The 112,310-nt window shown below is 62.1% G+C and carries 112 protein-coding genes (2 of these 112 cut by a window edge); 64 read left to right on the plus strand and 48 right to left on the minus strand.

The genetic code is table 11. The features are described from left to right. The 5 genes in view from JYU29_RS13185 to dnaQ are tightly spaced (at most 48 nt apart) and all read left to right on the plus strand, a layout consistent with a single transcriptional unit that may run on beyond the window. Positions 1 to 60 carry the 3' portion of a pyruvate, water dikinase regulatory protein gene (locus JYU29_RS13185; RefSeq protein WP_213985277.1) on the plus strand. It extends 762 nt beyond the left edge of the window, so only the last 60 of its 822 coding nucleotides appear in the window; the start codon falls outside the window, past its left edge; the stop codon is at positions 58 to 60. A gap of 24 nt (positions 61 to 84) precedes the next feature. Then, a complete protein-coding gene (locus tag JYU29_RS13190) occupies positions 85 to 681 on the plus strand; it encodes a Maf-like protein (RefSeq protein ID WP_213985278.1) in 597 nt (198 codons plus the stop codon). Beyond that, on the plus strand, positions 674 to 1,510 hold the full coding sequence (locus tag JYU29_RS13195) for a shikimate dehydrogenase (protein ID WP_213985279.1): 837 nt from the start codon (positions 674 to 676) through the stop codon (positions 1,508 to 1,510). The genes JYU29_RS13190 and JYU29_RS13195 overlap by 8 nt, the downstream gene beginning before the upstream one ends. Then, the gene (gene coaE, locus JYU29_RS13200; RefSeq protein ID WP_213985280.1) at positions 1,507 to 2,112 is read left to right on the plus strand and encodes a dephospho-CoA kinase; all 606 of its coding nucleotides are present in this window, start codon (positions 1,507 to 1,509) and stop codon (positions 2,110 to 2,112) included. Before JYU29_RS13195 ends, coaE begins: the two co-directional genes overlap by 4 nt. A gap of 48 nt (positions 2,113 to 2,160) precedes the next feature. Next, positions 2,161 to 2,877: a DNA polymerase III subunit epsilon gene (gene dnaQ / locus JYU29_RS13205; protein WP_213985281.1), complete on the plus strand. Its 717-nt coding sequence runs from the start codon at positions 2,161 to 2,163 to the stop codon at positions 2,875 to 2,877. Positions 2,878 to 2,941: 64 nt separating this feature from the next. On the opposite strand, the gene secB is transcribed toward dnaQ, so the two are convergent. After that, positions 2,942 to 3,436, minus strand: coding sequence for a protein-export chaperone SecB (gene secB / locus JYU29_RS13210; protein ID WP_213985282.1), 495 nt, complete (start codon positions 3,434 to 3,436; stop codon positions 2,942 to 2,944). Between the two features lie 93 nt (positions 3,437 to 3,529). Further along, positions 3,530 to 4,072 carry an FxsA family protein gene (locus JYU29_RS13215; protein ID WP_250157439.1) on the minus strand — a complete coding sequence of 181 codons (543 nt, stop codon included), beginning with the start codon at positions 4,070 to 4,072 and terminating at the stop codon, positions 3,530 to 3,532. 175 nt (positions 4,073 to 4,247) lie between these two features. On the opposite strand from JYU29_RS13215, the gene JYU29_RS13220 reads away from it, so the two are divergent. The 4 genes from JYU29_RS13220 to JYU29_RS13235 are packed head-to-tail and all read left to right on the plus strand — an operon-like array spanning position 4,248 to position 7,008. Next, the gene (locus JYU29_RS13220) at positions 4,248 to 4,958 is read left to right on the plus strand and encodes a Tim44/TimA family putative adaptor protein (protein WP_213985283.1); all 711 of its coding nucleotides are present in this window, start codon (positions 4,248 to 4,250) and stop codon (positions 4,956 to 4,958) included. Between the two features lie 27 nt (positions 4,959 to 4,985). Further along, the gene (gene mltA / locus JYU29_RS13225; RefSeq protein WP_213985284.1) at positions 4,986 to 6,086 is read left to right on the plus strand and encodes a murein transglycosylase A; all 1,101 of its coding nucleotides are present in this window, start codon (positions 4,986 to 4,988) and stop codon (positions 6,084 to 6,086) included. Continuing rightward, entirely contained in the window at positions 6,086 to 6,640 is a 555-nt protein-coding gene (locus JYU29_RS13230; protein WP_213985285.1) for a Smr/MutS family protein, read from the plus strand. The genes mltA and JYU29_RS13230 overlap by 1 nt, the downstream gene beginning before the upstream one ends. Then, positions 6,637 to 7,008: a helix-turn-helix domain-containing protein gene (locus JYU29_RS13235; protein WP_213985286.1), complete on the plus strand. Its 372-nt coding sequence runs from the start codon at positions 6,637 to 6,639 to the stop codon at positions 7,006 to 7,008. The genes JYU29_RS13230 and JYU29_RS13235 overlap by 4 nt, the downstream gene beginning before the upstream one ends. A gap of 45 nt (positions 7,009 to 7,053) precedes the next feature. On the opposite strand, the gene JYU29_RS13240 is transcribed toward JYU29_RS13235, so the two are convergent. The 6 genes from JYU29_RS13240 to hslV all read right to left on the minus strand — a co-directional run bounded on the left by JYU29_RS13240 (position 7,054) and on the right by hslV (position 12,327). Then, the gene (locus tag JYU29_RS13240) at positions 7,054 to 8,001 is read right to left on the minus strand and encodes a DUF1402 family protein (RefSeq protein ID WP_213985287.1); all 948 of its coding nucleotides are present in this window, start codon (positions 7,999 to 8,001) and stop codon (positions 7,054 to 7,056) included. Between the two features lie 96 nt (positions 8,002 to 8,097). Beyond that, positions 8,098 to 9,390, minus strand: coding sequence for an ATP-dependent protease ATPase subunit HslU (gene hslU, locus JYU29_RS13245; RefSeq protein WP_213985288.1), 1,293 nt, complete (start codon positions 9,388 to 9,390; stop codon positions 8,098 to 8,100). Positions 9,391 to 9,399: 9 nt separating this feature from the next. Continuing rightward, positions 9,400 to 10,593 (minus strand): hypothetical protein, encoded by a 1,194-nt coding sequence (locus JYU29_RS13250; RefSeq protein WP_250157440.1) that lies wholly within the window; start codon positions 10,591 to 10,593, stop codon positions 9,400 to 9,402. 1 nt (position 10,594) lies between these two features. Beyond that, complete coding sequence (locus tag JYU29_RS13255; RefSeq protein ID WP_213985289.1) at positions 10,595 to 11,185, minus strand: DUF2585 domain-containing protein; 591 nt, start codon at positions 11,183 to 11,185, stop codon at positions 10,595 to 10,597. 61 nt (positions 11,186 to 11,246) lie between these two features. After that, complete coding sequence (locus JYU29_RS13260; protein WP_213985290.1) at positions 11,247 to 11,786, minus strand: GNAT family N-acetyltransferase; 540 nt, start codon at positions 11,784 to 11,786, stop codon at positions 11,247 to 11,249. Further along, positions 11,779 to 12,327, minus strand: coding sequence for an ATP-dependent protease subunit HslV (hslV, locus tag JYU29_RS13265; protein WP_213985291.1), 549 nt, complete (start codon positions 12,325 to 12,327; stop codon positions 11,779 to 11,781). The genes JYU29_RS13260 and hslV overlap by 8 nt, the downstream gene beginning before the upstream one ends. Before the next feature lie 169 nt (positions 12,328 to 12,496). Here hslV and hisB point away from each other — a divergent pair, with 169 nt between their 5' ends. The 8 genes from hisB to coaA all read left to right on the plus strand — a co-directional run bounded on the left by hisB (position 12,497) and on the right by coaA (position 17,526). Further along, positions 12,497 to 13,105 carry an imidazoleglycerol-phosphate dehydratase HisB gene (hisB, locus tag JYU29_RS13270; RefSeq protein WP_213985292.1) on the plus strand — a complete coding sequence of 203 codons (609 nt, stop codon included), beginning with the start codon at positions 12,497 to 12,499 and terminating at the stop codon, positions 13,103 to 13,105. A gap of 1 nt (position 13,106) precedes the next feature. Then, complete coding sequence (locus JYU29_RS13275; RefSeq protein WP_213985293.1) at positions 13,107 to 13,592, plus strand: DUF2628 domain-containing protein; 486 nt, start codon at positions 13,107 to 13,109, stop codon at positions 13,590 to 13,592. Continuing rightward, positions 13,592 to 14,242: an imidazole glycerol phosphate synthase subunit HisH gene (hisH, locus tag JYU29_RS13280; protein ID WP_213985294.1), complete on the plus strand. Its 651-nt coding sequence runs from the start codon at positions 13,592 to 13,594 to the stop codon at positions 14,240 to 14,242. Before JYU29_RS13275 ends, hisH begins: the two co-directional genes overlap by 1 nt. After that, positions 14,239 to 14,982: a 1-(5-phosphoribosyl)-5-[(5-phosphoribosylamino)methylideneamino]imidazole-4-carboxamide isomerase gene (gene hisA / locus JYU29_RS13285; RefSeq protein WP_213985295.1), complete on the plus strand. Its 744-nt coding sequence runs from the start codon at positions 14,239 to 14,241 to the stop codon at positions 14,980 to 14,982. Before hisH ends, hisA begins: the two co-directional genes overlap by 4 nt. Positions 14,983 to 14,985: 3 nt before the next feature. Next, positions 14,986 to 15,303, plus strand: a complete 318-nt coding sequence (locus JYU29_RS13290; RefSeq protein ID WP_213985296.1) for a hypothetical protein — start codon at positions 14,986 to 14,988, stop codon at positions 15,301 to 15,303. Between the two features lie 104 nt (positions 15,304 to 15,407). Continuing rightward, the gene (hisF, locus tag JYU29_RS13295; RefSeq protein WP_213985297.1) at positions 15,408 to 16,196 is read left to right on the plus strand and encodes an imidazole glycerol phosphate synthase subunit HisF; all 789 of its coding nucleotides are present in this window, start codon (positions 15,408 to 15,410) and stop codon (positions 16,194 to 16,196) included. Between the two features lie 14 nt (positions 16,197 to 16,210). Next, a complete protein-coding gene (locus JYU29_RS13300; protein WP_213985298.1) occupies positions 16,211 to 16,534 on the plus strand; it encodes a phosphoribosyl-ATP diphosphatase in 324 nt (107 codons plus the stop codon). Next, the gene (coaA, locus tag JYU29_RS13305; protein ID WP_213985299.1) at positions 16,531 to 17,526 is read left to right on the plus strand and encodes a type I pantothenate kinase; all 996 of its coding nucleotides are present in this window, start codon (positions 16,531 to 16,533) and stop codon (positions 17,524 to 17,526) included. Before JYU29_RS13300 ends, coaA begins: the two co-directional genes overlap by 4 nt. Here coaA and JYU29_RS13310 read toward each other — a convergent pair. From JYU29_RS13310 to JYU29_RS13325, 4 genes are all read right to left on the minus strand, one after another. Further along, the gene (locus tag JYU29_RS13310) at positions 17,523 to 18,659 is read right to left on the minus strand and encodes a phosphatase PAP2 family protein (RefSeq protein WP_213985300.1); all 1,137 of its coding nucleotides are present in this window, start codon (positions 18,657 to 18,659) and stop codon (positions 17,523 to 17,525) included. The two genes, coaA and JYU29_RS13310, sit on opposite strands and share 4 nt — an antisense overlap. A gap of 64 nt (positions 18,660 to 18,723) precedes the next feature. Further along, positions 18,724 to 19,341, minus strand: coding sequence for an alpha-ketoglutarate-dependent dioxygenase AlkB family protein (locus tag JYU29_RS13315; RefSeq protein ID WP_213985301.1), 618 nt, complete (start codon positions 19,339 to 19,341; stop codon positions 18,724 to 18,726). Beyond that, positions 19,341 to 19,772, minus strand: a complete 432-nt coding sequence (arfB, locus tag JYU29_RS13320; protein WP_213985302.1) for an alternative ribosome rescue aminoacyl-tRNA hydrolase ArfB — start codon at positions 19,770 to 19,772, stop codon at positions 19,341 to 19,343. The genes JYU29_RS13315 and arfB overlap by 1 nt, the downstream gene beginning before the upstream one ends. A 92-nt stretch (positions 19,773 to 19,864) precedes the next feature. Then, positions 19,865 to 21,475, minus strand: coding sequence for a phosphoenolpyruvate carboxykinase (locus JYU29_RS13325; RefSeq protein ID WP_213985303.1), 1,611 nt, complete (start codon positions 21,473 to 21,475; stop codon positions 19,865 to 19,867). 333 nt (positions 21,476 to 21,808) lie between these two features. Here JYU29_RS13325 and JYU29_RS13330 point away from each other — a divergent pair, with 333 nt between their 5' ends. The 13 genes from JYU29_RS13330 (at position 21,809) to JYU29_RS13390 (ending at position 40,204) form a co-directional block, all read left to right on the plus strand. Beyond that, the gene (locus JYU29_RS13330) at positions 21,809 to 22,510 is read left to right on the plus strand and encodes a response regulator transcription factor (RefSeq protein ID WP_213985304.1); all 702 of its coding nucleotides are present in this window, start codon (positions 21,809 to 21,811) and stop codon (positions 22,508 to 22,510) included. 86 nt (positions 22,511 to 22,596) lie between these two features. After that, positions 22,597 to 24,339 (plus strand): sensor histidine kinase, encoded by a 1,743-nt coding sequence (locus JYU29_RS13335; protein WP_213985580.1) that lies wholly within the window; start codon positions 22,597 to 22,599, stop codon positions 24,337 to 24,339. Positions 24,340 to 24,347: 8 nt separating this feature from the next. Continuing rightward, a complete protein-coding gene (locus tag JYU29_RS13340; RefSeq protein ID WP_213985305.1) occupies positions 24,348 to 24,809 on the plus strand; it encodes an HPr kinase/phosphorylase in 462 nt (153 codons plus the stop codon). A gap of 143 nt (positions 24,810 to 24,952) precedes the next feature. Then, the gene (locus JYU29_RS13345) at positions 24,953 to 25,354 is read left to right on the plus strand and encodes a PTS sugar transporter subunit IIA (protein ID WP_213985306.1); all 402 of its coding nucleotides are present in this window, start codon (positions 24,953 to 24,955) and stop codon (positions 25,352 to 25,354) included. Further along, a complete protein-coding gene (locus JYU29_RS13350; RefSeq protein ID WP_213985307.1) occupies positions 25,351 to 25,653 on the plus strand; it encodes an HPr family phosphocarrier protein in 303 nt (100 codons plus the stop codon). The genes JYU29_RS13345 and JYU29_RS13350 overlap by 4 nt, the downstream gene beginning before the upstream one ends. Before the next feature lie 127 nt (positions 25,654 to 25,780). Beyond that, positions 25,781 to 27,181 carry an adenosylhomocysteinase gene (gene ahcY / locus JYU29_RS13355; RefSeq protein WP_213985308.1) on the plus strand — a complete coding sequence of 467 codons (1,401 nt, stop codon included), beginning with the start codon at positions 25,781 to 25,783 and terminating at the stop codon, positions 27,179 to 27,181. A gap of 206 nt (positions 27,182 to 27,387) precedes the next feature. Then, positions 27,388 to 29,919 (plus strand): PAS domain-containing sensor histidine kinase, encoded by a 2,532-nt coding sequence (locus tag JYU29_RS13360; protein ID WP_213985309.1) that lies wholly within the window; start codon positions 27,388 to 27,390, stop codon positions 29,917 to 29,919. 47 nt (positions 29,920 to 29,966) lie between these two features. After that, positions 29,967 to 31,430, plus strand: coding sequence for a tRNA (adenosine(37)-N6)-threonylcarbamoyltransferase complex ATPase subunit type 1 TsaE (gene tsaE / locus JYU29_RS13365; protein WP_213985581.1), 1,464 nt, complete (start codon positions 29,967 to 29,969; stop codon positions 31,428 to 31,430). Further along, positions 31,420 to 32,151 (plus strand): nucleotidyltransferase family protein, encoded by a 732-nt coding sequence (locus JYU29_RS13370; RefSeq protein ID WP_250157441.1) that lies wholly within the window; start codon positions 31,420 to 31,422, stop codon positions 32,149 to 32,151. The genes tsaE and JYU29_RS13370 overlap by 11 nt, the downstream gene beginning before the upstream one ends. Further along, on the plus strand, positions 32,148 to 35,288 hold the full coding sequence (gene addB / locus JYU29_RS13375; RefSeq protein ID WP_213985310.1) for a double-strand break repair protein AddB: 3,141 nt from the start codon (positions 32,148 to 32,150) through the stop codon (positions 35,286 to 35,288). The genes JYU29_RS13370 and addB overlap by 4 nt, the downstream gene beginning before the upstream one ends. Further along, positions 35,285 to 38,773, plus strand: a complete 3,489-nt coding sequence (gene addA / locus JYU29_RS13380; RefSeq protein WP_213985311.1) for a double-strand break repair helicase AddA — start codon at positions 35,285 to 35,287, stop codon at positions 38,771 to 38,773. The genes addB and addA overlap by 4 nt, the downstream gene beginning before the upstream one ends. Positions 38,774 to 38,863: 90 nt before the next feature. Beyond that, positions 38,864 to 39,184 (plus strand): thioredoxin, encoded by a 321-nt coding sequence (trxA, locus tag JYU29_RS13385; protein WP_189504492.1) that lies wholly within the window; start codon positions 38,864 to 38,866, stop codon positions 39,182 to 39,184. Positions 39,185 to 39,286: 102 nt separating this feature from the next. Continuing rightward, complete coding sequence (locus JYU29_RS13390; RefSeq protein WP_213985312.1) at positions 39,287 to 40,204, plus strand: DMT family transporter; 918 nt, start codon at positions 39,287 to 39,289, stop codon at positions 40,202 to 40,204. Positions 40,205 to 40,210: 6 nt separating this feature from the next. On the opposite strand, the gene JYU29_RS13395 is transcribed toward JYU29_RS13390, so the two are convergent. The 10 genes from JYU29_RS13395 to JYU29_RS13440 form a co-directional block, all read right to left on the minus strand. Then, entirely contained in the window at positions 40,211 to 41,554 is a 1,344-nt protein-coding gene (locus JYU29_RS13395; protein WP_213985313.1) for a bifunctional folylpolyglutamate synthase/dihydrofolate synthase, read from the minus strand. Between the two features lie 22 nt (positions 41,555 to 41,576). Beyond that, the gene (gene accD / locus JYU29_RS13400; protein WP_213985314.1) at positions 41,577 to 42,500 is read right to left on the minus strand and encodes an acetyl-CoA carboxylase, carboxyltransferase subunit beta; all 924 of its coding nucleotides are present in this window, start codon (positions 42,498 to 42,500) and stop codon (positions 41,577 to 41,579) included. Positions 42,501 to 42,539: 39 nt separating this feature from the next. Then, positions 42,540 to 43,379, minus strand: a complete 840-nt coding sequence (gene trpA / locus JYU29_RS13405) for a tryptophan synthase subunit alpha (protein ID WP_213985315.1) — start codon at positions 43,377 to 43,379, stop codon at positions 42,540 to 42,542. Then, entirely contained in the window at positions 43,376 to 43,780 is a 405-nt protein-coding gene (locus tag JYU29_RS13410; protein WP_213985583.1) for a hypothetical protein, read from the minus strand. The genes trpA and JYU29_RS13410 overlap by 4 nt, the downstream gene beginning before the upstream one ends. 450 nt (positions 43,781 to 44,230) lie before the next feature. Further along, positions 44,231 to 45,451 (minus strand): tryptophan synthase subunit beta, encoded by a 1,221-nt coding sequence (gene trpB, locus JYU29_RS13415; protein WP_213985316.1) that lies wholly within the window; start codon positions 45,449 to 45,451, stop codon positions 44,231 to 44,233. A 42-nt stretch (positions 45,452 to 45,493) separates the two neighbouring features. Then, complete coding sequence (locus JYU29_RS13420; protein WP_250157479.1) at positions 45,494 to 46,144, minus strand: phosphoribosylanthranilate isomerase; 651 nt, start codon at positions 46,142 to 46,144, stop codon at positions 45,494 to 45,496. Between the two features lie 28 nt (positions 46,145 to 46,172). Next, positions 46,173 to 46,934: a M48 family metallopeptidase gene (locus JYU29_RS13425; protein ID WP_213985318.1), complete on the minus strand. Its 762-nt coding sequence runs from the start codon at positions 46,932 to 46,934 to the stop codon at positions 46,173 to 46,175. A gap of 104 nt (positions 46,935 to 47,038) precedes the next feature. Beyond that, complete coding sequence (locus tag JYU29_RS13430) at positions 47,039 to 47,473, minus strand: DUF2852 domain-containing protein (RefSeq protein WP_213985319.1); 435 nt, start codon at positions 47,471 to 47,473, stop codon at positions 47,039 to 47,041. 108 nt (positions 47,474 to 47,581) lie between these two features. Continuing rightward, positions 47,582 to 48,733 carry a benzoate/H(+) symporter BenE family transporter gene (locus tag JYU29_RS13435; protein WP_213985320.1) on the minus strand — a complete coding sequence of 384 codons (1,152 nt, stop codon included), beginning with the start codon at positions 48,731 to 48,733 and terminating at the stop codon, positions 47,582 to 47,584. A gap of 2 nt (positions 48,734 to 48,735) precedes the next feature. Beyond that, positions 48,736 to 49,536, minus strand: coding sequence for an alpha/beta hydrolase (locus JYU29_RS13440; RefSeq protein WP_213985321.1), 801 nt, complete (start codon positions 49,534 to 49,536; stop codon positions 48,736 to 48,738). Between the two features lie 251 nt (positions 49,537 to 49,787). Here JYU29_RS13440 and infC point away from each other — a divergent pair, with 251 nt between their 5' ends. From infC to JYU29_RS13525, 17 genes are all read left to right on the plus strand, one after another. Then, positions 49,788 to 50,324 (plus strand): translation initiation factor IF-3, encoded by a 537-nt coding sequence (gene infC / locus JYU29_RS13445; RefSeq protein ID WP_213985584.1) that lies wholly within the window; start codon positions 49,788 to 49,790, stop codon positions 50,322 to 50,324. Positions 50,325 to 50,372: 48 nt separating this feature from the next. Next, positions 50,373 to 50,993 (plus strand): methyltransferase family protein, encoded by a 621-nt coding sequence (locus tag JYU29_RS13450; protein WP_213985322.1) that lies wholly within the window; start codon positions 50,373 to 50,375, stop codon positions 50,991 to 50,993. 204 nt (positions 50,994 to 51,197) lie between these two features. Then, positions 51,198 to 51,401, plus strand: a complete 204-nt coding sequence (gene rpmI, locus JYU29_RS13455; RefSeq protein ID WP_055981974.1) for a 50S ribosomal protein L35 — start codon at positions 51,198 to 51,200, stop codon at positions 51,399 to 51,401. Positions 51,402 to 51,437: 36 nt separating this feature from the next. After that, a complete protein-coding gene (gene rplT, locus JYU29_RS13460) occupies positions 51,438 to 51,839 on the plus strand; it encodes a 50S ribosomal protein L20 (RefSeq protein WP_213985323.1) in 402 nt (133 codons plus the stop codon). 117 nt (positions 51,840 to 51,956) lie between these two features. Next, complete coding sequence (gene pheS / locus JYU29_RS13465) at positions 51,957 to 53,045, plus strand: phenylalanine--tRNA ligase subunit alpha (protein WP_213985324.1); 1,089 nt, start codon at positions 51,957 to 51,959, stop codon at positions 53,043 to 53,045. A gap of 9 nt (positions 53,046 to 53,054) precedes the next feature. After that, positions 53,055 to 53,612: a hypothetical protein gene (locus JYU29_RS13470; protein ID WP_213985325.1), complete on the plus strand. Its 558-nt coding sequence runs from the start codon at positions 53,055 to 53,057 to the stop codon at positions 53,610 to 53,612. After that, positions 53,609 to 54,013, plus strand: coding sequence for a GFA family protein (locus JYU29_RS13475; RefSeq protein ID WP_213985326.1), 405 nt, complete (start codon positions 53,609 to 53,611; stop codon positions 54,011 to 54,013). The genes JYU29_RS13470 and JYU29_RS13475 overlap by 4 nt, the downstream gene beginning before the upstream one ends. Before the next feature lie 9 nt (positions 54,014 to 54,022). Continuing rightward, complete coding sequence (gene pheT / locus JYU29_RS13480) at positions 54,023 to 56,437, plus strand: phenylalanine--tRNA ligase subunit beta (protein ID WP_213985327.1); 2,415 nt, start codon at positions 54,023 to 54,025, stop codon at positions 56,435 to 56,437. A gap of 77 nt (positions 56,438 to 56,514) precedes the next feature. After that, entirely contained in the window at positions 56,515 to 56,913 is a 399-nt protein-coding gene (locus JYU29_RS13485; RefSeq protein ID WP_213985328.1) for a (R)-mandelonitrile lyase, read from the plus strand. Positions 56,914 to 56,958: 45 nt separating this feature from the next. Then, a complete protein-coding gene (locus JYU29_RS13490) occupies positions 56,959 to 57,651 on the plus strand; it encodes a RibD family protein (protein ID WP_213985329.1) in 693 nt (230 codons plus the stop codon). A 216-nt stretch (positions 57,652 to 57,867) separates the two neighbouring features. Then, the gene (gene dnaK, locus JYU29_RS13495; RefSeq protein ID WP_213985330.1) at positions 57,868 to 59,784 is read left to right on the plus strand and encodes a molecular chaperone DnaK; all 1,917 of its coding nucleotides are present in this window, start codon (positions 57,868 to 57,870) and stop codon (positions 59,782 to 59,784) included. 231 nt (positions 59,785 to 60,015) lie between these two features. Further along, entirely contained in the window at positions 60,016 to 61,155 is a 1,140-nt protein-coding gene (gene dnaJ, locus JYU29_RS13500) for a molecular chaperone DnaJ (protein ID WP_213985331.1), read from the plus strand. 64 nt (positions 61,156 to 61,219) lie between these two features. Next, entirely contained in the window at positions 61,220 to 61,813 is a 594-nt protein-coding gene (locus JYU29_RS13505; protein ID WP_213985332.1) for an NADPH-dependent FMN reductase, read from the plus strand. Beyond that, positions 61,810 to 62,499, plus strand: coding sequence for an orotidine-5'-phosphate decarboxylase (pyrF, locus tag JYU29_RS13510; protein WP_213985333.1), 690 nt, complete (start codon positions 61,810 to 61,812; stop codon positions 62,497 to 62,499). Before JYU29_RS13505 ends, pyrF begins: the two co-directional genes overlap by 4 nt. A gap of 11 nt (positions 62,500 to 62,510) precedes the next feature. Further along, complete coding sequence (locus tag JYU29_RS13515; protein ID WP_213985334.1) at positions 62,511 to 62,804, plus strand: DUF1330 domain-containing protein; 294 nt, start codon at positions 62,511 to 62,513, stop codon at positions 62,802 to 62,804. A 135-nt stretch (positions 62,805 to 62,939) separates the two neighbouring features. Further along, a complete protein-coding gene (locus JYU29_RS13520; RefSeq protein WP_213985335.1) occupies positions 62,940 to 64,217 on the plus strand; it encodes a polyhydroxyalkanoate depolymerase in 1,278 nt (425 codons plus the stop codon). Between the two features lie 155 nt (positions 64,218 to 64,372). Further along, the gene (locus JYU29_RS13525) at positions 64,373 to 65,014 is read left to right on the plus strand and encodes a transglutaminase-like cysteine peptidase (protein WP_431192862.1); all 642 of its coding nucleotides are present in this window, start codon (positions 64,373 to 64,375) and stop codon (positions 65,012 to 65,014) included. Positions 65,015 to 65,194: 180 nt separating this feature from the next. On the opposite strand, the gene JYU29_RS13530 is transcribed toward JYU29_RS13525, so the two are convergent. The 3 genes from JYU29_RS13530 to JYU29_RS13540 all read right to left on the minus strand — a co-directional run bounded on the left by JYU29_RS13530 (position 65,195) and on the right by JYU29_RS13540 (position 68,936). Further along, a complete protein-coding gene (locus JYU29_RS13530) occupies positions 65,195 to 66,733 on the minus strand; it encodes a YifB family Mg chelatase-like AAA ATPase (RefSeq protein ID WP_213985336.1) in 1,539 nt (512 codons plus the stop codon). A 176-nt stretch (positions 66,734 to 66,909) separates the two neighbouring features. Next, positions 66,910 to 67,851, minus strand: coding sequence for a glutathione synthase (gshB, locus tag JYU29_RS13535; RefSeq protein WP_213985337.1), 942 nt, complete (start codon positions 67,849 to 67,851; stop codon positions 66,910 to 66,912). Between the two features lie 74 nt (positions 67,852 to 67,925). Next, positions 67,926 to 68,936: a glycosyltransferase gene (locus tag JYU29_RS13540; protein ID WP_213985338.1), complete on the minus strand. Its 1,011-nt coding sequence runs from the start codon at positions 68,934 to 68,936 to the stop codon at positions 67,926 to 67,928. A gap of 174 nt (positions 68,937 to 69,110) precedes the next feature. On the opposite strand from JYU29_RS13540, the gene JYU29_RS13545 reads away from it, so the two are divergent. Continuing rightward, a complete protein-coding gene (locus tag JYU29_RS13545) occupies positions 69,111 to 70,865 on the plus strand; it encodes a GtrA family protein (protein ID WP_213985339.1) in 1,755 nt (584 codons plus the stop codon). An 89-nt stretch (positions 70,866 to 70,954) separates the two neighbouring features. On the opposite strand, the gene JYU29_RS13550 is transcribed toward JYU29_RS13545, so the two are convergent. The 6 genes from JYU29_RS13550 to JYU29_RS13575 all read right to left on the minus strand — a co-directional run bounded on the left by JYU29_RS13550 (position 70,955) and on the right by JYU29_RS13575 (position 79,061). Beyond that, entirely contained in the window at positions 70,955 to 71,296 is a 342-nt protein-coding gene (locus tag JYU29_RS13550) for a septal ring lytic transglycosylase RlpA family protein (protein ID WP_213985340.1), read from the minus strand. A gap of 512 nt (positions 71,297 to 71,808) precedes the next feature. Then, positions 71,809 to 72,735, minus strand: coding sequence for a pseudouridine-5'-phosphate glycosidase (locus JYU29_RS13555; RefSeq protein WP_213985341.1), 927 nt, complete (start codon positions 72,733 to 72,735; stop codon positions 71,809 to 71,811). Positions 72,736 to 72,771: 36 nt separating this feature from the next. Beyond that, positions 72,772 to 73,884: a carbohydrate kinase gene (locus JYU29_RS13560; RefSeq protein WP_213985342.1), complete on the minus strand. Its 1,113-nt coding sequence runs from the start codon at positions 73,882 to 73,884 to the stop codon at positions 72,772 to 72,774. A 93-nt stretch (positions 73,885 to 73,977) separates the two neighbouring features. Beyond that, on the minus strand, positions 73,978 to 75,471 hold the full coding sequence (locus JYU29_RS13565; protein ID WP_213985343.1) for a protein adenylyltransferase SelO: 1,494 nt from the start codon (positions 75,469 to 75,471) through the stop codon (positions 73,978 to 73,980). A gap of 108 nt (positions 75,472 to 75,579) precedes the next feature. Further along, the gene (locus JYU29_RS13570) at positions 75,580 to 77,436 is read right to left on the minus strand and encodes a DEAD/DEAH box helicase (RefSeq protein WP_213985344.1); all 1,857 of its coding nucleotides are present in this window, start codon (positions 77,434 to 77,436) and stop codon (positions 75,580 to 75,582) included. A gap of 35 nt (positions 77,437 to 77,471) precedes the next feature. Beyond that, entirely contained in the window at positions 77,472 to 79,061 is a 1,590-nt protein-coding gene (locus JYU29_RS13575) for a peptide chain release factor 3 (RefSeq protein ID WP_213985345.1), read from the minus strand. A gap of 98 nt (positions 79,062 to 79,159) precedes the next feature. On the opposite strand from JYU29_RS13575, the gene dut reads away from it, so the two are divergent. Together dut and JYU29_RS13585 are read left to right on the plus strand one after the other, a co-directional pair. Continuing rightward, positions 79,160 to 79,642: a dUTP diphosphatase gene (gene dut / locus JYU29_RS13580; protein ID WP_213985346.1), complete on the plus strand. Its 483-nt coding sequence runs from the start codon at positions 79,160 to 79,162 to the stop codon at positions 79,640 to 79,642. A 124-nt stretch (positions 79,643 to 79,766) separates the two neighbouring features. Further along, positions 79,767 to 80,330, plus strand: coding sequence for a type 1 glutamine amidotransferase domain-containing protein (locus JYU29_RS13585; RefSeq protein WP_213985347.1), 564 nt, complete (start codon positions 79,767 to 79,769; stop codon positions 80,328 to 80,330). A gap of 125 nt (positions 80,331 to 80,455) precedes the next feature. On the opposite strand, the gene JYU29_RS13590 is transcribed toward JYU29_RS13585, so the two are convergent. Next, positions 80,456 to 82,438 (minus strand): PhoX family protein, encoded by a 1,983-nt coding sequence (locus JYU29_RS13590; protein WP_213985348.1) that lies wholly within the window; start codon positions 82,436 to 82,438, stop codon positions 80,456 to 80,458. A 98-nt stretch (positions 82,439 to 82,536) separates the two neighbouring features. Further along, on the minus strand, positions 82,537 to 83,022 hold the full coding sequence (locus JYU29_RS13595) for a DUF2244 domain-containing protein (RefSeq protein WP_213985349.1): 486 nt from the start codon (positions 83,020 to 83,022) through the stop codon (positions 82,537 to 82,539). A gap of 21 nt (positions 83,023 to 83,043) precedes the next feature. Between JYU29_RS13595 and nth the strand changes: the two genes are divergently transcribed. Further along, complete coding sequence (gene nth / locus JYU29_RS13600) at positions 83,044 to 83,868, plus strand: endonuclease III (RefSeq protein ID WP_213985350.1); 825 nt, start codon at positions 83,044 to 83,046, stop codon at positions 83,866 to 83,868. Here the strand turns inward: nth and JYU29_RS13605 are convergent. Next, positions 83,865 to 84,578, minus strand: coding sequence for a sulfate transporter family protein (locus tag JYU29_RS13605; protein WP_213985351.1), 714 nt, complete (start codon positions 84,576 to 84,578; stop codon positions 83,865 to 83,867). The genes nth and JYU29_RS13605 overlap by 4 nt on opposite strands. 142 nt (positions 84,579 to 84,720) lie before the next feature. Between JYU29_RS13605 and JYU29_RS13610 the strand changes: the two genes are divergently transcribed. Beyond that, on the plus strand, positions 84,721 to 85,713 hold the full coding sequence (locus tag JYU29_RS13610) for an adenosine kinase (RefSeq protein WP_213985352.1): 993 nt from the start codon (positions 84,721 to 84,723) through the stop codon (positions 85,711 to 85,713). Here JYU29_RS13610 and JYU29_RS13615 read toward each other — a convergent pair whose 3' ends face one another. The 3 genes from JYU29_RS13615 to hrcA form a co-directional block, all read right to left on the minus strand. Next, positions 85,714 to 86,346 (minus strand): trimeric intracellular cation channel family protein, encoded by a 633-nt coding sequence (locus tag JYU29_RS13615; RefSeq protein ID WP_213985353.1) that lies wholly within the window; start codon positions 86,344 to 86,346, stop codon positions 85,714 to 85,716. Between the two features lie 69 nt (positions 86,347 to 86,415). Beyond that, the gene (grpE, locus tag JYU29_RS13620; protein ID WP_213985354.1) at positions 86,416 to 87,039 is read right to left on the minus strand and encodes a nucleotide exchange factor GrpE; all 624 of its coding nucleotides are present in this window, start codon (positions 87,037 to 87,039) and stop codon (positions 86,416 to 86,418) included. Between the two features lie 100 nt (positions 87,040 to 87,139). Beyond that, complete coding sequence (hrcA, locus tag JYU29_RS13625; RefSeq protein ID WP_213985355.1) at positions 87,140 to 88,210, minus strand: heat-inducible transcriptional repressor HrcA; 1,071 nt, start codon at positions 88,208 to 88,210, stop codon at positions 87,140 to 87,142. Positions 88,211 to 88,389: 179 nt separating this feature from the next. Here hrcA and rph point away from each other — a divergent pair, with 179 nt between their 5' ends. Genes rph through hemW form a run of 4 tightly spaced genes read left to right on the plus strand, consistent with a single transcriptional unit; the run spans position 88,390 to position 91,350 of the window. Next, positions 88,390 to 89,106 (plus strand): ribonuclease PH, encoded by a 717-nt coding sequence (rph, locus tag JYU29_RS13630; protein ID WP_213985356.1) that lies wholly within the window; start codon positions 88,390 to 88,392, stop codon positions 89,104 to 89,106. Positions 89,107 to 89,116: 10 nt separating this feature from the next. Further along, on the plus strand, positions 89,117 to 89,530 hold the full coding sequence (locus tag JYU29_RS13635; protein ID WP_213985357.1) for a VOC family protein: 414 nt from the start codon (positions 89,117 to 89,119) through the stop codon (positions 89,528 to 89,530). Beyond that, entirely contained in the window at positions 89,530 to 90,189 is a 660-nt protein-coding gene (rdgB, locus tag JYU29_RS13640) for an RdgB/HAM1 family non-canonical purine NTP pyrophosphatase (protein ID WP_213985358.1), read from the plus strand. The genes JYU29_RS13635 and rdgB overlap by 1 nt, the downstream gene beginning before the upstream one ends. Continuing rightward, positions 90,190 to 91,350: a radical SAM family heme chaperone HemW gene (gene hemW / locus JYU29_RS13645; protein ID WP_213985359.1), complete on the plus strand. Its 1,161-nt coding sequence runs from the start codon at positions 90,190 to 90,192 to the stop codon at positions 91,348 to 91,350. 6 nt (positions 91,351 to 91,356) lie between these two features. Here the strand turns inward: hemW and JYU29_RS13650 are convergent, their stop codons facing one another. Beyond that, positions 91,357 to 91,533, minus strand: a complete 177-nt coding sequence (locus JYU29_RS13650; protein WP_213985360.1) for a hypothetical protein — start codon at positions 91,531 to 91,533, stop codon at positions 91,357 to 91,359. A 115-nt stretch (positions 91,534 to 91,648) separates the two neighbouring features. Then, positions 91,649 to 92,878 carry a penicillin-binding protein activator gene (locus JYU29_RS13655; RefSeq protein ID WP_347879901.1) on the minus strand — a complete coding sequence of 410 codons (1,230 nt, stop codon included), beginning with the start codon at positions 92,876 to 92,878 and terminating at the stop codon, positions 91,649 to 91,651. A gap of 140 nt (positions 92,879 to 93,018) precedes the next feature. Here JYU29_RS13655 and rsmI point away from each other — a divergent pair, with 140 nt between their 5' ends. Then, positions 93,019 to 93,891 carry a 16S rRNA (cytidine(1402)-2'-O)-methyltransferase gene (gene rsmI / locus JYU29_RS13660; RefSeq protein WP_213985587.1) on the plus strand — a complete coding sequence of 291 codons (873 nt, stop codon included), beginning with the start codon at positions 93,019 to 93,021 and terminating at the stop codon, positions 93,889 to 93,891. 2 nt (positions 93,892 to 93,893) lie between these two features. Beyond that, the gene (locus JYU29_RS13665) at positions 93,894 to 94,262 is read left to right on the plus strand and encodes a YraN family protein (RefSeq protein ID WP_213985588.1); all 369 of its coding nucleotides are present in this window, start codon (positions 93,894 to 93,896) and stop codon (positions 94,260 to 94,262) included. On the opposite strand, the gene JYU29_RS13670 is transcribed toward JYU29_RS13665, so the two are convergent. After that, on the minus strand, positions 94,259 to 95,644 hold the full coding sequence (locus JYU29_RS13670) for a cytochrome P450 (RefSeq protein WP_213985361.1): 1,386 nt from the start codon (positions 95,642 to 95,644) through the stop codon (positions 94,259 to 94,261). The genes JYU29_RS13665 and JYU29_RS13670 overlap by 4 nt on opposite strands. On the opposite strand from JYU29_RS13670, the gene JYU29_RS13675 reads away from it, so the two are divergent. Further along, entirely contained in the window at positions 95,643 to 96,251 is a 609-nt protein-coding gene (locus JYU29_RS13675) for a response regulator (protein WP_213985362.1), read from the plus strand. The two genes, JYU29_RS13670 and JYU29_RS13675, sit on opposite strands and share 2 nt — an antisense overlap. A 38-nt stretch (positions 96,252 to 96,289) precedes the next feature. Here the strand turns inward: JYU29_RS13675 and polA are convergent, their stop codons facing one another. Both polA and JYU29_RS13685 read right to left on the minus strand, forming a co-directional pair. Next, a complete protein-coding gene (gene polA, locus JYU29_RS13680) occupies positions 96,290 to 99,214 on the minus strand; it encodes a DNA polymerase I (protein WP_213985363.1) in 2,925 nt (974 codons plus the stop codon). An 87-nt stretch (positions 99,215 to 99,301) separates the two neighbouring features. After that, positions 99,302 to 99,493 (minus strand): hypothetical protein, encoded by a 192-nt coding sequence (locus JYU29_RS13685; RefSeq protein ID WP_213985364.1) that lies wholly within the window; start codon positions 99,491 to 99,493, stop codon positions 99,302 to 99,304. Positions 99,494 to 99,881: 388 nt separating this feature from the next. Here JYU29_RS13685 and JYU29_RS13690 point away from each other — a divergent pair, with 388 nt between their 5' ends. Both JYU29_RS13690 and JYU29_RS13695 read left to right on the plus strand, forming a co-directional pair. Further along, positions 99,882 to 101,270 (plus strand): M20/M25/M40 family metallo-hydrolase, encoded by a 1,389-nt coding sequence (locus tag JYU29_RS13690; RefSeq protein WP_213985365.1) that lies wholly within the window; start codon positions 99,882 to 99,884, stop codon positions 101,268 to 101,270. Further along, complete coding sequence (locus JYU29_RS13695) at positions 101,267 to 101,896, plus strand: ribonuclease D (RefSeq protein ID WP_213985366.1); 630 nt, start codon at positions 101,267 to 101,269, stop codon at positions 101,894 to 101,896. The genes JYU29_RS13690 and JYU29_RS13695 overlap by 4 nt, the downstream gene beginning before the upstream one ends. A gap of 3 nt (positions 101,897 to 101,899) precedes the next feature. On the opposite strand, the gene JYU29_RS13700 is transcribed toward JYU29_RS13695, so the two are convergent. Further along, on the minus strand, positions 101,900 to 103,003 hold the full coding sequence (locus JYU29_RS13700; RefSeq protein ID WP_213985367.1) for an acyltransferase family protein: 1,104 nt from the start codon (positions 103,001 to 103,003) through the stop codon (positions 101,900 to 101,902). A gap of 175 nt (positions 103,004 to 103,178) precedes the next feature. Here JYU29_RS13700 and JYU29_RS13705 point away from each other — a divergent pair, with 175 nt between their 5' ends. Together JYU29_RS13705 and JYU29_RS13710 are read left to right on the plus strand one after the other, a co-directional pair. Continuing rightward, positions 103,179 to 105,368: a transglycosylase domain-containing protein gene (locus JYU29_RS13705; protein ID WP_213985368.1), complete on the plus strand. Its 2,190-nt coding sequence runs from the start codon at positions 103,179 to 103,181 to the stop codon at positions 105,366 to 105,368. A 91-nt stretch (positions 105,369 to 105,459) separates the two neighbouring features. Further along, positions 105,460 to 106,209, plus strand: coding sequence for an SDR family NAD(P)-dependent oxidoreductase (locus JYU29_RS13710; protein ID WP_213985369.1), 750 nt, complete (start codon positions 105,460 to 105,462; stop codon positions 106,207 to 106,209). A 60-nt stretch (positions 106,210 to 106,269) separates the two neighbouring features. Here JYU29_RS13710 and JYU29_RS13715 read toward each other — a convergent pair whose 3' ends face one another. Further along, the gene (locus JYU29_RS13715) at positions 106,270 to 106,722 is read right to left on the minus strand and encodes a baeRF12 domain-containing protein (RefSeq protein ID WP_213985370.1); all 453 of its coding nucleotides are present in this window, start codon (positions 106,720 to 106,722) and stop codon (positions 106,270 to 106,272) included. Between the two features lie 167 nt (positions 106,723 to 106,889). Next, positions 106,890 to 107,087, minus strand: coding sequence for a hypothetical protein (locus JYU29_RS13720; RefSeq protein ID WP_213985371.1), 198 nt, complete (start codon positions 107,085 to 107,087; stop codon positions 106,890 to 106,892). 322 nt (positions 107,088 to 107,409) lie between these two features. Here JYU29_RS13720 and ku (JYU29_RS13725) point away from each other — a divergent pair, with 322 nt between their 5' ends. Then, the gene (gene ku / locus JYU29_RS13725; protein ID WP_213985372.1) at positions 107,410 to 108,228 is read left to right on the plus strand and encodes a non-homologous end joining protein Ku; all 819 of its coding nucleotides are present in this window, start codon (positions 107,410 to 107,412) and stop codon (positions 108,226 to 108,228) included. 2 nt (positions 108,229 to 108,230) lie between these two features. Here the strand turns inward: ku (JYU29_RS13725) and ligD are convergent, their stop codons facing one another. From ligD to JYU29_RS13740, 3 genes are all read right to left on the minus strand, one after another. Beyond that, on the minus strand, positions 108,231 to 110,816 hold the full coding sequence (gene ligD, locus JYU29_RS13730) for a DNA ligase D (protein ID WP_213985373.1): 2,586 nt from the start codon (positions 110,814 to 110,816) through the stop codon (positions 108,231 to 108,233). 2 nt (positions 110,817 to 110,818) lie between these two features. Then, positions 110,819 to 111,700 carry a non-homologous end joining protein Ku gene (gene ku / locus JYU29_RS13735; protein ID WP_213985374.1) on the minus strand — a complete coding sequence of 294 codons (882 nt, stop codon included), beginning with the start codon at positions 111,698 to 111,700 and terminating at the stop codon, positions 110,819 to 110,821. 75 nt (positions 111,701 to 111,775) lie between these two features. Then, positions 111,776 to 112,310: the 3' portion of a DNA-3-methyladenine glycosylase gene (locus JYU29_RS13740; protein WP_213985375.1), read on the minus strand. The gene runs 32 nt beyond the window's last position; the window shows 535 of its 567 coding nt (coding positions 33-567); the start codon falls outside the window, past its right edge; its stop codon occupies positions 111,776 to 111,778.

A 112,310-nucleotide genomic window follows, 5' to 3' on the forward strand; every position in this document is an offset into this window, starting at 1 on the left:
CGCCGTTCCATTGAAGAGACCGCCGCCGCCATCGTTGCCTTGCGCGGGAAGACACGTTAGCCCCGGGTTTGGAGGACCCTTGCCATGACGCAGATCATACTCGCTTCCACCAGCCCGTTTCGCTTGAAGATGTTGCGCGACGCAGGCCTTACCGTCGAAGCCGTTCCTTCGGACATCGATGAGCGCGCGATCGATTCGACGCTTGAAAACACCGGCGTCACGCCGGCTGAGGTCGCAAACATCCTTGCCGAAGCGAAAGCCGTCAGTGTCAGCGAGAACTATCCGGATGCCGTTGTGATCGGCGCCGACCAGACCTTGTCGCTTGGAGATCAGATCTTCCACAAGCCGGCCGACATGGAAGGCGCGCGCCGCCACCTGCTTGCGCTGTCGGGTAAAACCCATGAACTGAACAGCGCCGTCGTGATTGCGCGCGCTGGTGTGCCAGTCTGGCGAACCGTCTCGGTGGCGCACATGACGATGCGCAAGCTTGAACCGGCTTTCATCGGCCGCCATCTCAGCCATGTCGGCGACAAGGCGCTGCAAAGCGTAGGCGCTTACCAGGTCGAAGGTGCGGGCATTCAGCTGTTCGAGACAATCGAGGGCGATTATTTCACCATCGTCGGCCTGCCGCTGCTGCCGTTGCTTTCAGCCTTGCGCGAACAAGGAGCCATCGATGGCTGATCGCAGGGCCTTTGTCGCAGGGTTTCCGATCGCCCATTCCCGCTCCCCGATGATCCACAATCATTGGCTGAAGGCCTTGAACCTTCCGGGTTCCTACGAGCGCGTCGAAGTCACGCCCGATGCCTTCGCCGATTTCATCGCACAGCTGCGGGCCGGTGTCTTTGTCGGCGGCAATGTCACGATCCCCCACAAGGAAGCGGCGTTCCAGCTGGTTGATCGCCGTGATGAAGCGGCCGAAGCGATCGGCGCCGTCAACACGCTGTGGATGGAGGGCGAAACACTGTGGGGCGGCAACACCGACGCTTACGGCTACGCCGCCAACATGGATGCGCGAGTTTCGGGCTGGGATCAATGCGAGACAGCGGTGGTGCTGGGCGCAGGCGGAGCCGCGCGCGCCATCATCCATGCGTTGCAGATACGCAAGGTGCCGTCGATCCGGATCGTCAATCGCACCCTCGCGCGGGCGCAAAGCCTGGCAGATCATTTCGGCAACGGCGTTTCCGCTCACGGCGAGGATGAAACGAACGATCTGCTTGGCGATGCCGGCCTCGTAGTCAACACAACCTCACTGGGCATGAAGGGAACTCCCGGCCCGGATCTCGATCTCGATCACCTGCCGCAAACCGCCGTTGTGTCCGACATCGTGTATGTGCCGCTGCAAACGCCATTGTTGCGCGAAGCCGCGCAGCGCGGTTTGCGCGGGGTGGATGGGCTCGGCATGTTGCTTCATCAGGCCGTTCCCGGCTTCGAGCGTTGGTTCGACATGCGGCCAATCGTCGATCAGGCGCTCTATGATCTGGTTGCCGCAGATGTGGAAAAGGCCGCATGATCATTCTCGGTCTCACCGGCTCGATCGGCATGGGCAAATCCACAACGGCCCAGATGTTTCGCGATGAAGGCGTGCCGGTGCATGACTCCGACGAAACGGTTCATCGCCTTTATGCCCGCAAAGCGGTCCCGCTGATCGACAAGGCCTTTCCTGGAACGGTGGTGGATGGCGTCGTTGATCGCACAAGGCTGGCCGCCGCGGTGCTCAACAACCCAGCCGAGCTGAAGCGGCTGGAGGCGATTATCCATCCGCTCGTTCGCGCTGAAAGCGAAAGCTTTTTGGATACCGCTCGCCAAGCGGATGCACCTGTGGCCGTGCTCGATATTCCGCTCCTGTTCGAGACCCATGGCGAAGATCGGGTCGACAAGATCGTCGTTGTGAGTGCATCGCCCGACATTCAACGTGAACGGGTTCTGGCACGTCCGACGATGACGGAAGCCAAGTTTGCGTCTATTCTGGCGAAGCAGTTGCCCGACATGGAAAAGCGCCGACGCGCCGATTACGTCATCGACACGAGCATGGGGCTGGAGCCAGCACGCGCCGCCGTTCAGGCGATCCTGAAAGAGCTTGGCTCAGCGTCTGAGATCATTGCTTCCAGCTGAATGCAAAGCTGCACCAACGTTTGAACGAATTAGAACGGACCCGAATCGATGCGCGAAATCATCTTCGATACCGAAACCACCGGCCTCGATCATCGCGAAGATCGTGTTATCGAAATCGGCGGCATCGAACTGGACAACCGCTTTCCAACCGGCCGCAGCTTCCACGTCTATATCAATCCGCAAGGGCGCGAGATCCATCCGGAAGCGCAGGCTGTGCATGGCATTTCAGCCGATCACCTCGCCGACAAGCCGCACTTCCCGCATATCTGCGACGACTTCCTGAGCTTCATCGAAGGTGCCAAGCTCGTGGCGCATAACGCCACCTTCGACATCAACTTCATCAATGCCGAATTCGCGCGCCTCGGCCATCCTGCCGTGGAGCCGATCCGCATTGTCGATACGCTGGCCATGGCCAAGCGCAAGCATCCGATGGGGCCGAACTCCCTGGATGCGCTGTGCCGTCGATATGGTATCGACAACAGCCGCCGCACCAAGCACGGAGCGCTCCTCGACGCCGAACTGCTGGCCGAAGTCTATATCGAACTGATTGGTGGCAAGCAGGCAGCGCTCGGTCTCGAGATCTCGCTGTCGGGCAACAATGGCGATACGGACACCGCCATCATGCTCGAAACGCGCCCTCGTCCGCGTGCTTTGACCCCGCGTTTGAGCGAGGCCGAACGCGAAGCGCATGCCGCGCTCGTCGCAGGGCTTGGCGAAAAGGCCATCTGGAACAGCTTGCCCGGGGCTGCAGAACAAGCAGCCTGATTGGCATGAAAGAAAAGCCCGCGATCATCGCGGGCTTTTCTCATTCAGTTTTATGCAAAGCGGCTTAGCTGACCTGAACTTTGCTCTTCGCCTGTTCCTCGGCCATTTTCTGCTGGAACATCTGGGCGAAATCGATCGGATCGAGCAGCAGCGGCGGAAAGCCGCCATTGCGCGTGGCGTCGGCAAGGATCTGACGCGCGAAGGGGAACAGCAGGCGCGGGCATTCGATGAACAGCACCGGCAGCATGTGTTCCTGCGGGAAACCTTCGACGCGGAATACGCCGCCGTAAACCAGCTCCACGTTGAACAGGACGTCCTTTTCCTCGCCGGCCTTGGCCGACAGGGTCAGGGTCACGTCATATTCCTTGTCGCCGATCGGGTTGGCGCCAACATTCACGTTGATGCCGATATTGGGCGACTGGTTGCGGCCGCGCAGGGTGTTCGGTGCACCTGGATTCTCGAAGGACAGGTCCTTCACATACTGAGTCAGGATGTTGAGCGATGGCGCCGCCGCGCCATTGGCAGGGGCGCCGGTAGGCGCAAAAGGCTTGTCGGACATATCATTCCCTAACGTTTCGGGCTAAAACACACCCGCTTTCAGACGTGCCGCGTGGCTAACATGATTGCCGTTTCGGTGACAAGCGCAGCGCGCTCAGTCGCGGCGATCGTCATCATGCTGGATCCAGGGGCTCGAACCGGGCTTGCCATCAGATGCGCGCGGTTCGGTTCGGTGAAACTCTTCATCATCCAGATCCACCACCCGATCAGCCGGCGCGCGACGGCCGCGGAAACCGCGCACATTGGTAACAACAGTCAGCTTGTTCTTGAGCAGGTTCCAGGCACCATCGCGGACCGCCGGGATGAACAAGAGCAAGCCCAGGATATCCGTGACGAACCCCGGCAGCAGAAGAAGAATGCCGGCCAGCAGGATCATGAAGCCATGCAGCACTTCACGGCCGGGAACCCGGCCCGCCGCCTGTTCGGTGCGCATGCGGGCGATCATGCCGAAGCCCTGCACCCGCATCAAACCGATACCGACCACGCCGGACAGAAGAATGAGGCCGAGCGTCGGCAATACGCCGATGGCATCGCCAACGAGAATGAAGACGGCGATTTCCAGAAGGATGTAGCCGAGGAAGATCAGGGGAAAAATGGACAGGCGCACCGTGGCGTCGACCCTTTTGTTCAAGGACAAAATCAGCATCCCGGTCAGGATGATCCCCCAGATATGGGAACGCCTTTCGGGAATTTGAATGATGCCCTAGCGCATTCTATATGGAAAGGATGCAATGGATGTGGGACAGCATCCGATAGGTCAGGCGATCGGCGGGATGCCGACGCAGCAAAACAGGAGCCGACAGGCGTCAGAGATGGAATATTTCGATCTGGGCACGATCCTCTTCATCGTCGCGGCTGCCGTGATTTTCTATCAGCTGCGCAACGTGCTTGGACGCCGCACCGGCAAAGAGCGCCCGCCGTTCGACCCTTATACCGCAGCGCGCAAGCGCAGCCCTGATCCGGCGCAGGGGTCCGAGAATGTCGTTTCCCTGCCGCGCAAGCAGAAGCCGGCAGCGGAGGTGGCGGCTGAAAATTATGCCGCGATCGACGCGCTGACCAAGCCCGGCAGTGAGGCCAACACCGGTCTGCGCGCCATCCGCGACGCCGATCCATCGTTTGAAGCCGCCGGCTTCGTCGACGGCGCCAAGATGGCTTATGAAATGATCGTGACCGCTTTTGCGGAAGGCGATCGCAAGACGCTCAAGAACCTCCTGTCCAAGGAAGTCTATGACGGCTTCGTTGCGGCTATAAGTGAGCGCGAAAAGCGCGATGAGAAGATCCAGTCGTCTTTCGTCGGCATCAACAAGGCTGACATCGTTGGCGCGGAACTGAAGGGTTCGGAAGCGCATGTGACGCTGCGGATCGTGTCCGAGCTGATTTCGGCGACGCGCGATGCGGCGGGCGAGGTGATCGACGGCAATCCGGAAACGGTCGCCGAGGTCAAGGATGTCTGGACCTTTGCCAGGGATACACGGTCGCGCGATCCGAACTGGAAGCTGGTCGCTACCGAAGCCGAAGACTGAGCGGCGCTTCGGTTCTCGTGTTCGATCATGCAGCCCGCAGCCACCCTCCAGCGCACGGATTTTGCCGACCTTGGCGGATGGGCTGCGGACACGTTTGTTGACGCGCTTCGTGCGTTTCAACGCTCGGCTTTGCATGCGAAAACAAAGGCTTACCGGACGGGAAGCCTGGGTCTTGGGCCTGCCGATTTCGCCGAAGCCTACCAGTCAGCCCTGGCTCTGAACGATGCGGATGAGGAAGCGGCGCGGCGTTTTTTCGAGACGAACTTCGTGCCGTTTCGGATCAGGCCGGGCGAAGGGGAAGACGGTTTCGTCACCGGCTATTTCGAGCCGATCGTGGAAGCATCGCGGCATCGCACCGATGTGTTTTGCTACCCGCTTCTGAGGCGGCCGGACGACCTGATTGACCTCGACGATACAAATCGTCCCGCCGACCTCGACCCGCAATTTATGTTTGGACGTCAAACAGATAGCGGCATCGTCGCCTATCATGATCGAGGCGAGATCGAGACCGGGGCGCTGGCGGGGCGCGGGTTGGAAATGGCCTGGCTGGCCGACGAGTTCGAGACCTTTTTGATCCACGTGCAAGGCGCGGCGCGATTGCAGTTTCCTGACGGGGAACAGCGCGTGACTTATGCCGCCAAGAGCGGTCATCCCTTTACCGGACCGGGCAAAGTGCTGGTTGATATGGGTGTCTTGCAACGCGAAACGGTCGATTTAAATGGCATCAGAACCGCCATTCGACGATTTGGCAAAGAGCGTTCGCGCATTTTGCGGCACAATCGGTCCTATATCTTCTTCCGTGAGGCCGAGGTCGACGATCCCGAGCTTGGACCGATCGCAGCCGCCAAAGTGCCGCTGACGCCCGGACGGTCGCTGGCGGTGGATCGCCTCATTCACACTTTCGGGACGCCGTTTTTTATCCACGCCCCCAAACTCACCCAGGTTGATTCGCAGCCGTTCGCGCGGTTGATGATTGCGCAGGACACGGGATCGGCGATCGTGGGTCCGGCGCGCGGCGATCTGTTTATCGGCTCTGGTGAGGCCGCTGGTGAGATCGCCGGCGTCATCAAGCAACAGGCCGCCTTCACGATCCTCGTGCCGAAGCTGGCTGCGGAGCGGTTTGGTTGATGAAGCGCCCCCTTAAACCTCTGTCCGATGAAGATCGCATCCTGTGGCACACGGTGGCGTCCACCGCGACGCCGATGAAAGGCAAGGCGCTGCCGCTGGAATCGCTGCCGACGAGGGATGTCGACCCGACCGACGGCAACCAGAGTTCCGCAGAGCGCTTCGCCGCCGACCTCGATCGCGCGCCTGCTGTCAAGCGACCGGCTGCCACCATGACGGCGCCGCGCCAGGTCATCGATCGTCCCACGCGCGAAAAGCTTGCGAAGGGCAGGGTGGTGATCGATGGCAAGATCGATCTGCATGGCCTGACGCAAAGCGAAGCGCATTCCATGCTGCTCGGCTTTCTGCATCAGGCCTACGCGCATGACCGCCGCCATGTGCTGGTTGTGACCGGCAAGGGCGCGTCGTTTGGCAGTGAAGGCATCCTGAAGCGCGCTGTACCGGCCTGGTTTGCGACGCCGGCCTTCAGAACGCTGGTCGGCGGTTATCACGATGCGGCGCGCCATCACGGCGGAACGGGCGCGCTTTACGTTCGGCTAAGGCGGCGCACGGCGTGACGCCGTTCGGTGCACGATTGCGCCAGCTGCGGCAGGCGCGCGGCGTCGAGCAAAAGGAAATGGCGGCCGCCCTTGGCGTGTCCGCTTCCTATCTCTCGGCCCTCGAACATGGGCGACGGGGCAAGCCGACCTGGGTCATGATCCAGAAGATCATCGGCTATTTCAACGTGATCTGGGATGAAGCCGACGATCTGCAGCGACTGGCGGAAATCTCGGATCCGCGGGTGGTAATCGATACAACCAACCTTGCGCCGGAAGCGACCGCGCTGGCCAACCATCTTGCAGCGCAGATCCGGACCTTGTCGCCCGAACGGATCGCAGCCATGCAGACCGTTCTCGACAAGCCGGCGAAAGCTACGTCGAAGTAGCTTTCGGTTTCGCCAGAGAGGACGACGATGAAAGAACGGTGCTGTCTAGAACAGGGCCTGAAGATCGGCGATGCGGTCGTTCACCAGCCAGCCGTAATAGTTTTCTTCCGGCAACCGCTCTGCTTCGCCGCGCGCACGCCGCTGGGCGTTTTCCGCTTTCAGGGCCGAGGCCCGCGCTTCCGGCTGGCCGACATTATAGAGCGTGGCGGTGATGCCCGGATTGTTCGAGATGTCGAAGCCGACGCGGCGATAGGCATCGATCGACTTCTTCAAGGTCGCGGCGACATAGGGCAGCGTCTTGTCGGGATCCATGATCGTTTCATAGACCTGCGAGGGGTTGGACGCATCGAGCTTCGGCAAACCCGACACACGATGAACCAAATCGCTCATTTGAAGCGCAGTCAGCGGGTTCAACTGCCCGAGGCCGAAGGTCTGTCCGGCATAGAAAGGCTGGAAGAAAACGGCTCCGAATCGATCGTTCGGGAACTTGGTGCCGCCGACAGTCTTGCCGGCGAACTTGCTGTTCCACACACGCTCGCGGCAGTTCCACAGCGCATAGCTTTCCCCGATCGACTGGCATGACGCAAATTCGGGACGCTGCACGAAACGGTCCACGGTTTCGCCGTCATATTTGAAGGCGAAGCTCGAGCCGAGATAGGACGTGGCCTTCACGTAATAGGTTTGCAGCCGGTCATAGGCATCGACATTATAGGTGTGCTCACCCACGATCGCGCCGGCAATATGGATCGGGGCGATGCCATAGGCGCGCCCGGCCTGGATGATCTTGGCTCGCAGCGCCTTGTCGGTCTGCAGGAGCTTCAGGACCTTGCGATATTTGTTTTCATAGGTGGTGCTCAGGGCCGCCGTGCGGCGCGCCGAGCCACCGGGCACACCGGGCTGTTCGGCATTGCGGTTGCCGGCAGGCACTTGCGTGATGGCGTAAGCCGGCGCCGCAAGAAGAAGGCTGAGCACGACAATGCAGACCCTGCGCATGGAAACGCTGCTTTCCCTGGAGCTGACCAACCGCTGAGCCATGCCGAAGCCGGGCTCGAAATGAGGAAGGCCGGGCGAACCCGGCCTTTTCGTTTGTTAAAGAATAAAGCGCGACAAGTCTGTGTTCTTGGCCATGTCGCCGACATGCTTCATGACATATTCCGCATCGATCGTGACCGATGTGCCACCCTGGTCGGGTGCGGTGTAGGAAATCTCGTCCAGCACCCGTTCCATCACCGTCGACAAACGCCGTGCGCCGATGTTCTCGACATTGGCGTTGAGATCCACCGCAATGCCGGCGAGCTGGTCGATCGCATCGTCGGTGAAGTCGAGCGTGACGCCTTCGGTGTTCATCAAGGCGATATACTGCTTGATGAGGCTGGCTTCGGTTTCGGTCAGGATGCGGCGGAAGTCGTCCTTTTCCAAAGCGCGCAGCTCGACGCGGATCGGCAAACGACCCTGAAGCTCGGGCAGGAGGTCGGACGGCTTGGCGACATGGAACGCGCCGGATGCGATGAACAGGATATGGTCGGTCTTCACCGGCCCATACTTGGTCGCAACCGTCGTGCCTTCCACCAGCGGCAGCAGATCACGCTGCACGCCTTCGCGCGACGGACCGGTGCGGCTGTCGCTGCCGGCAACCTTGTCGATCTCGTCGAGAAAGACGATGCCGTCATTCTGGGTGGATTCGATCGCGCGCTGCGTGACTTCTTCCTGGTCGAGCAGCTTGTCGCTCTCGTCGTTTATCAGGAAGTCGTAGCTTTCCTTGACGGTGGTGCGGCGCGTCTTGGTTCGGCCGGCACCCATCTTCGACATCAGGTCGCTGATGTTGAGCACGCCGACATTGGGCATGCCGGGAACCTCGAAGCCGCCCGGTGAGCCGGTATCGGCCACTTCGATCTCGATTTCCTTGTCGTCCATCTCGCCGTCGCGCAGCTTCTTGCGAAATGAGTCCCGCGTGGCCGGGCTGGCGGTCTTGCCGACAAGCGCTTCGAGAACGCGTTCTTCGGCGTTCACATGGGCGCGCGCCTTGACGTTTTCACGCATCTTTTCGCGCTGCAGGCCGATGGCGACTTCAACGAGATCGCGGATGATCTGCTCGACATCGCGGCCGACATAACCGACTTCGGTGAACTTGGTGGCTTCGACCTTGATGAAAGGCGCACCGGCAAGCTTGGCGAGGCGGCGCGAGATCTCGGTCTTGCCGACGCCGGTCGGCCCGATCATCAGGATGTTCTTCGGCATCACCTCTTCACGCATCGAGCCTTCGAGCTGCTGGCGGCGCCAGCGATTGCGCAAGGCGATGGCGACGGCGCGCTTGGCGTCCTTCTGGCCGATGATGAAGCGATCGAGTTCGGAAACGATCTCGCGGGGAGAGAAATTGGTCATGGGAGATGCTTAGGTTCTGAACGGAGGGATTCTGAAGGGAGGCAGTTTGCTGAGAACGGATGTGGGGAGCGTCGAGCCGATGATCAAGCGGCGGATGCGCTGCCAGCCGGCGCCGAACAGGATCACCAGCGAGCCGACAACCAGAAGAATGAGCGCAAAGGGCGGGATGCCCGTGGTGTTGGCGGCCGAGTGAACGAGGTAATAGATCCCGAGCGTACCGAAGTAAGCCAGCGTCGGCACCAGCAGCGACCGTCGATCGATGGCGAGCGCGACATAAACGAAGCCGATGATGAGGAGGGTGAGCATCACGGTGGCGTCGGTGCCCGGTTCGATGCGCCCGAAGGCGATGTCCTGGCCGGTCGCCATGATGAAGAGCGGATGCACCAGCATGGGTGCGGACACGACATGCAGCCAGAAGGCGCAGTCGGACCAGATCGTGCGGCGCTCGCGGTCATGCAGATCGAGCGCAACCGCCGTGGCAAAGATCAGCAGGCCGCAGACCAGCGGCATGTAAAGGGCGGCGCGCACGAGTTCCGGCCCGTCCTGCAGGCTGGGCGGGGCGACCGTGCCCGATGTGACGCCGTCGTAGAGCATGAGCGCGGTTTGCAGAAAGGCGAGCAGCGTTGCCGCGATCGCCACCACGCCGGCGAGAATGGGAACGCGAAAGCGCCAGAAGTAGAGGGCGGCCGCCAGGATGACGCCGCCGAGCACGAGGTAGCCGGCCTGAGACACCGGCCCGCGCATGGCAATCAACGCCCACAGGCTATCGGGCATTCGGATGCCCAGACCGGCTTGCACGGCAAGCACCAGCAGGACGGTGCCGGACGCGGCAAACAGCAAAGCGAGAACGGTGGATGACAGCTTCATGCGATGCTGGCGCGTCACCACTTCCGCAACGATCCAGGCGAAAAGGCCGAGCGCTGCCGCAATCAGAAGCGGGCGTCCGGCAAGGATGGTGTTGAGCACGAAATAAAAGCCGGCGGTCAGAAGCACGGTGCCGACGGTGACGAAGAGGTCGTTGCCGCCGCCGATCAGGCGCAGGTTTTCTTCGTCGCTTTGTTCGGTCTCGCCACTCGCTGGCCCGGCTTCCATCGCAAGAAGGCGATCGCGCTGGTCAGCCGAGATTACGCCGGACGCGGTTGCGGCTTCAAGCGTGGCCAGGCTGATCGTGCTGGTCGGGGCGGTGTTCTGGCCGGTCTTCAACTCACAGCGCCCCTTGCCATGCTTTCACGGCATCGAGCGGATAGACCAGCATGAGGACGTTGAGGGTGAGATTGTCGCGGATCAGGAAGCCGACAACCAGTTCGGCAATGATGGCCAGCGTGATCGTGGCCCATACCGGAAGGCGCCAGGCCAGAACAAAGCCCGCCACCATGAACACCGTGTCCATCACCGAATTGACGATGGAATCGCCGTCGTAATCGAGCGAGATGGTGCCTTCGCGATAGCGGTTGATCACCCAATCGGTGTTTTCCACGAGCTCCCAGGCGATCTCTAGACCGGCGGCGAGCGCAAGCCTGGTGCCGAGCGACGCGCGGGGAAACAGGAAGCGCATCAGGGCGTAAAACAGGAAGCCGTGGATGATGTGGGAAAAGGTGTACCAGTCCGAAAGGTGCTGCGAGTTCTCCGAAGAGTTCACCACACCGTGCCACAGCTTCACATATCCGCATTCGCAGATCGGCACGCGCCCCATCGCGTAAAGCGTGATCGCCTGGATGACGATCAGACCCACAACGAGGAGCGCCCCCGTTTTCCAGGCGGAGCGGGGAGAGGAGGGTGGCGTGGCGGCTTTCATGCTGGCTCCGGCAATGAAGAACGAGAACGTCGGTCTTCATTGCATGGAGGAAGCCTGTTCGTCAGCTGTCATCCTGCTGATCGAGGTTCGGCTGATCAAGGTCGGCGGGTGCTTCGCGCCGCATCAGAACAACCGCGCCTTCCATTTCCGCGCGGCGCTCGACTTCCGTGAAGCCGGCCTTGGTGGCAGCGCGGATCGCACCGGTGTTGTCGGGATGCGGATCGACGATCAGCTGCGGCGCGCCTTCTTCGAACAGCTGTTCGCTAACCTGGGCAAGGATCGCCGCGCCGTGGCCTTTGCCGATCATCGCGGGGTCGCCGATGGTGAGATCGAGCCCGAGCGTGCCGAACGGCTGATCCTGATAGGGATGATCGTCTTCCATATGAGGATCATAGATCTCGAGATAGGCGATCGGCTGGCCGTCGAGCTCGACGATCACCGGCTCGGTGTCGACGCCTTCGGCCGCTTCGATGATTTCTTCGAGCGAGCCGGTCACATCATCGCCCCACCAGGCCGAAACATGCGGCTGGCGCAGCCAGCTTTCCAGAAGCGGCAGGTCGTCGGGTGTAACGGCGCGAAGGTCGTAGGTGAACTCAGTCAATGTCGACGCTTTCCAGAATGACGCTGTTGTTGGTGTAAACGCAGATTTCGCCGGCGATCTGCATGGCCTTGCGGGCAATGGCTTCCGCGTCCTGATCGGTGTCAAACAAAGCGCGCGCCGCCGCAAGCGCATAATTGCCGCCCGAGCCGATCGCCATCACGCCATGTTCGGGTTCGAGCACGTCGCCGGTGCCGGTAAGCGCCAGCGAAACATTCTTGTCGGCCACCAGCATCATGGCTTCGAGCCGGCGCAGATACCGGTCGGTGCGCCAGTCCTTGGCGAGATCGACGCAGGCGCGGGTCAGCTGTTCGGGATATTGCTCGAGCTTGGCTTCGAGCCGCTCCAGCAGGGTGAAGGCATCCGCCGTGGCGCCGGCGAAACCGGCAATGACGTTGCCCTTGCCGAGCCGGCGCACCTTTCTGGCATTGCCCTTCATGACGGTCTGACCCAGGCTGACCTGGCCGTCGCCGGCGATCACAACCTTGTTTCCCTTGCGCACGGTGACGATCGTCGTGCCGTGCATGATGATTTCGTTGCTCATAACCAGACTCCGGATTGGCGATCCGCGTCACCCGAACGGCGATCCCGCGAACCCCTTGAACTCGCCGGCTATGTATGAAGCAGCGTCCCACTTTGCAAAGCCCGCTTCTGGTCAGCGCCCGGAGCGGCTGGTATGGGACGCTGAAACACGGGCAGCGGAACGAGACGGCATGACCACGGCGGCAGAACGCAGCGCATCGGTTGAGCGCAAGACAAAGGAAACGGCGATCGCGGTATCGCTCCACGTCGATGGCACCGGCCAGTTCGACATCGCAACCGGCGTCGGCTTCTTCGATCACATGCTGGAACAGCTGTCGCGCCATTCGCTGATCGACATGGTGATCAAGGCCGATGGCGATCTGCATATCGACGATCATCATACGGTGGAGGATGTCGGCATCGCGATCGGCCAGGCGCTCGACAAGGCGCTGGGCGATCGCCGCGGCATCACGCGCTATGCTTCGCTCGACCTTGCGATGGACGAAACGCTGACGCGCGCTGCCGTGGATGTCTCTGGCCGTCCTTACCTCATCTGGGATGTGCGCTTTCCGTCGGAGAAGATCGGCCGTTTCGACACAGAGCTGTTGAGGGAGTTCTTCCACGCTTTGGCGCAAAACGCTGGCATCACACTGCATATCACCAACCACTATGGCGCCAACTCGCATCATATCGCCGAAACCTGCTTCAAGGCGGTGGCGCGGGTGCTGCGTGCGGCCACGGAGGTCGATCCGCGCCAGATGAATGTCGTTCCCTCCACCAAAGGTTCGCTGAAAGGCTGAGATGGCCGTTTTCGTTGTTCTCGAACCAGATGTCTCCGACCTGACACAGGCGCAGGAGCGCGCCGTCCTTGTGCGCGACGGTTTTGCCTTCTGGGCCTTTGTTGTTCCGGTGATCTGGCTGCTCCTTCATCGGCTCTGGATCGAAGCGCTGGCAGCCCTGGCATTGATGGCGGCAGCCGGAGCGCTGGCGAGCCAGGTCGGCGGTTCTCCGCTGCTTGGCCTCGCTTTATCGCTGCTGACCCAGCTTTATTTCGGCCTGGAAGCCCGCAACCTCAAGATCAACGCGCTGTGCCGCCGCGGCTGGCGCATCTGGGGTCCGGTGGAAGCCTTGAACAAGAATGAAGCCGAGTTGCGCTATGCGGCTGCGGCGGATGCGCGGTCGGTGGTGCTCGAAAACGCACCCTGGCCGCAACGGGCGAACATCACCACGCCGGCGGGTGGCGCAGCGACCCCGATCGTTTCCAATCCTTTTCCATGGACACGCTGATGCGCGTTGCAATCATCGACTACGGCTCCGGCAATCTGCACTCGGCCACAAAGGCTCTCGAGCGGGCCGCGCGTGAAAGCGGGATCGAAGCGGATATCCTTCTGACCGATGACGCCGACGTCGTGCGCAAGGCGGACCGGATCGTGCTGCCAGGTGTCGGTGCCTATGCCGATTGCCGCGCCGGTCTCGATGCGGTTCCCGACATGGTCGCGGTGCTGGAAGAAACGGTTCTAAGAGGTGGAAAACCTTTTCTCGGCATCTGCGTCGGCATGCAGCTGATGGCCGAGCGCGGTCTGGAAAAAAGCACCACAAAGGGCCTCGGCTGGATTGCCGGCGACGTTGTCGAGATGACGCCGTCCGATCCGAGTTTGAAGATCCCGCAGATCGGCTGGAACACGATTCACGTGAAACATCAGCACCCGCTTTTGGCTGATATCCAGACCGGGGAAGGGGGGCTGCACGCCTATTTCGTGCATTCCTATCACCTCGCCACGGCCCAGGCCGACCAGCTCGTCGCGACCACCGATTACGGCGGCGATGTCACCGCGATCGTTGCGCGCGACAACATGGCCGGCACGCAGTTCCATCCCGAAAAGAGCCAGACGCTTGGCCTCGCTCTTCTCGGCAATTTCCTGAAGTGGAAGCCATGATCCTTTTTCCCGCTATCGACCTCAAGGAAGGCCGTTGTGTTCGCTTGAAGCTGGGCGAGATGGCCAGTGCCACTGTCTATAATGAAGACCCTGCCGATCAGGCGCGTGCCTTTCAGGAACAGGGCTTCCAGTGGCTGCATGTCGTGGATCTCGATGGCGCCTTTGCCGGTGAAAGCCGCAACGGGGCAGCGGTTGAAGCCATTCTGAGCGCCACCACGAACCCGGTTCAGCTCGGCGGCGGCATCCGCACGCTCGAGCAGATCGAGGCGTGGCTGGAGAAGGGCTTGGCACGCGTCATCCTCGGCACGGTTGCCGTGCGCGATCCCGATCTGGTGCGCGAGGCGTGCCGTCGCTTTCCGGGCAAGATCGCAGTTGGCATCGATGCCAAGGGCGGCAAGGTTGCCGTGGAAGGCTGGGCGGAAGCCTCGTCGCTTGAAGTGATCGAGCTCGCCCGCAAGTTCGAAGGCGCCGGCGTTTCGGCCATCATCTACACCGACATCGACCGTGACGGCGTGCTGGCCGGCATCAACTGGGATGCGACCATTGCGCTTGCAGACGCCGTGTCGATCCCGGTAATCGCCTCGGGTGGACTGGCGTCGCTCGACGACATCCGCCGCATGACCCAACCCGATGCCGCCAAGCTCGAAGGCGCGATTTCCGGCCGGGCGCTTTATGATGGCCGCATCGGTCCGGCCGAGGCGCTTGCCATCCTTGGCGGATCGACCGCGCGCGGGACCTGATCCATGGTGGCGAAGCGCAGCCGATCTCGGACGGTTGTCTGGTTTCTGCTTGCGCTGGCTGCCATCCTGCTTTTTGCGACCGCACCCATCCTCTCCGTCTTTACGGTCTATTCGGTCGCCGATGCCTATGGTTGCAGGGTCGATGAAGCGTCGGTTCATCCCTGTGTGATCAACGGCACGGATTACGGCGAAACGCTTTACCAGTTCGGCGTCATGGGCTGGTTCATGCTCATCACCATTCCAGCAGGTGCGTTGCTGCTGGCGGTCTGGTTGGTGGTTGCCCTGATCACGCTTTTTCGCTGGCACCGAAAGGGCGCATGAGGAAAGGCGAACGGCCGTGTTTACCGTGCCGCTCGGTTTGATCTTCCTTCTGATCTGGTGCATTGCGGCAGCGTCATTGTTTTTCGTGGAAGCGGACCGCTGTCATGACCCTCAAAGCCCGCATCATTCCGTGCCTGGACGTGAAGGACGGCCGCGTCGTTAAGGGCGTCAACTTCGTTGATCTTATCGATGCGGGCGATCCCGTGGCAGCGGCCAAGGCCTATGATGCGGCGGGCGCGGACGAACTCTGCTTTCTGGATATCACTGCATCTTCAGACAATCGCGACACGATCTTCGACATTGTCGCGAGGACGGCCGAGCATTGCTTCATGCCCCTGACGGTGGGCGGCGGCGTGCGGGCGGTGGGCGACATTCGCAAGCTGCTTCTGGCCGGGGCCGACAAGGTGTCGATCAACACGGCGGCCGTGAAGACCCCCGACTTCGTGGCGGAAGCCGCCGACAAGTTCGGCAACCAGTGCATCGTGGTGGCGATCGACGCCAAGAAAGTATCGGCGTCCGGCGAAATGGATCGCTGGGAAATCTTCACCCATGGCGGCCGCACGCCGACCGGCATCGACGCGGTGGAGTTCGCAAGGAAGGTCGTCGATCTCGGCGCGGGTGAAATCCTACTGACCTCGATGGATCGCGACGGCACCAAAGCCGGCTACGACATCGCTTTGACCCGCGCGATCGCCGATGCGGTGCGCGCGCCGGTGATCGCTTCGGGCGGCGTCGGCACGCTGGATCATCTGGTGGACGGCATTCGCGAAGGCGGTGCGGGCGCGGTGCTGGCCGCCTCGATCTTCCATTTCGGGACGTTTTCGATTGCCGAAGCCAAAGCGCACATGGCAAAAGCCGGCCTGGCCGTGCGTCTCGATCCGGCTGACCTCTAAGCGGGGGACTTGCCATGAGCGACTTCACACTGGCCGACCTGGAAGCGATCGTCGCGACCCGCGCACGCTCCGGTGCTGCCGATTCCTGGACCGCCAAGCTTTATCAGGCAGGCATGGAACGGGCGGCCAAGAAGTTCGGCGAAGAAGCGGTGGAAACCGTGATCGCGTCGATGGGCGAGGATAAGGCCGCACTCGTGTCCGAAAGCGCCGACCTGCTTTACCACTGGCTCGTGGTTCTGGCCGTGGCCGATATTCCGCTCGCCGACGTGATGGCCGAACTCGAGCGCCGCACCGCGCAGACCGGCATCGCGGAAAAGGCGGCACGGAGCGGGTCATGAGAATCGCGGAAGCCTCCCCATCCAACCAGCTGGCGGAGCTTCTGAGCGAGGCGGAGCATTACTCGCCCTATCGTTTCTTTTCTGCGGAAGAATGGGCCCATTTTCGCGCCGACACGCCGCTGACGCTCGATGAAGACGAAGTGCAGCGGCTGCGTTCGCTGAACGATCCGATCGACCTCAACGAAGTGCGCCGCATTTATCTTTCGCTGTCGCGCCTCCTTTCGGCCCATGTGGAAGCAAGCCAGCTTTTGTATCGCCAGCGCCAGGCCTTCTTCAACGGCGATGGCGTCGGCAAGACGCCCTATATCATCGGCATTGCCGGCTCGGTTGCGGTGGGCAAATCCACCACCGCGCGCGTTTTGAAGGAGTTGCTGGCGCGCTGGCCGTCGAGCCCGAAGGTCGATCTCGTCACCACCGACGGCTTTCTTTTGCCTAACGCGATTTTGCGGCGCGACAACCTGATGGAGCGCAAGGGCTTTCCCGAAAGCTACGATTTCGGCAAGCTGCTGCGGTTCTTGTCCAGCATCAAGTCCGGCCAGCGCAACGTGCATGCGCCCGTTTATTCGCACCTGACCTATGACGTGCTGCCCGACGCCTTCGTGGAAGTCGACCGGCCCGACATCCTGATCTTCGAGGGCATCAACGTTCTGCAATCGCGCGACCTGCCGCGTGACGGCAAGGCGGTGCCCTTCGTGTCCGACTTCTTCGACTTCTCGATCTATATCGACGCCCACGAAGCGCTGATCCACCGCTGGTACATCGACCGCTTCATGCGCCTGCGCCAAACCGCCTTCACCAACCCCCAGAGCTTCTTCCACAAATATGCGGAAGTCACCGAAGAAGCCGCCCGCGCCATCGCCGAAGGCCTGTGGCAAAACATCAACCTGCGCAACCTGCAGGACAACATCCTGCCGACGCGGCCGCGGGCGGATCTGATTTTGCGCAAAGGCGCCGATCACCTGATCGAGGAAGTGGCGCTGAGGAAGATTTAGGGGGCGGGGGCGGTGCTTGCATCGTCCAAGGTCGGACCGTGATCCTTGTGCCACCGACGCCGGCCTATAACTGTGGAAGCCTTGTTGACGCCTGCATAGATCAGAAGCGTGACGGCGGCGGAAACATAGCCGTCGATCGCATAATGCCAGCCAAGATAAACCGAACTGATCATGACGAAGCCGACATAAGCCGCGAGCGGGATGGCAAGCTTCCGGTTGAGCTCTGCGAGAAACAGCGCCGTTAGCGTGATCAGCCCGACATGGACACTTGGAAAGGCCGAGATGCCTGATCCAAAGCCAAGGCTTCTCTGGCTGTAAACCGTCCAGAGGTAATGCTGGTAGGCGACCGCCGAATGAGCCTGCTCGCCGCTGCGCGCCAGGAATACCAATTGATCCCTAAAGCGATCGGCATCGCCTGTGACAAGGCCGTAATAGGCCGGACCTGCGGAAAGAAAGAACCCGGCCAGAAGCGTGCCGATCACCGTCCAAACAAGGCAGAAGCACAAAAAATAGCGCGTCCGCATGCCCGCTGCCTTCGGGGAGGTCATCATGAAGAACAGGACGGCGAAGCAGATCACGAACCACAGCGCATTGTAGTTCCACTCGATGATCGAACGCACGAGATCGTAGCCGAGGAAAGGCTGCAGAATGCGCCACGGATCGGTGTTGAAGTGAAGGAGCCGATCAAGAGCCGCATGCGTGGCGTCGTAGGGAAAGCCACCTTCGATCAAAGGAAAAGCAGTCTTCACCGCCGTGAAAACGGACTGGAAAACGCTGAGAGCCAGAAGGCAAAGAATGCCAGCGGCCATATAGGCTAGCCGTTCACGCGAATAAACGCGGCGAAACACCAGTGCGCGTCGTCGGTCGAAACGGTGGATGATGCAGGCGGCATCCCACAAAACAGCCATGGCCGGCATGAAGATCGCAAACAGGAAGAACCATTTGCCCGGATAGATGCCGAACGACGCCCAGCTAAAAAGGCCGAAGTGCAGCAGGAACAGGGATCCGGCAACGCTGTAGGCGGCAATCACCAGATACAGCCACTTGTCTGCCGAAGTATAGGCAACAAGACTGCTGAAGAAGGGCGATGGGCCGATGGCATCCCGACGTGCATTCATCTGATCGATCCGCATGACGGGATCCATTTTGCCCGTGAAAAGTCTCGATTCCCCTAAGGAAAGCGGATGATCTTGACAATCACCCCGCCGTCACCCGCCTCAGCGTCAGATTGATCCGGCCGCCGTTCTTCAACAGCGTCGAGGTGCCGGGGTAAATCCGGTCGACGCCGTGGAAGGCGAGGCGGCTTTGGCCGCCGAGTACGACGACATCGCCGCTGGCGAGCTTGAAGGAGCCGGTCGCGTCCTTGCGGCTGGTGCCGCCGACGCGAAACAGGCAGGTGTCGCCGAGCGAGACGGATAGAACGGGCGCTTGGAGATCGGTTTCGTCGCGATCCTGGTGCAGGCCCATCCTGGCGTCCGCCGTGTAGAAGTTGACCAGACAGGCTTGCGGCTCGTGCGGATAATCGGCGAGTTCATTCCATAGATCGAGCAGGCGCTGCGGGATCGCGGGCCAAGGCTCGTTTGTGAGGGGATGATGCGGCTGGTAGCGGTAGCCATTATCCTTGTCGGTGACCCAACCGAGCGCACCGCAATTGGTCATGCGCACGCTGAGCGGCTTGCCGGTTCGGGGCATGGCCGGCTGGTAAAGCGGTGCCTGCGCAACAATGGCGCGGATCTCTTCGAGAAGGGCCTTCTGGTCTTCAAGAGCAAAGAAACCGGGCAGGTGGCGAAAGCCTGCAGGCAAGGCGAACGGCATCAATCGTCACCAACACGGCCGCGCATGCGCTTCACCGTAGAGCGTCCCGCCTTTGCCTTGAGGCGGCGCTCGACCGAGCCTTTGGTGGGACGCGTTTTCTTGCGCGGCGGGGGCGGTGGTTCGGCGGCCTTCGAAAGAAGATCGACCAGCCGCTCGCGCGCATCGGCACGGTTGCGCTCCTGGGTGCGGAAGCGGTTGGCCTCGATCAGGATCTCGCCGTCTTTCGTGCCGCGCTGGCCGGCCAGGCGCAGCGCGCGCGTCTGCACGGCTTCAGGCAGATCGGAGGCCAGAAGGTCGAAGCGCAGCTGAACGGCGGTGGCGACCTTATTGACGTTCTGGCCGCCCGGGCCGGCGGCACGAATGAAGCTTTCCGAAAGATCGTCGTTTCGGATGCTCAACCCATGGCCGATGGAAATGCGCTCGTCGCTCATGCGCCATCAGATGCAGCGGTCATTGCCAAAAGAAAAGGCCAAAAGAAAAGGCCCGGTTTGATGCCGGGCCTTTGTTCGCTTGATGAAGCTGTTTACTCCGCCGCTTCGGGAACGCGGGGTGCTGCTTCGCGCACGGCGCCATCGACGTGGTCTTCGAACTTCGCGAAGTTGTCGATGAACATGCCGACGAGGCGGCGCGCCTGTGCGTCATAAGCGGCCTTATCCGCCCAAGTCGAACGCGGGTCGAGGATCGAACTGTCGACACCGGGCACGGCCACCGGCACGGCGAAACCGAAATTGGCGTCGGTGCGGAATTCGGCCTCGTGCAGCGAACCGTCGAGAGCGGCTGCCAGCAGCGCGCGCGTCGCTTTGATAGGCATGCGCTTGCCCGTGCCGAAGGCGCCGTTGGTCCAGCCGGTGTTCACCAGCCAGCAATCGACCTGATGCTCTGCGATCAGCTCGCGCAGGAGGTTGCCGTATTCGCTGGGATGGCGCGGCATGAAGGGCGCGCCGAAGCAGGTCGAGAAGGTCGCTTCCGGTTCGGTCACGCCCTTTTCGGTTCCCGCCACCTTGGCGGTGTAGCCGGACAGGAAGTGATACATGGCCTGCGCCGGCGTCAGCTTGGCGATCGGCGGCATCACGCCGAAAGCATCGGCCGTCAGCATGATGATGTTCTTGGGATGGTGACCGCGGCCCGTCTTGCTCGCATTGGGGATGAAGTCGAGCGGATAAGCGCAGCGCGTGTTTTCGGTGCGCGAGCCATCGTCGAAATCCGGCACCCGGTTCTCATCGAGCACGACATTTTCCAGAACCGTGCCGAAGCGGCGGGTGGTGGAGAAGATCTCCGGCTCGGCTTCTTCAGACAGGCGGATCGTCTTGGCATAGCAGCCGCCTTCGAAGTTGAAGACGCCGTCCGGCCCCCAGCCATGCTCGTCGTCGCCGATCAGAGTGCGCGACGGGTCGGCCGACAGGGTGGTCTTGCCGGTGCCCGACAGGCCGAAGAACACGGCCGTTTCGCCATCATGGCTTTCATTGGCCGAGCAATGCATCGGCATCACAGTCTTGGCCGGCAGAAGATAGTTGAGCGCCGTGAACACCGACTTCTTCATTTCGCCGGCATAGGACGTGCCGCCGATCAGAACGAGCATGTTGGTGAAATCCACCGCGATGATCGTTTCGGTGCCCGAACCATGACGGGCCGGATCAGCCCGGAAAGACGGCAGGTCGATGATGGTGAGCGCCGGCGTGAAGTCCGCCAGTTCGGAGCGATCCGGCCGGATCAGCAGGTTACGGATGAACTGGGAATGCCAGGCATATTCGGTGATCACGCGGGTGGGCAGGCGATGCACGGGATCGGCGCCGCCTTCGAGATCCTGCACGAACAGGTCGAGACCTTCCGCATGAGCAAGGAAGTCGCGATGCAGCTGTTCGAAATGTTCGCGGCTGATCGGCTTGTTGTTGTCCCACCAGACATGATCTTCGGTGTCGGCGTCGCGCACCACGAACTTGTCCTTGGGCGAGCGTCCGGTGTGTTCGCCGGTATCGGCAACAAGCGCGCCATGAGCGGACAGGCGCGCTTCCTTTCTTTGAATCGCAATCTCAGTGAGCTCTGCGGCGCCGAGATTGTAAAACACATGGCCCGGGTTCCGCAGCCCGCTTTCAAGCAAACCATGGTGCGGATTGCGCGTACCGGTCTCGTTCATTACGCCTCCCAAGCGTCAACGGGATAAACATCGAGCGTCAGGGCTCATCTTTGTTGGGGAAACAGAAAAGCTGAACAATATCAAATCATTAATCGATTTAAAGATTTTAAAAAGCGTCTAAATCGGTTGTAAGACCCCGTTCGGGGGCTATCTTGGAGAACAAGCACTTGTGTTGGTGCGCCCTTGGTTCTGCGGGGTGGCTCGTCTTGCCTTGCCCGAGGCCAGCCGCTACGGAATGAACCGGGTGCCACATTTTGTACCCAATTTGTCCTCCAGACAGCGCGCTCCTGCGACTGGAAAGGGACAGTCTAGCCTATGAGGGAGCAGCCGGAGATGGCTACGATCGCCTTGGTCGATGACGACCGCAACATCCTGACCTCGGTGTCGATTGCACTGGAGTCGGAGGGTTACCGCGTCGAGACCTATACCGATGGGGCTTCCGCGCTGGAAGGCTTGGGCGCGCGCCCGCCAAACCTCGCAATCCTCGATATCAAGATGCCGCGCATGGATGGCATGGAGCTTCTGCGCCGCTTGCGCCAGAAGACCGACCTGCCGGTGATCTTCCTGACATCGAAGGACGACGAGATCGACGAGCTGTTCGGCCTCAAGATGGGCGCCGACGATTTCATTCGCAAACCGTTTTCGCAGCGCCTTCTGGTGGAACGCGTGCGCGCCGTTCTGCGCCGCGCCAGCACTCGTGACCTGCCGGGCAAGTCGCCGGAAAAAGCCGCCCGCTCGCTCGAGCGCGGCCAACTGGTGATGGACCAGGAACGCCATACCTGCACCTGGAAGGGTGAGCCGGTGACGCTGACGGTCACCGAATTTCTCATCCTGCATTCCCTGGCGCAGCGCCCGGGCGTCGTGAAAAGCCGCGATGCCCTGATGGATTCGGCCTATGACGAGCAGGTCTATGTCGACGACCGCACCATCGACAGTCACATCAAGCGCCTGCGCAAGAAGTTCAAGCAGGTCGATGACGACTTCGAGATGATCGAAACGCTGTATGGCGTCGGTTATCGCTTCAAGGAAGCGTGAGGCGAAACGCCAGATCGAAGCGGGGTTGCGCAATGACGCAAGCGGACGAGCCGCGCACCGGTGTCGTCAAACCGGTTGGCGCCCCGATGCGCCAATCGCGTCGGCGCTTGCGCATCGGCTGGAGCCGCTTCAACCGCACCCTGCAGCGCTTTCTCGGCCATTACGTCTTTTCCAGCCTGACGCGGCGCATTCTCGTTTTGAACCTCGCCGCGCTCGGCGTACTCGTTGTCGGCATTTCCTATCTCAACCAGTTTCGTGACGGGCTGATCGACGCCAAGGTCGAAAGCCTGATGACGCAGGGCGAAATCATCGCCAGCGCGATCGCGGCCTCGGCCACGGTGGACACGGATTCGATCAGCATCGATCCGGAAGCGCTTCTGGAACTGCAGGCCGGCGAAAGCGTCGCGCCCGGTTCCGACCAGCTCGACAGCCTCGATTTCCCGATCAATCCCGAACGGGTCGCGCCGCTTCTGCGTCGCCTGATTTCGCCCACCAAGACCCGGGCGCGCATCTATGATCGCGATGCCAATCTGCTTCTGGATTCCAGCCGGCTTTATTCGCGCGGCCAGATCCTGCGCTACAACCTGCCGCCGGTGGAAGAAGAACCGAACTGGTTCGAACAGGCCGAAGATTACCTGATCAGCTTTTTCCGCCGCACCGATCTTCCCGTTTACAAGGAAGCGCCGGGCGGTAGCGGCACGGCGTTTCCCGAAGTGATGACGGCGCTGACCGGCGGACCGTCCACCATCGTGCGCACCGGCGAACAGGGCGAGCTGATCGTGTCGGTGGCCGTGCCGGTGCAGCGCTTTCGTGCCGTGCTCGGCGTGCTGATGCTATCGACGCAAGGCGGCGATATCGACAAGATCGTCGCCGAAGAGCGCAAGGCGATCTATCGTGTGTTCGGCGTGGCGGCCTTGGTCGTCGCGATCCTGTCGATGCTGCTCGCTTCCACCATCGCCCAGCCGCTGCGCCGCCTGGCCGCCGCTGCCGTTCGGGTGCGTCGGGGTTCGTCGACGCGCGAGGAAATCCCGGACTTTTCCGAACGCGGCGACGAGATCGGCAATCTGTCGATTGCGGTGCGCGACATGACCAACGCGCTTTATGCCCGCATCGAAGCGATCGAGAGTTTCGCGGCCGATGTGGCGCATGAGTTGAAGAACCCGCTGACCTCGCTGCGCAGCGCGGTGGAAACCCTGCCGCTCGCCAAGAAGCCGGAAGCGCGCGATCGTTTGATGGAAGTGATCCAGCACGATGTGCGACGCCTCGACCGCCTGATCACCGACATTTCCGACGCCTCGCGTCTCGATGCGGAACTGGCGCGCGACGATTCCGCCAAGGTCGATCTGAAGAAGCTGATCACCGACATCGTTTCGATTTCGGCCGAGCCCGGCCGCCACAAGAAGCCGGTGGCGATCAGCTTCACGGCGGAAAAGCTGCCGCAGGGAATCAAGGCCTTTTCTGTGCTCGGCCATGATCTGCGCCTGGGGCAGGTGCTGACCAATCTGATCGAGAATGCGCGCTCCTTTGTGCCGGAAGAAGACGGGGCGATCGACATCAACCTGGCGCGCAAGGGTAAGCGCTTCGTGATCACCGTGTCCGACAATGGGCCCGGCATCGGGGTGGAGAATATCGAGCGCATCTTCGAGCGCTTTTATACCGACCGCCCGTCGAGCGAGGCGTTCGGCCAGAATTCCGGCCTCGGCCTGTCGATCAGCCGCCAGATCGTGGAAGCCCATGGGGGCACGTTGAGCGCCGAGAATATTTTGGGCGTCACGCCCGGCCATTATCTTGGTGCGCGCTTCATCGTCAGCCTGCCGGCCGAAAGCTGAGCCGCAATATGGGCGCTGCCAACCATCACGGCACGCTCGTTGTTGTCGGCGACACGGGCGTGTTGATCCGCGGCCAATCGGGTTCAGGCAAGAGCACGCTGGCGCTTGCCCTGATCGCGGCCGGTCAGCGGCTGGGTTTGTTTGTTCGCCTCGTGGCGGATGATCAGGTTTATCTGCAACACCATCACGGTCGCCTGATCGGATGGGTGCCGCAGCCTCTCGCCGGTCTGGTGGAAATGCCGCCGCTCGGTCCCGTGCCGATCGCCTTCGAGCCTCGCGCCCAGGTGGACTGGGTGGTGGATCTCGTTACGCCGAACGACACGGAGCGGATGGTGGATATCGGCCCGATCACGCTCGATCGGGTGACCCTGCCTTTGCTGAAGCTCCCGCAGCGCAACACGGAACCGGCCGTTACGGCGTTGCTTAAAATCCTCGGTGACAAAGTTTTGCCTGGAAAGTTACCGCTCTGAGGCGCAAACTGCGGCATTGTGACCATCCAAAGCGCAGATAATGGCTTGTCAACGGCGAGCGCCTCGACAAGATGGCCGTTCCGCACCTGCGAAGGGGCGGCCGCCATCCACTATCCGGCGGATCTGACAGGAGTCGCTCAAGAATGATCGGACTCGTGCTGGTGACGCACGGTCGCCTGGCCGAAGAATTCCGCTTAGCCGTCGAGCATGTGGTCGGCGCGCAAACACAGTTCATGACTGTGTGCATCGGTGCGGATGATAATATGGAACAGCGCCGGCAGGACATCGTTGATGCGGTGGCCGAGGTCGATACCGGCAAGGGCGTGATCATCCTGACCGACATGTTCGGCGGCACGCCCTCCAACCTCGCCATCTCCGTGATGGAGACCGGACGCGTGGAAGTGATTGCCGGCACCAATCTGCCGATGCTGATCAAGCTCACCAGCGTGCGCGTCACCCATTCGATGCAGCAGGCCCTCGATTACGCGCAGATGGCCGGCCGCAAATATATTAGCGTCGCGAGCCAAATGCTGACCTGTAAATGACCATTACCCAGAACGCGGCCCCCAACGCTGCCCTGACCCGAGAACTCAAGATCGTGAACCAGCGCGGATTGCATGCGCGGGCTTCCGCCAAGTTCGTGCAGGTCGCCGGCAGCTTCAACGCCGATGTTCGGGTGGAAAAGGACGGGGTGAGCGTTGGCGGCACCTCGATCATGGGCCTGATGATGCTGGCGGCCAGCCCCGGCTGTTCGATCCGCGTCAGCGCCAAGGGTGATGAGGCCGCGCAGGTGATCCAGGCGCTGGAAGCCTTGATCGCCGACCGCTTCGGCGAAGAGCACTAAGCTTCATAACGACATAAAGACCTCTTTATATGAGATTGTCTGATCGGGCTGCCTCTGCTAGGAGGACGGCATATCGCGCGCGCTCGATCCTTTTCCGCGCGCTGCCGTTTTCTGGAAGGAAGCTTTCATGACCACCACCAACGATCATATCATTGCCGACATCAAGCTTGCGGACTGGGGCCGCAAGGAAATCGAGATCGCCGAAACCGAGATGCCGGGCCTGATGGCCACGCGCGAAGAGTTCGGTGCGTCGCAGCCGCTCAAGGGCGCGCGCATTTCCGGTTCGCTTCACATGACGATCCAGACCGCCGTTCTGATCGAAACGCTGCAGGCTGTCGGCGCCGACGTGCGCTGGGCCTCCTGCAACATCTTTTCCACGCAGGACCATGCGGCCGCCGCGATTGCTGCCACCGGCACGCCGGTCTTCGCAATCAAGGGCGAGACGCTGGAAGACTACTGGCGCTACACCGACCAGATCTTCCAATGGCCGGATGGCGAGCCCACCAACCTCATTCTCGACGATGGCGGCGACGCAACGATGTATATCCTGATCGGCGCGCGCGCCGAAGCCGGCGAGGACGTCCTGTCCAATCCCGGCAACGAGGAAGAAGAAATCCTGTTTGCGCAGATCAAGACGCGCATGGGGCAGACGCCCGGCTTCTTCACCCGCACCCGCGACGCCATCAAGGGCGTCAGCGAGGAAACCACCACCGGCGTGAACCGTCTTTATCAGCTGCAGAAACGCGATTTGCTGCCGTTCCCGGCCATCAACGTCAACGACTCGGTGACCAAGTCGAAGTTCGACAACAAGTATGGCTGCAAGGAATCGCTGGTGGACGGCATTCGCCGCGGCACCGACGTGATGATGGCCGGCAAGGTCGCCGTTGTGTGCGGCTATGGCGATGTCGGCAAGGGTTCGTCCGCATCGCTGCGCGGCGCGGGTGCCCGCGTGAAGGTCACGGAAGTCGATCCGATCTGCGCGCTGCAGGCGGCGATGGACGGCTTCGAGGTCGTCACGCTGGAAGATGCCGCACCGACCGCCGACATCGTGATCACCACCACCGGCAACAAGGACGTGATCACGCTCGAACACATGCGCCTGATGAAGAACATGGCGATCGTCGGCAATATCGGTCACTTCGACAACGAGATCCAGGTCGCAGCCCTGCGCAACCTGAAGTGGACCAATGTGAAGCCGCAGGTCGACATGGTCGAATTTCCTGACGGCAAGCGCCTGATCCTCCTGTCGGAAGGCCGTTTGCTCAATCTCGGCAACGCCACCGGCCACCCGTCCTTCGTGATGTCGGCCTCCTTCACCAACCAGGTGCTGGCGCAGATCGAACTTTGGACGAAGGGTGCGGAGTACCGCAACGAGGTTTACACGCTGCCCAAGCACCTCGACGAGAAGGTCGCGCGCCTGCATCTCGACAAGCTCGGCGCCAAGCTCACCACGCTGTCGGACGAACAGGCCGCCTATATTGGCGTGACGCCGGAAGGTCCGTTCAAGGCGGAACACTACCGCTACTGATACGGCGGCGGATAACCACAACATATTGAGGCGCGGCCATTGACTTTTGGCCGCGCCTTTCTTTTTCGCCGCAAGATTCTTCCCGCAGATTCCCGATAACTGTACAGTGTCATGATTCGCGATATCGGACGCTGGGGCGCGGGGCGAAGAGCCCACCCGGTATCGCAGCCAGGCGGTCTTGGCAGGCGGCGAGAGGGTTACAAGACATGCCATCCAACGACCCGCTTCAAGCGGGGATGCTCGTTTCAAGATGCGGCCAGGCCGTCACCAGTCTGCTGCAGACCGGCCGACGAACCGTTCGCCATCTGACAATGCTTGCCACAGGATCGGCGTCGATCGCGCTTCTCGCGGCCTCGCCGGCGCTGGCGCAAAGCGGCGGCTTTGTTATGAGCACGCTGGAAGTCATCCAGTTCGCCACCTTTTGCGGCATTCTCTTTGCCGCCATGATTTCCGCCGTCTGGTTGATCCGCGAGCGTGGCCGCACGGCTGCCGAAAATGTCGATCTGCGCACGCGGGTGGCCGAGCTCGGCACCCAGGCGCAGCGCGCCGATGCGCTGCTCAACATGCGCGATCAGCGGATCGTGGTGTGGGACGCCGAAGGCAAGCGCCCGGATCTGGTTGGCGGATTGCCGATCGAAGCCGGCGCACCGGAAGAACGCGCCGCGTTTCTCGCTTTCGGGCGCTGGCTGATGCCGCGCTCGGCCGCAGCCCTCGATCATGCCGTCTCCGCTTTGCGCGACCATGCGACTCCCTTCGAACTGACGGTGGAAACCCAAAACGGTGCGCTGCTCGATGTTCAGGGTCGTCGCTCGCCGAGCCTGGCGCTGCTGCGCTTCACCTCGCTCAGCCAGGCACAGCGCGCTCATGCCGCGCTTCGCCTGGAACACCAGAAGCTGGAAGGTGAGCGCGCAGCACTTTTGACCCTGCTCGACGCGCTCGATCTGCCGTTCTGGCTGCGCGATGCGGGTGGGCGGATGCAATGGGTGAACGCCGCCTACGCCAAGGCCGTCGACGCCGCCGATCCTGCGGCCGCCATACGCGAAGGGCGCGAACTTCTCGGCACGCCGGTGCGCGCCGCTATTGCGGCAGAGGTCGCGCAGGGCCGCGCCTTCAAGCAGACCGTATCCACCGTGATTGGCGGCGATCGCCGCATGGTGGATGTGACCGATGCCGCGACACCGCAGGGCTCGGCCGGCATTGCCTGCGATGTCAGCGAGATCGAGGCCATGCGCGCCGAACATGAGCGCACGGTGAAAAGCCATTCCGACACGCTCGACCAGATCAACACGGCGATCGCGATCTTCGATGCTGACCAGAAGCTGCGCTTCTTCAACCAGGCGTTCCAGCGCTTGTGGGATCTCGATCTAGGCTTCCTGGAAAGCGCGCCCGACCATGCCCTGATGCTCGACCGGTTGCGCTCCGAGCGCAAGCTTGCCGAACAGCCGGAATGGCGGCGCTGGAAGGAAAACGTGCTGGCGGCCTATCGCGCCGTCGAGCCGATCGCCGATCAATGGTATCTGCCCGATGGCCGCACCTTGCGCGTCGTCGGCAACCCGCAGCCGCGCGGCGGCGCGACCTGGGTGTTCGAAAACCTCACCGAACAGATCGATCTCGAAAGCCGTTACCGCACGGCCGTGCGCGTGCAGGGCGAAACGCTGGACAATCTGGCCGAAGGCGTCGCGGTGTTCGGCCCGGATGGGCGCGTGCGCCTGTCCAACCCGGCCTTTCACCAGTTGTGGGACCTGCCGGCCGATCTGGCCGCACCCGGCACGCATATTTCGGCGCTGCGCGAAGCGGCCGATGCCCGCACCGCGGCCAATCCCTGGAACGACTTCGTGGCGTCGGTCACCGGCTTCGACGAAGAGCGCCGCGACCGGCAGGGGCAGGTCGAGCTTACCTCCGGCAAGATCCTGCGCCATGCGCTGATCCATCTGCCGAACGGCCAGTCGATGATCACCTTCGTGGACATCACTGACAGCGCCAATATCGAGCGCGCGCTGACCGACAAGAACGAAGCGCTGTTGAAGTCCGAGCAGCTCAAGAACGACTTCGTGCAGCATGTGTCCTATGAGCTGCGCTCGCCGCTCACCAACATCATCGGCTTCACCGAGCTTCTGACGCAGCCGACCACCGGACCGCTCAACGAAAAGCAGCGCGATTACCTCGACCATATCGGTTCGTCGTCGTCCGTGCTGCTCAACGTGGTCAACGACATCCTCGATCTTGCAACGGTGGATGCCGGCATGGTCGCGCTCGACATCGCGGAAGTGCCGGTGGCCGAAACGGTGCAGGCGGCGGTCGAGTTGGTGGACGAGCGGCTCAAGGAACACGCGATTTCGCTGCGCACCGACCTCAGCCACGCGCCGCGCACGCTTTTTGCCGACGAACACCGCATCAAGCAGATCCTGGTCAACCTCCTCAGCAATGCCGGCAACTTCGCGCCGGAAGGCTCATCCGTGACGCTGACCTGCCTCGAACACGAAAACGACGTCGTGTTCAGCGTGCATGATGATGGTCCGGGCATGCCCGACGATGTGCTCGACACCGTGTTCCGCCGCTTCGAGCCGCGCGCCAATGGCGGCCGCCGCAGGGGGGCAGGCTTGGGTCTTTCGATCGTGAAAAGCTTCGTGGAACTGCATGGCGGCGTGATCGATATTCATACCGGCGAAGGCCGTGGCACGACCGTGATCTGCCGCTTTCCCAACCGCCCGACGCAAATGCGCGAGGCGGCCGAGTGACGGCGTCCAGACAGAGCCTCACCTTGCAGGTGGATGGCGAAGCCGCGATGACGCGCCTCGGCGCGGATCTTGCAATGGCGGTGGCGGCCGGCGACGTTCTGGCGCTGTCGGGCGATCTGGGCGCGGGCAAGTCCACGCTGGCACGCGCGCTGATCCGCGCACTGGCCGGCGATCCCGATCTCGATGTGCCGAGCCCGACCTTCACGTTGGTGCAGGATTATCAGGCGCGGCTGCCCGTGCTGCATGCCGACCTTTACCGCATCGGCTCGCCCGACGAACTGGACGAGCTCGGCCTCGATGAAGCCGCAGGGCGCGGCGTGGTTCTGGTGGAATGGCCGGAGCGCGCCGAAGGCAATCTGCCGGGTAATCCGATCGTAGTCGTGATCGAAGCCTCCGGTGAAGGTCGCCGGATCACGTTCGACGGACCGGCGGCAACCCTGGCGCGGTTTCAGCGCACGCTCGCCATACGCGCTTTCCTGCAGGATGCCGGGCAGGGCGAAGCACAGCGCAGCTTCATGTTCGGCGATGCGTCCACCCGCGCTTATGAAACGATCACGCAGCCGCATCAGCCGACGCGTATCCTGATGGACGCGCCCAAGCGCCCCGACGGGCCGGTGATCCGGGATGGAAAGCCTTACAGCCAGATCGCGCATCTCGCCGAAAGCGTCACGCCGTTCGTGGCGGTGGGCCAGGCGCTGTACGAGCGCGGCATGGCAGCCCCCGCGATCCTCGCGCAGGATCTCGATGAAGGCCTGCTGCTGATCGAACATCTCGGATCCGGCAATTTTCTGCATGTCGGCGAGCCGGTCGCGGAGCGCTATCATCTGGCGGCGCAAGTGCTCGCGGCTTTTCACGCGCAGTCTTTCCCGGACACGCTGCCGGTTGGCGGCGACACATACCGCGTGCCCAGCTATGACCGCGAAGCGCTCCATATCGAAACCGAGCTTTTGATCGACTGGTATTTGCCGTCTGTCACCGGCAAGCCGGCGTCGGATGCCATGCGCGCCGATTACCATGCTGCCTGGAGCGCGGTGTTCGACCAGCTCGACACGGGTGAAAAGCACCTCGTCATCCGCGATTATCATTCGCCGAACCTGATCTGGCGGCCTGAACAAGACGGCCTGAACCGCATTGGCGTGATCGACTTCCAGGATGCGCTGATCGGCCCGTCCGCCTATGACGTCGCGTCACTCGCCATGGATGCCCGCGTCGATATCGCGCCGGCGCTGGAAGCCTCCACCAAGGCCGCCTATGTCGCGGCGCGGCAGGCGCAGGGCGCCTTCGACGTGGAAGGTTTCGAGCGTGCTTATGCGGTGATGGCGGCGCAGCGCAACGCCAAGATCCTCGGCATTTTCGTGCGGCTGAACGAGCGCGACGGCAAGCCGGTTTATCTCAAGCACCTGCCGCGCATCCGCAGCTATTTCGCGCGTGCGCTTGGCCATCCTGCACTTCAACCCGTTCGCCGCTTCGTCGAAGACAACGGCATTTTGGCATCCACCGATGCCCAATAGAACACCCCGCACGGCCATGGTGCTCGCCGCCGGTCTCGGCAAACGCATGCGGCCGATCACCGACACGATCCCGAAGCCGCTCGTACCGGTCGCCGGCAAGACGCTGCTCGACTGGGGTCTCGATGCGCTCCAAGCGGAAGACGTGGAGCGGGCCGTGGTCAACGTGCATTACCTCGCCGACCAGATCGATGCGCATGTGTCGCAGCGTGTGTCGCCGCGCATAACGGTCTCCGACGAACGCCGCGAATTGCTGGATTCCGCCGGGGGCATCGTCAAGGCGCTGCCGCAGCTTGGGGATCAACCGTTCTACATCCTCAATGCCGACACGTTTTGGCTGGACCAGTCGCCTTCGAGCCTGTCGCGTCTGGCAGCGCTGTGGGACGATGGGCGGATGGATATCCTGCTGATGCTGGCCTCGATGGATGATGTGACCGGCCATTCCGGCTCCACCGACTTTCTTCTGGACGGGGACGGGCGGCTCGAGCGCGCCAAGGGCGATCCGTCCGGTCTCGTTTATGCCGGTGCCGGCATCGTGCATCCCCGCATCTTCGACGGCGCGGACACCATTCCGCATTCGCTCAATGCCTATTTCGACCGCGCCATCGCGGCTGGCCGCCTTCATGGCATGGTCATGCGCGGGCGCTGGATCACCGTCGGCACGCCGGATGCGATCGCACCGGCCGAAGCCACCGTCGCTGCATGGCGGCAGCAAGAACAATGAGCGCGGGCGCGACAAGGCCGCGCGTTTTCAACATTCCCGCCGGCCTGCCGTTCCTGCCCACGCTGGTTGAAGCCGTGCGCAGCGGGCGCTTTCACGACGACGCGACCTGGCGCGCGGAGGATCCGCTGGCGCTGGCGACCACCACGATCTTCGTGCCGACCAGGCGCGCGGCGCGCGAACTGCGCAGCCTGTTCGTGGATATGGGCGAGGGCCGCGCGGCGATCCTGCCCACGATCCGTCCGCTCGGCGAGTTCGAAGAAGACCGCGTTTTGTTTGAAAGCGCGGATCATTCCACCGTCGATCTCGATCCGCCCGTGGCGTCGCTCGACCGCCTGCTGCATCTCGCGCCCCTTGTGCGGCGCTGGATCGAGCGTCTGCCCGGCCACCTTGCCGCGCTTTACGGCGAAGATGTCGTGGTGCCCGCATCGTCGGCCGATGCGCTGTGGTTGGCGCGCGACCTCACCGAATTGATGGACGAGATCGAAACGGAAGGCGCGGACTGGGGCAAGCTCGGCGATCTCGTGCCCGAAGGGCTCGCCAACTGGTGGCAGGTGACGCTGGCCTTTCTGTCGATCGTATCCGAGCAATGGCCGGGGATGCTGGCCGAACTTGGCCGCAGCAATCCGGCCGCGCATCGCAATGCGCTGATCCGCGCAGAAGCCGCGCGCCTGCAGCGCAACCCGCCAGCCGGTCCGGTGATCGTTGCCGGCTCCACCGGCTCGATCCCCGCAACCGCCGAGCTTCTCAGCGTGATTGCCCGTTCAAGCCATGGCGCGATCGTGCTGCCCGGCCTCGACCAGGATCTGGATGACGCGGCATGGAGTGCGGTGGGGCGCACGGAAAGCGATCCCTCGGTTTACGGCCATCCGCAATATCAGCTGCGCAAGCTGATCGCCCATCTCCAGGTGTTGCGCGGCGATGTCGAGCCGATCGCGCAAGCGCCGGCGCATCGCACGCTGCGCCTTGCCGCTCTGTCCGAAGCGCTGCGCCCGGCCGATACCACAGATGCCTGGGCCGAGCACCGCGGCGCTTACGAGCGACACGATCTCGATGCCGCTTTTGCCGGCGTGACCCTGCTCGACGCGCCAACCGAGCGCGATGAAGCGCTGGCCATCGCCATCGCGCTGCGCCAGGCGATCGAGGAACCCAACAAGACGGCTGCACTGGTCACCGGGGACCGCATTCTGGCGCGGCGCGTCAGTGCAGAACTGCGCCGCTTCGGCATCACGGCCGACGATTCCGGCGGCACGCCTTTGTTCAAGACGCCGCCCGCGACACTGCTCCTGCAGGCCGTGCGCGCGGTGTTTTCGCCCGGCGATCCCATCGCGATCCTGTCTCTGCTGAAGCACCCGCTTCTGGCGCTCGGGTTGGAGCGCAGCACGGTGCGCCGCGCCGCCGAGATGATCGAACTGGTTGCCCTGCGCGGCGGCACTGGTCGCCCCGATATCGCGACGCTCGGCACCTTGTTCGAAAATTGCTTCTCCGATCTCGGCGCATCCGAACGCCAGCCCTTCTGGTTGCCGCGCATCGATGCGGCCAGGCTTGAAGCAGCTCGCAGCGTTCTTCTTGCGCTTGAACAGGCGCTGGCGCCGCTGGTCGAGCTGCGCGACGGCGGCCGTTTCACCACGGAAGCCGCCGCGCGCATTTCCGTCGAAGCCTTGGAAGCGCTGGGCCGCTCGGCCGATGGTTCGTTGAGCGAGCTTTATGCCGGGGATGCGGGTGCGGGCGTGGCCGATTTCCTGCGCGGACTGATCGGCACGCAGGCCGGTTACGAGATCCTGGCCGTTGAATGGCCGGGCGTGCTCGATGCGCTGATCGCGCCCGAAGCGGTGAAGCCGTCGATTGCCGGGGATAACCGCATCGCGATCTGGGGTGCGCTGGAAGCCCGGCTGCAAACGGTGGACCTGCTCGTTGTCGGCGGGCTCAACGAAGGCACCTGGCCGCGCCGCGCTGAACCGGACCGCTTTCTGTCGCGCGGCATGAAAAGCGGCCTGTCGCTGGAACCGCCGGAACGGCGCATCGGCCAGGCAGCGCATGATTTCATGATGGCGCTGGGTGGCGAGCGGGTGATCCTGTCGCGCGCCGCACGCTCGGGCGATGCGCCGGCCGTGTCGTCGCGCTGGCTGCAACGGCTCACGACCTTTCTCGGCGAGGAAGTCGCGGAAACGGCGCGTGCGCGCGGCCGCGTCCTGCTCGCCTGGGCGCAAAGGCTGGACGAGCGGCAGGACGTGCCCTTTGCGCCGCGCCCCAATCCGAAGCCGCCGCTCGGTGCACGCCCCAAGCATTTCTCCGTCACCGAAATCGAAACGCTGCGGCGCGATCCTTATGCGATTTATGCCAAACGCGTCCTGAAACTTCAGCCGCTCGATGAGGTCCTGCGCGATCCGAGCGTGGCCGAACGCGGCAACCTCTTCCACGATATTCTGCATCATTTCACCGAAGCCGAGATCGATCCCCATGCGCCGGACGCGCTGGAACAACTGATCGCGATCGGCGACACGGCCTTCGACCAAGCGGCTCTGCCCGACGATCTGCGCGTGGTCTGGTGGCCGCGCTTCGAGGCGATGGCCGCCAACATCATCGCGTGGGAACAGGATCAGGCGCAGAAGGATCCGGCGCGGCATTCCGAGCTGAAGGCCGACAAGACGGTGGTCGGCAGCACCGGCGTGACGCTGGGTGGGCGTGCCGACCGGATCGACCTTCTGCCCGGCGGCATGGCCGATATTCTCGACTACAAGACCGGCTCCACGCCGTCCAAGCGGCAGGCGCATATGTTGATCGCGCCGCAGCTGGCGCTTGAAGCCGCCCTTCTGCGGCGCGGCGCATTCGGGGAGCTCGACAAGGCCGAGCCGGCCGATCTCGCTTATATCCGCTTGAAGCCGAACGGGGCGGTGGAGCCGGAATCGATCCTGGAAATCAAGGGCGCCAATGCCTCCCTGCGCAGTGCGGGCGATCTGGCGGAGGATGCCTGGGCGCGGCTTGAAACGCTCATCAAGCATTATGCCGATCCCACCAGCGGCTACCTGTCGCGCGCGCTGCCGTTTCGCGAAACCGAAACATCGGGCGATTACGATCATCTCGCCCGCGTGCTGGAATGGTCGGCCGGAGCGGAAAGCGGCGAAGGGGGCGAAGAATGAGCGTCCGCTTCGTTGTTCCCGAAGACACGCTGCGCGACCAGACGCTGGCGTCGGATCCCGGCAACTCCGTCTGGGTGTCGGCCCATGCCGGCTCCGGCAAGACGCATGTCTTGTCACAGCGCGTGGTGCGGCTGCTTTTGTCGGGCACCGAACCGTCGCGCATCCTGTGTTTGACCTATACCAAGGCCGCCGCCGCCAATATGGCCAACCGCATTTTCCGCGATCTCGGCCGCTGGACGATGCTGGATGACGCAGCACTGGCCAAGGAAATCGCCGATATCGAAGGCAGCGCCACCGCCGGCACGGTGAAGCGCGCCCGGCGCTTGTTTGCGCAGGCGCTGGAAACGCCGGGCGGCCTCAAGATCCAGACCATCCACGCCTTTTGCGAAGCGCTGCTGCATCAGTTTCCGCTTGAAGCCAACATTGCCGGGCATTTCGAGCTGCTTGAAGGACAGGCGGCCACCGCACTCCTGGCGCAAGCGCGGCGCGAACTGCTGCTCGGCACCCGCAACGAGCCGGATCTGGCCGATGCCTTTGCCACGGTTCTGCAGCGCGGTGGCGAAAGCGGGCTCGACCGTTTGCTCGACGAGATCGTCGCCAAGCGCGATGACCTGAAGGCCGCCATCACCGATCTGCATGGCGGCGACATGCTGGCAGAGCATGGCTTCGGTTCGGATGAAACGGCGGAAACGCTGAGCGAGGCGATCTGGCCGGACAGCTATTTCGATGCCTCGTTGGCCGAGACGATCGCGCAATGTGCGTCCAACAAGGTGCGTGCGGCGGATTTCGCGGCTGGCTTGAGCGCGGTGGCCAAGGCCGAGCCACCGGAGTGTTTCGCGCTTCTGTGCAAGCTCTTCCTCACCGCATCCGGTGAGCCGCGCAAGCCCGGCCAGATCGCGGCAAAGGAGGTAGTGGCCCGCTTCCCCGACTTCGCGGAAGAATTCACCCGAATGGCCGATGGGCTGGTTGCCTGCCGCGACCGCATCGCGCTGCTCGACATGCTTCATGCCACGAAGGCAGCACTCACCATCGCCGACCGGCTGATCGGCAACTATTCGCGCCTGAAACATGCCGGCGGCTTTCTCGATTTCGAGGACCTGATCCGCCGCACGATCGCGCTGCTTGCCCGCTCCGATGCCGGTCCCTGGGTGCGCTATCGGCTTGATCAGGGAATCGACCATATTCTGGTGGACGAGGCGCAGGATACCAGCCCGCAGCAATGGATGGTGATCCGCGCGCTGTCGGGCGAGTTCTTCGTGGGCGATGGCGCGCGCGCCGATGCCGAACGCACCATCTTTGCGGTGGGCGACGAGAAACAGTCGATCTATTCGTTCCAGGGAGCCGAGCCGGAAAGCTTCGACATCAACCGGCGCGACTTCAAGAGGCATGTCGAGGGTGCTGAAAAGCGGTTCGAAACGGTGAAGCTGCAACGCTCCTTCCGCTCGACGTGGGATGTGTTGTCGGCCGTGGATCGCGTTTTCTCCACGCCTGAGCGGCGCCGCGGGCTGACGCAGGACGGCGTTGCCTTCGAGCACAAGGCGATCCGGGAGGAGCCGGGTTCGGTGGAAGCCTGGCCGTTCGTCGGCGCAACCAGCATCGAGGAACCGGATGATTGGGCTGAAGCGATCGATCATGCTTCGGCGCCCGCCGTGCTCGTGGCCGAAGAGATCGCGACGCGCGTCGAAGGCTGGCTGAAAACCAACACGATCCTGCCCGGCAAGGGTCGCCCGATCCGCCCCGGCGACGTCATGGTGCTGGTGCGCAAGCGTGACAGCTTCATTCATGCGCTGTCGCGTGCGCTCAAGAACCGCCGCATCGATGTTGCGGGTGCCGATCGCCTCAGCCTGCCCGGCCATATCGCGGTGCAGGATCTGGTGGCACTCGGCCGCGTCGTGCTGCAGCCGGAAGACGACCTGTCGCTCGCCGCGCTTCTGAAAAGCCCGATCTTCGGGCTGGACGAGGATGCGCTGTTTGGCCTCTCGCATGGTCGTGCCGACGGCGTGTCGCTTTACACGAGCCTGCGGCGCAGGGCCGGCGACGATCTGATCCTGAAAGCGGTGCTCGACCAGCTCACCGGCTGGCGCAACGAAGCCGGCTTCAAACCGGCCTTCGAATTCTATGCCGCCGTTCTCGGGCGGGACGGCATCCGGCAAAAGATGATCTCGCGCCTCGGCCACGAGGCCGGCGAAATCTTGGACGAATTCCTGAACTTCCTGCTTGGCGCCGAGCGTGCGGGGCCGCCCGATCTCGAAAGCGTGTTGTCGCTGCTCGACCAGTCCGGCCCGGACATCAAGCGGGAAATGGACCAGACGCGCAACGAGATCCGCATCATGACGGTGCATGCCGCCAAGGGCCTCGAAGCGCCGATCGTGTTTCTGGTGGACAGCGGCGGCGAACCCTTTATCGCCGGCCATCTGCCGCGCCTGCTGGCTTACGAGACGCCCGATGCGGCGCGGCGCAAACGCTTCCTGTGGCGTGCCGGCAAGGACCTCAACAACAGCTTTGCCGGTGAGATCGAGGCCGGCTTGAAGGATAAGGCCGAGGACGAATATCGCCGGCTGCTTTATGTCGGCATGACGCGCGCCGAAGATCAGCTGATCGTGTGCGGCTATCATGGCAAGCGCGGTCCGACCAATCCGACCTGGCTCACGATGGTGCGCGAGGGGCTGGAAGGTCAGGCCGAAACCACGACGAACGATCTGCCGGACGAGCGCGGCACCGTTCTGCATTATCAGGTGACGAAGCAGCCGGTCGTGTTGAAGGATGCGGCCCAGACAGCGTCTGAGGAAGCGCCGGCATTTCCCGCCTATCTGCGCGGCAAGGCGCCCTCCGCCCCGCGACTGCCGCGCCCGCTGGCCCCGTCGCGTGCAGCTGCCCTGATCGAAACCACGACGGCGGATGCGCCGACCCAGCGCTCGCCGGTGCTTGATCCGCAGCTTGAACCGTCTTTCGCCATTGAACGCGGCAACGCGATCCACCGCCTGCTCCAGATCCTGCCGGACATGCAGCCGGACGCGCGCGCAGCGGCCGCAGAGCGCTATCTCGGCCGGGTGGGTGCGGGATGGCAGCCACAGGAGCGCGACGCCGCTCTGCGCTCTGTGTTCGCCGTGCTGGACGACGAAACCTTCGCGCCGCTGTTTGCGCCGGGTTCGCGCGCCGAAGTTTCGGTGATGGGCACGCTTGAACTCGGCAACACGCCGCGCGCCATTGCCGGCACGATCGACCGGCTGGCGGTGATGGACGAGGCCGTGCTGATCCTCGACTACAAGACCAACCGCCCGCCGCCGGCTGATCTGGACGCCGTGCCGGACACTTATGTGCTGCAGCTCGCACTGTATCGTGCGCTGCTGGCCGATCTTTATCCGCAAAAACGCATCGAAGCGGCTCTGTTGTTCACTGAAGCGCCGCGCCTGATCGCCCTGCCGGCCGCGCGCATGGATGCAGCATTGCAAGGATTGAACGCAGCTTCAACGCAACGCGCTTGACGCGGTTGACCTGACGTCCCACATCTCCCCTCGAACGGCGCGCTGCATCCTCCCCCTGAGCGCGCCATCAACATTTGAAGGACTTATGCAATGGCTACCGTCAAGGTCGACAAGAACAATTTCGATGCCGACGTGCTCCAGTCCAACGAGCCGGTCGTTGTCGATTTCTGGGCGGAATGGTGCGGCCCGTGCAAGATGATTGCGCCCGCGCTGGAAGAGATTTCGCAGGAAATGGGCGGCAAGGTGAAGATCGCCAAGCTCAACATCGACGAGAACCCGGAACTGGCCGCCCAGTTCGGCGTCCGCTCGATCCCCACCCTCATGATGTTCAAGGCCGGTGAAGTGGCCGACATGAAGGTCGGCGCGGCCCCCAAGACGGCTTTGTCGTCCTGGATCAACGGAAACGTCTGACACTTAGCTCAGATTTCATGCGAAAGCCCGGCTGGACAGCCGGGCTTTTTTCGTGACTGGAAGAGCGCGAGCGTGATGCGGTGAACCCGAAAGGCCGTGGCGATGGGTGCATGGACGAAGCAGCTTCGCACAACCGACGCCACAGCGGCGGGCGTGATCATCATGCTGGTGGGCTTGTTCCTGTTTGCGATCAACGACGCGATGGGCAAATGGCTGGTTGCGAGCTTTTCGGTCGGCCAGATCCTTCTGGTGCGCTCGATCGGCGCGTTCCTGATCCTCGGCCCCATGCTGGTGGCGCGCGACAGTGTTCAAGCGGTGTTCCGACCGGAAAAGCCGGCCTTGCAGGCGTTGCGCGTTCTGGCGAGTGCCGCCGATGTCGGCTTCTTCTACGCAGCCGTCGCTTATCTTCCGCTCGCCGACGCGCTGACCTTCTACATGGCGGGCCCGATCTATGTCGCGGCCCTGTCGCACTTCTTCCTGGGCGAGCGCTCCGGCTGGAAGCGCTGGACGGCGATCTTCGTCGGTTTTATCGGCGTGATCATCGTGTTGCGCCCATCCAGCGCCTCGCTCACCTGGCCGTCGCTGTTTGCCGTGATGGGCAGCTTTTCGCTTGCCGTGCAGCTGATCCTGAGCCGGCTCCTGCGCAACACATCAGATAGCGTGCTGGTGACGTGGCAGACGGTGGGCGTGCTGATCATCGGCGTCACCCTGTCGGCGAACGCCTGGACCACGCCTGATCTGACCAGCCTGATCGCCATGCTGATGCTGGGCGTCGTGGCGAGCATTGCGCATATGATGATGACGCGCTCGATGAAGCTTGCTTCCGCTTCGCTGCTCGCGCCGCTTCAATACACGCTGCTGTTATGGGCGATCATTCTGGGTGTGATCTTCTTCGACGAACTGCCCGACCTTCAGGTCATCCTTGGCTCGGTGATCATCATCGTGGCCGGCTTGTTCATCTTCCACCGCAAGAAGGTCGTAGGCGCGCCGGTGAAGCCGGAAACGGTGGATCGCGTTTGAGCGGGATCAGGCCGGCGGCGTGCCGTTTTCGGCCAGAACCTGACCGGCAAGATAAAGCGAACCGCCGATCAGAATGCGCGGCGCGTCTTCCGTTTCGTCCCAGGTTTCGCGCAACAGGCTGAGCGCATTGCCCACCGAAGCGATCGGCTCGGCCGACAGGCCGGCTTCTCCGGCGCGCACCGCCAGTTCGTCATTCGGCACGCCGGCATCGCTTGAACCGACCGGCACGGTGAAGACATGGCGCACCATGCCCTTGAAGGCGCGGAAATAGTTGGTCTGATCCTTGGTGTTGATCATGCCGGCAATGAGAAACAGCGGCCGCGGATTGCGGTCTTCCTGATCGGCCAGCGCTTCGGCGATCACGGCGCCTGCACCGGGATTATGCCCGCCATCGAGCCAGATCTCGGCGCCTTGCGGCGCAAGCTCCACGAGCTTGCCGGTGGTCAGCTTCTGCATGCGGCCCGGCCACGTCACCGTTTCCAAGGCACGGTCGGCGATTGCAGGCGTCACATTGAAGCCGGCAGCGCGCACGGCAGCGATCGCTGCGGCGGCATTGGCGAACTGGTGACGGCCCGGCAAACGGGGGCGCGTCAGGTCCATCAGGCCGGTGTCGTCCTGATAGATCATGCGGCCGTTTTCCTCGAAGGCGAGAAAATCTTGGCCATAGATGAAGGCAGGCGCGCCGAGCCGTTCTGCGGTGGATTCGAGCACTTCGCGCGCGGCTTCGCTTTCCTGCGCGCCGATCACCACGGGTGCACCCCGCTTGATGATGCCGGCTTTTTCGGCTGCGATCAGCTCGGCGCGGTCGCCGAGATAGGCTTCGTGGTCGAGCGACACCGGCATGATGACGCTGGTGGCCGGCCGCTTGATGACGTTGGTGGCGTCGAAGCGCCCGCCGAGACCGACTTCCACGATCGCGACATCGGCCGGATGTTCGGAAAACAGAACGAACATCACCGCCGTCAGGATCTCGAAAACGGTGGTCGTCTCGCCCCGGTTGGCGTCCGCGACACGCTCGATGGCGTCCGTCAGCACATCGTCGGCAACCAGCTTTCCACCGCCGGGGGCGCCCAAGCGATAGCGTTCATGCCAGTTCACCAGATGCGGCGAGGTATGAACGTGAACGATGCGCCCATCGGCTTCGAGCAGCGCGCGCGAAAAGGCCGCGCAGGAGCCCTTGCCATTGGTGCCGGCGATGTGGATCACCGGCGGCATGTGGTCCTGCGGATTGCCGAGCCGCTCGAGCAGCCGCGTGACGCGTTCCAGGGACAGGTCGAAGCCCTTGGGATGAAGCGTCATCAGCCGCTCGATCGCGCGGGCGGCCTGGCTCTCGTCGGTTGCGGCGCTCATGCGGGAAAACCGTCGGTCTGGTTTAAGCGTGCGCGGGCGTCGGCGCTTCGTCGCTGGCAGCTGCCGGCAGCGCTTCGGGATCGATCACCGTGCCGGGCGGCTGCTTCATCAGAATGCGCAGCAGCCGGCCAAGCGTCGCCTTCATGTCGAGGCGCGACACGACCATGTCGACCATGCCGTGTTCCATCAGATATTCGGCGCGCTGGAAGCCTTCCGGCAGCTTTTCGCGGATGGTCTGCTCGATCACGCGCGGGCCGGCAAAGCCGATCAGGGCGCCGGGCTCGGCGATGTGAACGTCGCCCAGCATGGCATAGGACGCGGTGACGCCGCCGGTGGTCGGGTTGGTGAGAACCACGATATAGGGCAGGCCGGCTTCCTTCAGCCGGTCAACCGCAACCGTCGTGCGCGCCAGCTGCATCAGGGACAGAATGCCTTCCTGCATGCGTGCGCCGCCGGATGCGGCAAACAGAACAAGCGGCAGCTTCTTTTCGACCGCGTTTTCGAAGCCGCGAATGATCGCGTCACCCGCCGCCATGCCGAGCGAGCCGCCCATGAAGGAAAAGTCCTGAACGGTTACGGCGACCGGCAGACCGTCGATCTCGCCGGTGGCGTTGATGATCGTGTCTTCCATGCCGGTCTTGGCACGGTTTTCCTTCAAACGGTCGATATAGCGCTTCTCGTCGCGAAAGCGCAGCGGATCCACGGCGACCTTGGGGTTCTCGAGCGTCTCGTAATGCCCCTCGTCGAACAGGAAGCGCAGCCGCTCCTTGCCCTTGATCTTCATGTGATGACCGGAAGACGGCACCACGAACTGGTTTTCTTCCAGGTCCTTGTGGAAGATCATCTCGCCGGAATCGGGATCCTTGATCCACAGATTGTCCGGCATGTCGCGCCGGCCAAGCATGGAATTGATCTTCGGACGAACGTAGTTGGTGATCCAGTTCACGGCTGGCTCTCCGTTATCTGAGCAAACAAAATGGGGCGATCAGCCGGCATGGGCAAGGCGCGCCTGGCGCACCCCTTGTGCAAGGCCGCCGATCAGCGTGGCAACGGCTTCCGCGGGATCGGCCGTCATGCGGCCATCGGGTCCAAGCACATTGGCAACCGCATTGACGATCGCCGTACCCACCACGACGCCGTCGGCGGACGCGCCGATCACCCGCGCCTGTTCGGCCGTCTTGACGCCGAATCCGACGCAGATCGGCAGATCCGTATGGCTCTTGATGCGCTTCACCGCTTCCGTCACATCGCCGGTATTGGCAAGGGCCGAGCCGGTGATGCCGTTCATCGACACGTAGTAAACGAAGCCGGATGTGTTCTCGAGCACCTTCGGCAGGCGCTTGTCGTCTGTAGTCGGCGTTGCCAGGCGGATGAAGTTGATGCCCGCGCGGATCGCCGGAATGCAGAGTTCCTCATCCATCTCCGGCGGCAGATCCACGACGATCAAGCCGTCCACGCCGGCTTCCACGGCTTCGGCCAGGAAGGTCTCGACGCCATAAAGATAGATCGGATTGTAGTAGCCCATCATGACGATCGGCGTGTCGTTGTCGTCGGTCCGGAAGTCGCGCACCATCTGCAGCGTCTTGGCGAGCGTCTGGCCGCTTTTCAGCGCGCGCAGGCCCGCGGCCTGAATGGCCGGGCCGTCGGCCATCGGATCGGAAAACGGCATGCCGAGCTCGATCACGTCCGTACCCGCCTTCGGCATGGCCTTCATGATCCTGAGCGACGTGTCATAATCGGGATCGCCGCCCATGAAATAGGTGACAAGCGCGGGACGGCCCTCATCCTTGAGCTTGGCGAAGCGGCGGTCGATGCGGGTTGTCATACGGTATCTCCGGAAAATCTTGTCGCGATATAGTCCGAAATCGATTTGTGCGACATCGCTGTTTCCATCCATGCGCGCCGCTCGAAGTCAATGAGTGCCAGTTCCCAGACGCAGGCAAACAGATGCGGCGCCGCTTCTTCGAACATCGCATCGGGATGGAGGTCTGCGCGCCAGAGCTTTCGGGCGCAAATGCCGCCGGGCTGCCACCAATGAAGCAGCAGCCAGCGACCTTCCTCGCCTTCATGCAGGATCGCAAAGCCGGCACCAAGATGCGGCATGCCACTCATCTCCGGCTCGGCTTCGATGATCTGCGCTTTGGCCTTGTCGAACACCGCATCATCGATCGCTGCCGCATCGGCGCAGATCGCGTTGAGCTTGATCGCAGTGGGACCGACCTGCATCAGCGCCTGAAACCAGGCCCGACGCGGACGATAGACGTCGGCAGGCGGGTTGCCGTCATCGACAGGACGCGAAGGGATGTCGATGCGGGCGGTCACGTTTGATCGGCTCCTTCAGCCTCAAGCCTCACGGGGTTAGCGCGACCATCGAAGACGCGCAATATTTCTGTACCGTTATCAGTTCGAGACCATCTAGGAGAGGACTGCGTTTGCTTCTGCCGCATGCTCGCTTAGGAGCTGGCGCTGATGCTCACGGCTTTCGAGATACCAGGTGAGCGCCTGCTCGGCGATGTGCGCAGCGGACGTATTCTGCCGCTGCGCTTCTTCTTCGAGGCGGCGATTGGTGTCGGCCTTGATGTGCAATGAAAGCGGGACTTCACCCATTTCGCACTCCTTCAACCCGGGCAAGGCAGGTTAGCACAGGCCTGAAACCTGCGCCAACGGCAGCCCTTCTTACATCTCCATCCCCATCATCTTGGCGACCGTATGCACGTCCTTGTCGCCGCGGCCCGACAGGTTGATGATGATGATCTGGTCCTTGTCCATGGTGGGCGCGAGCTTCACGGCATGGGCGATGGCATGGGCGGATTCGAGCGCCGGGATGATGCCTTCGACGCGGGTCGTCAGCTGGAAGGCGTCGAGCGCTTCGTCATCGAGGATCGGCACATATTCCACGCGCTTGGTGTCGCGCAGGAAGCTGTGCTCGGGGCCGACGCCGGGATAATCGAGACCGGCCGAGATCGAATGGCCTTCGATGATCTGGCCGTCCTTGTCCTGCAGGAGATAGGTGCGGTTGCCATGCAGAACGCCGGGCTTGCCGGCACTCATGGAGGCGCAATGCTCGACGCCTTCGAGACCGCGTCCGCCGGCTTCCACGCCGATGATGCGCACGTCGCGATCATCGAGGAAGGGATGGAACAGGCCGATCGCGTTCGAACCGCCGCCAACGGCTGCGATGATCGCATCGGGCAACCGGCCTTCCTGTTCCTGGATCTGTTCGCGCGCTTCCGTACCGATCACGGCCTGAAAGTCGCGCACCATTTCGGGATAAGGATGCGGGCCGGCGGCGGTGCCGATCAGGTAATAGGTGTCATGAACATTCGTGACCCAGTCGCGCAGGGCCTCGTTCATCGCGTCCTTCAGCGTGCCGTGGCCGGCCGTCACCGCGTTGACCTCGGCACCTAGGAGCTTCATGCGAAACACGTTCGGCTTCTGGCGCTCGACGTCGGTTGCGCCCATGTAGACCACGCATGGCAGGTTGAAGCGCGCCGACACGGTGGCCGAAGCCACGCCGTGCTGGCCGGCACCGGTTTCGGCGATGATGCGCGTCTTGCCCATGCGCTTGGCGAGCAGGATCTGGCCGAGGCAGTTGTTGATCTTGTGCGAACCGGTGTGGTTCAGGTCTTCGCGCTTCAGATAGATCTTGGCGCCGCCGAGGTGACGCGTCAGGCCTTCGGCGAAATAAAGCTTGGACGGGCGGCCCGCATAATAGGTCGACAGCGACTTGAGCTCGGCCTGGAAGTCCGGGTCGGTCTTGGCTTCTTCCCAATGCTGCTGCAGATCCAGGATCAGCGGCATCAGCGTTTCGGCGACGAAGCGGCCGCCGAAGATGCCGAACATGCCCTGTTCGTCCGGTCCGGTGCGGAAGGAATTCGGCTCGATCGGCTTGTTCATGCCGTGCTCCTGGATGCGTGGGTTCAAAAACAACGAATAAGGTCAGGCCGCGCGCTGTTTGGCGCTGCGAATGGCTGCAAAGAAAGCGTCGATCAGCGCCGCGTCCTTGATCCCCGGCGCACGCTCGACACCCGACGAAATATCCAGTCCGGATGGGTGAACGCGCGCCAAGGCGTCGCCGACATTCGACGCGTTGAGCCCTCCGGAAAGCATGTAAGGCAGCGAAGCGTCAAGGCCATGGAGCAGCGACCAATCGAACGTGATGCCGTTGCCGCCCGGAAGGTCCGCGCCCTTGGGTGGCTTGGCATCGAAAAGAAGACGATCGGCCACGCCGGCATAGTCTTGCGCATGGGTGAGATCGTCCGCCGTGGAGATCGACAGCGCTTTCATGACGGGCAGGCCATATCGCGCTTTGACCGCCGATACCCGCTCGGGCGTTTCCCCGCCATGCAGCTGCAGCACATCCGGCTGAACAGCGGACACGATGGTGTCCAGCGCTTGATCATCGGCATTCACCGTCACAACCACGGTTTGCGCCCGGCCGCGCGCCAGCTGCCGCAAAGGAGCAGCGGTGTCAGCCGACACATTGCGCGGGCTCTTGGGAAAGAAGATGAAGCCGATATGGCTTGCACCATTGTCCAGCGCGGCGTTCACGGTTTCGGGCGTGGAAAGCCCGCAGATCTTGATATCCATAGAGAAGGAGATAGCGGCGCGACCGCGCTTATTCAAACGCAATCGCCTGCAGGGCGCCGCCATTCTTCTTCAGCCAGGCCTTGCAGCGGTCGGTATCCGGGCACAGCGCACGGCATAGCGCCCAGAACTGCGGACCGTGGTTCATTTCCTTGAGATGCGCGACCTCGTGAGCGACGAGGTAATCGATCACAACCGGCGGGGCCATCATGATGCGCCAGGAAAAGGACAAACCGCCATCGGCGGTGCAGGAGCCCCAGCGGCTGGTCGTGTCCTTGAAGCGGACAGATCTTGCCTTGCGCCCGACGGTTGCCGTGTGTTTGGCGACCAGCGCCTCAATGTCGCGCTTGGCTTCGCGCTTGAGGAAATCGCTGACCCGGCGCGGCAGATGCGCTTCGTCGCCATGCACATGAAGAACCGGGCTGCCGTCGACGGCGCCGATCGACACCGCGCCGCGTCTGCCTGGCTCATGCACGATGAGGTGCGGTACGCCGCGAAGGGGAATGCGCACGCCGGCCCGCACGATCGGCTTGTCGGGATATTTCGCCAGCCGCGTTTCGAGCCATTGGGTATGCCTGGCGATGAAGCGGTCGACATCGCGCAGGGAAATGCCGGGCGGCGTGGTGACGCGCAAACCGCGTCCGCCGACATCGATGCGCAGGGTCAACCGCGTGGAGCGCTGGTTCTGCACGATCTTGAGGGGCAGGGTGCGTCCGGCCACATCAAGCGCACGCTCCACCGGCGGCGCGATGGCCGGTTTGCGGGAACGGGAAAAGGCGGACAGGAGACCCATGGGGTGAGCTAACGCGATTCGCGCCTCTTGAAGAAGCTTGAGACGCAAAAAACGGCGCCCCTTGCGAGGCGCCGTTTCCTTGGCTCAGGTGATCGAGGCGTGGATCAAACGCCCGGATCGCGGATTTCGGTCGAACCGGTGGTCTGCGGACGGGTGTTGCGGTTGTTCATGAACCGGTCGAACTCGTCCTGGTCCTTGGCGCGGCGCAGTTCGCGGACATAGGCGTCGAACTCGTCGCGGGCTTCATCCAGCTTGCGGCGCTCTTCTTCGAGACGGTTGAGCTCGGCCGAGCGCCAATCGTCGAAGGCCACATTGCCGGTGGAGTTGAAGCCGCCGCCGAAATGGCGGGACCGCTTGGCGGCGCAATTCTTGAACCAGCCTTCGCCGTTCATCATGCGCTTAAAGCCGTCCAGCCGGTCGCCCCACAGAATATAGCCCAGCATGGCCAGGCCGAGAGGCCAAAAGACCACGAAGCCGACTACCATGAGCGCAATGGTCGCCGGCGTCCAGGCCGGTCGGATCAGTGCAGTCGTGTTCATTTGCTTGCGTTCCTTCGTTTGGAAAACAACCGACATCGGCTGCTTGATTTTGAGATGGGAGACCAAATCAGGCGATTCAAGACAGCATTGTTGAAAACCGGATAAGCCTCAGTTTTTCCTCGATCTTTTCCATGTTTCCAGCGCATGAACCAGCAGCCCTGCCAGAAGGCCCCAGAAGGCCGAGCCGATGCCGCCAAGCACCAGACCGGACGCTGTCACCACGAAGGCGGTCACAGCAGGAAATCGCTCGACGGGATTGGTCACCGACAGCGAGATCGCGTTGATGAAGGAGCCGAGCAGGCCTAGCCCCGCCACCACCACGATGAACACCGGCGGCAGCACGGCCACAAGCGCCACCAGCGAAGCGCCGAACACCGCGAAGCCAAGATAGGTCGCGGCATAGAACCAGCTTGTTTTCCAGCGCTGCGCCGGATCGGGATGCGCGTCCTGACCGGTGCAGAAAGCCGCCGCCATGGCCGAAAGGTTGCTCGGCCCGGCACCAAACGGCGCTGACAGGAGCGAAACGAGGCCGGTGGTCGCAATGATGGGTCCCGGCGTCGGCTGGTAGCCATCGGCTTTCAGAACGGCCAGGCCCGACAGGTTCTGCGAGGCCATCGTGACGAGATAAAGCGGGATCGAAAGACCGAGAAACGTCGCAAAGGAGAAGGTCGGCGCGGTGAAAACCAGCGTGGACACTTCGGGGCTCGGAAACGCAATGATCCGCCCGAGCGCCACCGCCAGCACGGCGCCCGCCACGAGCACGATCAGGATCGACAGCGTCGGGCTGAACAAGCGTGCCACGAAAAACAGCGCCACAATCGGCAAAACAAGCACCGGATCGGTGCCGATCGCCCGAGCGACATCGGCTACGAAAACAAACAGGATGCCGGCCAGCATGCCTGACGACACCGCCATCGGGATCCGTGCTACGAGCCGCATCAAAGGACGCAGCAGACCGGTCCCAACGAGCAAAAACGCCGTCATGAGAAAAGCGCCCACGGCATCTCCCATCGTGAAACCCTGGCTCGCCGCGACCAGGGCCAGACCGGGCGTCGACCATGCGGTCACGATCGGCATGCGGGTGCGCCAGGACAGAATCAAGGACGACACAACCAGCGCCAAACAGATCGCGGTGACCGCGCTGGCCGTCTGGTCCGGCGTCGCGCCCACGGCGTTCAAGGCGGCCAGAACAATCGCCAGCGTGCTGGAAAAGCCGACAAATGCGCCGACAAAGGCCGAAACCGGGATCGACAAGCGCATGATCAGCGGACCTGTTCAACCAGACTGGAAACGCTGCGGGTGATCAGGTCGAGATCCTGCGGCCGGGAAAGACGGTGATCGCCATCGGGAACGAGCGACAGCGTGACATTGTCGGCCGGCAGATGCTCGACGAGCTTCAGCGCATGGCTGTGCGGCACGTCCGGATCGGCCATGCCCTGGATGATCGTGACGGGACAATGCGTGTCGATCAAACCGGTCAGCACCCGGTTCTGCTCGCCGTCTTCGAACAGCGCCCGCGTATAGATGTTGGGCTGGTCGGAATATTGCGACGGTTCTTCGAGATAGCCCAGCGTTTCGATCTGCTCTTTTTGCTTCCTGGAAAGAAGCGGCTGCATCAGGTCGCTGGTGAAATCGGGTGCCGGCGCGATCAGAAGCAGGCCGGCGATGCGGCCGCGATCGCCGCGTCTGTTCAGTTCCTGCACCATGCGCAAGGTGATCCACCCGCCCATGGAAGACCCGACAAGGATCTGCGGACCTTCGGTGACCTGGTCGAGCACGGCGAGCGATTGGGCGAGCCACAGCGAGATCGTGCCGTCGGCAAACTCGCCGCCCGACAGGCCGTGGCCGGAATAATCGTGGCGGGTGAACTGCAATCCGTTTTGGGCGGCATGCGCGGCCAGCACTTCGGCCTTCGTGCCGGTCATGTCGGACCGATAACCGCCGAGCCACATCAGGCCGGGCGCCGACCCCTTGGCATGGCGATATGCGATGCTTACATCACCGACATCGAGGCGGCCTGCGATCTCGTTCGTGGCGTTTGTCGGTGCCCCCGTGGTGTCCATCCGCTCAGTTCCTTGCATCACCGGCCCTCCCATCGCTGCCCCCTCGCATCCCCGCTTGTTCAGGCCGGATGTAGTCCAACGAACGGCCGAAAAGCAGGTTTCTGATCGCAACAGGTGATTTTCACCTGCCAATGTGCTATTGACACATCGAGCGTGGGAACGACATTCCCCCTCATCGTGTTGTGCCGTGTGTCTCGAACACCGGCAAGCCGATCGTCGACCGTTCGTTCAATAACCAGGAGAGTACGACCATTCGCAGACCATTCAAAGCCGCGCCGGCAACCAAGGACGGCCCACGGTCCAACCGGGATATCCGGGTTCCACGGGTCCAGCTGATTGATGACACGGGCGCCAATCGCGGCAACGTCTCTATTCAGGAAGCGCTTGAGATCGCCGAGCAGGCTGGGCTTGATCTCGTGGAAATCTCCCCCAATGCCGAGCCGCCGGTTTGTAAGATCCTCGATCTCGGCAAGCTGAAATATGCCAGCCAGAAAAAGGCTGCCGAAGCGCGCAAGAACCAGAAGACCATCGAGATCAAGGAGATCAAGATGCGTCCCAACATCGACACGCATGATTATGACGTGAAGATGCGGGCTGTTCATCGCTTCTTCGAGGAAGGCGACAAGGTCAAGCTGACCCTGCGCTTCCGTGGCCGCGAAATGGCCCACCTTGAACTGGGCATGGCGCTTTTGAACCGCGTCAAGGCGGAAACCGAGACGATTGCCAAGGTCGAGGCCGAGCCGAAGCTCGAAGGCCGTCAGATGATGATGGTTCTCGCCCCGAGATAGCCATGATCGGGGCGGATCAGCGTTCAACCCTGTTCCGGATGCCCTGTCATGTCACGTGAAAATGCTCAGGCCATGGCGCGCTATCAATCGGCGCGCCGCATGGTCATAGGGGCGATGATCGCCCTGATCTGCCTTCTGCTGGTTTTCAGCGCATCGGCTCAGCCGGAGCTCCGGCATGAGCAGATCGAGGCCTATGGCCTGGCCCTGATGCTTCTGGGCATCGCCGGGCGCTTGTGGTCGATCCTTTACATCGATGGGCACAAATCCACCTCGGTCGTGCAAACCGGGCCTTATTCGATCACCCGCAATCCGCTTTACTTCTTTTCCAGCCTCGCTGCCCTGGGCGTCGGGGCACAAACCGGCAGTCTGCTCGTGGCGCTGGCCTGCGGCGTCATCTGCGCGATCTCCTTTCACGTCGTGGCAAGACGCGAAGAGCGCTATCTGACCACCGTTCTGGGCGCGCCCTACAGCGATTATCTCACCCGCGTGCCGCGCTTCTTTCCCAATCCGCTGATCTACCGCGACCAGGCAACCGTGACGTTCCGGCCGAAGATCTTGAACAACACGCTTCTCGACGGGCTCGTGTTCTTTGCCTCGATCCCGTTCTTCGAGATGATCGAACGGGCGCAGGAAAGCGGCTTCATTCCGGTTCTCGTTCATCTGCTTTGAGGCAGGGTTTGAAGCCAGTGCCTGAGGTCGCTCCGCGCGCTTGCGCTCGGGCGATCTTGCTGGTAGGAAGCGCCCGGTTAAAGGAGCCGTCCGGCAGGGCATGCCGTGGCGGCTCTCAATGCTGTTCGAGCCACCGGTCTTCAACCACAGGCTCGAACCCAAAAAAGCGCCGCTCGGCGCGATAAGAATGGAGTTGTAAGCAAAATGCCCAAGATGAAGACCAAGTCCGCTGCAAAAAAGCGGTTCAAGATCACGGCCACCGGCAAGGTGCTGGCAGCTGCTGCCGGCAAGCGTCACGGCATGATCAAGCGCTCCAACAAGTTCATTCGCGATGCCCGCGGCACGATGGTTCTTGCTGAACCGGACGGCAAGAAGGTCATCAAGAATTTCCTCCCGAACGGCCTTTAAGTCGTTCACTGGATCGCGTTTTAAGGAGATCATGACATGGCACGTGTCAAACGCGGCGTAACGTCCCACGCCAAGCACAAGAAGGTCCTCAAGCAGGCCCGCGGCTTCTACGGCCGTCGCAAGAACACCATCCGCATCGCCAAGCAGGCAGTCGAAAAGTCGCTGCAATATGCTTACCGCGATCGCAAGAACCGCAAGCGCAACTTCCGCGCTCTGTGGGTCCAGCGCATCAACGCCGCCGTTCGCGAGCATGGCCTGACCTATGGCCGCTTCATCGACGGTTTGAACAAGTCTGGCATCGAAATCGATCGCAAGATCCTGTCCGACATGGCGATCCATGAGCCGGTTGCCTTCGCTGCTTTGGTTGAAAAGGCCAAGGTGGCGCTGGAATACCTCAAGGACACCACGCCGGGTGCCTACGAGCGCGCAGTAGCCTAACTGCTAGCGCTTCCCAAGCACGTCTAAAAACTGATTTGGGAAACCCGCGCTGGCAGGGCTGGCGCGGGTTTTTCTTATGTCGAAACGCGACAGTGACCGTCGCAGCATGAGCCTGAGATGAGCAACGATCTGGAAAATCTCGAAAGCAGCGTTCTCGCTGATATCGAAGCCGCATCCGACGAAGCCGCGCTGGAAAATGTGCGGGTCGCAGCACTCGGCAAGAAGGGCTCTGTGTCGGAGCTGCTCAAGACGCTCGGCAAGATGTCGGCCGAAGAACGCCAGGTCCAGGGACCAGCGATCAACGGCCTGAAGACCCGCGTCACCGAAGCGCTGGCTGCCCGCAAGGCTTCACTGCGCCAGGTCGCCATTGCCGCCCGCCTTGCTTCCGAAAAGCTCGATGTGACATTGCCGGTGCGGTCATCCCCGGCAGAGCGTGGCCGCATCCATCCGATCAGCCAGGTCATCGACGAGATCGCCGCGATCTTCGGCGATCTCGGTTTCACCATCGCCGAAGGCCCGGATGTCGAAAGCGATTACTATAACTTCACCGCGCTGAACTTCCCCGAAGGTCATCCGGCGCGTGAAATGCACGACACCTTCTTCTTCCAGCCGGATGAAAAGGGCGAGCGCAAGCTGCTGCGCACCCACACCTCTCCCGTGCAGATCCGCACGATGGAGATGCAGAAGCCGCCCATCCGCATCGTTATTCCCGGCAAGACCTATCGCCAGGACAGCGACGCCACCCATTCGCCGATGTTTCATCAGGTCGAAGGTCTGGTGGTCGATAAATCCGCCAATATCGGCAACCTGAAATGGGTGCTGGAAGAGTTCTGCAAGGCCTTCTTCGAGGTGCCGTCGGTCACGATGCGCTTTCGCCCGAGCTTCTTTCCCTTCACCGAACCGTCGATGGAAGTCGACATCCAGTGCGATCGCTCGCGTCCGGGCGAAGTGCGCTTCGGCGAAGGCAATGACTGGATGGAGATCCTGGGCTGCGGCATGGTTCATCCCAATGTCCTGCGCGCCGGCGGTCTTGATCCCGATGAATATCAGGGCTTCGCCTGGGGTATGGGTATCGACCGCATCGCCATGCTGAAATACGGCATGCCCGATCTGCGCGCCTTTTTCGACGCAGATGTTCGCTGGCTGCAGCATTACGGCTTCCGCCCGCTCGACATGCCGACCTTGTTTGGCGGCTTGAGCTCTTAAGGAATTAAATTGGCTAAACCGCTTACCCACACCTTCACGCCGGAGGCTCTCAGGACGTTCGACAAGAAAAAGGTCGAGACGATCCGTGAAAACGCCCTGCGTCTGGGTGCCGACGATCTTGTTGAAATGTGCGACCTCGATCTGGCCGAGCGCAAACCGGTTGTCGCCAGCCGCTCCAGCACGCCGCGCGTGGCTGGCGGATCGACCCGCCGGCTCGCTTCGGACAGCACGGCGTCGCGCGCCAACATGTTTGTCAGCGGCTATCATGTCGTGAGCGAAAGCGAGCTTGGTATCGTCGATCTCGGCGACGGGCGCTTCTGGAGCCATGCCGTTGCGACCGGCGACGCGGATCCGGATCTGAGCGTCAATGGCGGTGCCTATCTGGCGCTGCACAAGAACAAGACGGTTGCGTCGCATCGCCAGGGCAAGATCATCGGCTTCCGCAAGGTGTCCGACGGCGATGGCGACGGCGTCGAATTCCTCGTGGATGCCGAGCCGAAAGCCCGCGCCTGGGTTGGTGCCGGTTCGGGTGAGATCGGTTTCAAGTGGAGCCAAATCCGGCGATGAGCCATCACACCGCGTCCTGCCGTTGTGGCGCGATCCGTTTCGAAGCCCACAGCGATCCCGTGTTTTCCGGTTATTGCCATTGCACGGACTGCCGGCGTGCCACGGGTTCGCCGGTTGCGGCTTTCGTCGGCTTCAACACGCAGGATTCGCGGTTCATCGGCAAGGCGCCGGCAACCTTTGGCAAGGCGCCGGTGACGCGGTCCTTCTGTGCCGATTGCGGCGCACCGATCGCTTATGCCGATGCGCGATTGCCTGATCGCGTCTTCATCATGCTTGGCGCGATGGACGCGCCCAACGATTATCCGCCGACCATGCACAGCTATGCCGGCAATGCCTTGTCATTCTTTCATCTCGACGACGATCTGCCTCGGCTGGAAGCGAACGCCGTACCGAGACCCTAAGGAGCGGTCATGAAACTCACTTTGTCCTGGTTGAAGGATCATCTCGAAACCGACGCGTCGCTCGAACAGATCGTCGAGCGCCTCACCGCGATCGGCCTCGAAGTCGAAAGCGTCGATGACAAGGCGGGCCTGCGCCCCTTCACCATCGCCAAAGTGCTGACGGCCGAACGTCATCCCGATGCCGACAAGCTGCAGGTTCTGTCGGTCGATATCGGTGGGGATCAGCCGCTGCAGGTCGTGTGCGGCGCGCCCAATGCGCGCGCTGGCATGATCGGCGTCCTGGGCGTGCCCGGCACCTATGTGCCCGGCCTCGATGTCACGCTATCGGTGGGCAACATTCGCGGCGTCGAAAGCCGCGGCATGATGTGCTCGGAGCGCGAGCTGGAACTGTCGGAAGAGCATAACGGCATCATCGAACTGCCTGGGGAGGCGCCGGTCGGCCAGTCCTTCGCCAGCTGGGCGCAGCTCGACGATCCCGTTATCGACATCAACCTGACGCCGAACCATCCAGATGCTACCGGCGTGCATGGCATTGCCAGGGATCTCGCGGCATCCGGCCTCGGCACGCTGAAGACACCGGTCGCCCCCGCTTTCGAAGCATCGGGTGAATGCCCGGTCGATGTCAGCCTCGAATTCGGCGACACGCCCTCGCTTTGCCCCGGCTTCGCGCTGCGTCTGGTGCGCGGCGTTTCCAACGGTCCGTCGCCCAAGTGGATGCAGCAGCGTTTGATGGCGATCGGCCTGCGCCCGATCAACGCGCTGGTCGACATCACCAATTACATGACTTTCGACCAGGGCCGGCCGCTGCATGTCTTCGATGCCGCCAAGGTGAAGGGCAACCTTTCCGTACGCCGCGCCCGGGAGGGCGAGACCGTGCTGGCGCTCGATGGCCGCGACTACACGCTCAATGGCGAGATCTGCGTCATCGCCGATGAAAACGGCGTGGAGTCCATTGCCGGCGTGATGGGCGGCGAGCATTCCGGCTGCGATGAAAACACCACCGACGTGTTGATCGAATCCGCTTTGTGGGAGCCGCTGAACATCGCCCGCACCGGCCGTTCGCTTGGGATCATCACCGATGCGCGCTATCGTTTCGAGCGCGGCGTCGATCCGGAAGGTATGGTGCCCGGCCTCGAACAGGCGACGCAGATGGTGCTCGATCTGTGCGGCGGCCAAGCCACCGAAAGCCGCGTCGTCGGCTACGCCGGCTACACGCCGAAGGTCATCACCTTCCCCGTGACCGAAGTGAAGCGCCTTACCGGCCTCGATGTGCCGGGCGAGCAGAGCCTCGAAATCCTCCAGCGTCTCGGTTTCACGATCAACGGCGCCGGTTATATCGTCGATGTCTCCGTGCCGTCCTGGCGTCCGGATGTGGATGGCAAGGCCGACCTGGTGGAAGAAGTCATGCGTATGGTGGGCGTCGACCAGATCGCTTCCACGCCGCTGGCAAGCCTCGACGCCGTCAACGGCCGTATCCTCACCACGCTCCAGATCCGCACCCGCAATGCGCGTCGCGCGCTGGCCGTGCGCGGCATGATGGAAGCGATCACCTGGTCGTTCATCCCGGAAGCGCAGGCCAAGGCATTCGGCGGCGGTTCAACCGGCTTGAAGCTCGCCAACCCGATCGCCGCCGACATGTCGGACATGCGCCCCTCGCTTCTGCCCGGCCTGATTGCGGCAGCCCAGCGCAATGCCGATCGCGGCATCGGTGATGTCGCCTTGTTCGAAGTGTCCGGCACGTACGAAGGCAATGCGCCGGATCAACAGCGCCGCGTGGCAGCCGGCATTCGCCGCGGCAGCGCAAACGTCGAAGGCTCCGGCCGTCACTGGTCGGGTGCCGCAAAAACGGTCGGCGTGTTTGACGCCAAGGCCGATGCCTTTGCCGCGCTCGAAGCCTGTGGCGCGCCCGTGGACAAGCTGCAGGTCGAGGCCGGCGGTCCATCCTGGTATCATCCTGGCCGCTCCGGCACGATCAAGCTCGGCCCCAAGGTCGTGCTCGGCACGTTTGGCGAGTTCCATCCCGAAACGCTCGACCTGCTCGACGCATCCGGCCCGCTTGCCGGTTTCGAGATCTTCGTGGACGCGATTCCCGAGCCCAAGCAGAAGGCGACGCGCACCAAGCCGAAGCTCGAACTCTCGCCCTTCCAGGCCGTGAAGCGCGATTTCGCCTTTGTGGTGGATCGTTCGGTGGAAGCCGGCTCGCTCACCAAGGCAGCGCTGGGCGCCGACAAGAAGCTGATCACGGGAGTGTCCGTGTTCGACATCTTCGAAGGCGCGGCATTGGGCGAAAACAAGAAGTCGGTGGCGATCGAAGTGGCGATCCAGCCCACCGACAAGACGCTCACGGAAGAAGACTTCGAGGCGCTCGCCGCCAAGATCGTTGCCAATGTGAGCAAGCAGACCGGCGGCGTTCTGCGCGGCTAAAAACTGGTTTGCGCTGCGTTTGATCCTATCTCCCGGCTGAAGGGCGCGTTTGCCCGCAGCCGGGAAGGGATCGAAAGATGGACATCAAGCGCAGCGGATCCGTGCCCTCCCGAAAAGGGCCGGAGGACTATTTCACGGGAACGGTGCGCCTCGATGCGCCCTTCACCGGCAGCGGTGGTTTAAACGGCGCCACCGTGAGTTTCGAGCCCGGCGCCCGCACGGCCTGGCACACCCATCCGCTTGGCCAAACGCTGCTTGTGGTGTCCGGCCTCGGCCGCGCCCAGCGTGAAGGCGGGCCGGTGGAAGAAATCCGCCCCGGTGACATCGTGTTCTTTGCGCCCGATGAGAAGCATTGGCACGGCGCAGCGCCCGATTGCGCCATGACCCATATCGCGATCGCCGAAGTGAAGGATGGCGTGTCGGTGTCCTGGCTGCACAAGGTCACCGACGACGACTATCTCGCTTCACCGGCCTGAACTCCGCAACCAACCCATTAACCCGAAGCAACAGGAAAACGGCACATGAAGCCTCACGTGATCTGCCTCATGGTGACGTCGATCGACGGCCGCCTCCATGCCAGCCGCTGGACGCAAAGCCCGGATGGCCAGAAGAGCGACTGGTCAGATGCGTTTGAAACGCTGCATGACAAACTAGGAGGCGACGCCTGGATCGTCGGGCGCGTCACCATGGCCGAGATGAGCAAGGCGCAGACGCATCCGCCGGCCAATGCCGGCCCCGTCGAGCGCCCGCATCACTTCGCCAAGCGCGATGCCAAGGCCTATGCGATCGCGCTTGATCAATCGGGCAAGCTGCATTTCAACAAGCCGGATGTCGGCGGCGATCACGTGGTGGTGCTGCTTGGGCGCGATGTGCCCGACAGCCATCTGGCGGAACTCACGGCGGACGGCGTGTCCTATATCGTGGCTGACGGGGACACGATCGATCTGAGTGCCGCACTCGATGTGCTCGGTCGCGAACTCGGCATTCGCCGCCTGCTTCTGGAAGGCGGCGCGAGCATCAACGGCTCGTTCCTTGCTGCCGGACTGGTAAACGAGATCAGCCTGCTGATTGCGCCGGCCGTCGACGGCAACCCGGAGCGGCAGGCCTTTGTGGATGCGGGGCCGGATGGTCTTGCCGGCAAGGTGAAGCTGTCGCTGACGTCGTGTGAGACGCTCGACCATGGCGTCGTGCATCTTCGCTACGCCGTCAGCTAGGCCGAAATCGCGCAGCGCTGCCCTTTGATCGTGTCAGAAAGATACAATCGCGGGCGAACACCGCCTTGCGCGTCAAAAATGCCCTTCTTATATACGCCGCAACGCCACGGTGACGGGTTCGTGATCGAGCCCTGACCGGGGAAATTCGTGTGACAGGGGCAGCAAAGGGAACGCCGTTTCCGGGTCCCATCGCTGTTCGCTAAATGGAGAGACAACATGGCTAAAGTCATTGGTATCGATCTGGGAACGACCAATTCCTGCGTCGCCGTCATGGACGGCAAGGATGCGAAGGTCATCGAAAACGCCGAAGGCGCGCGCACCACGCCGTCGATCGTCGCTTTTACCGATTCTGACGAGCGCCTCGTTGGCCAGCCGGCCAAGCGTCAGGCCGTCACCAATCCTGAAGACACCATCTTCGCAGTGAAGCGCCTCATCGGCCGCCGCTTCGATGATCCGGTGACCAAGAAGGACCAGGGCCTCGTTCCCTACAAGATCGTCAGCGGCGACAACGGCGATGCCTGGGTTCAGGCTGCCGGCAAGAAGCAGTCGCCGTCTCAGATCTCCGCGATGATCCTTCAGAAGATGAAGGAAACCGCTGAATCCTATCTCGGCGAAAAGGTCGAAAAGGCCGTCATCACCGTTCCCGCCTACTTCAACGACGCGCAGCGCCAGGCAACCAAGGATGCCGGCAAGATCGCGGGTCTCGAAGTTCTGCGCATCATCAACGAGCCGACCGCTGCTGCCTTGGCTTACGGCCTCGACAAGAAGGACGGCAAGACGATCGCCGTTTACGATCTTGGCGGCGGCACCTTCGATATCTCCGTGCTGGAAATCGGCGACGGCGTGTTTGAAGTGAAGTCCACCAACGGCGACACCTTCCTCGGTGGTGAGGATTTCGACCTGCGTCTGGTTGAATACCTCGCAAACGAGTTCAAGAAGGAACAGGGTATCGACCTGAAGAACGACAAGCTCGCTCTTCAGCGCCTGAAGGAAGCCGCTGAAAAGGCCAAGATCGAGTTGTCGTCGGCCCAGCAGACCGAGATCAACCTGCCCTTCATCACCGCAGACGCTTCGGGGCCGAAGCACCTGACGATGAAGCTCACCCGCGCCAAGTTCGAGCAGCTGGTGGACGATCTCGTGCAGCGCACGATCGAGCCCTGCAAGGCAGCGCTCAAGGATGCGTCGCTCAAGGCTGGCGAAATCGACGAAGTGGTTCTGGTCGGCGGCATGACCCGCATGCCCAAGATCCAGGAGATCGTGAAGCAGTTCTTCGGCAAGGAGCCGCACAAGGGCGTGAACCCGGATGAGGTCGTCGCACTTGGCGCCGCCATCCAGGCCGGCGTTCTTCAGGGCGACGTTAAGGACGTGCTGCTGCTCGACGTGACCCCGCTGTCGCTCGGCATCGAAACGTTGGGTGGCGTGTTCACCCGTCTGATCGACCGCAACACCACGATCCCGACCAAGAAGAGCCAGGTCTTCTCGACCGCCGAGGACAACCAGGGCGCCGTGACGATCCGGGTGTTCCAGGGCGAACGCGAGATGGCTGCCGACAACAAGGCGCTGGGCCAGTTCGATCTCGTCGGCATTCCGCCGGCACCGCGCGGCGTGCCGCAGATCGAGGTGACCTTCGACATCGACGCCAACGGCATCGTCAACGTGTCGGCCAAGGACAAGGGCACCGGCAAGGAGCACCAGATCCGCATTCAGGCTTCCGGCGGTTTGTCGGATGCCGACATCGAAAAGATGGTGAAAGACGCCGAGTCCAATGCCGAGGCCGACAAGAAGCGTCGTGCGGCGGTTGAAGCGAAGAACCAGGCCGAAGGTCTGATCCACTCGTCGGAGAAGTCGCTCGCCGAATATGGCGACAAGGTCTCCGAAGACGACCGCACCGCGATTGCCGATGCGATTGCCGCGCTGAAGACGTCCGTGGAAGGCGACGACGCCGAGGACATCAAGGCCAAGAGCAACACGCTGGCCGAAGTGTCGATGAAGCTTGGTCAGGCCATGTATGAGGCCAGCCAGTCGGAAGCCGCCGAAGCAGACGCGCAGGCTGATGCCCGCAAGTCCGGCGAAGACGTGGTGGATGCCGACTTCGAAGAGATCGACGAAGACGATCGCAAGAAGTCTGCATAAACAACGCGAGCTTCTTCAACGACTCACGTGAAACCGAAGCCCGGTGCCGCAAAGCACCGGGCTTTGTTCTAAAAGGATCCTCGGCACCGCCGGGTCGATCTCAAGAATAAAAATGCTGGGTCTGTTCAGGGCTGCTATGGCATAGCGGGCCGTGCTTCATGCGTTCACGCCGAAGCCGCTCCGGCAATTTCGCCCTCAGACACATCACTCCAAGGGTTCCGATAGCGCGATATGACCAAGGCCGATTACTACGACATGCTCGGTGTCCAGAAGGGCGCCGACGAAAAAGAGCTGAAGTCAGCCTTCCGCAAACTCGCGATGCAGTACCATCCCGACCGCAATCCGGGGAATGCCGAGGCTGAGCGCAAGTTCAAGGAAATCGGCGAAGCCTATGAGTGCTTGAAGGATCCGCAGAAGCGCGCGGCCTATGACCGCTTCGGCCATGCGGCGTTTGAAAACGGCATGGGCGGCGGTCGCGCTGGTGGTTTCGGCGCAGCGGGTGGCTTCTCCGACATCTTCGAAGACATATTCGGCGAGATGATGGGCGGCGGTCGCCAGCGTCGCTCGCCCAATGGCCGCGAGCGCGGCAGCGATCTGCGCTACAACATGGAAATCTCGCTTGGCGAAGCCTTCACCGGCAAGACCGCCGAGGTTCGCGTTCCATCTTCCATCACCTGCGACGAATGCGGCGGCAGCGGCGCCAAGCCCGGCACGCAGCCCGTCACCTGCTCGATGTGTTCCGGCACCGGTCGTGTGCGCGCAGCACAAGGCTTCTTCTCGGTTGAGCGCACCTGTCCGCAGTGTCAGGGCCGCGGCCAGACGATCAAGGATCCGTGCCCGAAATGCGCCGGGCAGGGCCGTCTCGTTGAAGAGCGCTCGCTTTCCGTCAACATTCCGGCCGGCATCGAGGATGGCACCCGCATCCGCCTTTCCGGTGAAGGGGAGGCCGGCATGCGCGGCGGTCCATCGGGCGACCTTTACATCTTCCTGTCGGTCAAGCCGCACGAGTTCTTCCAGCGCGACGGCGCCGACCTGTATTGCAAGGTGCCGATCTCGATGACCACCGCAGCGCTCGGCGGTCAGTTCGAAGTCACCACGCTGGATGGCACGCAGACCCGCGTGAAAGTGCCGGAAGGCACCCAGAACGGCCGTCAGTTCCGGTTGCGTTCCAAGGGCATGCCGGTACTGCGTCAGGCAACCGTTGGCGATCTCTATATCCAGGTCGACATCGAAACGCCGCAGAATCTCAGCCGTCGCCAGCGCGAATTGCTGGAAGAGTTCCAGCAGCTTTCTTCCAAGGAAAACTCGCCGGAATCATCAGGCTTCTTTTCCCGCATGAAGGACTTCTTCGAGTCCTTCGGCGAAAAGTAGGCGCTTTTCGGGTGCGGTCTGGCCCCAGGCGGGTCAGGCCGGTTGAAGCAAGGAGGGGCAGAGGATGTTGATCCCGCGTATCCTGGTTTTCGCCGGCTCGATCCGCACCGGTGCCTTCAGCGCCAAAACCGCCGACGTCGCCCAGCGCGAACTGGCGCTGGCCGGTGCCGAGGTCACGCGTATTTCGCTCGCCGATTACCCGCTGCCCCTGGTGGATGAAGATCTGGAGCGCGAGGGAGGCATCCCGCATCCGGCGCTTCAGCTCGGGCGACAGATCCTCGCCCATGACGGTCTCTTGATCGCCAGCCCCGAATATAATGCGTCCATTCCGCCGCTCCTGAAGAACGCGCTGGATTGGGTGAGCCGCATTCGCCGCGACAACGAGCTAGATGTCCGGCCCTTTGCCGACAAGGCGGTGGCGCTGTGTTCGGCGTCCGATAGCGCTTATGGCGGCATGCGCGGCCTTTATCATCTGCGCGACGTGTTGATGGCGGTGGGGGCCGAAGTCATCACGTCGCAATGCGCGATTGCCCATGCATCAACGGCGTTCAACGAGAACGGCGCTCTTGCCGATGAGCGCACGAGCAGGCACATGGAAACGACCTGCCGCATCCTTGTCGAGCGGGCCTCCCAACTGTCGAAGAGAGTGGAACCATGAAACAAGCACGCGACCGGCTGATCGTAGGGCTCGATGTGCCGGATCTGGCCACCGCGTCTGCCGTGGTGAGCGAACTCGGCGACACCGTGTCCTTCTACAAGATCGGCTATCAGCTGGCCTTTGCCGGCGGCCTCGATTTCGCGCGCGACCTGGTCAAGGACGGCAAGCAGGTCTTTCTCGACCTCAAGCTGCTCGATATCGACAACACCGTGGCCAAGGGCGTGGAAAGCGTGCTCGGCATCGGCGCGTCCATGCTGACCCTGCATGCCTATCCCAAGGCCATGCGTGCAGCCGTGGAAGCCGCTCGCGGCACCGATCTTTGCCTGCTCGGCGTCACCGTCCTCACCTCCATGGATGCCGAGGATCTGCGCGAAGCAGGCTATGATATCGATCCGCAAGCCCTGGTGCTGCGCCGCGCCGAACAAGCGCGCCAGGCCGGCATGGGCGGCATCGTATGTTCAGCCGCCGAAGCCGGGCATGTCCGCGACATCGTTGGACCCGATCTTGCGGTCGTCACCCCCGGCATTCGCCCCGTCGGTTTCGACCACGGCGACCAGAAGCGCGTCATGACGCCTTCTGATGCTCTGCGTTCCGGCGCCACCCATCTTGTAGTCGGCCGTCCGATCGTGAAAGCTGCGGACCGCAAGGCGGCAGCCCAAGCCGTCTTGAACGACATGCAAGCCTGAAGGAGGAGATCATGGCCAAAGGATACTGGATCGCGCGCGTGGATGTCCGCGATGCCGAACGCTACAAGGATTATGTTTCAACCGCCAAGCCGGCCTTCGAACGCTTCGGCGCAAAGTTCCTCGCCCGCGGCGGCGAAGTGACCGAACTCGAAGGCAGGGCGCGTGGACGCAACGTCGTCATCGAGTTCGAATCCGTGGATGTCGCGCGTCAGTGCTACGAGTCGCCCGAGTATCAGGCGGCCGCGGCGATCCGTCAGGAATGCGCCGACTCCGAATTGATCATTGTAGAGGGCGCGGCCGTTTAAACCGGGTGTTCTGCGTTGCGATGCAGCCGTTTTGTGCTCTCAGGCACGCCTATTGCAACGCAACATCGTCGGTCCTAGTTTAACCCGACGCCTTTCTCAGGCTCGGGTTGAGCCGTGCCGCGATCAGGAAACCCCATGTTCTATCAGTTCTATGCCATGCAGCGTGCGGCTCTCCAACCGTCGCGGGCCGTGGCCGAAGCTGTCCGCACGCTCTATACCGATCCGCTAAACCCTTTCAGCGAAACGGTTTTTGGCCGCACCATCGCCGCCAGCGCCGAGCTTTTCGAGCGCACCACCCGCCAATACGACAAACCTGCCTTCAACCTTCCGACCGCGAAAGTGGGCGATCAGGACGTTCCTGTTGTCGAAACGATCGTTTGGCAAAAACCCTTCTGCCTTTTGATCCATTTCGAGAGGGATCTGCCGGCGAAACGGGATCCTGATCCCAAGCTTCTGATCGTTGCGCCGATGTCGGGACACTACGCAACGCTTCTGCGCGGCACGGTAGAATCCATGATGAGCCACGCCGACGTCTATATCACCGACTGGACCGACGCGCGCATGGTGCCGCTCGCCGACGGCCAATTCGATCTCGACGACTATATCGACTATGTCATTGAAATGCTGCATGAACTTGGCCCCGACACCCACGTCATGGCGGTGTGTCAGCCGTCCGTTCCGGTGCTTGCGGCCGTGGCGATCATGGAGAAAAATGGCGATCCCTTTGCTCCGGCAAGCATGACGCTGATGGGCGGCCCGATCGACACGCGCCGCAATCCGACTGCCGTGAACAACCTTGCTGCCGAGCATGATCTCGAATGGTTTCGCAGCAACGTCATCATGCAGGTGCCGTTTCCCGAACCCGGCTTCAGCCGCGATGTCTATCCCGGCTTCCTGCAGCTCACCGGTTTCATGAGCATGAACCTTGATCGCCATATCGGCGCACACAAGGACTTCTTCATGAACCTTGTGAAGAACGACGGCGATCCCGCTGAAAAACACCGCGAGTTCTATGATGAGTATCTGGCCGTCATGGATCTGACGGCGGAGTTCTACCTGCAAACGGTGGAAACCGTCTTCATCGAACACAGCCTGCCCAAGGGCACGATGACCCATCGCGGCACCCTTGTTGACCCTTCAGCCATCCGCACCACCGCGCTTCTGACGATCGAAGGTGAGAACGATGATATATCAGGTCTCGGTCAAACAGAGGCCGCGCATGATCTTTGCACAAACCTGGCTGCGGAAAAGAAAAGCCACTACGTGCAGCCATCCGTCGGCCATTATGGCGTCTTCAACGGCTCGCGCTTTCGTTCCGAGATCGTGCCACGCATCGTCGAATTCATGCGCGCGCACGGCCAGAAATTGCCGAAAAAAGCCAAACCGCACGTGGTTCATAGCCAAAGCAGCTAGATCCTCGGATCAGGCTGCGCCTGGATATCTGAGCGTTTTCCGGGGACAGCGTGGCCGCTTTAACCAAAACATGAAGCTTCTTTGTCCGACGAATTGACTCTTCCTGGTAACTCCTCTTAATTTTTCCTTAACGAGGGGAACGGGGCGAGGGCACTATGAAGGTCACGCGCGGATGGACACAGGCGATGCTGTTTGCAGGCGCTCTTGTGGCCTCAGTGGTTTCTGTGTCGGCCGGGGGGCAGGCCAATGCAGCCGCAATGGACGTGGGCGGCATCACCTCGCAGCCCATCGGCCATTATGAGTTCTGCAAGCGCTATCCCGGCGAATGCGCCATTCGCAGCAGCAATGTGAAGCCGTTGGCGTTGACCGATGCTACCTTTGGCCTGATTGTTCGGGTCAACCTGACGGTTAACCGCAGCGTCGAGCCGGTCAGCGACAACGACCTTTATGGCCGGCAGGAATGGTGGGCCTATCCCAATGAAGGCGGCCAGCGCGGAGATTGCGAAGACTTTGCCTTGCAGAAGCGCCGTATCCTCATGCAGCGCGGCATTTCCTCCGCCAACCTGCTGATGACCGTTGTTCGCAAGCCTGACGGCGAAGGTCATGCCGTTTTGACGGTGCGCACCGATCACGGCGATTACATCCTCGATAATCTGAACGACCAGGTTCTGGCCTGGGAACAGACCGGCTACCGCTTCCTCAAGCGTCAGGCCGAGAACCACTCAGGACGCTGGAACAGCATCCGTGGTGGCAGCACGCCGCCGCTGGTGGGTGCGGTGCGCTCCACGACGAAATAAACGCGCTTGGGCAGGGCCTTGGGGGGAGCTGTGCTCGGCGCAGCTCCTCCTTTCGTATGCAAGGCGTCGTTCGCCGCTGCGTTCGATTCCGCAGCTACGCTGATGGGATAAGCAGAGCGGGTCTCTTTATCGGAGCTACCAAGGCCGCGCAGGATCAACCACGCGCTGCCGCTGTCTTCCTCACGCAGCGGCCTTCATCTGACCTTCTCCCGGCATGCGATAGGAAATCGCCTCCGCCAGATGAATGCGATTGACGGCATCCGATCCCTCGAGATCGGCCAGCGTGCGCGCGACCCGCAAAGCGCGGTGATAAGCGCGTGCCGAGAACTGCAGCTTCTCGCTGGCATCGCGCAGCAGCGACGTGCCGCGCGCATCCAGAGCCGCGATCGTATCGACGATGGAAGCCGCGCAATGCGCGTTGGTGGTGGTCGAACTCTGCCCGAGCGCGGCAAAGCGTGCCTGCTGGATCTCGCGGGCGCGGGCAACGCGCACCGCAACGTTGGCGCTCGTTTCCGCGCCTGCTGATGGGCGGATCAGATCGGCGGCAGACACGGCCGGCACGTTGATGCGCAGATCGATGCGGTCGAGCAAGGGCCCTGAAATGCGCGCCTGATAATCGCTCTGGCAGCGCGGCCCGCGCGCGCATTGGAAACCGGGCTCGCCGGCCATGCCGCATCGGCACGGGTTCATCGCGGCCACCAGCTGCACGCGGGCCGGATAGCTGACACGGTTGTTGGCCCGCGCAATAACGCATTCGCCGCTTTCCAGCGGCTGGCGCAGTGAATCCAGAACGGCCGGCGAGAATTCGGGAAACTCGTCGAGAAACAGGATGCCGTGATGCGCCATGGAAGCCTCCCCTGGCCGCACCCGCAAGCCGCCACCCACCATGGCCGCCATGGAGGCCGAATGATGGGGTGCCCGGAACGGTCGCCGATCCGTCAGCTGCCCATCGGCGAGCTCTCCCGCGATCGAGGCGATCATCGAAACTTCGAGGAGTTCGCGCGGAGACAAAGGCGGCAGGATCGAGGGAATACGCTGAGCCAGCATCGATTTGCCTGAACCGGGCGGTCCGACCATCAGGAGGTTGTGCCCGCCGGCTGCGGCGACTTCCAAGGCACGCTTGGCCGTTTCCTGGCCCTTGATGTCGGCCAGATCGAGCGTCGACAGCGCCGGCGGGCGGATGCGCGCTTCCGGGCGCGAAAGAAGCTGTGTTCCCCGGAAGTGGTTGGCGAGCGCAATGAGGCTGCGCGGCGCCAGGATCTCGATATCCGCGCCTGCCCAGGCCGCTTCGGGGCCGCAATGATGCGGGCAGATCAGCCCCTTGTTGTCGGCATGCGCGCCGATGGCGGCAGGCAAGGCGCCGGCCACAGGCGCGATCGTGCCATCAAGCGAAAGCTCGCCCAGAACCACGAAAGCATTCAGGGCTTCGGCGGGAATGGCGCCCAGGGCCGCCATGAGGCCGAGCGCGATCGGTAGATCGTAATGGCTGCCTTCTTTCGGTAGATCGGCCGGCGCCAGATTGATGGTGACCTTCTTTGGCGGCATCGACAGGCCGGATGCATGGAGCGCGGCCTGCACCCGCTCCCGGCTTTCGGCAACCGCCTTGTCGGGCAGGCCGACGATCTGCATGCCCATCTTGCCGGGCGCAATCATCACCTGCACATCCACGGGCACTGCTTCCACGCCCTGGAAGGCGACTGTCCTCACACGCGAAACCATGTGCCCCTCTTCTCCAAAGGGGCGCCGCATGCCCCTGCTTCTTGTGCTTACCTTAAGTCAAGGAAAGCACAAGAACAGGTTCAAAGCAAGAACAAGAAGGGAACAATCAAGCCAATAAGATGTATTCTGGTTGCAGGCGGTTGTGTGGGTAGAACAAAGCGCGGTTGAACCGGGGCTCAGCGGCGCTTGGCTTCCACTGCGTCCCAGAACAAGCCTGCAATATCTTGGCCGCCGAAGCGTTTCACTTCGCGGATGCCGGTTGGCGAGGTGACGTTGATTTCGGTCATGTAGTCGCCGATGACGTCGATGCCGACCAGAATGAAGCCGCGTTCGCGCAAGGACGGTCCGATCCGCGTGCAGATCTCGCGTTCGCGATCCGTCAGCTCGGTTTTTTCGGCCCGACCGCCGACATGCATGTTGGAGCGCGAGTCCGTGTCCGACGGGATGCGATTGATGGCGCCGACGGGCTCGCCGTCGATCAGGATGATGCGCTTGTCGCCCTTGCGCACATCCTTGAGATAGCGCTGCACGATATAGGGTTCACGGAACATCTGCCCGAACATCTCGAGCAGCGAAGCCAGGTTGCGGTCGGCTTCGAGCAGATGGAAGATGCCGGCACCACCATTGCCATAAAGCGGCTTGACGATGATGTCGCCATGCTTGGCGCGGAACTCGGCGACCTCAAGGGGATCCTTGGTAATCAGCGTTTCCGGCATCAGATCCGCGAATTCCGTCACGAAGATCTTTTCCGGGCTGTTGCGCACCCATGCCGGATCGTTGACCACGAGCGTCTTGGGATGAATGCGCTCGAGGATATGGGTGGTCGTGATGTAGTTCATGTCGAAAGGCGGATCCTGGCGCAGCAGGATCACGTCCATTTCCGACAGATCGGTCCGCACCGGCTCGCCGAGCTCGAAGTGACGGCCCTTTTCATCCGCAAGCTTCATCGCTTCCAGACGGGCGATGACCTTGCCGTCGCTGAGCGAAAGCCGGTCCGGTGTGTAATGAAACAGCTGATGACCACGCTGCTGCGCTTCCAGCGACAGCGCAAAGGTCGTGTCGCCGGCGATCTGCACGGTGGACACGTGATCCATCTGGACGGCGATCTTCAGGGACATCGGTTCGAACTCCGGGAGGGACAAGGCAGGAAGTGGGGAAGCCTTAACGGGTTCTCGCGCGCCTGCCAATGCGCTCAGGCGGCGTTGTTGTTCGGCCGGTTTCGGGGCGGCGATCGATAAGACACCGGCGCTTCGATGGCGCGGCTGCCCTGAAGGGCTGCGAGGCTGAGATAGAAGATGCGCTTTTGTTCGGCGCGGCCGCGAGACACGGAGTCTAGGATCAAGCCGGTCACGCCCATCAGCATCGACAGAAGGAACAAAGTCACGGCCAGCATCCAGGTGGGCATGCGCGGCACCAGCCCCGTTTCGACATAATCAACCAGAACAGGAGCCATGAAGAAGCCGCTGATCACGAGGAGCACGGCCGCGATGATGCCAAAAAAACGCAGCGGCTGCGTTTCCTTCATAAGCATGGCGAACATCCACAGAATGCGTGCGCCGTCGCGATAGGTCGACAGCTTGGATGCCGAGCCTTCCATCCGCCGCCCGTAATCGAGCGCGATCTCGCTAACCGGTATCGTCAGCTGCGAGGCATGCACCGACATCTCTGTTTCGATCTCGAAGCCGCCGGAAACGGCCGGAAAGCTCTTCACGAAGCGACGGGTGAACGCGCGATAGCCGGAAAAGATGTCGGTGAAGTCCTTTCCGAACAGGCGCTTGTACAAAGCGTTGAACAGCCGATTGCCGAAGGCGTGTCCGGCGCGTCCGGCATCGGCGGTGACGCCGCGGCGGGTTCCGACCGCCATGTCCGCTTGTTCGGTGATCAGCGTATTGATCAGCTGCGGTGCGTCTTCGGGCGCATAGGTGCCGTCGCCATCGGCCATGATATAGATGTCGGCATCGATATCGGCGAACATGCGACGCACCACATGGCCCTTACCCTGTCTGCGCTCACGAACGACGATCGCGCCGGCAGCTCGTGCACGCAAGGCGGTCAGGTCGCTGGAATTGTTGTCGTAAACATAGATGGAAGCGGCTGGCAGCGCCTGGCGAAACCGATGAACAACATCGGCGATGGTGCCTTCCTCGTTGAAGCAGGGCAGAAGCACGGCGATCGAGAAGTCGCCGGAAATGTCATGCCGCATGGTTGGTCTCCAAAGGCTCTGCGCGCAAGCAGACACTTTGCCTGATCGATCGACTTTACCATTTCTTGAAGCCGTTAAAGCTAAGTTTCCCAGGCATGATCAGGGGCTTATCCTTCGGTGACGGACGACAATATCGCTAACAGAAGGTTGTTTTTCCCGCGCTGGACGCCTGTTGTGCTTTCAGCGGCCTTGGCGACTTTCGCTCTTCTTGTCCTTTACGCCAGCTCCGGCTTCTCGACGCTGCATGAAGGGCGCGGCGATAATGACAGCATGTTGCGTCTGGTGGAGGTGCGCGATCTGCTTGGGGGGCAGGGCTGGTTCAACCTCAATCAAACGCGCATGGGTCTGGCTGGCGGCTTTGTCATGCATTGGTCGCGGCTGATCGATGCGCCGATTGCCGGAGTGATCTGGCTTGCGGGAGCATTGGGTGCCGCGCCCGAGCGCGCCCAGCACATCGCGGCGGTCGTATGGCCCTTGTTGCTGTTCTTTGCAGCCCTCAACGCCATTCTTGTGATCGCCCGGCGCCTCGCTGGCGAGGCTGCGTTGCTGCCGGCTGCCGTGATCGCAACGACCAGCCTTTATTATGTGGGCATCTTCGCACCCGGGGCGCTTGATCATCACAACGCGCAGCTGACCCTCACACTGGCGATGCTGGCTGGGCTTGTGACAAGCCGGGGCCGCTTTTGGCCGGCAGCGGGGGCCGGTGCTTGCGCTGCGCTGATGCTGGCGATCGGCATGGAAACCGCGCCTTATGTGGCGGTGGGTGGGCTTTGCGCGGCGCTGGCGTTTTGGTGGCGCGGTGGAGAAGAGAGCCCGACGGCGATCGGCTTCGGGCTCGGCTTTGCCGTTGTGGCAGGTGCCGTCTTCGTTGCGACCGTGCCGCGGTCCAGCTGGATGCAGCCCGCCTGCGATGCTTATTCCTTTGTTCAATGGGCCGTTGCGACGCTGGCCGGCTTCGGGCTGGCTGGTCTGGCTGCGGTCAAGCCTTTGACGCGCACCAGAACGGGTCGGACGATCGGCCTGGCCCTGCTGGGAGCTGCCGTCGCCAGCCTGTTGGTGTTCGTTTATCCGCAATGCCTTGCCGACCCCTATGCCATGGTCGATCCATGGTTGAAGGCGAACTGGCTGGCTGGCGTGTCGGAAGCGCAATCGGCCTGGGATCTTGTTCACGACAAGCCGGCGGAGCTGGCGACTTATTATGCCTATCCCCTGCTTGGGATCGGCGTTCTTCTCGTTCGGCTATGGCGCCGTCCCCGACGAGCGGACCTGTTCGTGCTGGCGACGCTGCTTGCGGCTTATGTGGTGACGCTTTGGCAGGTGCGGGGCTCGCTGTTCCTGTTGCCGCTGACAGCCATTCCCCTTGCAGCCTGGATTGCCGAAGCGCGGCGAAGGGCAAGCGAGCGGCCGTCACGGCGGCATCTGCTGGCCATGGCGGTCAGTTGGATCGGATCGTTCATCGTGAGCTGGATTGCGCTCAGCATCGGCATCAATGCCGGTTTGGCCGCAATGGCAGGCAAACCGGCCGAGGCGATGATGCCGGACAATTCCGCTGCCTGTTACAACAAGCCTGATTATGCCGGCCTTGCGCAGGAGCCGACAGGCAGGGTGCTGGCCCCCACCAATCTCGGCTCCGCGATTTTGCTTTATACCGGGCACAGCGCGTTGGCCGGCCCGTATCACCGCAACCACGATGGCAATCGTCTGGCGTTACAAGCCTTGATGGCCGCTCCGGAGGCGGCGCGCAGCATGCTGCAAGGCTCTGGCGTGACGCTCGTTGTTTGGTGTCCCGGCAATCCGGAGTCGGCATCGCTCGTTGCGCGAGCGCCGAACAGTCTGGCGGCCGAGCTGGCACGCAAAGCGGCGCCAGCTTGGCTGCAGCCAACAAAGGCGGACAACGGCAATCTCGATGTCTACAGGGTTCTGCCCTGAGCGGTCGCTGGCCGTTGGCTAGTCAGGTCGAGAGGCAATGGGGATCAAACGACGCGGTTTGATCCCGCACAGCTTTGCTGCGAAAGGCGTTATGCCTTTTCGATGCAGATCTTGGTGTGTCCCTTGCCGATAAAACCGAGCTTGCCGGCAGCGGCTTTGGACAGGTCGAGCATGCGTCCCTTGATGAAGGGGCCGCGGTCATTGATCCGAACAACCACTTCCTTGCCGTTGCTGCGGTTCGTGACCTTGATCTTGGTTCCGAACGGAAGGCTGCGATGCGCGGCCGTCATTTTCGATGCGTCCATGCGCTCGCCGGAAGCGGTCTTGGAGGTGAGGGCGTACCACGAAGCGCCGCCGCACTGGGCGTAGGCGAAGGAAGGGAGGCACAGGCCGGTTGCCAGCATCATGCCGGCGAGAACGGTCTTCTTCATTGACTGGGATCATCCCGTTAATCGAACGAGACGCCAAATGCCGCCCAAAAGTGGCAGCGTCGCGTTCGGTTCCGATCACGCGGTGTCACAGTTTGAATCAATGCGTGTGAATTTGTTATAAAGGTAAAGACTCGATGGGTTGACTCATCGATCTCGAACAAACTTCGGAACGCCATCCAGGATGATGAAGGAGTCACATCTTGCAGTATAGGCAAGCCTGATCATCAACGTAGCTGCCGATCTGGAAAAGTATAGATTGCCTGATCCTTATTCTGAAAATTCCGGCCGCGACTTGGGTGACAAGTTGTTGTCAGCGCTATTTCTTTATCCGCAAGTTGAGGCGAGCAGGCGGTCGCTGGGACGAAATTCGTGCTCTGGTCGCCAGCCAGCCTTGATGGCGGCAAGCTGTCGCCGGGTGGAAATGCGGCAGTGTCGCTGCCGCATTTCTTAACTGTGTCTAACCGGAATTTTTTGCATTTTCCGGATTGAGACACCCGGAATTTGAGCCTGGCTCAGGCGCTTTGCGGCCGAAATCGGGCATGAGCCACCGCAATCTGGGCAGCGACTGCCGCATTGTTCCGAACAAGGGCTATATTGGCCTTCAAGCTGCGGCCTTCGGAGAGCTCGTTGATCTTGGCAAGAAGAAAGGGTGTGAGCTCCTTGCGGCCGATGCCGTTACGATCGGCCTCCGCAACCGCATCGTCGATCGTGCCGTCGATAAAGGACGGGTCGAGCGCATCGCCTTCCGGAATGGGATTGGCGATCAAGATGCCGGTTTGCGAGCCCATGGCGCGGTGCAGGATCATGGCCTGGGCGATGTCTTCAACCGAGTCCAAGCGGTGATCGGCCTTCAAGCCGCTGGAACGCGTGAAGAAAGCCGGGAAATCGTCGGATCCGTAGGCGATCACCGGCACGCGCTGCGTTTCCAGCACTTCCAGCGTCTTGGGAATGTCGAGGATCGACTTCACGCCGGCGCAAACCACCGTCGTGCCGGTCTGGCCGAGTTCGAGGAGGTCGGCCGAGATGTCGAAGCTTTGCTCGGCGCCGCGATGCACGCCGCCGACGCCGCCGGTAGCGAAAATCGCGATCCCTGCGAGCTCGGCCAGCCGCATCGTGGCCGACACAGTGGTGCCGGCGGTCTGCTTGCGTACCATCACGGCGGCAAGATCGCGGCCGGATGCTTTCACCACATCCTTTGCCTGTGCCAGCGCTTCGAGGTCGGCGTCGTTCAACCCAACGCGCAGTTCGCCATCGATCACGGCGATCGTGGCGGGCACTGCGCCTTCATCGCGGATCAGCGCTTCCACGCCGCGCGCCATTTCCAGATTGGCGGGGTAGGGCATGCCATGGGTAATGATAGTGGATTCCAGCGCAACGATCGGTGCGCCGGATTGAAGGGCGTCGGCCACTTCGGCGCTGAGCTTGATGAGGTCTTTCATGAGCAAGTCTGCCTTCTTGGTTGGTCCGCTCGTTGGTCAACCGACGGCGGGAAAACGATGCATGCTGGCTTCGAGGAAGCGGGCGGAAAGGTCGGGGCGCACGCTGGCTTCACATTCGGTGGTGAGGCTGGCGAGCAGGGCGCCGGTTCGCGCAGCGAGCGGGAGGGGATCGCCGGCAAGCATCCGGTAAAGCGTGCCGGCAATCATGGCGTCGCCCGCGCCCGTGACATCGACCGGCCGGGCCTCGACGGGCGGCAGGAGCTTGACGCCGGCACGGCTTGCCACCGCACATCCCTGTGCTCCCATGGTCACGATCACCTCGCCGACACCGGCGACCCGCAGCGCTTGTGCGGCTTTGCGCGGCTGCAGCCTGGCGTCGCCGGCAAGGCCAAGCAGCGTGTTGGCTTCGTCGAAATTGGTGAACAGCAGGTCGATGCCGGACAGGTCCTTGGGCAACCGCGCCGCCTTCGGCGTCGATACCGTATCCACGGCCAGCTTGAAGCGCGCGCCCGATTTTCGATGGAGCAACGCTTCGACCGTCGCGGCCGGCATGTTGCAGTCCATGAACACCCAAGCCGCTGAAGCGAGGTGCGGCCAGACGCGGTCGAGATAAGCGGGCGAGAACAGGTCGAACACGTCCATATCGGCGATGCCGAGCACCAGCTCTTTTTCGACACCGAGGATGGCGGCATATTCTGCCGTGGGGCGCTCGGAGGTCGTGATCACCTGCCCGACATCCGCGCCGAGATCGGCGAGGTGACGGGTCAGAACGCGGCCGGTTTCATCATCGCCGACAATCGATATGAAGCCGAGATCGACGCCGAGCCGCGCCAGGTTCTCGGCAACATTGCGCGCCACGCCGCCGAAGGAGCGGTGGCTTTCAACGGGATTGGAGGTCTCGAAGATCAGCGGGCGCTTGGCGTGGTATTTGCGATCGAACACCGCGCCGCCCAGGCAGATCATGCGCTGCGAGGCCGGCAGAACATAGCCGCGGCCAAGAACATAACCCTTGTTCACCAGCGACACGATATGCGCCGCGACCGTGGAGCGAGCCAGGCCGAGCGCGGTGGCGATCTCCTGCTGCCCGATGAACGGGTTGGCGGTGATCAGATCGAGGACTGCCTGTTCCTGATTGCCGAGACTGTCCATCGTTCCGTTCACAGCTGCCACACGCCTGCGCGCTGGCAGGACAGAGGCTGCTATGAGAACAAATGTCTATGAAGTCAACATTTGTTGTATGGCTCAGGTGCCGCAGAAGGTTCGCAACACGCGCTGATCGGGCTCCGGTGCTATCGCGAGATCGGATTGCTCGGGTTGATCGTCGAACGGCCGCGACAAAACGGAATTCAGCCGGCGGAATGGCGTAAAGTCGGCATGTTCAATCGCTGCCTTGATCGCTTCTTCGATGCGGTGGTTGCGCGGGATGAGGGCCGGATTGGCTCGCCGCATCACGTCGACCCGCACGCCGTCCTGTTCCGGCTCGCGCGCCAGTCGCGCGCGCCATTCGGTCACCCAGGTCTCATACAGCATCGGGTCGATGAACTCCGCGCGGACGCCGCGATCGGCGGCAGGATCGCCTGCCGCTGCAGTCAGGGCACGGAAGGTGCGGGTGAAGTCCGCACCGCCTTCCATCATGCGATCAAGCAAGCCCTGCATCAGATCGCCGTCTTCGTTTTCCTGCGTCAACAACCCGAATTTGGCGCGCAGCACAGCCATGTAGGCCTTTTCGAACGGCTCCCGGAAACCGGCGATGAGGCTCTGCGCGATCTTGACGCCTTCGTCTCGATCCTCATGCAGCAAGGGCAGCAGCGCTTCGGCCAGACGCGCCAGATTCCACTGCGCGATGCCGGGCTGATTGGCATAGGCATAGCGGCCGCCTTGATCGATCGAGGAAAACACCTTGGCGGGATCATAGGCATCAAGAAAGGCGCAAGGGCCGTAATCGATGGTTTCGCCTGAGATCGCCATATTGTCGGTGTTCATCACGCCGTGAATGAAGCCGACGCCCATCCAGCGCGCAACCAGCGAGGCCTGCGCCTCGATCACGGCTTCGAGCAGCGCGCGATACGGGTTCTCGGCTCCTTTCGCATCGGGATAGTGCCGGTTGATGGCGTGATCGGCCAGCAGCTTCACCGCTTCCTCGTCGCTGCGCGCGGCAAAGAACTGGAACGTGCCGACGCGGATATGGCTCGATGCGACGCGGGTCAGCACGGCCCCGGGCATGACGGTTTCGCGGTACACCGGATCGCCGGTCGAGACCGCCGCCAAGGCGCGCGTCGTGGGAATGCCAAGGGCGGCCATGGCTTCGCTGACGATATATTCGCGCAGCACTGGTCCGATGGCTGCACGACCATCGCCGCGGCGCGAAAACGATGTTGGGCCGGACCCCTTCAGCTGAAGATCGCGACGGCGGCCTTGGGCGTCGACCACCTCGCCCAGCAAGGTCGCGCGGCCATCGCCGAGCTGCGGTGAAAACTGTCCGAACTGATGTCCGGCATAGGCCATGGCGATCGGCTCGGCGCCTTCGGGGAATTGGTTTCCTGCCAGCATCGCCAGCCCGTCCGGGCTTTTCAGCCATTCGATATCGAGGCCAAGCTCTTGCGCCAAGGGCTCGTTGAGCTCGATCAGCAGCGGCGCGGATACCGCGCTCGGCTGGAACGGCGCGAAGAAGCGCTCCGGCAAACGGGCATAGGAGTTGTCGAACGGCAGGCGGGGTGCGGCGGTGAGCGTATCCATGAGGGGATAGGTAGGCCCGCGCTCCAGGCTCTGCCAGCCCGAAGGGACGACAACAAAAAACCGGCCCCTTTCGGGAGGCCGGTTTTGCTTGGATCAAGGGTCGGGCAATCAGTCCGGCTTGCGCTTGGACTTCTTGCCGCCCGGCGCATGTGGCTTGTCGCCGAAGGACTTGGTCTTCTTCGGGCCCTTGGATTCCCCTCGGGACTCCCAGGGCTTGTCGAAGCCGCCTTCCTTTTTGGCGAAAGGCTTCTTGCCCGCAGGCTTGGCCCAGCTGCCTTCGCCCTTCGGACCCTGGCCGCGATGCGGCTTCTTGGGTCCACGCGCCTTGTCGTAGCCACCCGATGGGGCGCCGAAGTCCGGTGTGCCTTCGATCGCGCGCACGGTGATGCCGCGCTCGAGCGAGCGGCTGCCGAGCATATCAAGGAAGCGCTTGCCGGCCTGGGCTTCCAGCTGCACCAGACTTTCGTCCTGTTGCAGCTTGATCTGGCCGATGTCGCTCTTCGAAAGCTTGCCGGCCTTGCACAGCATGGGGATGAGCCAGCGCGGTTCGGCATTCTGCTTGCGGCCGACCGACAGGGACACCCACACGCTTTCGCCGAACTCGTCGCGGCGCTCGACACGCTTTTCGGAAGGCACAGGCGCGCCGGTGACGGCGACTTCCATCAGGTCTTCCGGAGCCGAATTCTTGGCGCGGAAGGTTCTGACATAAGCGGCGGCAATGGCTTCGGCACCATGCTTGGCGAGCATTTCGCTCACGAACGGCGCTTCGTCCTCGGTCAGGGGCTCGGTGAACACCGGATCGGCAAGGATACGCTCATTGTCGCGCGCCAGAACTTCGTCGGCCGATGGCGGACGCGCCCAGTTCGCCTGCACATTGGCCGAGCTCAACAGGCGCTCGACGCGCTTGCGGCCCGATTGCGGCACGATCAGCACGGACACGCCCTTACGACCGGCACGACCGGTGCGCCCGCTGCGATGCAGCAGCGTTTCGCGGTTGGTCGGCGTATCGGCGTGGATCACCAGCTCAAGACCCGGCAGATCGATACCGCGCGCGGCGACATCGGTTGCGATACACACGCGGGCGCGGCCATCGCGCATGGCCTGCAGCGCATGGGTACGCTCGTTCTGGCTGAGCTCGCCGGACATGGCGACAACCGAGAAGCCGCGATTGTTGAAGCGCGCCGTCAGGTGGTTCACGGCCGCGCGGGTCGAGCAGAAGACCAGGGCGTTCGGTGCTTCGTAATAGCGCAGCACGTTGATGATCGCGTTCTCGCGGTCAGCCTGCGCCACCGTCAGCGCGCGATATTCGATATCGACATGCTGGGTGCGCTCGGAGGTCGTGCTGAGGCGCACGGCATCGCGCTGGTAGTTCTTGGCAAGTTCCGCGATCGGCCGCGACACGGTTGCCGAAAACAAGAGCGTGCGGCGATCTTCCGGCGCTTCGCCGAGAATGAATTCGAGATCTTCGCGGAAGCCAAGATCAAGCATCTCGTCGGCTTCGTCGAGCACAACGGCACGCAGGGCGCTCATATCGAGTGCATGGCGGGTAATATGATCGCGCAAACGGCCAGGCGTGCCCACCACGATATGACAGCCGCGTTCCAGCGAACGGCGCTCGGAGCGCATGTCCATGCCGCCGACGCAGGACACCACAACCGCGCCGGTCTTGGCGTAAAGCCATTCCAGCTCGCGCTTGACCTGCAGGGCCAATTCGCGGGTCGGTGCGATGGCGAGCGCCAGCGGCTGCGACGCTGGTTCGAAGCGCTCGGCATCGCCAAGCAGGGTCGGTGCAAGGGCGAGGCCGAAGGCGACCGTCTTGCCGGAGCCGGTTTGTGCCGAAACAAGCGCATCCGCACCTGCCGGTTCGAGCGTGAGGACGGCTTCCTGCACAGGCGTCAGTGTGGAATAGCCGCGTTCGGTCAATGCTTGCGCAAGGGGCGCAAGCACGCCGGGAAAATCAGTCATCGTCAGTTTTCTTTCGTTGAGGACGGGCGCGGCGTTCAAGCCGCGTCGCGTACCTGGTAATCCTTGATGGCGTCGAACTTGATCGCCTTCCAGCGTTCCGCCTCGTAGTTGAGTCCGAATTCGTGCTGGGCGAGAAAAACGGGGTCGTCGTCGAGGTCGCGCGCGATGTCGCCGCGATGCGCCTCGATGAAGCGGTGGAGGTCGGTGGCGTTATCGGCCGAGATCCAGCGGCACACGGAAAAGCGCGCGATCTCGAAATCAACCGGCAGCGTATATTCCACCGACAGCCGTTCCTTCAGAACGTCGAGCTGCAGCGCGCCCACGACGCCGACAATGGCCGGGGAGCCGTCTTCGGGCGAAAACAGCTGCACCACGCCTTCTTCGGCCATCTGCTGCAAGGCTTCCTTGAGCTTCTTGGCCTTCATGGCGTCGCCCAACCGCACACGGCGCAGGATTTCGGGTGCAAAGTTCGGCACGCCGCGGAACAGGATCTCCTCGCCTTCAGTCAGCGTATCACCGATGCGCAGGGTGCCGTGGTTGGGAATACCCACCACGTCGCCAGCATAGGCTTCATCGGCGGTGATGCGCGAACGGGCAAAGAAGAATTGCGGTGCGGTGAGCGACATCGGCTTGCCGGTACGCACCAGCTTGGCCTTCATGCCGCGCTGAAGCGTGCCCGAGCACACCCGCACAAAGGCGATGCGGTCGCGATGGTTGGGATCCATGTTGGCCTGGATCTTGAACACAAAGGACGTCATCTTCGGTTCGGTGGCTTCAACCGTGCGGCTATCGGCTTCCTGGGCGCGCGGCGGCGGAGCGAATTCGCCCAAAGCCTCGATCAGATCGCGCACGCCGTAATTGCGCAGCGCCGAGCCGAAGTACACCGGCGTCAGATGTCCTTCGCGGAACGCCTTCAGGTCGAACGGACGGCACGCCTCGCGCGCCAGTTCCAGTTCCTCGATCAGCGTTTCGCGCTCGTTCTCGGGCAAAAGGCCGGCGACCTTGTCGGAGTTCGGCCCGTTGACCTTTGTGCGCTCCACTTCCGTGTCGGAGCGGCGCACCGCATTGTCGGCCAGATGATAGGTGCCGGAAAACGTCTTGCCCTGACCGATCGGCCAGGTCATCGGCGCGGTGTCGAGCGCCAGCTTCTGCTCGATCTCGTCCAGGATCTCGAACGTGTTGCGCGCTTCACGGTCCATCTTGTTGACGAAGGTGACGATCGGAATGTCGCGCAAACGGCAGACCTCGAACAGCTTCAGCGTGCGCGGCTCGATGCCTTTGGCGGCGTCGATCACCATCACGGCCGAATCCACCGCCGAAAGCGTGCGATAGGTATCGTCGGCGAAGTCTTCGTGGCCCGGCGTATCGAGCAGGTTGTAGACGTTGTCGCCATATTCAAAGGTCATCACGGAGGTGACAACCGAGATACCACGCTCGCGCTCGATCTTCATCCAGTCCGAGCGCGTCTGGATCTTGTCCTTCTTCGCCTTGACCTCACCGGCGAGCTGAATCGCGCCGCCGAACAGCAGAAGCTTTTCGGTCAGCGTGGTTTTGCCGGCGTCGGGATGCGCAATAATCGCGAAAGTGCGGCGGCGGGCAACCGCCTCCTGGATGGGTTCTGGCATGAGAAGGGAATCCGTTCGGTTGCGCGCATATAGCGATCACGCGAGGGAAAGTCGACCCTGCTTGGCGGTTTGCGCTGGATGAGGTATGGCGCAGCCTCATGACAACACATCCAGCGCTCCCCACCCTTGGCCCTACCATCGGCCTCGTTCGCCTGAGCCATGGCGAAGATCTCAAACTTCCCGCCTATGAAACGGCTGGTGCCGCCGGCATGGATCTGCGCGCTGCCGTTAGGGCCGATGCGCGCGTGATCCTGACGCCCGGCCGGCGTGCGCTGATCCCCACCGGCTTCATCATGGAACTGCCGGAAGGGTTCGAGGGACAGATCCGGCCGCGTTCCGGGCTAGCCCTCAAGCACGGCATCACCTGCCTCAACACGCCCGGCACGATCGACAGCGATTATCGCGGCGAGATCCAGGTCCTGTTGATCAATCTCGGCCATGACGATTTCGCCGTCACCCGCGGCATGCGGATCGCTCAGATGGTGATCGCTCCTGTTGTGCAGGCACAGCTCGATGTGCGTGACAGCACGCAGGCGACCGCGCGCGGTGATGGCGGTTTCGGATCCACTGGCGGGATCTGACACCTGGCCATCTTCTCTGCTGCGATGCGGTGAACAAATCCTGTTCCGGTGCGTTGATGAGACAAGACCGGAGCGCGGACACGGCGAATGCCGAAGTCTCGTGCCAAAATACAGGAGTTCAATCATGCCAGCGATCAATCAGGCTCGCATCGCCATTCTCGCAACTGACGGCTTCGAACAGTCGGAACTCGAAGTGCCGCTGAAGAAGCTGCGCGACGCCGGCGCGACGGTTGACGTCGTGTCCCTGGAAAAAGGCGAGATCAAAGGCTGGGATCAGACCGACTGGGGCAACAAGGTTCCGGTCGACAAGACGCTCAGCGAAGTCGCGCCAGACCAGTATGACGCCCTTGTTCTGCCGGGCGGCCAGATCAATCCCGACAAGCTGCGCGTTGAAAGCTCGGCCGTGGATTTCGTGAAAAACTTTTACGAAACCGGCAAGCCGCTTGCGGCGATCTGCCATGCGCCTTGGCTTCTGATCGAAGCTGGCCTGGTGAAAGGCAAGCGCGCAACGTCTTTCAAGTCGATCAAGACCGACATGATCAATGCCGGCGCCAACTGGGAAGACAAGATGACGGTCCAGGACGGAAACATGATCACCGCGCGCAAGCCGGACGATCTTGAGTCCTTCGTGTCGACCATCATCGAAGCTGTCGAAGGTGGCGCTGCGCAGAGGTCGGCTGCGGAGTAGCGGATCAGGTTCCGCAGCTGACGGAAGCGGCGCCGGCGCTTTAACAGCAGCCGCGCCGCTTTCGAATTTGAGAAGGCCGACATGTCTCCCATGCCGGCCTTCTTTTTATTCAAGCTGTTGTTTGATTAAACGGCAATCTTGCCGCCGCCCTGTTTGGTGATCATCACGACGGCAGGACGAACCGGCATATCGTCCTTGAAGTCCGGCCAGCGCGTCGACAGGTCTTCGTAATAGGATAACCGACCGAAGCCTTCCCAATCATCGCCGCCATCGCCGGGATGCTGAACGGCCACAAAGGCGGTTTCATCGTCAGGCGTGAAGAGCGGGCCGCACATTTCCGCACCCACCGGCACACGGAAGAACAGCTTGGACGTGGCGCGCGCTTCGCCTTCCGTATCCACGGCCCACAACCCGTCCGTACGACCCGTTGCTTCCGGAGAGTTGCCGTCCGTGGAAACCCACAAGCGGCCAGCCGAATCCACTGCGCAGTTGTCGGGCATGCCGAACCAGCCGTTTTCGGTTGTGGCGGTCGAAAAGGATGCGCCGACATCCGCCACCGATGGATCGCCACACTTCAGAAGCACTTCCCAGGTGCCGGTGGTGGCTGCGAAGTCACCGTCTTGTTCAGCAATCTCGATGATGTGGCCGAACGCGTTTTTGGCACGCGGATTGGCGGCATCGACCTGATCGTCCGCCCGCTTGGTGTTGTTGGTCAGCATGACATAAACCTTGCCATTGCTGTTGTTGGGCTGGATGTCTTCCGGACGATCCATCTTGGTGGCGCCGAGCAGATCGCCTGCGCGACGCGCTTCGATCACGACATCGGCCTGGCTGTTGAAGCCATTTTCGGCCGTCAGCGGACCTTCGCCGTGAACCAGCGGCATCCAAGTCATGCCGCCGTCTTCCGCGAACTTCGCCACGTAAAGCGTGCCTTCGTCGAGCAGGTCCATGTTGGCTGCGCGATCATCGGGGTTGAAGGTGCCCTTTGTCACGAACTTATAGACGTAATCGAAACGCTCATCGTCGCCGAGATAGAACACGACGCGGCCGTCCTTGTTGACGATCGATTCCGCGCCTTCATGCTTGAAGCGGCCGAGCGCGGTGCGCTTCTTCGGGGTGGAGTTCGGGTCCATGACATCGACTTCCACGATCCAGCCGAAGCGGTTTGGCTCGTTCGGTTCCTTGGACAGGTCGAAGCGGTCATAGAAGTTCGACCAGGAATAGCTGCTGTCCGGCAGGCCGAGGCGCTTGTAGTTCGCAGCTTCCGGATGATTGGCAGGCAGGTCTCCGTCGAAATAGCCGTGGAAGTTTTCTTCCGCCATGACATAGGTGCCCCACGGTGTGACGCCGCCGGCGCAGTTGTTGACCGTACCGAAAACCTTGGTGCCGGTTGCGTCGGCCTTGGTCTTCAAACGGTCGTGGCCGGCGGCCGGGCCGGTGACTTCCATTTCAGTGGTCGCGGTAATGCGGCGGTTGAGCTTGCCGTTGCGATCCGGGCGCCACTTGCCGTCCTGGCGCGTCATTTCCACGATCGTGCCACCATGCGCGGCCATTTCGATGTCAACGCGCTTCTTGTCGGCCGGAGCGACTTCGAGCTTGTCGTCAACGATCTTGACGATGCCGGGGAACATCAGGTGCTCGTTGGTATATTCGTGGTTCACAACGAGAAGCCCGCGTTTATCGCTATCTTCCAGCGGAATGAAGCCGACATAATCGTTGTTGTAGCCGAACTGGCGAGCCTGGGCTTCAGCCGACTGATTGGCCGGGTCGAAGTCCGGTGCATCGGCAAACAGCGGGTCGCCCCAGCGCAACAGAATGTCGGCATCGTAACCGGCTGCGACGTGGTGGGTTTCGTCGACGCCGGCTTTTACCTCGTCGAAGGTGAAGGCTGAGGTACCGGTTTGGGCGCGGGCCTCATCAGCCATCATCAAGGCAACCGGGCTGACCGTTGCGGCAATGGCGGAAACGGCAAGCGAGCCGCGCAGGAAGTTGCGGCGCGAAAATCGCGTTGCGATGATCTCGCCCATTGTTGGATTTTCGGTCGGATTTTGTCCGGGACCTGCGGCGTCTTCGAGCTGGCTCGTACGAAAAGGTGATGTGTTGGACATGGCCTGACCTCTGGCTGATGTGGCTGGATCAGCTGCGGAAGTAGAGGCCGGCCATGACAGGCTAATGACGCCGCGTCACAACCTGGAAGCGTGTGCGCTTAACCTGCTTTGGCTGTAGCCAAGGCGCGGCCGAAGGCCTTGGCGAAGCTTTCGCGATCATCGGGATTGAGGAAGCTGCCGATCTGCACCTGCTGGCCTTGCGCTTCCACGGCCATGCGGGTGATGCCGATCTCCTCATGCCGCGACACCGCGAAACGTGCCCAGAACGGGTTGAAGTGATGTTCGCGCGCTTGGCCCGATGGCGCAATCTGGCGAATGTCGAGCGAGGTGCGTGACACCGACACTTCTTCGCGCGCGCGCCCTGAGCGGTAGTTCAGCTTGAAGGCGATATACAGGACAAGAACATCCAGGCCGAAGAAGCCGAAGATCGGCCAGGCGCCGGCTGCGATGCAGAACAGGCCGCAGATCAGGCTGCTGACCACCATGATGCCCATCAGCACACGAAAGCCGCGCGGACCGAGGGATCGGTGCGGCGTCAATAAAGCCCGGAAAATCGGCGCATCAGCGGCGTTGGTCTCGGCCATTCCCCGCATTATAGAGAGCCGATGACAAAGCCCAAGCCCGAAATCGCGACACAAGCGCCTGCGCCAGATAAGTTGAACGCCAAGCCTGCGGCCAAGGGCGCGGTGAAAAAGCGGACACGCGCCAAGCCGCGCTGGAAATCACCCTATTCGCCAGCCGAGATCGAAGAGATCTTCCGCCGCTTCGCCGTGCAGCGGCCGGAGCCGAAAGGCGAGCTTGAGCACGTCAATGCCTTCACGCTTCTGGTGGCGGTGGTGCTTTCGGCGCAGGCGACCGATGCCGGCGTCAACAAGGCGACGCGTGGATTGTTTGCTGTGGCCGATACCCCAGCCAAGATGGCGGCGCTGGGCGAGGCCAAGATCGCCGAACATATCCGCACCATCGGCCTGTGGCGCGCGAAAGCCAAACACGTCGCCCTCCTGTCGGAAGCCCTGCTCCGCGATCATGGCGGCGAAGTGCCTGATACGCGCGATGCCCTGACAGCCTTGCCGGGCGTTGGGCGCAAGACGGCCAATGTCGTGCTGAACTCAGCCTTCGGCCAGCTCACCATGGCGGTCGATACGCATCTGTTCCGGCTCGGCAACCGGCTGAAGTTCGCGCCGGGCAAAACGCCGGAAGAGGTCGAAAACAAGCTGGTGCGGGTGATTCCCGAGCATTATCTACGCCACGCCCATCATTGGCTGATTCTGCATGGCCGCTATGTCTGCAAGGCGCGCAAGCCGGAATGCCCGGCCTGCGTCATCGCCGATCTCTGCAAGGCCGACGAGAAGACGACGGACGTGCCTGCGCCGCTTGTGCCGATCGAGATCCTCGATCCGGTGGAAGCCGAGATTGCCGCGACCCGCTAGCGCGCCGGCAGCCTTTCACGCGCCGAGATGCGCTTGTGCAGATGCACCATCATGGCGGCGGCAAACAACGGCGTCAGCAGGTTGAGGAGCGGCACGGCCAAAAGGCCGGCGATCACCAAACCTGCGGTAAACACGGTTGCAGCATGCTTGCGGCGCAGCGCCTTGGCTTCGGCCTCGGAGCGAAAGCGCATGGCGGCGAATTCGAAGAACTCGCGGCTGAGAAGATAGGCATTCACCACGAAAAAGGCGACGATGTTGACGCCCGGCACCAGCAGCAGGGCAAAGGCGATGAGGTTGCCGAGGATCACCACGCCGAAGAACTTGATCGACAACCAGGCGCCCTGAACGATTGGTACCGGCCGGCCGGGCGCTTCGGCGGGAAAGTCGATCTGCTCGACCCGCTCCGCGACATCATCGAGAAACAAGCTGGCGATCAGCGCTGTCACCGGTGCGATCAGAAGCGCCAGCCCGGCGGCAACAGCAAGACCGGCGAGGATCGCGGTAAAGAAGCCGACCCATTCGCCCCAGGCCGGTGCGCCCGTGAACAGACCTTCGAGCAGCGGCAGCGCCATCCAGTCGAACAGCTGCGTCAAACCGAACCATAAAGCCATCAGCACAAGGATGCTCAAGCCGAGCGACTTGAAAAGCACGGCGCGAAAGGGCGCGCTGAACAGATGACCGGCGGCTGCGCGCGCGCTTTCGATGATCATGGTGTCGATGGCTCCTGATGCACGGTGCCCCGCAGATAAGATGCGCAAGCAAGCTAGGCAATGCGCATGGCCCGCGTTAAACCGGGTCGGACCCGAGGATTGCTCCGGTCACGCCCTTTGTTTTGACCGGACGCCAAGCCTCATGACCCAATATGACGTTCTTTGCATCGGCAACGCCATTGTCGACATCATCGCTCGCTGCGAAGACGCGTTTCTGGTCGAAAACGGGATCATCAGGGGTGCGATGAACCTGATCGACGCGGAGCGCGCTGAGCTTCTTTACAGCCGTATGGGACCGGCGATCGAAACGTCGGGCGGCAGTGCCGGCAATACGGCGTCCGGTCTGGCGAGCTTCGGCGCGCAGGCCGCTTATTTCGGCAAGATCAGCGACGATCACCTCGGCAAGATCTTCACTCATGACATCCGCGCGCAAGGCGTGGCTTTCGATACGAAGCCGTTGACCGGCGAACCGCCGACGGCACGTTCCATGATCTTCGTGACCGCGGATGGCGAGCGGTCGATGAACACTTATCTCGGCGCCTGCGTCGAACTCGGGCCGGAGGATGTGGAGCGGCCAAAGGCGGAAGCTGCCAAGGTCACCTATTTCGAAGGCTATCTGTGGGATCCGCCGCGCGCCAAGGATGCTATCCGGCAAACGGCTTCGATCGCGCATGAGGCCGGCAATGAAGTCGCAATGACGCTGTCGGATCCTTTTTGCGTCGATCGCTACCGCAACGATTTCCTCGAGCTGATGCGCTCCGGCACGGTCGACATCGTGTTTGCCAATGAAAGCGAGCTGAAGTCGCTCTACCAGACCGAGTCCTTCGAAGACGCGCTGGATGCGGTGCGCCGCGACTGCAAGCTGGCCGCGGTCACACGCTCCGAACTGGGGTCGGTGATCGTGCGCGGTGCGGAAACGGTCGAGGTGCAGGCGATCGCCATCGCGGAACTGGTGGACACCACCGGTGCGGGTGATCTGTACGCGGCTGGCTTTCTGTTCGGCTACACAACCGGCCGTGATCTCCTGACCTGCGGCAATCTGGGCTCATTGGCAGCCGGTCTGGTGATCCAGCAGATCGGACCACGCCCCCGCAAGAACCTGGGCGATGCAGCGCGCGCAGCCGGGCTGATCTGATTACGTGATGTCTTCCGGCCGCCGGCCCGGGCGCGAGCGATAGGTGGGGATCGTCCAGCCGAACCGGATCGCGCCCGCCCGGATCAGGAAGGCCGTCGCCATGCCCAGCAAGGCGGCCGCCGTCGGTGGCAGGCCGAGCATCGCCGTCAGCGTATAAACAACCGCGCCCGCCATCGCCGCCGAGACATAGATTTCCGGCCGTAGAAGAACGGAAGGCTCGCCGGCCAGCGTGTCGCGCATGATGCCGCCGAACGCCGCCGTCAGCATGCCCATCACGATGGCGACCGTCAGCGACCCGGTGCTGGCAAGCCCCTTGAAGGCGCCGAGCACGCAATACGCGCTGAGCCCCATCGCATCGAGCCACAGAAGCAGCCGATAGCGGGATTCAACGAGATAAGCGGTGAAATAGATAAGAAGCGCCACGCCGGCGCAGATGATCATGTAAAGCGGCTGGATGATCCAGAACACCGGCAGGCCGAGGATCACATCGCGCACCGTGCCGCCGCCTACGCCCGTTACGGCAGCGAGAAACAGAAAGCCGATGAGATCCAGCTGCTTGCGGGATGCCGCCAAAGCGCCGGTCGCGGCAAACACGGCCACGCCGGCATAATCCAGCACCTGGATGAGATCCATGAACGCTGCCTCAGAGATCAGGCACCCGACGCGAGAGAAGCCCCGCATCGGGTGAAATGAGGAAGCGGTTTAAGCCTCGTTGTCGCCTTGTGGTGCAGCAGCTGCTGCCTCGGCGGGCGCTTCCGCGGCCGCAACCTTCGGTCCGCCCTTCGCCACGCCGACCATGGCCGGACGCAGAACGCGGTCGCCGATCGCGTAGCCGCTTTGGACCACCTGAACGACCGTGTTGTTCGGCACTTCGGGGTTCGGCACTTCGAACATAGCCTGGTGGAAGTTCGGGTCGAACTTCTCACCCTGCGGCTCGAGCTTCTTCACGCCATGACGCTCAAGAGCCGACAGCATCGCGCGCTCGGTCATTTCCACACCTTCGGCCAATGCCTTGAAGCCGGCGTCGCCGCTTTCGAGCGCATCACCTGGAATGGCTTCCAGGGCACGGCGAAGATTGTCCGATACGCCCAGCATGTCGCGGGCGAAGTTCGTCACGGCATAGGTCCGCGCATCGGCCACGTCGCGCTGTGTGCGGCGGCGCAGGTTTTCCATATCGGCGGCAATGCGAAGCGCGCGGTCTTTCAGCTCTTCGTTTTCCGCCGCCAAGCGCAAGAACGCTTCGGTGTCGGCTGCGAATTCGGGGGCCTCGGCAGCGAGAACTTCAGCCTCTTCCGGTGCGCGATTCTGGTTTGCCTCGTCAGTCATGGCTCATCCGGTCGTTGTTTGTCTTAGGGAATTGTGATTTGCGCCCGATATCGAGTGCCGGGCCGTTAAAATCAAGAGCGTGTGATGGTCGCGGCAGGTTTCACCGCATCATGCGGCTGATCAACTGGGCGGTGTAATCCACCATCGGAACGATCCGCGCATAGTTGAGCCGCGTCGGCCCGATCACGCCCAAAGCCCCGATCACCCGCGAGTTCTTGTCGCGATAGGGTGCCACAACCAGCGAAGAGCCGGACATGGAAAACAGCTTGTTTTCCGAGCCGATGAAGATACGCACGCCCGAGCCCTCGTCGGCGAGATCAAGCAACTGCACCAGGCCTTCCTGCGCTTCCAGATCCTCGAACAGGTGCTTGAGGAGCTCGATGTCGGCGGCGGCGTTGAGATTGTCGAGCAGGTTGGCGCGACCGCGCACGATCAGGCGTGCCGGCAGACCGCTTTCCGATCCGGCCCAAACGGCAAGGCCGCGCGTCACGAGATCCTGTGACAGCGCATCCAGCGCGCCGCGTGTTTCTTCCACCAGCCGTGCAATATCGGAGCGCGCTTCCGAAATGGTTCGGCCGCGAATATGGGCGTTGAGGAAGTTGGAAGCTTCCTGCAGCTGCGAAGGCGCGATGCCGGCGGGCAGATCGAGAATGCGGTTCTCTACCTCGCCGCCCTGCGACACGAGGATGGCCAGCGCCTTGGTGGGTTCGAGCTGGATGAACTCGACATGCTTGAGCGCCGTTTCGCTTTTCGTGGCCACCACGAGCCCGGCGCCGCGCGACATACCCGACAGCATCTGGCTGGCTTCCGTCAGCATGGTTTCGACGCTTGAGCCGGCACCCGACGCTTTCACCTGCGCATCGATCACGCGGCGTTCTTCCTCGCCGAGATCGCCGAGTTCCATGAAAGCATCGACGAAAAAGCGCAAACCGCGCTGCGTCGGCAAGCGGCCGGCCGAAGTGTGTGGCGAATAGATCAGGCCGAGATGTTCGAGATCGCTCATCACGTTGCGCACGGTGGCGGCCGACAGGTTCACCGGCAGCATGCGCGACAGGTTGCGCGATCCCAGCGGTTCGCCGTCGCGCATGTAAGCATCGACAATCAGCCGGAAGATGTCGCGCGAACGCGCATCCAATGCCGCCAGAGCGGGATCGGGCAGCGGAAAGGTCATCGCTTCGAAACGGTTGTGAAGATCATAAGAGAGATATATGCCGTTCCCACACCGGCACAACCGCCTTGAAGCGCCCAACACCTGGGTGGCGCGGCGCGTGCAGCCTTTTTCTTTGCACTGAAGCGCAGCTCTGGTTAAAAGCCGGCAATTCTTGATTTCAGTTTATGACCGGACCTTGCATGCGACCTTCCAAGCGTCAGCCCGACGAAATGCGCGCCATCTCCTTTGAGCGCGGCGTATCCAAGCACGCGGAAGGCTCCTGCCTCGTGAAGTTTGGCGACACGCATGTGTTGTGCACCGCAAGCCTCGAAGAGCGCGTTCCCGGCTGGATGCGCAACACCGGCAAGGGTTGGGTGACGGCCGAATACGGCATGCTGCCGCGCGCCACGGGTGATCGCATGCGCCGTGAGGCTGCTGCCGGCAAGCAGGGTGGCCGCACACAGGAAATCCAGCGCCTCATCGGCCGTTCGCTGCGTTCGGTCGTGGACATGGCCGCCCTCGGTGAAGTGCAGATTACGGTGGATTGCGATGTCATCCAGGCCGATGGCGGCACCCGCACGGCGGCCATCACTGGCGGCTTCGTGGCCCTGCATCAGTGTCTGTCTTGGATGGAAGCGCGCAAGATGATCAGCGTCAACAAGGTCCTGAAGGATCACGTCGCGGCGATTTCCTGCGGCATCTATGAGGGCCAGCCGGTGATCGACTTGGATTACCTCGAAGATTCGGCTGCCCAAACCGACGCCAATTTCGTGATGACCGGCAAGGGCGGCATCGTCGAGATCCAGGGCACGGCCGAGGGCGCGCCTTTTTCGGAAGAAGAATTCTCGCAGCTGATGGGCCTCGCCAAGAACGGCATCGCCCGTCTCGTCAGCCTGCAGCAGATGGCGATCGGCTGAGGCCGGTATCATGCAGCCGGCGGCCATCCTGGAATCCGCGCTTTATGTCGATGACCTCGACAAAGCGGAAGCCTTCTACACGGATGTGCTCGGGCTGCCTTTGATCCGCAAGGTGGAAGGCCGCCATGTGTTCCTGCGCTGCGGGCAGGGCGTGCTGCTGCTTTTCAACCCGGACGCCACGATCGAGCCGCCCGCACCGGATGCTCGCTTACCCGTGCCACCACATGGCGCAAGGGGCCAAGGGCATCTCTGCTTCCGGGCTTCGGACGAAGAGATCGACCGGTGGAAAGAGCGGCTGGCGCAAGCTGGGATCGCTATAGAAGCCGCGTTCACCTGGCCGGAAGGCGGGCGCTCGCTGTACATCCGCGATCCAGCCGGCAATTCGCTGGAATTCGCAAACCCAGAGATTTGGGGATTAGCCTGATGGCCGAAACCTTGCGCCCGATCGGCAACCGTATCGTGGTTGCCAGCCACAACTCCGGCAAGCTGCGGGAATTTGCCGATCTGATCGCGCCGTTCGGCTTGGAAGCGAAATCGGCTGCCGATTACAACCTGCCTGAGCCGGAAGAAACCGGCACGACATTCGAGGAAAATGCCGCCATCAAGGCGCTGGCCGCCGCCAAGGCGACCGGCCTGCCGGCCATGTCCGACGATTCCGGCCTGTGCGTGGATGCGCTGAACGGCGAGCCCGGCGTTTACACCGCCAACTGGGCGGAAACCGCCGATGGCACACGTGATTTCGTGATGGCGATGCGCAAGGTCGAGGACCGGCTGCAGGCGGTTGGCGCGGTGGATCCCGCACAGCGAACCGGACGCTTCGTGGCCGTAATCTGCCTCGCCTTTCCCGATGGCGAGGTGGAATATTATCGCGGCGAAGCGGAAGGGCAGCTCATCTGGCCGCCGCGCGGTCAAACCGGCTTCGGCTATGATCCGGTGTTTTTGCCGGATGGCCGCGACATCACCTTCGGCGAAATGACGCCTGAAGAAAAGCATGGCTGGAAGCCAGGCGACAAGGAAGCCTTGTCGCATCGTGCCCGGGCTTTCCAGAAGTTCGCCACAGCCCGTCTGGAGTCTCAGGTCTAGGTGCGGCGCGACGACGGCTCGCCCGGCTTCGGCGTTTATATTCACTGGCCGTTTTGCGCGGCCAAATGCCCCTATTGCGACTTCAACAGCCATGTGCGCCACCAGCCGGTGGACCAGGAACGCTTCGCCGAAGCCTTCCGGCGCGAAATGGCCGGCATGCGCGAGCGCACCGGGCCACGCGAGGTCACCTCGATTTTCCTGGGCGGTGGCACCCCGTCCTTGATGAAGCCGGAAACGGTGGGTGCTGTGCTCGATGCGGTTGCAGCCAACTGGACCGTGCCGGATGGCATCGAGATTACGCTGGAGGCCAATCCGACCTCCGTCGAAGCCAATCGTTTCCGGGGCTATCGTGCAGCCGGCGTCAACCGCGTGTCGCTGGGCGTGCAGGCGCTGAACGACATCGACCTCCGGTTTCTCGGTCGCATGCACAATGTGACGGAGGCGCTGACCGCCATCGACCTTGCGCGCGAGATCTTCCCGCGCCTGTCCTTTGATCTGATCTATGCCCGCCCTCTGCAGACGCTCGAAGCCTGGGAAGCGGAACTGCGCCAGGCTATCGGCTATGCTGCCGACCACCTGTCGCTCTATCAACTGACCATCGAGGAAGGCACGCCCTTCTACGCGCTGCACCGTGCCAAGAAGTTCGCCATTCCCGATCCCGATCACGCCGCCGATCTTTACGAGCTGACGCAGACCGTCACGGCACAAGCCGGATTGCCGGCCTATGAAGTCTCGAACCACGCCGTTCCCGGCGCGGAAAGCCGGCATAACCTGACATATTGGCGCTACGGCGATTATGTCGGCATCGGCCCCGGTGCGCATGGTCGCTTCGTAGAGGGGCGCCAGCGGATCGTGACGATCGCCGAACGGCATCCGGAAAACTGGCTGGCGGCGGTGGAGCAGAATGGCACTGGCATCACATCAGGCGAACAGCTGACGTCCTGGGAAGAAGCCGACGAGCTTCTTCTGATGGGCCTGCGGCTGCGCGAAGGCATCGAAGTGCATCGCTATGAAGCGCTCGCCAACCGCGGCTTCGAACCGGAGCGTCTCAGCTTTCTGCAACAACAGGGTCTGGTGGAATCGATCGGCAACAGCCGCTTGCGGGCAACGCAGGCTGGCATGAGTGTGCTCGATGCGCTGGTCGCAGACCTCGCGCAATAAAACGCGTCAGGCCTGCTTGAGGCGCGTGTCCATGTTTGCGGGGACCTGCGTCTCAGGAGCGTGCTCGATCTTCACCGGATCGATCCGGTCACCGGTCTTCTTGCGCACCGTCCATTTGGAAACATCAGTGTTGCGGCCCGCATAATAGGGCTCGAAACTGTTATGGACCTGCAGATTGCTCATAATAAACTCCCGACCTGCCGAAACGCGCAAAGCGCCGGCAGGTTCCGCCTTCTTCTTAGGCAGATGAGAGTTTCTTACGCAGCGTCATCGTAAGCGTATGATCAGGGGCGGGGGCTTAGCTGCCGCTGAAGCTGCGGGGTGCGGGGCTGACAACCCGGGTCGCACCACCGGGAGCGACTTCATACACGGCATAGCCACGCTGCGTCGTGCCATCCGGCTCGAACCGGAACACGCCGGCGTAACCGGCATAGCCTGAATCGGCTTCGATGACGCTGTTAGCGAACCCACCGGCCCCGAAGCGCTTCACCACGCTGCCGGCCATCACCACAGTATCATAGGCAAGGGCGGCATTGGCGGTGGGTGCTGTCCCGAATTTGCCCTGGTAGCGCGCCTTGAAGGCGGTCAGCCGCTGCTGGTCGCTATCGGCGAACCAGGCGCCCTGCAGCGCCGGATCGCTCAAATTGGCGGTTGTCCACTGCCCGGTGCCGAGCAACCGCTTGTTTGCGAGATCAGCACCGTTGGAGCGCAGCGCACCGAGAATGGCCGCCGGCGTCGGGCCGCCATCGGGAATGAGAATGGCGTCGGCCTGCATGAGAACCGGAACTGCCGCCGCAGCCGCCTGCTGGATGGACGCCTCGTTTGCGTCATAGCGCACCGACGCCGCCATCACGCCGCCATTGGCCTGGATTGCGGTACGCGCGGCCTGTTCGGCGAGATCGCCGGCAGGACCATTGGCAAAGAAGCCAAGCACCGAGCGCACCCCGTTCTGCGAAGCATAGGAAACAGTGCGCGTTACCACGCCACCGGGAAGGAAGGAGTTCAGATAAACGCGCGAACCCGCCACGTTGCGATCCGAGGAAAAGGCGATCATCGTCTTGCCCGCAGGCCGCGTCACGCCGGCGGCTGCCGACACATCGGCGGCAAAGATCGGGCCGAGAACCAGCGACGACCCCTCAAGCACGGCTTCGCTGGCCGCTGCCTGCACGCGGGCCGCATCGCGTCCGGTGTCCTTGATCACGAGCTGCAACGTGTCTTGTCCGACATCTTCCATGGCAAGCGCTGCGGCATTGCGGAATTCGCGGCCGATCTGCGCGCTGGTGCCTTCCGCTGACAACGGCAAAAGCAGCGCGACGCGCACCGATCCCTGTCCGAGCACTTCGCCACTGGCCGGCGGTAAGGCGTTTTGTGTCAGCGACGGTGCTTCGATTGCCTGCGGTGCGGCCTGCATTTGGGGTTGCTGCGGCATGCCTGCCGGCACCTGGGTCTGGCAGCCTGCAAGAAGCCCTAGTCCAAGCACGAAGCCCAGCTGGCGCATACCCGGTCGGCGGAACAACAAACGCGTCACAACAATCCTTTCCGGCTCGATACCGGCTTTCAAAATCGCGCGGGACTTTGCAAGCTTGCGCACGCCGTGTCAAAGCTCGCCCTGACATGACCCCGAAGGACAAAACCGTGCAGGACGAAGCGGACGCGCCGAAGAGCTTCATGATCGGCCAGACGACTATGCCGGCTCGCCCGCTCGAGCCAGCGCTTTACATCGTCTCGACGCCAATCGGCAATCTCGGCGACATCACGTTGCGCGCGCTGGAAACATTGGCCGTTGCCGACATTTTGGCCTGCGAAGATACCCGCGTCACCCGCGTACTTCTCGAACGCTACGGCATACGCCGCCGCGCCTTCGCGTATCATGAGCACAATGAAAGCGAAGCCACGCCGCGTCTGGTTGAAGCGGTCGCCGGCGGCAAGAGCGTAGCGCTGGTGAGCGACGCCGGCACGCCGCTGATTTCCGATCCGGGCTTTCGACTTGTCGGCGCGATGGCGGAAGCCGGCTTGCGTGTGATCCCCATCCCCGGCGCATCTGCCGTTCTCTCAGCGCTTGCAGTCTCCGGTCTAGCAACGGATTCTTTTTTCTTTGCCGGCTTTCTATCACCAAAGGATGGTGCCAAGCGCAGTCGCTTGAACGCGGTAAAAGCCATTCCAGGCACGCTGATCTTCTATGAATCGCCGCGCCGTCTTGCTGTCAGCCTGCAGGCCATGGCCGATGAACTTGGTGCCGACCGGCAGGCGACGGTGTCGCGCGAACTCACCAAGACTTTCGAGGAAGTGCGTCGCGGCACCCTGAGTGAACTTGCCGCGCATTATGCCGAAGCCGATACGCCGCGCGGCGAGATCGTCATCTGCGTTGCTCCACCCGGCGAGCCGGACGCCCCAAAGGAAGCGGATGTCGACACGCTTCTCTTGTCGCTCTCCGAGGAGATGTCGACGGCGAAAGCGGCAGGCGAGGCGGCCAAGCAAACCGGGCTGCCGAAAGGCGACCTCTACAAACGCCTTCTGGAGCTGAAGGACGCACAAGCGTGAAGGTGCCGGGCAAGGCGAAGCTCAAGGCGTACAGGCGCGGCCACACCAGCGAAGCCTTTGCCGCTTTCGCGCTGATGGTGAAGGGCTACCGGATCGTCGCGCGTCGCTACCGCACGAAGAGCGGCGAGATCGACATCATTGCCCGTCGAGGCACGCTTGTGGCGATCGTCGAGGTCAAGGCGAGGCCAAACCTCTCACAGGCCATGGACGCCATCAGTCCGTCGGCCCAGGGCCGCATCGAAGCCGCCGCCGATCTGTGGCTGGCCAGGCAACGCGATTATGCCCGGCTCAACCTGCGCTTCGACATGGTGGCCGTACTGCCCTGGCACTGGCCGATCCACGTGCCGAACATCTTCCAGGGACGAAACTAGGTCCGTTTCGTCACGGTCATCCACAAACCGCCTTCCGGCTGCGTGGTCAGTTTCTGCACCGGCCATGGATTGGTCTGCGCCGTGGTGTCGAACCGGTAGCGCGACATCAGCACGCCCAGCGCAATCGCTGCTTCCTGCATGGCGAAGCTCGCGCCGATACAGGTCCGGGCGCCCGCACCGAAGGGGAGATACTGGTAGCGATCAATCTTGTCGCGGTTCTCCGGATGAAAGCGCTCCGGCATGAAGGCGTCCGGCTGATCCCAGAACTTGCGGTGGCGATGCACCGTCCACGGCATCATCAGGACCTGCGTGCCCTGCTTGATCTCGAGATCCTTGTAACGGTCGTCCTCGATCGGCTCACGATTGAGCGAAGGTGCCGGCGGATAAAGCCGCATGGCTTCCTCGAAAGCCGCGCGTGTCAGCGGCATGGCGTCGAGCCAGTCAACGGGATCGGGCACGCTCGCCACGACCTGATCGATCTCGGCTTCGATCGGTGCGCGCTCCCATGGCGCATTGGCGAGGCAATAGAGCGTCCAGCCCAAAGCCCGGGCCGTGGTTTCGTGACCGGCGCCGATAAAGGTGATGATGTTGTCTTCGACCTCGCCGCGCGTCAGCCCGTCCGGACCTTCGGCGCGCAAAAGTAGCGTCAGGAAATCTTCCGGAACATCATCGGGCGTCCGCTGCATGCGTTTGCGGCGCAGATCCATCGTGTCGGACACGATCTGGCGAAAGTAAGCCATTGCCTTGCGCCCGCGAAACTGCGTGAAACGCGGCAGCCATTTCGGCGCGCGCAGAAGATCGAGCGGATCGACGCGCCCCATCGTTTCGAACAAGCGATCGATCTGCGTTTCGAACGATCCCGGCTCTCCGGCAATCTCGCCCGAAAACAGGGTTTCGGCCAGGATCTCATAGGTCAGCGTGGTCATGTCGCGTGCGACATCCACAGCCGCACCGGGACGATCGGCCTGTTCTTCGTAGCGTTGAACAAAATCGGTCGAGCATTTCAGCATCGGCTGCGCGAAGTTCTTGTTGTGGCGCGGCGTAAACACCGGCGCCATCGCCTTGCGCGAGCGCTTCCACACCGCACCCTCGGCGGTCAGAAGACCATCGCGCAGGATTGGGCGCAGAATGTTCTGGCGCACCGTCGCCATCTTGTAGTTCTTGGCGTTGTCCACCAGCACATGCCGGATCAGTCCAGGATCGTTGGCGATCAGCAACGGTCCGCCGACACCGGCAACGCTGATCCAGGGCTCGTTGTAGGAAGGCGCACCCCACAGCTCCAACGGATTGCGGTAAACGATCCCGATCATCTGCAGGGTCGAAGGCGGTATGGTGCGCGGCTTCGGTGCGGGCGGAATAAAGGGCGCGGGTTTAGCATCCATGGAAAAGGGCTCCAGCCATGTCCCTGATATGGGAACGGTGAGGAAGAGCCTCAATGCGCAAACGCAAAACCTCTTCGCCGCAGGCTTCTTGACGCGCCCTGTTCAGCAAGGCAAAAAAATTCATCCAGTGGTGCAACGAAACTGTACCAACGCGAGTTTGGTAAGTTGCGACAGGGATACAGAACCAGACATGTGCAAAGTACTCGTGGTTGAAGACGAAATTTTCGTCGCAATCGAGATTGAGCACGTGGTCGAGGAACTCGGTTATAGCGCGATCGGAATTGCAGCGGATCATCGCACGGCGATGGATCTGGCTCCGGACGCGGATATCGCTTTAGTGGACCTCAATCTGCGTGATGGTGCGACCGGCCCCGAGATCGGCCGCGCTTTGGCCGACAAGCATGGCATCACCGTTTTGTTCATGACGGCCAACCCATCGCAGATCAGCGAAGGCGTGCCCGGAACGCTTGGCGTGTTGTCGAAGCCGGTTGCAGACGATGAGCTGAAACAGGCGATCCATTACGCGCGTGCATGCCACAACAAGGCGGTTGCCGTTCCGCCCAAGCGCCTCCAGCTTTTTGCGCTCCAGCCTTCACACATCAACTAACGTCGAGTGTCGATCGACGCCTGGCCGGTCACGCCGGCTCAGTGCGCCTCGTCCCAGTTATGAGCCGCCCGCGCATCGACCTGCAGCGGCACCGATAGCGCCACAGCTGGCATCGCGGCGTCTTCCATGACCTTGCGGATCACGGGAATCGCTTTTTCGACGTCCGCCTCTGCTGCCTCGAACACCAGTTCGTCATGCACCTGCAGGAGCATGCGCACATCGCCAAGGCCGGCTTCCTGCAGAGCGCCATCCATCTTCACCATTGCACGGCGGATAATGTCGGCCGCCGATCCCTGGATCGGCGCATTGATGGCTGCGCGTTCGGAATTGGCGCGGATTGAGGGATTGGACGCGCGGATTTCCGGATAATGCGCGCGCCGCCCGAAGATCGTTTCGACATAGCCATGCTCGCGGCAGAATGCCTTTGTCGCATCCATGTAATCGCGAATCCCCGGGAAGCGCTCGAAGTAGCGCTTGATATAAGCGCCGGCTTCTTCGCGCGGGATCGACAGCTGGTTGGCGAGGCCGAAGGCGGAAATGCCGTAAACGATTCCGAAGTTGATCGCCTTGGCGCGTGAACGCACCTCGCGTGGCATGCCTTCCACCGGCACACCGAACATTTCCGATGCCGTGATCGCATGGATGTCGTCGCCATTGGCAAACGCCGCCTTCAGCTGCGGAATATCCGCGACATGGGCGAGGATGCGCAGCTCGATCTGGCTGTAGTCTGCCGAAATCAGACGATTGCCGTCTTCGGCAATGAAAGCCGTGCGGATCTTGCGCCCTTCCACCGTGCGGATCGGGATGTTCTGCAGGTTCGGCTCTGTTGACGACAAGCGGCCCGTCGATGTCGATGCCATTGAATAAGACGTGTGCACGCGCCGCGTTTCGGGATGCACATAGCCGGGCAGGGCGTCGGTATAGGTCGACTTCAGCTTGGTCAGCTGGCGCCAATCCACGATCTTGCGCGGGAGCTCATGACCTTCCGCCGCGAGTTCTTCCAGAACCTGCGCCGAGGTCGACCACTGGCCTGTCTTGGTCTTCGCGCCGCCTGGAAGCCCAAGCTTGCCGAACAGGATATCGCCGAGCTGCTTGGGGGAGCCGATGGTGAAGCTTTCGCCGGCTGCCTTGTAGATGGCGTCTTCCAGCCCGGCCGCCTTTTGCGCCAGCTCGCCGGACAAACGCGACAGCATCTGGCGGTCAATCGCAATGCCCCGGCTTTCCATCTGCGCCAGCGTTGAAACCAGCGGTCGCTCAAGTCGCTCATAGATCGAAACGAGACCTTCGGCGACCAGGCGCGGCTTGAGGATCGACCATAGCCGTAAGGACAGATCTGCCTGTTCGCCCGCTGCCTGCGTGGCGCGTTCGAGGGCGAGCCGGTCGAAGGAGATGCCCGACCGGCCGGAGCCGAGCAGGTCCTTCACGGTGGTAGCGGCATGGCCGAGCCAGCGCTGTGCCAAGGCATCGAGGCCATGCGTACCCGAACCGGCGTCGAGCACATAAGACATCAGCATGATGTCGTCGAAGGCTTCCAGCGCAATGTCGTGGCGCGACAACAGCAGCCACTCGGTTTTCAGATTGTGCCCGACCTTCAAAACCGAGCGATCCGACAAAATCGGTTTCAGGGCCTGCAGCGCTGTTGCAAGCGCAAGCTGCCCTTCCATCGCGCCCGAGCCGAGAAGGTCGCTGTCCTGCGACTTGTGTCCAATCGGGATATAGCCGGCCTGACCCGCCCTGGTGCCGAGCGTGATGCCGGTGATCTCCGCCAGCATCGGGTCGATCGAGGTCATCTGTATGTCGAAGCCGACGACGCCAGCGGCGTAGGCCTCAGCGATCAGCGTATCCAGACCATCCTGGTCGCGAATGGTGCGATAGGCCGACAGGTCGATGCTCTGGCCAGCGCCCGCCTGCGCGCGACGTTCTGCCAGCGCGGCCGGCGTCTTCTCACTTGAAGCAGCGTTTTGTGCCGCCGCATCGCTCGTTGAAGCTGCCGGTTTGACATTTAGGTCCGGCCCATGCGCGCTTTCGAACCCTTCGAGCGTCACCGTACCGGCATTCACCGCATTGGCGTCGGTATCGGTAGTTTCGGCCACGCGGCGCGTCAGCGAGGTGAACTCCATTGCCTTCAGATAGGAGATCAGCATCGGTCCATTGACGGGGCGCAGCGTCAGATCATCCAGAGGTTCGGTCAGCGGCGCATCGTTGCGCAGCTTTACCAGCTCGCGCGAAACGCGAGCATTGTCGGCATTGGCGATGATGGTTTCGCGGCGCTTGTTCTGCTTGATCTCGGAAGCGCGCGCCAACAGCGTATCGAGATCGCCGAACTCTTCCAGGAGTTGGGCGGCGGTCTTGGGGCCGATGCCCGGCACACCCGGCACATTGTCGACGGAATCGCCGGTCAGGGCCTGCAAGTCGATCATCTTTTCGGGCGGCACGCCCCATTTCTCGATGACCTCGGGAACGCCGATCTGCTTGTCCTTCATCGGGTCGTACATCTGGACGGACGGGCCGACCAGCTGCATCAGGTCCTTGTCGGACGACACGATGGTGGTGTCGGCGCCGACCTCGCAGGCCATCCGGCAATAGGTCGCGATGATGTCGTCGGCCTCGAACCCTTCCAGCTCGATGCAGGGCAGGTCGAACGCCCGCGTTGCCTGGCGGATCAAGCCGAATTGCGGGATCAGATCATCCGGCGGTGCGGTGCGGTTGGCCTTGTATTCTGAAAACAGCTCATTGCGGAACGTCTTCGAGGAATAATCGAAAATCACCGCGAAATGCGTTGGCACGATGCCGACATCAGTGTTGCGTGCATCACGCACCAGCTTCCACAGCATGTTGCAGAAGCCCGATACGGCACCTACCGGCAGCCCGTCTGACTTGCGGGTCAGCGGTGGCAGCGCGTGATACGCGCGGAAGATGTAGCCGGAGCCGTCGACGAGGAAGAGATGATCGCCCTTTTTCATGGCGCTACGCCTAGCGCCGGGCGCGAACACTGTCCATGGCGAAGTCGGTTACGCCGGAACAAGAGCAGGCGCTCCCGCCACGACCTGTCAGCTTGAACCCTCGCCAAGACGCGGGCCGCGGCTCTTGGCGCGGTCGCTTTCGACATGCTCGACATCGAAGGGCTGCGCAGGTCCGGTAGGCTGGGTGCCCGGCTCCATCGGGCTCTTGCCGGGATTTTCGTTGTCCACGGCGGGTCCGGTCTGGCCTTTGTCGGCCGGCTTTGCTTGGTCGGGGTTCATGGGCTCACTCCGCTTGTGTTCGCCAAGGAAACGCACGGCTGCGTTGTTTGTTCGCCGGCAGCTGAACAGCAGGTCGTACAGGATTTCACCAAGTAACGGCGACGTTACGAAGATGTAATCTTGCTGCCCTTGATTGGCCATCTTGGCAAACACAAATATGCCTTGTCGGCACAAAGTTGCTGGCTCCGGCTAAGGCTCGTCCCCCGCCTCGAACCGGATTAAATGCGGTGGCCTCATCCCCCTCTCCGGGCTGCCGCATTCTGATACGGCCACCGTGGTATCCCCCCTCCACCACGGTGGCCGCTTCTTTATGGCGGTCTGCCACCTTTGCTTTGCGGGTTCGATCCACTAGGTTCATCGCACTTTCCAAAATCATCGGAGCCGTTTCTTGGCCACGCTCGCCCCAGTTCTCGATTCTCTCGACGCCCATTTTGACACAAGCCTCGATCACCTGTTCGATTTCCTGCGCATCCAGTCGATCTCAACCGATCCCGCTTATTCCGCCGAATGCCGCAAAGCCGCCGAATGGCTGGTCGACGATCTGAAGTCGATCGGCTTCGACGCCAGCGTTCGCGACACGCCCGGTCATCCCATGGTGGTGGCGCATCATGACGGTCCGGCCGGCAGCCCGCATGTGCTGTTTTATGGCCATTACGACGTTCAGCCGGTGGATCCGCTCGATCTGTGGGATCGCGATCCGTTTGATCCGGCGATCGACACGGACGAAACCGGCGTCAAGGTGATCCGCGCGCGTGGTTCGTCCGACGACAAGGGTCAGATCATGACCTTCGTGGAAGCCTGCCGCGCTTACAAGGCGGCGCATGGTCAGCTTCCCTGCCGCATCTCGATTTTGTTTGAAGGCGAGGAAGAAAGCGGTTCGCCGTCGCTGAAACCGTTTCTCGAAGCCTGCAAGGACGAGCTGAAGGCTGATTTCGCACTGGTTTGCGATACCGGCATGTGGGACCGCGAAACGCCGGCGATCTCGACCGGCCTGCGCGGTCTGGTTGGCGAAGAGCTGACCATCCATGCCGCCAATCGCGACCTGCATTCCGGTTCCTATGGCGGTGCCGCCGCCAACCCGATCCGCGTGCTCGCCAAGATCTTCGCCGACATGCATGACGAGACCGGCCGCGTCACCATTCCCGGTTTCTATGACGGCGTGGAAGAAACGCCGACCGAGATCCTGAAGAGCTGGGAAACGCTGGGCCAGACGGCCGAAAACATGCTCGGCCCGATCGGCCTGTCGCAGCCATCCGGCGAACAGGGTCGTTCGGTCCTGGAACTCGTCTGGGCGCGCCCGACTGCCGAGTTCAACGGCATCACCGGCGGCTACACCGGTCCGGGCTTCAAGACTATAATTCCAGCGCAGGCCTCCTCCAAAGTGTCGTTCCGTCTGGTGCACAAGCAGGACCCGCAGAAGATCCGCGATGCGTTCCACCAGTTCGTGGAAGAGCGCCTGCCGGCCGATTGCCGCGCCGAGTGGGGCAAGGAACATGGCGGCTCGCCGGCCATCCAGCTGTCTTATGACGCGCCGTTCCTGTCCAAGGCGCAGGCCGCCTTGTCCGATGAATGGCCCAAGCCTGCTGTGATGATCGCCATGGGCGGATCGATCCCGATCGTGGGTGACTTCCAGACCTATCTCGGCATGGAGTCCCTTTTGGTCGGCTTCGGCCTGTCGGATGACCGCATCCATTCGCCCAACGAGAAATACGACGTTGAATCCTTCCGCAAGGGCCAGCGCTCCTGGGCCCGCATTCTGGACGCTCTCGCGAAATGAACACCAAGCCTACCATCCGCTTCCACAAGGGCGATCTGCCGGATCTCGAGCACTATCAGGTCGACGCCGTGGCGATCGACACTGAAACGCTCGGCCTCAACCCGCATCGCGACCGACTTTGCGTGGTGCAGATTTCGCCCGGCGACGGCACGGCCGATGTGATCCAGATCGCGGCGGGGCAGAAAGAAGCTCCCAACCTCGTGAAGCTGCTGGGTGATGACGCCATTACCAAGCTGTTCCACTTCGGGCGCTTCGATCTCGCCGTGCTGTATCATGCCTTCGGCGTTATGCCGGAGCCGGTGTTCTGCACCAAGATCGCGTCGCGCCTGACCCGCACCTACACGGATCGCCATGGCTTGAAGGACATCTGCAACGAGCTGCTTGGCGTCGGCATCTCCAAGCAGCAGCAATCATCGGACTGGGGCGCGCCGGAACTGTCGCAGGACCAGCTCGATTATGCCGCGTCAGACGTGCTTTACCTCCATCGCCTGCGCGATGTGCTGGCTGGGCGTCTTGCACGTGAAAACCGGGCTGAAGAGGCCGCGGCCTGCTTCCAGTTCCTGCCGACGCGCGCCAAGCTCGATCTGATGGGCTGGGACGAGCAGGACATCTTCGCTCACTCGTAGGAGCTACTCGACAACAGCGATCGGGCGCTCCGCCTTTGCGCGGTTGTGCTCGATCGACGCCCAGCGCGGGCGCTCGAACAGCCAGCGGCCAAAGCCGCTCCATTGCACGAGAAGATACAGGATCACCGGGCCGATCACGCCGGCAGCGGTGACCAATACGCCCATCGTTCCGACATCGCCGATGATCCCGAGCTTGAGCAGCACCGCGCGTGTCGTTGCCATCGGCAGGAAAAAGGCGAGATAGATCACGATCGAATGCGCGCCGAGCCATGTCAGCCAGCGCATGGTGGCCAGGCGCGACAGAAGCACGCCTACTGATATCACTGCGCAAGCGCCCAGAAAGCCGAGAACGAGGCTCACCAGCGGCAGTTCGGCCACGCCGCCGATACCACCGGATTGGCCGACCTCATGCGCTACCAACGGATACAAGGCAGCCGGTGCCGGGGTGAAAGCGAGGAAAGCTTCCACCACTGCCCAGACTGCCAGAAAGCCGAGTGCTGCAGCCGGTCTGGTGCGGACCTTGTCGGCCAAAATGAAGATCCACGGCGCCAGCGCATAACCGGCATAGAAATACACGAAGCGGGAACAGAACTCGTCCAACACCATCCAGCCCGTGTGGATCGGCAGGATCTCCAAAACGGCCGCTGCAAGGAGCACGATCGCCACCGGCACGCTCTTCAAAAGCCGCGCTATGACGAAGAAGATCGGTAGCACATAGATGAACCACAGCGTGCCGAAGGGTTGCACGAAGGATAGAAGAAAGTTGGTCAGCGCGGCACCCGCGCCATCTTCCATCGCCATGCCCGGCGCCTTGAAGGCAAACTGGATCGTGAGCCACAGAATGTAGAAATACGCGAAATGCACGACCTTGCGGTCAAGATAGCGCCGCCAGGGTCGGTCGATGGTGAGGCCGAGGAACAGGCCGGAGATCATGAAGAAGTCGGGCATGCGGAAAGGCCGCGCCCAGGTCACGACATGATGCATCCAGCCTTGTTCTCCGGCCGCAATCTCGACGCCCAGAACCGCATGCACCATCACCACGAAGATGATGCACAATCCTTTGGCCGTATCGACCCAGTCGACCCGCTCCGCTCCCACAGCCGCCATAACGAGCGCTTTCTCCGATTGAACGGTGCAAGCTTAGTGGAGCGCCCTGAAGGGCCAATTAAGGCGAATGAACAGCGGGGCTGCAGATTGCGAGAGGGTTAACCGCCCCTAAAGGCGCCGCATTTACCCTGCAGCCACACTGGCGGTGACGGCAGGTGTTGGGGGCGCGGTAGGCATGGCGGCAAAGCGGGGAAGCGGCAAGCGGATCGAACCGAGCTTCGGCGCGCCTTCGAAGGGCGACGGCTTTTCGGTGAGTTCCGATGACCGCATCGTCAACCCCGCCAAAGCCAAGACCACTCGCAAGACGGCTGGATCACGCGGGAAATCTGCGCGCGGCGGAAAAAAGCGTCGCGGCGGCTTCGGCTTGTTTGGCCGCGCCATCTATTGGGGCCTTGTTCTGTGCCTGTGGGGCGGCATCGCCGGTGTCGGTCTCATGGCCTATTACGCCGCACGTATGCCCAGCGCCACGACCTGGGAAATTCCGGACCGTCCGCCCAATGTGAAGATCGTGGCTGTTGATGGCATGCTGATCGGCAATCGTGGCGCCACTGGCGGCGAAGCGGTCAGTCTGAGCCAGATGTCGCCTTACATTCCGCAGGCGGTGGTGGCGATCGAGGATCGACGCTTCTACCAGCATTTCGGCGTTGATCCGCTGGGCCTTGGGCGCGCGGTGTTCCAGAACCTCGTGCGTGGCCGGGTTGCGCAGGGTGGCTCGACGCTCACGCAGCAGCTCGCCAAGAACCTGTTCCTGAAGCCCGAGCGCACGCTGGAGCGCAAGGTGCAGGAGGTCATGCTCGCCCTTTGGCTTGAACATGAGCACACCAAGGATGAGATCCTCCAGATGTATCTTAACCGGGTGTATTTCGGTTCGGGATCCTATGGCGTGGAAGCCGCGTCGCGGCGCTATTTCGGCGTTTCGGCAAAAGATGTGAGCCTGTCGCAGGCGGCTCTCCTCGCTGGCTTGCTCAAGGCGCCGTCGCGCTTGTCGCCGGCGCGTGATCCGCAGGCGGCGGAAGATCGCGCCCAGATCGTGCTCACCGCCATGCGCGATCAGGGCGTCATCGCCGACAAGGAACTTGCCAGCGCCATCAGTGCGCCGGCCGCACGCGCTGCGTCTTACTGGACCGGGTCAGAAAACTATGTCGCCGATCGCGTCATGGATGCTCTACCGGATCTGGTAGGCGAGGTGAACAGCGACATTGTGGTGGAAACCACCATCGACCAGACGCTGCAGCATTTTGCTGAACTTTCGATCCGAACGCTGATTGACGAGAACGGTGCCAAGAACAAGGTCAGCCAGGGCGCGCTCGTGTCGATCGACAGTTCCGGCGCTATTCGCGCCATGGTGGGCGGCCGCGATTATGCCACGAGCCAGTTCGACCGCGCATCCGCGGCACGACGCCAGCCCGGTTCTGCCTTCAAGCCCTTTGTTTATCAGGCAGCCCTTGAACAGGGCGCTCGTCCGGATTCGGTGCGCAACGATGCGCCGATCACGATCGGGAAGTGGAAGCCGGAAAACTACGGGGGCAAATACTATGGCCGCGTGACGTTGTCGGATGCTCTGGCCAAGTCGCTGAACTCGATCGCCGCGCAGCTGGCCCGCGAAGCTGGCGTCGATAACGTGATTGAAGTCGCCCACCGCATGGGCATCAACTCCAAGCTCGACCGCAATGCCTCCATCGCGCTCGGCACGTCCGATGTCACACCCCTCGAACTGACGGCAGCCTACGTTCCTTATGCCAATGGGGGCTTCAAGGCCGACCTTCACGTGATCAAGCGCATTACCACGCCGAAAGGCGAAGTGCTCTACGACTTCAAGGGCAAGGATACGCCGCGCGTGGTGCGTGCGGACATTGTTGGCATGATGAACTCCATGATGTCGCGCACGGTTGAATCCGGAACCGGCAAGCGTGCAGGCTTCGGCTGGCCGGCTGCCGGCAAGACCGGGACGACGCAGAATTCGCGCGATGCCTGGTTCGTCGGTTACACCGCAAACCTCACCACCGGCGTGTGGTTCGGCAACGATAACGGCTCGCCGATGAAGAACGCGACGGGCGGCTCCCTCGCCACCATCGCCTGGCATGACTTCATGGCGGCGGCGCATGAGGGCTTGCAGCCGGTGAAGCTGCCGGGCGTCGAGTTCTACCGCGCCCAGCCGCAGCTGGACGCCATTCTCAGTTCGGCCGAAGAAAAGCTCGCGCCGGAGCAACAGCAGCCCGCTCTGCCAATGCCGCCGTCTCAACCGGTCGGCGTACGTGCCGATGATGGGGAAAATCCTGCAACCGGTGCGATCCGTCGGCCGCAGGCGGAGGTCGGCAACACGGCTTCCAGCAAGAGCATCCTGTCGATCATTCTCGGCAACTGATTATCCGGGAATGTTGATGTCGAAGCGACATGTCGCCATCTCGCAAACCACGCGGTCTTTCGCTACATAGCGGAAGCTGGAGATCCCGTTCATGGCTGAGACTGATTCCCGTAAGACCCTTGTGCTGACCGGCGCGAGCCGCGGCATCGGTCATGCCACCGTAAAGCGCTTTTCGCGCGAAGGCTGGCGCGTCATCACCTGCTCGCGGCAGGATTTTTCCGACGATTGCCCGTGGCCGTCCGGTCCGGAAGACCATATCAAGATTGATCTGAGCGATCCCGAAGATGTCGGTAGCGCGGTTGCTGAAATCCGTCACCGCCTCGAAGACAACAATGGCGAGCTTCATGCGCTCGTCAACAACGCCGCCATTTCGCCGAAGCTGAAAGACGGCGCGCGGATGAACTCGATCGAAACGCCGATGCATGTCTGGCGCGATGTTTTTCAGGTGAACTTTTTTGCGCCGATCATGTTGGCGCGCGGCTTGTTCCGCGAATTGTCGGCAGCCAAAGGCTCGATCGTCAATGTCAGCTCGATCGCCGGCACACGCGTTCACCCCTTTGCAGGCACGGCCTATGCCACGTCGAAAGCGGCGCTTGGCTCGCTGACGCGCGAGATGGCAGCCGACTTCGGCCCGCATGGCATTCGCGTCAACGCCATCGCACCGGGCGAGATCGACACGTCGATCCTCTCGCCGGGAACAGACAAGATTGTTGAGGGGATCCCGATGCGCCGCCTCGGCACGACGGCGGAAGTCGCGGATATCATCTTCTTCCTATGTTCCGGCCAGGCATCCTATGTCACCGGGTCGGAAATCCACATCAACGGCGGTCAGCACGTTTGATGGGGTGCCGCAGACTGCGAAGCGCCTGTTGAAGTGCGCTCCGCAGCCAAAACGGCATGATCAGGCTGCTTTCAGCAGCTTTTCGATCTCGTAAAGCGGGTGATTGGTCAGCGTCTTGGCGATTTCGCCCGTAACCCTGTCGCTGACTTCCTTGTGCATCTGCTTGCGCATTTCGCCCAGCACGCCTGCCGGCGCGACGAGGATCAGCTTCTCGAATGCGTTGCGATGCGCAAGCTTGTAGAGCTTCTCCGCGATGCCGCTGGCGAAGCGATCTTTTTCGAGCTGGTGCCAGTCGGTTTCTTCAAAGCCGCTATTATGCGGATTGCCACCACCATCGGAGTGACGGCCGGGACGATCAGTGCCCTGTTCGCGCGTCGGCGGATTGTCGTCCTTGATCTCGCGGACAACTTCCAGGGTTGGATGTTCATGGTCGCCCTGATTGCGAAGGAACAACGCCTTTTCACCGTCGGCGACAACGACCCACACGCCGTGTTCGAGCTTGATATCGGACATCCTCGTCTCCTTCGTTTGCTGCAGAAACAAGCAAGATGCTCATGCCACTTGCTTATCGAACAAACGCTGATGCGGAGGATGGTGTTCCAAAACACTGACAAGGCAGGAGGCTGAAAGAGGGCTTTCCTTGTCTTCCAGCAGGCCTCGATACGCCTGCTGCCCAGGCTTTAGCTCAGGCGACGTCCAAGATCGACATGATCGAGACGATCAAGCAGGACTTCGAGATCGTCCGGCAACGTGCGCTCCATCTTGAACGCCGGAAGATTGTGCAGAAATCGGCTGTTGATTTCTGTGCGGATCTGCCGCCTCAGATTGGCAGCACCTGCTGCCTCAACGCCTCTTTTGGTATTTGTCTGCGTCATCATTCCGCTACTCCTGACATTCGGGAAACTCGATGACTTTAGAAGGGTTCCAGCAAAAGCCTGATAAGTCTCAGTTTGGGACCAGTAGCGTAAAATTTTACTTAAATGCTCGGTTCACTATGATGATGGGTGTCAAATAGAACATATAAAGAACAAAGATGAGGCCGTGTACTTGTTGTGCTGAGTTCGGCCGTTCTACGGCAGCGGCGGGACTCGCCGCGCCGACATGTGCAGCTTTGGTCCGAAGACGCGCGTTTGACACACACGGAACTCGGGCAAATCCTGTAAGTTCTAGACACTGTCCGATCATGTCAGGGGTTCGTTCATGGCGCCGCGTTCGTTTTGGAAGGGCTATCTCAAGCTCTCGCTCGTCACCTGTCCCGTGGCCATGACACCCGCCACCACCGAAAATGCCAAGGTCAAGTTTCACACACTGAACCGTCAAACCGGCAACCGCATCTCCACGCACTATGTCGACGCCGTCACCAACAAGGCGGTGGCTGATGAAGACGAGGTGAAGGGGTATCCGCGCGGCGAAGACGAATATGTCATGCTGGAAGACGAGGAGATCGATGCCGTTGCGCTCGACTCCACGCGCACCATCGACATCGAGACCTTCGTGCCCAAAGACGAGATCCAGTGGATCTACTACGACAAGCCGCATTTCCTCGTGCCCGATGACGAGGTCGGCGAGGAAGCCTTTTCCGTAATCCGCGATGCCATGGCGGAAACGGGGAAGGTCGGCATTTCGCGGCTCGTGATGTATCGCCGCGAACGTGCCGTAATGCTTGAAGCGCGCGACAAGGGCATCATCTTGTGGACGCTGCATTACGGTGACGAAGTGCGCGACGAGGACACCTATTTCGGCGCGATCGGCGAGAAGAAGGTCGACACCAAGGAACTGACGATGATCAAGAAGGTCATCGGCGAGCGAACAAAGGCATGGAGCCCCAAATTCGCGGAAGATCCGGTTCAGGACAAGCTGCTCGACCTCATCGAGGCCAAGAAGAAGGGCCGTAAGGCCAAGCCGAAGAAAAAGGCTGCCGAGCCGCAGGAAAGCGGCTCGAACGTCATCTCCATCATGGATGCACTGAAAAAGAGCCTGGAAGCCGAAAGCGGCAAGAAGCCTGCCAAGAAGCGCTGAAACTACCGCTTTCTGGTCTTTGGCTTGGTAGCCGGCAATGGCACGGCAGCGCTCAGGAAGTCACCCCAAGGATCGCGCTTGCGGTTGGCGACATGCGCGGGAGCATTCTCTACCGTGAAGCCCGCCGGGTTGATCTGCGGCCCCAGATCGTCCCATTCGATCGGCATGGACACTGCCGCACCGGGCCTTGCGCGCGAGGAATAAGCGGCCACGGCCGTGGCGTTGCGGCCGTTGCGCAGATAATCAACCAGGATCTTGTTGTTGCGCTTGGACTTGGTGATCACCGAGACATAATCGTCCGGACTGTCGGCAGCCATCGCTTCGGCCATCTGCTTGGTGAAGGCCTTCACCGTGGCCCAGTCGGCTTTCGGCGTCAGGGGCGACACGACATGCAGGCCCTTGCCGCCGGATGTCTTCACGAAAGCCGCCATACCCACAGCCTCGAAGCGGGCTTTGATTTCGCGCGCGCCATCGCAGATGCGATCCCACGTCACGCCTTCTCCGGGATCGAGATCCATGATGATCGTATCGGGCTTTTCCAGCGCCTCGATCGTCGAACCCCAAGGGTGAATTTCCAGCGCGCCGGCCTGTACGAGGCCGATCAATCCGTCGAGCCCGTCGATCATCACCAGCGGTTCTTCATCGGGACCATCCTTAGGATCCTTGAAGCGCTTGATCGCCTTGTTGGCGCCGCGCCAGATATGCTTTTGGAAGAAGGACTGGCCGGTGATGCCGCCGGGGCAGCGCAGCAGGGCGAGCGGGCGGTTGATGACGAAAGGCGCCATGGAACGCCAGACATCGGCGTAATAGTTGGCGAGACCTTCCTTGGTGACGCCTTCATCGGGCCAGTAGATGCGCTCGGGATGGGTCAGCTTGACGCTTGTAGGAAGGGTCGCGACCTCGGCAGAAGTCGTTGTTTTTGAAGCGCTTACCGCCGCAACGGGCTCTTCCCTGACGACCTCCGCCGCCGGCTTATCTTCGCGCAGGCCGCGGAACGAGGCATGGCGCAGATTATGGTCCCCGGTCCAGCCGCGGAATTCGATCTCGGCCACGAGCTCAGGTTCGACAAACACCACGTCGCGACGCGCTTCGGCGGGCAATTTTTCGGGGAAGGGGCTTTTGGAAATCTCTATCGAATTCAGTCGCTTATAAAGATCCGCCGCGACCTTGCGGCTGTAGCCGGTGCCGACGCGGCCGATATGCTGAAGCGCGCCATTTTCGTGAACGCCGAGCACCAGAGAGCCGATCATCTTCTTGTCGACGGTGGAGGGCACATAACCGCAGATCACGAATTCCTGCCGGCTCGAACACTTTGATTTCAGCCAGCTTTTCGATCGTCCGGCAGGGTAGGGGTCGTCAGCGATCTTCGAGATCACGCCTTCAAGGTTGAGCTTGCAGGCATGCGCTTTCATCACTTCGCCTTCCACGGTGAAGTGGCTGGAATAGCGCACGGTGCCTTCGGGTCCGACGATGCGTTCGAGCTCCGCCTTGCGATCCAGAAGCCTGGCGCCGGTCAGGTCCTGACCATCCAAGTGCATGATATCAAAGGCATAATAGATGAAGCGATCGCTCCGGCCTTCGCTGAGATCGGACTGCAGCGCGGAGAAATCCGACGTGCCGCTTTGCGTTTCGACCACCAGCTCGCCGTCGATCAGCGCAGTTTCCAGCGGCAAGGCGGCAAAGGCGTCGGCCACAGCGGTGCCGAACTTCTTCGTCCAGTCGAGGCCGGTGCGGGTTAAAAGCCTGATTTCTCTGTGACTTACATGGGCCTGCAGGCGATACCCGTCGAACTTGATTTCATGGATCCAGCGCTTCCCACCCGGTGCTTTTGCGACCAGTGTGGCGAGGCCCGGCGGGATGAAATCAGGCAGGTCGGACGGCTTCGCTCCCTTGATCGCAGACGCGCTTGCCCGCTTGGCAGGCGCTTTCTTTCGGCGATTTGGCGTGTCCTTTTGCGGCTCTTTTGGCGATTTGGCTGGAAGCTTTCCGGTTTTTGATGACCACCCCGGCGCTTCTCTGGCGATTTCATCGAGGCTGCGGCCGGTTTTCACGGACTCCGGCCGTTGTTCGAGGATGTCGCCCTCGTTACCAGAGCGGGCGACGTCATCATCGGCCTTGATCAGCAGCCAGTTGTCGCGCTTCTCACGGGCACGACGGGGCATCTTCACGAGGTGCCATCGACCGGAGAGTTTGTCGCCTTCGAGCTCGAATTCGAGATGACCTTTGGCGAGACCCTTGTGCGGATCATAGGTCGGCTTCCAGGTTCCGCGATCCCAAAGAAGAACGGTGCCGCCGCCATATTCGCCCTTCGGGATCGTTCCTTCGAAGTCGCCATAATCGAGCGGATGATCTTCGGTTTGAACCGCCAGGCGTTTTTCGGAGGTGTCCAGGCTCGGACCGCGGGTCACGGCCCAGCTTTTCAGCACGCCGTCGAGTTCAAGCCGGAAGTCGTAATGCAGCCGGGTGGCATCGTGCTTCTGGATGCAGAAACTGTTGCCGGTCTTGGCAGACTTGGCTTTGCTGATCTTGCCGCGCGGTTCGGCGGTCTGCTCGAAGTTTCGTTTCTTGTTGTAATCCTCGAGTGCCACGATCAGGACGCCTTGCGCTGTGGTTCAGCCTTGGCGCGCTTGGCGGCGGCGGTGGTTTTCTTGGGCGCGGCCTTTTTCTTGGCCGAAGCCTTTTTCTTGGCAGTAGCTTTGGCGCTTTCGGCACTGCGGCGCAGCGCATCCATGAGATCCACCACCTTGGCAGGTGCTTTGGGCTTGGTGACCTGGAAGTCGCGGCCTTCCATCTTGGCTTTCACCAGTTCGGCCAGCGCTGACTCATAGCGGTCGTTAAAACTCTTCGGGTCGAACTTGCCGGACTTGGTGTTGATGATGTGCTTGGCGAGATCGAGCATTTCGCCGTCGATCTTGGTGTCTGACATATCGGCGAAGGCTTCCCTAGCCGAACGGACCTCGTAATCGAAGTTGAGCGTGGTCGCGATCAGCCCATCATTATGCGGCCGGATCAGAAGGTTGCGGACCCGGCGAAACAGCACGGTCTTGGCGAAGGCGGCGGATTTCGACTTTGCCAGACCATCGCGGATCAGCGCGAAAGCATCCTGTGCACCCTTGTCGGCCGGCGCGAGGTAGTAAGGGCGGTCGAGATAGATGTCGTCGATGTCGTTGCAGGCGATGAAGGCTTCAACCGACAGCGTCTTGTCGCTGTCGGGCACGGCACTCGCCACCTCGTCAGGCTCCAGCGTGACATAATCGCCCTGGTTGATCTCGTAGCCCTTGATCTGGTCGTCCTTGTCCACCGGCTTGCCGGTTTCGGCATCGATGAATTCGCGATGCACGCGGTTGCCGGTCTTGCGGTTGAGCGTGTGGAAGGCGATGCGCTCGGAGGTGGAAACGGCGGTGTAAAGCGCCACGGGGCAGCTCAGTGCGCCCACCTTGAGGAAGCCCTTCCAGTTTGCCCGCGGTGCCACGTCTAACGAACTCCTACGCCTCGTTCTTCTAGAAAGACGGAGAAGTTGAATCGTTCCAGGATGTTGCGCCGATTCCTAGAATCGTTTGCTGAGGAAGGGGGAGGCTTGCAATCCGAAGCGCCAGGGCTGCTCGGCAGCCTTGGTGATGCCGATGCGCGGACCGGCGATGATCGGGCCAGCAGGCGTTTGGTGGCGGAAGGTGAATGGCGGCTGGTCGAGCGCCGAGCCATCCAGTGCAAAGTCGATGCCGAGCGCCTGGCAAAGCTTGCCCGGCCCCGAACACAGTAACCGCGCAGCCTCCATCCCGCGCCGCTGCCGCATCAGCTGCAAGCCTTCGGTCGGTTCGATGGCGCGCAGCAGCACAGCGCTGCCGGGCAGGCAGGTGATGTTGAAACACCAGTGAATGCCATAGGAGCGATAGATGTAAGCCGTACCGGGCGGCCCGAACATCGCCTTGTTGCGCGCGGTCTGACCGCGAAAGGAATGCGACGCCGGATCGTCCGGCTCATAGGCTTCGGTTTCGACGATGATGCCGGAAGTCTCGCCGACGCCGAAGACGCAGCCGATCAGGTCAGGCGCGACGGTGATCGCTGGACGGGCGAAGAAGCTT

This window comes from Tianweitania aestuarii (genome assembly GCF_018457165.1).
Taxonomy (GTDB): Bacteria; Pseudomonadota; Alphaproteobacteria; order Rhizobiales; family Rhizobiaceae; genus Tianweitania; species Tianweitania aestuarii.

Excerpts from the sequence above, each read along its gene's own strand:
- JYU29_RS13275 (WP_213985293.1), top strand. The coding sequence starts at position 13,107 with ATGGCCGTTTTCGTTGTTCTCGAACCAGATGTCTCCGACCTGACACAG.
- dnaJ (WP_213985331.1), top strand. The coding sequence starts at position 60,016 with ATGACCAAGGCCGATTACTACGACATGCTCGGTGTCCAGAAGGGCGCC.
- JYU29_RS13490 (WP_213985329.1), top strand. The coding sequence starts at position 56,959 with ATGAAGCCTCACGTGATCTGCCTCATGGTGACGTCGATCGACGGCCGC.
- JYU29_RS13595 (WP_213985349.1), bottom strand. The coding sequence starts at position 83,022 with ATGGCCGAGACCAACGCCGCTGATGCGCCGATTTTCCGGGCTTTATTG.
- JYU29_RS13505 (WP_213985332.1), top strand. The coding sequence starts at position 61,220 with ATGTTGATCCCGCGTATCCTGGTTTTCGCCGGCTCGATCCGCACCGGT.
- grpE (WP_213985354.1), bottom strand. The coding sequence starts at position 87,039 with ATGACTGACGAGGCAAACCAGAATCGCGCACCGGAAGAGGCTGAAGTT.
- JYU29_RS13325 (WP_213985303.1), bottom strand. The coding sequence starts at position 21,475 with ATGAACGAGACCGGTACGCGCAATCCGCACCATGGTTTGCTTGAAAGC.
- addB (WP_213985310.1), top strand. The coding sequence starts at position 32,148 with ATGAGCGCGGGCGCGACAAGGCCGCGCGTTTTCAACATTCCCGCCGGC.
- trpB (WP_213985316.1), bottom strand. The coding sequence starts at position 45,451 with ATGAACAAGCCGATCGAGCCGAATTCCTTCCGCACCGGACCGGACGAA.
- JYU29_RS13550 (WP_213985340.1), bottom strand. The coding sequence starts at position 71,296 with ATGAAGAAGACCGTTCTCGCCGGCATGATGCTGGCAACCGGCCTGTGC.
- pheS (WP_213985324.1), top strand. The coding sequence starts at position 51,957 with ATGAGCAACGATCTGGAAAATCTCGAAAGCAGCGTTCTCGCTGATATC.
- JYU29_RS13330 (WP_213985304.1), top strand. The coding sequence starts at position 21,809 with ATGGCTACGATCGCCTTGGTCGATGACGACCGCAACATCCTGACCTCG.
- JYU29_RS13360 (WP_213985309.1), top strand. The coding sequence starts at position 27,388 with ATGCCATCCAACGACCCGCTTCAAGCGGGGATGCTCGTTTCAAGATGC.
- JYU29_RS13390 (WP_213985312.1), top strand. The coding sequence starts at position 39,287 with ATGGGTGCATGGACGAAGCAGCTTCGCACAACCGACGCCACAGCGGCG.
- JYU29_RS13700 (WP_213985367.1), bottom strand. The coding sequence starts at position 103,003 with ATGGCGGCTGTGGGAGCGGAGCGGGTCGACTGGGTCGATACGGCCAAA.
- JYU29_RS13585 (WP_213985347.1), top strand. The coding sequence starts at position 79,767 with ATGCCAGCGATCAATCAGGCTCGCATCGCCATTCTCGCAACTGACGGC.
- JYU29_RS13715 (WP_213985370.1), bottom strand. The coding sequence starts at position 106,722 with ATGTCCGATATCAAGCTCGAACACGGCGTGTGGGTCGTTGTCGCCGAC.
- JYU29_RS13395 (WP_213985313.1), bottom strand. The coding sequence starts at position 41,554 with ATGAGCGCCGCAACCGACGAGAGCCAGGCCGCCCGCGCGATCGAGCGG.
- hisF (WP_213985297.1), top strand. The coding sequence starts at position 15,408 with ATGACCCTCAAAGCCCGCATCATTCCGTGCCTGGACGTGAAGGACGGC.
- hisA (WP_213985295.1), top strand. The coding sequence starts at position 14,239 with ATGATCCTTTTTCCCGCTATCGACCTCAAGGAAGGCCGTTGTGTTCGC.
- dut (WP_213985346.1), top strand. The coding sequence starts at position 79,160 with ATGACAACACATCCAGCGCTCCCCACCCTTGGCCCTACCATCGGCCTC.
- JYU29_RS13530 (WP_213985336.1), bottom strand. The coding sequence starts at position 66,733 with ATGGTTTCGCGTGTGAGGACAGTCGCCTTCCAGGGCGTGGAAGCAGTG.
- JYU29_RS13310 (WP_213985300.1), bottom strand. The coding sequence starts at position 18,659 with ATGCGGATCGATCAGATGAATGCACGTCGGGATGCCATCGGCCCATCG.
- JYU29_RS13575 (WP_213985345.1), bottom strand. The coding sequence starts at position 79,061 with ATGCCAGAACCCATCCAGGAGGCGGTTGCCCGCCGCCGCACTTTCGCG.
- JYU29_RS13720 (WP_213985371.1), bottom strand. The coding sequence starts at position 107,087 with ATGATGACGCAGACAAATACCAAAAGAGGCGTTGAGGCAGCAGGTGCT.
- JYU29_RS13370 (WP_250157441.1), top strand. The coding sequence starts at position 31,420 with ATGCCCAATAGAACACCCCGCACGGCCATGGTGCTCGCCGCCGGTCTC.
- polA (WP_213985363.1), bottom strand. The coding sequence starts at position 99,214 with ATGAAAAAGGGCGATCATCTCTTCCTCGTCGACGGCTCCGGCTACATC.
- JYU29_RS13685 (WP_213985364.1), bottom strand. The coding sequence starts at position 99,493 with ATGAACCCCGACCAAGCAAAGCCGGCCGACAAAGGCCAGACCGGACCC.
- JYU29_RS13440 (WP_213985321.1), bottom strand. The coding sequence starts at position 49,536 with ATGGACACCACGGGGGCACCGACAAACGCCACGAACGAGATCGCAGGC.
- JYU29_RS13675 (WP_213985362.1), top strand. The coding sequence starts at position 95,643 with ATGGAAAAGGGCTCCAGCCATGTCCCTGATATGGGAACGGTGAGGAAG.
- hrcA (WP_213985355.1), bottom strand. The coding sequence starts at position 88,210 with ATGACCTTTCCGCTGCCCGATCCCGCTCTGGCGGCATTGGATGCGCGT.
- JYU29_RS13635 (WP_213985357.1), top strand. The coding sequence starts at position 89,117 with ATGCAGCCGGCGGCCATCCTGGAATCCGCGCTTTATGTCGATGACCTC.
- JYU29_RS13195 (WP_213985279.1), top strand. The coding sequence starts at position 674 with ATGGCTGATCGCAGGGCCTTTGTCGCAGGGTTTCCGATCGCCCATTCC.
- JYU29_RS13565 (WP_213985343.1), bottom strand. The coding sequence starts at position 75,471 with ATGGATACGCTCACCGCCGCACCCCGCCTGCCGTTCGACAACTCCTAT.
- hisB (WP_213985292.1), top strand. The coding sequence starts at position 12,497 with ATGACCACGGCGGCAGAACGCAGCGCATCGGTTGAGCGCAAGACAAAG.
- JYU29_RS13425 (WP_213985318.1), bottom strand. The coding sequence starts at position 46,934 with ATGGGTCTCCTGTCCGCCTTTTCCCGTTCCCGCAAACCGGCCATCGCG.
- dnaQ (WP_213985281.1), top strand. The coding sequence starts at position 2,161 with ATGCGCGAAATCATCTTCGATACCGAAACCACCGGCCTCGATCATCGC.
- coaA (WP_213985299.1), top strand. The coding sequence starts at position 16,531 with ATGAGAATCGCGGAAGCCTCCCCATCCAACCAGCTGGCGGAGCTTCTG.
- JYU29_RS13570 (WP_213985344.1), bottom strand. The coding sequence starts at position 77,436 with ATGACTGATTTTCCCGGCGTGCTTGCGCCCCTTGCGCAAGCATTGACC.
- JYU29_RS13560 (WP_213985342.1), bottom strand. The coding sequence starts at position 73,884 with ATGGACAGTCTCGGCAATCAGGAACAGGCAGTCCTCGATCTGATCACC.
- JYU29_RS13670 (WP_213985361.1), bottom strand. The coding sequence starts at position 95,644 with ATGGATGCTAAACCCGCGCCCTTTATTCCGCCCGCACCGAAGCCGCGC.
- JYU29_RS13605 (WP_213985351.1), bottom strand. The coding sequence starts at position 84,578 with ATGATCATCGAAAGCGCGCGCGCAGCCGCCGGTCATCTGTTCAGCGCG.
- JYU29_RS13450 (WP_213985322.1), top strand. The coding sequence starts at position 50,373 with ATGTCACGTGAAAATGCTCAGGCCATGGCGCGCTATCAATCGGCGCGC.
- JYU29_RS13255 (WP_213985289.1), bottom strand. The coding sequence starts at position 11,185 with ATGAAAGCCGCCACGCCACCCTCCTCTCCCCGCTCCGCCTGGAAAACG.
- addA (WP_213985311.1), top strand. The coding sequence starts at position 35,285 with ATGAGCGTCCGCTTCGTTGTTCCCGAAGACACGCTGCGCGACCAGACG.
- JYU29_RS13240 (WP_213985287.1), bottom strand. The coding sequence starts at position 8,001 with ATGCGCAGGGTCTGCATTGTCGTGCTCAGCCTTCTTCTTGCGGCGCCG.
- ahcY (WP_213985308.1), top strand. The coding sequence starts at position 25,781 with ATGACCACCACCAACGATCATATCATTGCCGACATCAAGCTTGCGGAC.
- rpmI (WP_055981974.1), top strand. The coding sequence starts at position 51,198 with ATGCCCAAGATGAAGACCAAGTCCGCTGCAAAAAAGCGGTTCAAGATC.
- pheT (WP_213985327.1), top strand. The coding sequence starts at position 54,023 with ATGAAACTCACTTTGTCCTGGTTGAAGGATCATCTCGAAACCGACGCG.
- JYU29_RS13435 (WP_213985320.1), bottom strand. The coding sequence starts at position 48,733 with ATGCGCTTGTCGATCCCGGTTTCGGCCTTTGTCGGCGCATTTGTCGGC.
- rdgB (WP_213985358.1), top strand. The coding sequence starts at position 89,530 with ATGGCCGAAACCTTGCGCCCGATCGGCAACCGTATCGTGGTTGCCAGC.
- JYU29_RS13410 (WP_213985583.1), bottom strand. The coding sequence starts at position 43,780 with ATGCAGGTCGGTCCCACTGCGATCAAGCTCAACGCGATCTGCGCCGAT.
- hisH (WP_213985294.1), top strand. The coding sequence starts at position 13,592 with ATGCGCGTTGCAATCATCGACTACGGCTCCGGCAATCTGCACTCGGCC.
- JYU29_RS13540 (WP_213985338.1), bottom strand. The coding sequence starts at position 68,936 with ATGCGGCATGACATTTCCGGCGACTTCTCGATCGCCGTGCTTCTGCCC.
- trxA (WP_189504492.1), top strand. The coding sequence starts at position 38,864 with ATGGCTACCGTCAAGGTCGACAAGAACAATTTCGATGCCGACGTGCTC.
- arfB (WP_213985302.1), bottom strand. The coding sequence starts at position 19,772 with ATGAGCGACGAGCGCATTTCCATCGGCCATGGGTTGAGCATCCGAAAC.
- JYU29_RS13300 (WP_213985298.1), top strand. The coding sequence starts at position 16,211 with ATGAGCGACTTCACACTGGCCGACCTGGAAGCGATCGTCGCGACCCGC.
- JYU29_RS13525 (WP_431192862.1), top strand. The coding sequence starts at position 64,373 with ATGAAGGTCACGCGCGGATGGACACAGGCGATGCTGTTTGCAGGCGCT.
- JYU29_RS13515 (WP_213985334.1), top strand. The coding sequence starts at position 62,511 with ATGGCCAAAGGATACTGGATCGCGCGCGTGGATGTCCGCGATGCCGAA.
- coaE (WP_213985280.1), top strand. The coding sequence starts at position 1,507 with ATGATCATTCTCGGTCTCACCGGCTCGATCGGCATGGGCAAATCCACA.
- JYU29_RS13190 (WP_213985278.1), top strand. The coding sequence starts at position 85 with ATGACGCAGATCATACTCGCTTCCACCAGCCCGTTTCGCTTGAAGATG.
- gshB (WP_213985337.1), bottom strand. The coding sequence starts at position 67,851 with ATGTCCCTGAAGATCGCCGTCCAGATGGATCACGTGTCCACCGTGCAG.
- rph (WP_213985356.1), top strand. The coding sequence starts at position 88,390 with ATGCGACCTTCCAAGCGTCAGCCCGACGAAATGCGCGCCATCTCCTTT.
- JYU29_RS13220 (WP_213985283.1), top strand. The coding sequence starts at position 4,248 with ATGGAATATTTCGATCTGGGCACGATCCTCTTCATCGTCGCGGCTGCC.
- JYU29_RS13430 (WP_213985319.1), bottom strand. The coding sequence starts at position 47,473 with ATGAACACGACTGCACTGATCCGACCGGCCTGGACGCCGGCGACCATT.
- trpA (WP_213985315.1), bottom strand. The coding sequence starts at position 43,379 with ATGACAACCCGCATCGACCGCCGCTTCGCCAAGCTCAAGGATGAGGGC.
- JYU29_RS13290 (WP_213985296.1), top strand. The coding sequence starts at position 14,986 with ATGGTGGCGAAGCGCAGCCGATCTCGGACGGTTGTCTGGTTTCTGCTT.
- JYU29_RS13650 (WP_213985360.1), bottom strand. The coding sequence starts at position 91,533 with ATGAGCAATCTGCAGGTCCATAACAGTTTCGAGCCCTATTATGCGGGC.
- mltA (WP_213985284.1), top strand. The coding sequence starts at position 4,986 with ATGCAGCCCGCAGCCACCCTCCAGCGCACGGATTTTGCCGACCTTGGC.
- pyrF (WP_213985333.1), top strand. The coding sequence starts at position 61,810 with ATGAAACAAGCACGCGACCGGCTGATCGTAGGGCTCGATGTGCCGGAT.
- JYU29_RS13590 (WP_213985348.1), bottom strand. The coding sequence starts at position 82,438 with ATGTCCAACACATCACCTTTTCGTACGAGCCAGCTCGAAGACGCCGCA.
- JYU29_RS13485 (WP_213985328.1), top strand. The coding sequence starts at position 56,515 with ATGGACATCAAGCGCAGCGGATCCGTGCCCTCCCGAAAAGGGCCGGAG.
- secB (WP_213985282.1), bottom strand. The coding sequence starts at position 3,436 with ATGTCCGACAAGCCTTTTGCGCCTACCGGCGCCCCTGCCAATGGCGCG.
- rsmI (WP_213985587.1), top strand. The coding sequence starts at position 93,019 with ATGATCGGCCAGACGACTATGCCGGCTCGCCCGCTCGAGCCAGCGCTT.
- hslU (WP_213985288.1), bottom strand. The coding sequence starts at position 9,390 with ATGACCAATTTCTCTCCCCGCGAGATCGTTTCCGAACTCGATCGCTTC.
- ku (WP_213985372.1), top strand. The coding sequence starts at position 107,410 with ATGGCGCCGCGTTCGTTTTGGAAGGGCTATCTCAAGCTCTCGCTCGTC.
- JYU29_RS13345 (WP_213985306.1), top strand. The coding sequence starts at position 24,953 with ATGATCGGACTCGTGCTGGTGACGCACGGTCGCCTGGCCGAAGAATTC.
- JYU29_RS13230 (WP_213985285.1), top strand. The coding sequence starts at position 6,086 with ATGAAGCGCCCCCTTAAACCTCTGTCCGATGAAGATCGCATCCTGTGG.
- nth (WP_213985350.1), top strand. The coding sequence starts at position 83,044 with ATGACAAAGCCCAAGCCCGAAATCGCGACACAAGCGCCTGCGCCAGAT.
- JYU29_RS13335 (WP_213985580.1), top strand. The coding sequence starts at position 22,597 with ATGCGCCAATCGCGTCGGCGCTTGCGCATCGGCTGGAGCCGCTTCAAC.
- JYU29_RS13710 (WP_213985369.1), top strand. The coding sequence starts at position 105,460 with ATGGCTGAGACTGATTCCCGTAAGACCCTTGTGCTGACCGGCGCGAGC.
- JYU29_RS13555 (WP_213985341.1), bottom strand. The coding sequence starts at position 72,735 with ATGAAAGACCTCATCAAGCTCAGCGCCGAAGTGGCCGACGCCCTTCAA.
- hslV (WP_213985291.1), bottom strand. The coding sequence starts at position 12,327 with ATGAGCAACGAAATCATCATGCACGGCACGACGATCGTCACCGTGCGC.
- JYU29_RS13475 (WP_213985326.1), top strand. The coding sequence starts at position 53,609 with ATGAGCCATCACACCGCGTCCTGCCGTTGTGGCGCGATCCGTTTCGAA.
- JYU29_RS13695 (WP_213985366.1), top strand. The coding sequence starts at position 101,267 with ATGAACACCAAGCCTACCATCCGCTTCCACAAGGGCGATCTGCCGGAT.
- rplT (WP_213985323.1), top strand. The coding sequence starts at position 51,438 with ATGGCACGTGTCAAACGCGGCGTAACGTCCCACGCCAAGCACAAGAAG.
- JYU29_RS13520 (WP_213985335.1), top strand. The coding sequence starts at position 62,940 with ATGTTCTATCAGTTCTATGCCATGCAGCGTGCGGCTCTCCAACCGTCG.
- JYU29_RS13705 (WP_213985368.1), top strand. The coding sequence starts at position 103,179 with ATGGCGGCAAAGCGGGGAAGCGGCAAGCGGATCGAACCGAGCTTCGGC.
- JYU29_RS13340 (WP_213985305.1), top strand. The coding sequence starts at position 24,348 with ATGGGCGCTGCCAACCATCACGGCACGCTCGTTGTTGTCGGCGACACG.
- JYU29_RS13610 (WP_213985352.1), top strand. The coding sequence starts at position 84,721 with ATGACCCAATATGACGTTCTTTGCATCGGCAACGCCATTGTCGACATC.
- JYU29_RS13420 (WP_250157479.1), bottom strand. The coding sequence starts at position 46,144 with ATGGATATCAAGATCTGCGGGCTTTCCACGCCCGAAACCGTGAACGCC.
- JYU29_RS13315 (WP_213985301.1), bottom strand. The coding sequence starts at position 19,341 with ATGCCGTTCGCCTTGCCTGCAGGCTTTCGCCACCTGCCCGGTTTCTTT.
- dnaK (WP_213985330.1), top strand. The coding sequence starts at position 57,868 with ATGGCTAAAGTCATTGGTATCGATCTGGGAACGACCAATTCCTGCGTC.
- JYU29_RS13615 (WP_213985353.1), bottom strand. The coding sequence starts at position 86,346 with ATGGATCTCATCCAGGTGCTGGATTATGCCGGCGTGGCCGTGTTTGCC.
- JYU29_RS13350 (WP_213985307.1), top strand. The coding sequence starts at position 25,351 with ATGACCATTACCCAGAACGCGGCCCCCAACGCTGCCCTGACCCGAGAA.
- tsaE (WP_213985581.1), top strand. The coding sequence starts at position 29,967 with ATGACGCGCCTCGGCGCGGATCTTGCAATGGCGGTGGCGGCCGGCGAC.